We start from the raw sequence: 115,343 nt of genomic DNA, 5'->3' as shown, positions 1-115,343 counted from the left end.
CCAGTTGCGTCATGTGCGTTTTGACTGGTTTGCCGTTCCAGAAGCCGGTGCGGAACTTCACGTCCACACCATAGGCACTGGTATCCTGCGAAATGACCAATAACTCTTTCACACCAGCTTTGAACAGGTTTTCCGCTTCCAGCATCACATCCGCGATTGGACGCGACACCAGATCGCCACGCATAGAAGGAATAATGCAGAAACTGCAGCGATGATTACAACCTTCAGAAATCTTGAGATAAGCAAAATGCTTAGGGGTCAGCTTCACGCCCTGCGCCGGCACGAGATCAATGAAAGGCTCGTGCGGCTTAGGTAAATGCTTATGGACTGCAGTCATTACCTCACTCAAGGCGTGCGGACCGGTCACTTCCAGAACTTTGGGGTGAATAGACTGAATCATGTCGTTGCCGTCCGCGTCCTTCTTCGCACCAAGGCAACCAGTAACAATCACCTTGCCGTTTTCAGCCAAAGCTTCACCGATGGCATCAAGAGACTCCTGAACCGCCGCATCAATAAATCCGCAGGTATTGACGATGACCAGATCGGCTCCGTCATAAGATTTCGCGGTTTCATATCCTTCAGCACGAAGCTGGGTCAGGATTTGTTCAGAGTCAACCAGTGCCTTCGGGCAACCGAGGGAGACAAATCCAACTTTAGGGGAGTTCGTGACTTCGGGACGGCGTATTTCAGTAATGGACATAACGATGCGTAGATAACAAAAAGGGTACAAAAGGTAGGGTAGGAACAGGTCATTGCTGACCCATCCCCCCCTAAGAACCGTGCTTGCGACTTTCACCGCACACGGCTCAAGCCTATGAAGCTCCCCTAAAAAGAGGTTCTCCGTTACAAAGCCCCAAAAGCAGGGGCCGGCTTTAATACATTCAAACCAGTGTGATGTACTTGCATATGACAGTGAGGATGTAACAACACACGATTGCTAAGAGCATCAGACCCACCATGCACACGATAGTCAATGTGATGGTCATGCCAGCCTGTTGCTTTAGTCATCTTGCATTGACACACAGCACAGAGTCCCCCTTGATCTAGGTACATGCGAATCCATTGCTTTCGATGCCGCATGTTTTCCAACATGCGTTCCTGCTGCAATTGTTCACCGTACATTTCCCACGAAGGATCAAAAGGGTTATACGCCCCTTTGATTTTCTTGTGCCGCTTAATAGTCGTTCCCGCTAAATGATATAACTCTTTAAACGAAGAACTACCATCTTCATTCACTACAGGACAAGCAAACACCCAGCTTCTTCCACTGATGGTATGAAAATATCGATATTTCACCCATTCTGCGGATTTATTTGGATGCCGCCGTTTCGCCCATCGCCAAAGCACTCGAAATAATAAGTGATCCAAGCGACTGTACGTTTCTTTAGCAACGACCGAGCGATGATATTGAGACCAACCCCGTAATATCGGATTGAGCAACAAAATCAATTCCATCTGCGCAACCGTTTTATGACTAGTGATGACTTCCTTTACCTTTCGATAAAACGTAGTTACGTTTTTCTTACTCGGTTTGATAAGTAATTTCCCTTTGTACTTGCGGAAATTCCACCCCAGAAAATCAAAGCCACCGTCAATTTGTACAATACGCGTCTTTTCCTTAGAGAGTTGCAATCCTCGAACCGCAAGAAAAGTTTCTACCCAAGGTTTGATTTCGTTTTCCAATATCTCTTTCGAGATACCAGTAATTACAAAATCATCCGCATATCGAACCACATTGATTTTAAGCCTTTGGGCTTTCGTCGCACCAAACTTCTTACTTAAGTAAGAATTCAAGCCCGACTCCAGTCCATTCAACGTCACATTTGCCAAAGTCGGAGAGATAATCCCTCCTTGTGGCGTACCTGCCTCCGTATCCTGAAACTGACCTTGATAGATCATGCCTGACTTTAACCACTTGCGAAGAACGCTACGTTCCATAGGAACATTCGCCATCAACCACTCATGATTAATATTGTCAAAGCAACCTGCTATGTCTGCTTCCAACACCCATTGAGCCGAAGCTTTACTGGCTAAAGATACAAACAATTGGGACATCGCATCTGCTGTTGATCGATTGCTCCGAAATCCATAAGAATTCGGGTCACTCGTCGACTCAGACACGGGTTCCAACGCCAACAAAAATAAAGCTTGCATAGCCCGATCTAGCATAGTGGGTATCCCTAAAGGGCGTTTTTTCCCATTTGCTTTCGGTATATAGATTCTTCGCAAAGGCAAAGGTCTATATCCACGCTGCTTCATCCTGTTGACGGCAGCAAACCGTTTTTCAGGTGAATCCCACAACTCACCATCTACACCTGCGGTACGTTTACCTTGGTTTTCGGTAACACGCTTGACCGCTAACAACTTTGCGGAAAACGTGCGGGTTAACATTCGTTGCAGGGCTTTCACCTTGCGCCATTTGCCTTCCCGTGTAGCCTTCGCAATTCGTATCTGCATCCCTTTCACGTTTCGCTCTACTTGCCGCCAGTTAACAGCGTGCCAGTCTTGCGGTGCGTGAGAAAGCGCAGACACATCCATTTGGATATGCACTTTCATGCTGCTTTCCTCCTTGTAAATTGATAGATAACTTCAATTTTCCAAGTGGAAACTCATAACGCTCCTTGTGGGAGCGTCCATAGCTCCCACAAGTAAAAATATCCGTCTGGTGAGTATCATGTCCTGATACTCACCCTTCACCCCATCCAAGGTAAAGGGGTGGTCAGCCGTCTTGCGACGATAGACCAGATAGAAGTCTGCACCCTTTCAGGTCGGGACAAATCTTGAATCCCTATCCGAACCGTTACAGCCCGGCATTCGCTTTCTCTATCCTCCCATGCCCGCTCCTCCAACAGTTTCCCTCACGGGTTACCTGCCAATATCCGATATATTAATGGGGATATGGCGGAGAGTCGGGTTTTCCACGTTCCCTATTTGTCACACGACTAGGTTAGGGTCTATCTCTCCTCCGATGGTCTAAATGACGACGTATTTCGTAATTCGAGCGAAATATCCGACCATATACCGTTTTGGTTAATGCCTAACAGCAGATTTGGCATTTCAATGGTCACGGAGTTTACCAATAGTTCACTTACGTTACCCATACTAGCCAGCCAAGTCCCGCAGCCCTATTCTGCTAAGAGCATAGTTACATTCCTCGCGGAAAATAACCCCCATTAACTGGGTGGATACGTTGTCAGGAAAGCTTCACACAGTCTCGTTACCAATACTGCATGTTTCCATAGGCTACTGTTAGTCGTATAACAGGTTCACTATATGTCATAAGAAAAAGAAACCACTGACATATCGAACAATGACAAATAGAGCTTTCGCCCCCTTTACAGCTTGTTCTAACACAGATACATTTTGTGTTCAATTTCTCTGAATACTGCACTCCATGACCACATATTCCGATTTATCTCAACTAGCGAGAATAACTCCCGAAGAATTAAAAATTCTGAGAGCAACTACCGGAATACTTAAGATCACAGCCCTCGAAGTTGACGGTTACTACCTACCAATGATTCACCACACCCCGCCTGACGGGGAGTCAGAATTTCATGGATTCATCATGGACGGTGAGAACATCTTAGCAACCGTAGAATTAGCTGATATAACTACAGCTTTAGAAGAAGTCCTTGGGACTCAAAACTACCTTTTGAATACAGAAATCCCAGAAGGTGTAAAGATTCACTAAGACCCCTTCCGATCAGCCATAAACTGCTATGGCTGCTCTTCTTAACCTCTGATGCCCTAGAGTAATTTTATTTAAAAGAGTATTTTCTCTTTACACGGGGACGAAGTGTCGTGTCGCACCGAATCCGCCATTGTACCCTTTACCACCTTTTCTTGCCCAGCTTAGCATGAAAATTCCTGAAAAATCAGAGGCTTAAGCTGTCGCAATTAAAATTCCTGCTTATTTTTTATTCACATCTTCCGGGTTAAACGGAAAAACATTGAATATATTTTTAGCCTGATTTTGCATCTGCTCCTGCATTTGTACGAACAGATTTTTACTTTGATCGATGTAATTACCCATCATGCCTTGCATCATCGGCCCCTGGACATTCATGAATTGCGTCCACATTTCAGGGCTGAACGGCTTACCTTCGTAGATTCCTTTGGAATTTTCAGCCAGTTTATTCTGAATATCAATGAATGCCTGCACGTTTTTCTCAAGATAATTACCCATCATTCCCTGCATGGCATGACCGTAGTAACGAATGATCTGGGATAACACAACGCTGGAAAACATAGGTGAGCCACCGGCCTCTTCTTCGAGAATAATCTGCAGCAAAATACTACGCGTCAGATCTTCACCCGTTTTAGCATCAACCACGGCGAAATCGTCGTTTTCAAGCACAAACTGCTTTACATCCACCAAGGTAATGTAACTACTCGTTTGCGTATCGTACAGACGGCGATTCGGATATTTTTTAATCAGATGCTGTGTTGATTTTTTTGCGCTATTCATTGAAATCTCAATTGATAACTTACACATCCGGCTTCATCGCGAAATCAAGTTTCGACTAAATAAAACCAAGACTCACTCAAACAAACGCATGCACTCTTATGCCATTGAGTACAGCAATTTGATTGTCCCCTTTTTATCGCTATTTTTAACGTTGTTTTTTAAATTAGCAAAAAAATATGCCCACCAAAATCCTTGCTTTGGTGGGCATATTCTACCGCATTGCAGTAAAAAAACAGTAGCAAACTTGTTTAAATTGACATCGAACAACAAACAACAGTGACCACTGGCGTCGCTCTTATCCCATATGCAAACCACCATTAATCGAGAAGTCAGACCCCGTTGCATATCCACCTTCATCCGATGCGATCCAGGCGACAATAGAAGCGATTTCTTCCGGTTCCGCCAGACGTTTTACCGGGATGCCGGAAACGATTTTTTCAAGCACATCAGGTCGAATCGCCTTCACCATATCCGTACCGACATAACCTGGAGAGACAGTATTAACCGTCACACCTTTGGTCGCAACTTCCTGCGCCAGCGCCATCGTAAATCCATGGATACCAGCTTTCGCGGTGGAATAATTAGTCTGACCAAACTGCCCTTTCTGCCCATTGACCGAAGAGATATTAATAATCCGACCCCAGCCACGATCAACCATGCCCTCAATAACTTGCTTGGTGACGTTGAACAACGAGTTCAAGTTGGTATCCATCACGGCATCCCAATCAGCCTTGCTCATTTTCCGGAACTGACCATCACGGGTAATACCGGCGTTATTCACCAACACATCAATTTCACCGACTTCTGCCTTAACTTTATCAAAAGCAGCTTTGGTTGATTCCCAATCTGAAACATTCCCCTCTGAAGCATGAATGTCCAGGCCTTCGGCACGCATATCGGCGAGCCATTTATCCTTGCGAGGAGAGTTCGGGCCACAACCTGCGATGACGGTATAGCCCTCTTTGCACAAACGTCTGCAAATTGGAGTCCCGATTCCACCCATACCACCTGTTACGTACGCAACACGTTTCGCCATACTTTTTCTCCTGTTTTAAATTTAAACTGCAGAAATATCCACCATTACACTAATTTGCTCTGACTTTGACGTAGCGTCCGGGAGCTGCTTCGATTACCGTATATTCTGCATTTCCCGGTTTTACAGGTGCCTTTACCATTTTCCCGCCATGTTTTGCCAGAAATTCTGACCATACCGGCCACCAGCTACCTTGATGTTCAACTGCACCAGAAAACCAGGCATCAGCGCTCTCAGTTGCAACCGGATTAAACCAATAGCTGCGTTTCTTCTTTGCCGGAGGATTGATGACGCCGGCAATATGACCAGAAGCGCCAAGCACAAACATATTTCGCTCTTTGTGCTCTGGATTTAATATATTTAGCGATGCAAAAGCGGCCTTCCAGGGAACGATGTGATCCTCACGGGAACCGTACACAAATACAGGCGCATCAATCGTTCCGAGAGAAACCTGATTACCTGCAACGGTCAACGCACTGGTTTGTCGTAATTTATTTTCCAGATAAGTATTTCTCAGATACCAGCAAAACATAGGCCCCGGTAAATTAGTACTATCGGCATTCCAATACAAAAGATCGAACGGCGGCGGCGCCTCCCCTTTCAGATAATTCGACTGCACATAGCTCCATACCAGATCATTCGCACGTAAGCTTGAAAAAGTACTAGCCAGATCACGACCCGGCATAATGCCTTTCCGCCCGATACTTTGCTCACGCAACGCAACCTGTACCTCGTCCACAAACACGTCCAGCACACCCGTGTCTGAAAAGTCCAGCAAGGTCGTCAACAATGTGAGGCTGCTTGCTAGATGAGCCCCACGTGCCGCCAACACAGCCAAAGCCGTAGAAATAATCGTGCCACCGACGCAAAAACCAAAGGCATTCACCTTTTCCTGCTTACTGATGGCGCGTACGACCTCAAAAGCTTTGATTGCACCGTCTTCGATGTAGTCATCCCATGTCACTTCAGACATAGACTCATCGGGGTTGGCCCACGAAACCAGAAATACCGTGTGCCCTTGCTCGACGGCATAGCGTACCAGCGAGTTCTCTGGTTGCAGATCAAGAATGTAATATTTATTAATACAAGGCGGAATCATCAGCAATGGGCGCTGATGAACTGTTTTCGTCAGAGGGGTATATTGAATCAACTGAAATAAACGGTTTTCAAAAACCACTTTACCTGCCGTTGTTGCTACGTTTTTACCCACTTCAAACGCAGACTCGTCCGTCTGCGATATGCGCCCCTTTTGCATATCAGCGAGCATCTGACTGATGCCTCGGGCCAGGCTTTCCCCTTTGCTTTCGATGAGCTTTGACTGCGCCTCGGGGTTTGTGACCAGGAAATTGGCTGGCGACATCGCATCAATCATTTGCTGCACCGCAAAACTGATTTTTTGTTTGATTTTTTGCGGCGCTTCAACTGCCTCAGCAATTGCCATCAGAAACCGTGCATTCAACAAATAGCTGGCAGCACTGTAAGAGTGCATCGCATGATTATGCCAGTCAGTAGCAGAAAAACGCTTATCGTTCAATTCCGGCAATTTCGACAAAGCGAAATCCTGCCACAAACGCCCGAACTCCTGCATGTATTCATTCTGCAAGCGTGCCAGCGCCGCCGGATCTATCTTCGCACCGATATCTTTTAACACATCTGATACCGGCATTTCCGCCATAACCCTTACTGGCTGAACCCAATCCTGCCAAGGTGCCTGACTTCCCAACTGTGACATCCATTCGGAGTACATAGCTTGAGGATCGAAAGTCTTCATGCGAGTCTCCTGATTTTCGCGTATCGTTTCAAGTTAATTATTGAACGTCCTGCTATCCTGATATTTGATTTTTCTCTGCCGGACAGACTGAATTTAGAAAGAAATTTTATGTACATTGTCGCAATTGCCTGGATCTATGTTGTTTTGCTGATGGCAATGACAGAACCTTCATTTATCGCAGGATGCATGACTTTTATCATGTACTGTGTTTTTCCTTTGTCTATTGTTTTATACCTGATGCGCGCCCCTCAACGCAAGCATAAGCGAGCAGAAAATCAAGCTGCACCGCAACAATCCGGCTCTGACAAAGTCCATTCAGAAACATAAGCCGAAGACGCTTATTTAGCTGCGGCGTCAAACCAAATCAGACTGATCATGCGACCGGTCACACCGTCGCGCCGATACGAATAAAAGTTTTCTTTATCGGTAAAGGTACAAAAGCTGCCGCCAAAAATATCATTGACGCCTTCACACAATAAAATTTCTCTCGCCAACTGATAGATATCAGCAAAATACTTTTCCGTCTCAGCCGAAGACGTTTTTTTGCTGAAGCAGTGTACAAAATTTTTACCCGTAGATGCAAAAATATCAACTACATCTTGACCAACCTCAAATGCGTCCGGACCTATTGCTGCCCCCATCCACGCAAAAATCCGCTCAGCTCCCCGAGCACGCATTTCGGCCACCGTACTCTGCAATATCCCACTCGCTAACCCACGCCAACCCGCATGGGCGGCAGCAACAACTTTTCCGCTTTCATCACAAAACAAAACTGGCAAACAATCGGCGGTCAAGATTGCGCAAACTTTCCCGCCTACCGAACTGACAACGGCATCAGCCTCCATTCCAGACTCAAGGACGTCAACATCCACGACAATATTACCGTGAACTTGTGATGGTAATATGACATCGGATGGCAGACATGCATTTATTTTTGCGCGATTTTCAAGAACTGCCGCAGGATGGTCCTGAACATGCAACCCGAGATTCATTCCATGCACTCCGCAAACGTTCCCATATACTCCGGAACTTACACCACCGCTGCGTAACGTTGAAAATGCCTTCACTGAGGAATGAATGCCGCACCAGTCGGGTTGGATTACCGGAAACGGCAAGGTATCTTGCGGCATACGACTCATGGCAAGGAAATTCCAGCCTCATTCAGCAACTGAAGAAAATCATCAGCAACGGCCACTTCCCACTCCACATGTTCACCCGTCTGTGGATGAATTAATCCCAACTTCCTGGCTTGCAAGGCTTGTCGTGGGAAAAAACGTGCGAGATGCTGCTTGCCATACAAAGGATCCCCAACCAAAGGAAACCCTAGAGAATGCATGTGAACGCGAATCTGGTGGGTGCGACCAGTTTCTAACTGACATGCCACTAAGCTGACAGGAAATTTCTCTAACATCCCCGTCGCGATACGTTGAAAATGCGTGACGGCAGGCTTGGCAGTAATACTGCGGGAAACAGCCATCTTGATACGGTCACGCGGATGTCTTGCCATTGGCGCATCAACGGTACCAGAAACGTTAGGCGTTCCCCATACCAGCGCATAGTATTCCCGCTTCACGCTGCGATCTTGTAACTGACGCACCAAATCCGTGTGCGCTATCAGGTTTTTGGCAACAACCATTAATCCTGAGGTGTCTTTATCCAAACGGTGGACAATGCCAGCGCGCGGAACACCTAACAGCGCTGGCCACCGGAACAGCAAGCCATTCAACAAAGTTCCCGACCAATTGCCGGCGGCGGGATGCACCACCAGTCCGGCCGGTTTGTTCACAACAATAACGGCGTCATCTTCATAAACGATATCCAGAGGAATGTCTTCTGGCGCAAAAGCACCTTCATCGGGAGCGGCCTGTGGCTCAATAATAATTTTTTCATCACCAAGCATCGTCATCTTGGTCCGGCCAGGCTTACCATCAACCGTAACGAAGCCGTCCTCTATCCATTGCTGAATGCGGCTGCGGGAATATTCCGGAACCAATTTTGATATGGTCTTATCCAACCGTTCGCCGCATGCAGCGGAGGTCAGTTTTAATTCTATATTTTCTGCTGCTGAAGAGAAGTCTTCGTCCACTTCTTCATCGTCAACTGCTAAGTCTAAATCGACGTCAACATCAGAATCTGACAAAATCACTGTTGTAGTTGGTTTCACATTTTTTGTCATCGGCTATAATCCGTAAATTGTTTTCATGCTCACGCACAAATCTATGCACATTAAATCTTTGAAATTGCTGGTTCTGGCTATGGCCGCGTCGTTGACTTTAAGCGGCTGCGGGGCTTTTGGTGACAAGGGCGACGAGACCAGAACGTGGTCCGCATCAAAATTATACGCTGAAGCAAAAGACGAAATGTCGAATGGCGGATATGAAAAAGCAATTCAGTACTTCGAAAAGCTGGAATCTCGCTTTCCCTTTGGTACCTACGCCCAGCAAGCACAGATGGATACCGCTTATGCTTACTATAAACAAGGTGATCAGGTCCAGGCACTGGCTGCAGTAGAACGTTTCATTAAATTACATCCGAATCACAGTCATGTCGATTACATGTATTACCTGCGTGGTCTGATTAATTTTAACGATCAGTTAGGCTTACTCAATTTCCTGGCAAATCAAGATATTACAGAGCGCGATCCGAAAGCATCACGCGATGCTTTCGATGCGTTCAAGCAACTGGCAACTCAGTTTCCGGATAGTCAGTACACTCCGGATGCAATCTCACGCATGAAATACTTGGTCAATGCGCTGGCGCAATACGATGTTCACGTTGCACGTTACTACGTCCGCCGTGGTGCGTACCTCGCTGCCGCCAACCGCGCGCAGGCTGCAATTACCGAATACCCTGATGCGCCGGCAATTGAAGAAGCGATGTTTTTACTGGTGAAATCTTACGACGCAATGGGAATGACGGAATTACGAGACGACGCGAATCGTGTATTTCTGAAAAATTTTCCTAACAGCGCTTACCTGACAGGTACCGCGAAAAACAAATCCGCTTGGTGGAAGTTCTGGTCCTGAAGTAGAAAAAATTTAAATAGCGAAGCCGGTCAATGACCGGCTTTTTTTATCTACGCTTAAATCTCCCCTGTTCTTCGCCTGAAAACCCAACGTCCATTCTCAGAAGCCTCCTCGTCGTATAAATAACCGTCAACGTTAAAGTTTTTTAATAATTCAGGATCTGCAATCGCATTTTCAGCGCAATAACGTGCCATCAATCCGCGCGCACGCTTGGCATAAAACGAAATAATTTTGTACCGACCATTTTTCCAGTCCTGGAAAACCGGATTAATAATGTCCGCATTCAATGAGGTCGGTTTAACAACTTTAAAATACTCTTCTGATGCCAGATTAATTAATACTTTTTCGTTTAAAGAACGCAATTTCTCGTTCAACAGGTCAGTTACTTTTTGCCCCCAAAATTGATACAGATTCTTACCGCGTGGAGTCATTAAAGAAGTCCCCATCTCCAGCCTGTAGGCCTGCAACTGATCCATAGGTCTAAGCACGCCATACAAACCGGATAAAATCCGGACATGTTTCTGCAGATAAGTTAAATGGTGCGCTTGCAGACTGGCCGCATTCAACCCTTCGTAAACATCCCCATTAAATGCAAAAATGGCTTGCCTGCTCCGATTAGAGTCTGGCGTTTTCGTCCATAGCCGAAAACGATCAACATTTAAACGAGCTAACGCCGGCGAAATTTCCATCAGCTTAATTAAATCAAGCTCAGATAGGCCTCGCGAAATGGATACCAATTCTTCCGCCTCATCCAAAAGCTCAGGTACCGTAGAAATATTTGTAGAAATCGGGGTTTGAAAATCAAGACTTTTGGCTGGAGATAATACAATGAGCATAAAAATTAACGAGATTAAACATAATGACCGCAATCATACCCAAGCACATCGTCATTGACACAAATGTCTGTCTGGATTTATTCGTTTTCAATGATCCGCGCTGGCTAGACATTCTTCACGGATTAAAGAATGGACAGTTAAAAGCCATTACCCGCACCGACTGCAGAGAAGAATGGCTGGCAGTTCTGAAGTATCCACACCTGCCGGTGACTCAGGATAAGCTGCCAAATATTTGCCAACAATTCGATCTTCTCATCGAGTGCGTCGCACCACCATTAAATGCGGATATACGATTACCGGTTTGTAGCGACAAAGATGATCAGAAATTTCTTGAGATCGCCAGAGACAGTTCCGCAACCACACTGATCACAAAAGACAAAGCACTACTTAAGTTGGCAAGAAAAATACGCAAAGCCGGTCTCTTTTCTGTAGAAACACCTGAGCAATTTTTAATAGCATGGACTCAGGAAAACAGCAAAACCAACGACAATCAAGTAAAACAATGATAAATTTTATTCCCATAGATCATTCTGCGATAAAGTACTGCTACTATGTTGTGGAGACTTGAAATGTAATTTACGGGCAGAAATAAAAAGATTACTGAAAATAAAATTGCACGATGAATTAAATAGATAGATAACGCACTATTGAGTACAAAAAAAACGCTCATTTTTGCCTAAAATTAACAATAACCCATGATATTTGTGGAAAAATTGCACAAAAGTCACAGCGATTATGGAGAGTGAAGAATTATGACCGATTCAGCAGATGATCTTGATGCATTGTTTGAAGAGATGGCAAGTCAACGCCAGGAAACAGAAACGTCACCCTCCGCAGGAACGGACTCTGCTTCAGCAACGACAAACAACGTAATGCAGGTTGGCGAACAACCACCGAAACTGAATCCACGCAACACAGACATTGAGTCTACAAAGCCTATTTTTGATCGTTTAGGCAACGTTGTCCGCATGTTGCATGATTCAATGCGACAGTTAGGCTATGATCGCTCCCTCTCTGATGTCGCGATTCAGGTTGCAGATGCGCAGGATAGGCTGGAGTATGTTGCAACATTGACAGAACAAGCGGCAAATAAAGTACTAAATGCGACTGACCTCGGAATGCCTGAGCAGGATGAACTCGCCAAAAAAGCGAAGAGCATGGACGTGCGCTGGACCGATTTATTTGAAGGCAAACTCAGCGTAGAAGAATTCAAGTCATTAGCATCAGACTCCAAAACTTTTGCCAATGCAGTTCTGACAGCGACGGATGCGGAGAAAGCTCGCCTTCTCGATATCATGATGGCGCAAGATTTTCAGGATCTGACTGGTCAGTTAATCAAGAAAGTCGTCGCAATCAATAAAGCGGTTGAGCACGAATTGGCTCAGATACTTCTTGATAATGCGCCGACAGAGTTGAAAGAGAAAGCAGTCGAATTGATGGAGGGGCCATCCGTACCGAACGCCGCACTGGAACAGGATGACGTAGATAATCTTCTTGATAGCCTGGGTTTCTGATGGATGATATGCTCAAAGAATTTGTCGTTGAGGCACTCGATCTCGCGACAAACGTAGAAGAACACCTGTTGTCTCTCGAACGTAATCCGGGCGACATGAATACACTGAATGCTGTCTTCCGATCGTTCCATACGATCAAAGGTGGCGCGGGTTTTATGAACCTATCTGCAATGGTTTCTGCATGTCATTTAACAGAAAACCTGTTTGATGCATTGAGAACCGGCCAAGTCGCGGTCACACCTGAAGCGATCGAGGCAGCATTGGAAGCCAGCGGTTTTGTTGCCGATCAACTTACCGCACTGAACAACGGCGTCCCTCCTGAACAACTTTCAACGATGCCGAAAGCACTGGAAGCGATGTTGACAGATGCCATTGAGAGCAAGGGGGTCAGTAAAAAAGCCGCGGCACCAGCAACACCTCAAGTAGCGGCAACTGCGCCTGAACCGGTTGCGGTTAGTACATCGTCGCCATCAGCCAACAATACTGATGGCGTCGATTGGGAAGCATATTACAGAGCAGTAACTCCGGCCGGCACATTACCTGAACCAGTAGCAACTGCCGTAGCGACGGCTCCAAAAGCGCCTTCTGCAAAAGAAGAACACGAAGCAGTTAAATCGTCGTTGTCCAGCACAGACGTCAAGCATACCACCCCAGCCAAAGAGGAAAGCATACGGATAGATGCCGTGAAGCTGAACGTCCTGCTTGAGGTGGCAGGCGAATCTGTTCAAGCCGCAAACCAGGCTGCGGTGTTACTGGAAAAATTATCGCAATTCAAGTTTGATGGTCAGGCGGCACCTCTGATGGCAGCACTGACAGAGACACTGACCCGCGCATCTCGTTATTCAACTGAACTGCAACGCGCAACGTTAGCCACCCGTATGCAACCTGTCGGGCGCCTGTTTCAGAAATTCCCTCGCCTAGTCCGCGAACTGGCAAGAGACTTGGGCAAAGAGGTGGATTTAAATATTGAGGGAGCAGAAACAGAAGTTGACCGCGTTGTTGTTGATAGTCTGTACGATCCATTGGTGCATATGCTGCGCAATGCGCTTGATCACGGCATTGAAACTGCAGAAGAACGCCTGGCAAGCAATAAAACAGCAAGATCAACCATTTCACTGAAAGCGTGGCAAGAAGCCAGCAGCGTCATGATTGAAGTGTCTGATGACGGCAAAGGCATGGACGCGCAACGACTCCGGGATAAAGCCATCTCGAAAGGTCTGATCAACGCACACGATGCACGAACAGATGATGAGGCTTTCCAGCTGGTATTTTTACCTGGCTTTTCCACCAAAGAAGTCGCCTCCAGCGTTTCGGGTCGTGGCGTCGGTATGGACGTTGTAAAAACAGCAGTAGAACGTCATCGCGGTGCAATCCGTATTTCATCAGAATTAGGCAAAGGTACGACGTTTTTAATCCGCTTACCAATTGAGCTTTCTATTGTCCCAACGATGCTGGTACGTACCGATGGCGCATCCTTGGCACTTCCTATGGCAACAGTGCAACGTGTTGTAGAATTGCCTGAGACATTTGAAAGTGTCGGCGGTCAACCTGTGCTTCGCGATCTGGGCCGCCCATTACCGGTTAAATCTCTGGGCAAAGTGCTCGGTTACATGCCATCGTCAGAACGGGTTGGCATTGTTATCGCTGCGCCAAATCCTTATATTTTATCGGTAGATTCGGTAGATGGAACCGCAGATCTGGTGATCAAACCACTCACCTGCATCAGCACCCCCGGCATTACTGGCACTGCTCGCTCGGCTGAAGGCGAACTCGTTCTGGTTACCAGCTTGTCTTTCCTCATTGACGGCTGCAAAGTTCGCGAGATGATGACGGCGTAGTTTTTCTCACAGTGCATCAAGTACAAAAGGGCTTCACTCCGATTGGATTGAAGCCCTTATATTTTCTGCTTGCCCACTCTCCTGTATCACAGCAATACGAAAAAACAGACTTTCGCGTACTCTGTCAGAATAACGGCATTCATATTCATTATTCCGTGCAATGCCAACATCATCATTAGTAAAGCAAGTGAGCGATCTGGATGATTTTTTACAACCCAGCGCCTTTTCACGTCTGCCAGCCAGTTTCTATACGCACTTGCAGCCTACTCCGCTACCACAACCATACGCCATCGCCGTCAGTACACCAGTTGCGGCACAATTCAATCTGGATCCGGCATTGTTGCTCACACCAAGATACGTTGAGGCTTTCACTGGAAATTGTAATATTCCTGGAGCGAATCCACTGGCCAGCGTTTACTCAGGTCATCAATTTGGCGCTTGGGCAGGGCAACTCGGTGATGGTCGGGCGATTCTTTTAGGTGATGCCATAGATAAACATCAGCAACGCTTTGAAGTTCAACTGAAAGGCGCAGGCCCAACCCCCTATTCCCGCTCCGGCGATGGACGAGCCGTACTGAGATCGTCGATCCGTGAACTCTTGTGCTCCGAAGCAATGCAGGCACTGGGAATACCGACATCCAGAGCGTTGGCAATCACTGGCTCCGATCAGGGCGTGATGCGAGAAACGGTAGAAACCAGTGCGGTTGTTACGCGACTCGCTCCCAGCTTTATCCGTTTTGGATCATTTGAGCATTGGTACTACAACAACCGACCTGATGAATTAAAAATTCTGGCGGATTTTGTGATCAGGCATCACTATCCTGAAGCACTGGAACAGCCTAATCCCTATCAGGCATTCCTCAGTACGGTAACGCAAAAAACAGCTGAACTGATCGCCTGCTGGCAGTCCGTCGGATTCATGCATGGCGTCATGAATACAGACAACATGTCTATCCTGGGCTTAACACTGGACTACGGTCCGTTTGGATTTATGGAAAAGTATGATGAAAGGCACATTTGCAATCATACAGATCAACAAGGCCGATACTCCTACCGTATGCAGCCCACAATCGGACACTGGAATACACATGCGCTTGGCCAGGCCTTACTGCCGCTGATAGGTAGTGTAGAAGATACGCAACTGGCAATGGATTGTTACTCGTCTTCTTTTACAAATAAATGGGAAGCACTGCTACGTAAAAAACTCGGATTATTGACCATTCAAAATGGCGATAAGGAACTGACTGATCAGCTATTTAATATCATGCAGGAAAACCATGCTGATTTCACGCACACGTTCAGATACCTGAGTCACCTCGAAAATCACGCCAGCTCAAAAGACGACGATTTCGTCAGTTTATTCAGCAATTCTCAAGCTGCGATTGATTGGCTGGAACTTTACCGGGCACGGCTGGTCTCTGAAGGCAGTAAAGCCGAAGAAAGACAAAGTCGTATGCGAGCGAGCAATCCCAAATATGTTCTGCGAAACTATCTTGCGCAAATTGCTATTGAAAAAGCGCAGAATAAGGATTTCAGTGAAGTCCAAAAGCTGCTGACAATTCTCGAACACCCTTTTGATGAACAGCCAGAGCATCATCTATACTCAGATGAGCCACCGACTTGGGCACAACATCTCGAAATCAGTTGTTCGTCGTAAACGAAAGAAAATATGAATAAAATACATAAGACCGATGCTGAGTGGCGCGCTCAGCTTGATCCTATCGAATATCAGGTTACCCGCCATGCAGCCACGGAAAGAGCGTTTACCGGAAAATACTGGGATCACCACGATATCGGCATCTACACTTGCGTCTGCTGCAATACACCACTGTTTGCATCCGATACAAAATTTGATTCTGGCTGTGGATGGCCAAGTTATTTTCGTGCACTCAACCCCGCGAATGTCTTGGAGAAGATAGACACATCTCACGGCATGACTCGCACCGAAATTGTGTGTAATATCTGCGACGCCCACCTTGGGCACGTCTTTCCTGATGGCCCACCGCCAACAGGACTACGTTATTGTATTAATTCTGCGTCTTTGAAATTTGAACCTTTGCCTGAGTAACTTTTTAATGAAATTTTTATTTGATATTTTCCCCGTCATTCTGTTTTTTGTGACGTTCAAATGGGGAGAAAACCACCCTACTGCTGCACAGGCGTATGTAACTGAATTTCTTTCCGGACTCGTGTCAGGTGGCGGCAGCGCCGAGGAAGTTGCGCCAATTCTACTTGCCACGGCTGTGACACTGATTGCATCTTTATGCCAGATTGCCTATCTGCTTATACGTAGAAAGAAGGTCGATGCAATGCTTTGGATCTCATTCATCGTCATCATGGTGTTCGGTGGGGCAACTATTTATTTCCATAGCGAAGCATTTATTAAATGGAAACCAACTGTTCTTTACTGGTGTTATGCCGTCGCGTTTATGCTGGCACAGTTTGGCTTTAAGAAAAATCTGATCCGTACTGCAATGGAATCGCAAGTAAAACTCCCGGAGAAAATCTGGTCTCGCCTCAGTCTTGCGTGGATCTGCTTTTTTTTAGTAATGGGAATCGCGAATCTACTGGTAGCCTACAATTTCACGACGTCAGCCTGGGCGAATTTCAAGCTGATATCCATGATAGGGATCATGCCTGCATTCGTTATTATTCAAAGCTTATTTTTAACAAAATACATAGAAGAAACTGAGTCATGACCCGTTTTGAAAAATTACACATACGTCTGACAGAAAATTTGCACCCCGTGCTGTGTGAACTTCAGGATGACTCCCATGCACATGCAGGGCATGCAGGTGCCGCATCAGGAGGAAGTCATTACAGTTTGAAAATAATTTGTCCTCAATTTGAGGGCTTAAATCGCATTTCCCGCCATCGTCTGGTGTATGATGCCATTGGCGATATGATGCACACGGAAATTCACGCACTGGCAATCAGTGCACTTGCTCCGTCAGAGATACCGACCTAACCTAAGCAGTTTACTTATAATCCGTTTTTTATTTTGTTATTTTAGGAACAGACAATGACTTTTAAACCTGCTCATTTGCTGGTAGTACTTCTTGCAACAGCCCTGCCTGCAATGGCTCAAAATCTTGCTGTAGTCAATGGCAAAGCAATTCCTTCTTCTCGCGTAGATGCCATGGTCAAACAACTGGCATCGCAAGGTCAGCAAGACAGCCCACAGTTGCGCGCAATGGTGAAGCAAGAACTGATTAATCGTGAAGTATTAATGCAGGAAGCTGAAAAATCTGGCCTCGCTTCGAATGCAGAAGTAAAAAATCAATTGGAAATCGCTCGTCAATCTTTGCTGATTCGTGCGCTGATGATTGATTATGTAAAGAAAAATCCTGTTTCCGATGCCGAAGTACAGGCTGAATACGACAAAGCAAAAGCACAAGCTGGCGACAAGGAATATCACGCCTATCATATTCTGGTAGAAAAAGAAGATGATGCAAAAGCGATCATTTTGAAATTGAAAGCTGGCGCTAAATTTGAAGAATTAGCTAAACAATCTAAAGATACAGGATCCGCAGCAAAAGGCGGTGATCTTGACTGGGCAACACCAGCAACATTCGTTCCTGCATTCTCTCAAGCAATGACTGCTTTGCAAAAGGGTCAGTTTACCGAAACACCGGTTAAAACTGAATTTGGCTTTCACATCATCAAATTAGATGATGTACGCACAGCAAAATTCCCGACACTAGAAGAAGTAAAACCACAGATCGTTGATGGACTGCAGCAACAAAAAGTGCAGGCTTATCAACAAGCGTTGGTGAAAAAAGCAAAAGTTCAGTAATTACAATCAGGTTCAGTTCAAAAAAGAGGCGTATTAAACGCCTCTTTTTTTATTTGCGATGCGGTCAAATAAAATCAGCAAAATCACAAAAATAAGAAAGGGGGCAAAAGCCCCCTTTCTTCAATTCAACCTTAGATCAACCCACCCACTTTCTTGCATTTCGGAACATGCGCATCCATGGTGAGTCTTCATTCCAGTCATCCGGATGCCAGGAATGAATCGCTGTGCGGAACACACGTTCGGCGTGCGGCATCATCACTGTAAAGCGCCCATCCAGATTCGTTACAGAAGTAATTCCCTGTGGTGAACCGTTCGGATTGTACGGATAGCTTTCAGTAACATCTCCGCTGTTGTTAACGAATCGCATTGCCACTTGCGCCTTAGCAATATCGCCGGTCGTAGAAAAATCAGCAAAACCTTCGCCGTGGGCTACCGCGATTGGAGTTTGCGTCCCCGCCATGCCACTGAAAAAGACAGAAGCAGAATCCAACACTTCAACCATCGAAAAACGTGCTTCGAATTGTTCAGATTTGTTCTTGGTAAATTTCGGCCACGCTTCCGCCCCCGGGATAATCGATTTCAGATTACTCATCATCTGACAACCATTACAAATACCCAAACCAAATGTGTCAGTTCTGTGGAAAAACTCAGAGAATTGCTGAGACAACATCGCATTAAACAAGATCGTTTTTGCCCAGCCCTCACCTGCACCTAATACGTCTCCATAAGAGAAGCCGCCGACAGCGATCAAGCCTTTAAAATGACTCAGATTCGCACGACCAGCAATCAAATCGCTCATATGTACGTCGACAGATTCAAATCCCGCCTTATGCATAACATATGCAGTTTCGATGTGAGAGTTCACACCCTGTTCGCGCAAGATTGCCACCTTAGGACGAACACCGGTAGCGATAAATGGAGCAGCAACATCATCATTGATATCAAAACTTAACTTGGGCTGCATCCCTGGGTCTTGCACATCACTGATGCGGGCGTACTCTGCATCAGCGCAAGCCGGATTATCGCGCAGGCGAGCGATCTGCCAGCTGGTTTTGCTCCATGTCTGATGAAGTTCTGATCTGAGTTTTTTGAATATCTGTTTTACGTCACGGTAAAACTCTATCGAGTCACTGGCATTCGGCTTGCCAATAATGTGGCTACAGGCACCGAGATTATGTGAGCGTAAAACATCCATGACTTCAGAGCGTTGTTCGGTGCGCACCTGAATCACGGCGCCTAATTCTTCATTGAACAATGCCCGTAATGTCAGATCATTTCTTCTTTCCGCTACTTGACCGGCCCAATTTTTGGCGTCGCCCTGATCTGCAGCATGCTCGGTTTCCATCGTCAGGATATCGAGATTAATCGCCAACCCTGCGCGACCAGCAAACGCCATCTCGCATAAAGTCGCAAACAAACCACCGTCAGAACGGTCATGGTAAGCCAGCAGTTTATCTTCACTGTTCAATTGCTGAATAGCAGCGAAGAAAGCCTTCAGGTCAGCAGCGCTGTCAACATCTGGCACATCATTGCCAATCACTTGCATCACTTGTGCAAAAGCCGAAGCACCGAGGCGATTTCGCCCACGACCAAGATCAATCAGAATCAGGCTTGTATCACCTTTATCCAGGCGTATTTGCGGCGTCAGTGTCTTACGCACATCATAGACAGGTGAGAAACCCGATATGATCAATGACACTGGCGACGTGACAGACTTATTGTCGTCACTATCTTTCCACGTTGTACGCATTGACAGAGAATCTTTACCGACTGGAATACTGATGCCAAGTGCCGGGCATAAATCCATGCCGACAGCTTTCACTGTATCAAACAAGGCAGCATCCTGACCTGGCTGACCGCAAGCCGCCATCCAGTTGGCAGATAATTTGATATCTGAGATATCTTTGATCGGTGCCGCAGCAATATTCGTAATCGCCTCACCAACGGCCATACGACCCGAAGCCGGCGCATTAATGACCGCGAGCGGAGTGCGTTCGCCCATGGCCATCGCTTCACCCAGAAAGCCCTCGAAACTCATTGTCGTCACCGCGCAATCAGCCACAGGTACCTGCCACGGCCCGACCATCTGATCACGTACGGTCGTTGCGCCAACAGTTCTGTCGCCGATCGTAATCAGAAACGATTTATCCGCAACCGTAGGCAAACTTAATACACGTTGTGTCGCATCATCAAGACTGATTCCCGTCAGATCCAGCGGCTTATACGATGTCTGCAGACGCTCAACGTTCCTGTGCATCTTGGGAGGTTTTCCCAGCAATACATTCATCGGCATATCGACCGGTGTATTGCTGTGTTCCGGATCAATCACTTTCAATTGCCGTTCTTCTGTCGCGGTACCCACTACTGCAAACGGACAGCGCTCGCGCTCACAAAAGCCACGGAAAATTTCCAGGCTCTCGGGGGCAATTGCCAACACATAACGTTCTTGTGACTCGTTGCTCCAGATTTCTTTTGGGGCCATACCACTCTCTTCCAGATGCACTTTGCGCAAATCAAATATTGCACCCCGCTTTACATCATTCGTTATTTCAGGAAACGCGTTCGACAAGCCGCCGGCACCGACATCGTGAATAGATAAAATCGGATTCGCATCAGCCATTTGCCAGCAAGAATTGATCACCTCCTGCGCACGCCGCTCCATTTCAGGATTTCCGCGTTGAACCGAATCGAAATCAAGATCAGCAGTATTAGTACCTGTCGCCATAGAGGAAGCCGCACTGCCGCCCATCCCTATACGCATGCCTGGTCCGCCAAGTTGAATCAACAAACTTCCTACTGGCAAATCATTTTTCTTAGTATGTTGAGCGGAAATACTGCCAATACCACCAGCGATCATGATGGGCTTATGGTAGCCATACACTGTACCGCCAACATTTTGTTCATAAGTACGGAAATAACCCCCTAAATTAGGACGGCCAAACTCATTGTTAAATGCAGCGCCACCCAAAGGACCATCAATCATGATTTGCAATGCAGAAGCAATGCGGTCGGGTTTTCCGTACACAGATTCTGTTTTTGCGCCGCCATCACAATCAGTCGCGTTTTCCCAAGGCTGAGTCATGCCAGGGAGAGACAGATTGGACACTGTAAATCCTGTCAGCCCAGCTTTAGGTTTTGCCCCTCTGCCGGTCGCACCTTCATCACGAATTTCGCCGCCTGCGCCAGTAGATGCGCCAGGAAATGGTGAAATTGCGGTCGGATGGTTATGCGTCTCCACCTTCATTAAAATATGGGTTAATTCTTCCGACAACGCATAAGTACCCGTTTTACTGTCGCGAGGATAAAAACGCTGAACTTTTGCACCTTCGATAATTGAGGAATTATCACTATAAGCAACGACGGTTCCCTGTGGATGCAGCTCGTGGGTGTTTTTAATCATCTGAAACAAAGACTTATCTTGCTCAACACCGTCAATAGTCCAATCTGCATTAAATATTTTATGACGGCAATGCTCGCTGTTTGCCTGTGCAAACATCATTAATTCAACGTCAGTCGGATTACGTTTGACGGAATTAAAAGCATCTACCAGATAATCGATTTCATCATCGGATAAGGCAAGGCCTAACTCGCTATTGGCATTCAGCAAGGCATTTTTACCACCGCTCAGAATATCAACAGATTCCAGAGGTTTTGCTTGCAACTCGGAAAACAGCGCACCGGCATCACCAAGATTCGTCAATACCATTTCAGTCATACGATCATGCAATAAAGCAGAGATGGCTTCTCGGGATGACTGCTTCACTTCTTTGGTTCCACCAAAAAAGCCTGTTTTCATTTGTACAAAGTAGCTGATACCACGCTCGATACGACGCACCTGATGCATACCACAATTTCGCGCAATATCAGTTGCTTTACTTGCCCACGGAGAAATCGTGCCGATACGCGGAATAACGATAAAAGATTCACCGTCCTGAGATCCATTGAAACGGTCGCCGTAAACTAATAAAGCTTCAAGACGTTCAATATCATTCTTTTGCAATTCAACGCTTACATCTACAAAATGTTGGTATCTTGCAGTGACGCCGATAATATTTGCATCGACTTCCTGCAAACGATTCAGCAGATTGGATGTACGGAAAGCAGACAGGGCATTAGAGCCTGGCAATATCAACATGGCTAGAGGAGTAGTTGAGGCAATAGCAGGAGACAGTTTCTCTCTAACTATCGCAGGTTGGATGAGAAAAGCGTGATTATACCTTGATGCCCTTACAGGCTCCAGAAGGCACCGGTTTTAAATTCAGTAAATATCTGAATTAATTGGTAAAAATCAGAGTATTACCAGATTCTCTGGTCAATTTAAATTCAGAAAAATACTTCTTTTGTCTGAAATCAGGTAAATCTTCTTTCAGAACCATCAATACAATCTTTTGCTTATCAAGCAGAATCTGAAACTGCATATCGCTTAGCACGATATTATTTTTGTGAAGCTTGTTACCCCAAAATAAATCACTGCTTCGGCTATCAACGACTCGAACCGGGGCTTTCAAATAAAATGGCAATGAAGATTGATGCTCAAAAACACGGTACAAGATAACCTCAGACCGAGGAAAATCCGTCCTCAACCATGCAGCAACTTCTTTTGTGGAAATATAATTCTGCCTCACATCGATCACTTGCAACATGGCCGGCAAACTCATCATCGGAACCAAAACGTATAACAAAACACCCAGTTTGCGTATACGGTATGAGAAAAACGTCACCAGAATTGATGTGATCAACAAAATTTCAGCAAAATACCGGGTAAAAATTCCCTTAATAAACAGGCCATTCAGGGCTTCGTTTTTCCCATTTAAAAACCACAAGGTCAGTGCAAAAAATAAAATTGACAACAGTGCCCCCGGGATTACCAGCCCCCAGCGACCACCAAATTTCGCATCTTCCAACATCAAAGCCAATTGAATCGCCACAAACGGCATCACAATCACGAGATAATAATTTGCCTTCGCACTGGAGACAGAAAAAAATACCATAGGTATCAGCCAGGCAATACACAAGAACAAATGTATATCCCGCTGACGTGCAATATTCGTTCGGGCAAATGCTAAGACCGGAAGGAAAAATGACCATGGGAATAGAAACAGCAACGCCCGTGGAAGGTAATACCACCAAGCACCTGCATAGTAATCATGCGGCTCCCTCTTCCCCAGGAATCTTAAGATGTGTTCGTTAATGAAATAAAACCAGGGGAAAATAGGTTCAACCAGCATTGCTGCGATATGCCACGGAGTCGCAATGAGGAAAAAAACCAACAACCCCTTCCAGTGCAAACATTCATATAAACGAGACAGGAAGTTTTTCAACGTTGACGAGCTTAACGCAAGGTAAGTGCCCATAACCGCGAAAAATAAAATCAACGCAACAAATCCCTTCGCCAGCAAAGCAAGCGCCAGCATAGCCATACATAGGTAGAGTAATTTACGTTGTTTTCTTACGCAGAACAGATATCCCGACATCACTGCCGCCGTCAACAATACCGTCAGCAACATATCAAACATCAGGATACGGGACATCGCAGTAACGCCAAGACTGCTGATAAACACAATAGCCGCCAACCTGCCAGCGTACTCTCGCCCTATCGATTTAGTGAACCACAAAATCAGTCCCACGCATCCAATACCAGAGGACACCGGAACCAACCTGGCAACCCACTCTGACTCACCAAATGCCGCAAAAAAAACCGCAGTCAACCAATACAACAGAGGAGGTTTCTCCATGTATGGCAGCCCGTTCAGATGAGGAATAATCCACTGGTGCCAATCACCGGAACGTAACATTTCACGGGGGATTTCTGCGTACAATCCTTCATTGTTATCCAGAATCGGATAGCTGCCCAACTTGAAGCTCACAAAATAACAAACAATACCCCATACCAACCAAAGAGGTATTTCTGGAAATTGAATGTTATGCTCGCGCTTCATCATTAATTTTGTATCAGATCAATAAATAAAAAAAACGGCAAGCATGAAGGCTTGCCGTTTTTGCCAATCAGTATCGTTATGCAGCTGTCGCTACATTTTTCGCCCACACTAAAGCAGCCAAATGAGCTGTATTTACGTCCTCGGCGGAAATCTTTAACGACTCAGCCAAAGAACCAACCAGCATACTATTCAACTCACATGCCTCTGCCAAGGCTAGGTAAGGACCAAAAACCCCTTCCCTCGAAATCAATGCCTCGGTAACAACTTCGGGTAATTGTATAGTCGAGAGTACATCTTCCATCGGCAAACCAAGTAAGCGGTCAAGCAAGGAAAACATCCCTGCAACAAAAAGATTTTCCGCTTCAGACTTCGGCATTTTCATTTGACCGAGTAACTCTGCAAACCGCCCCCTGACAATTGCTGTTTCCAGCAGAACCGGCGAATATCCGCTGGTACTTGCGGTTGCAAGCAAAACAGTTAACCATCTGTATAGCGGACTGTAGCCTAACATTTGTACCGCATGCTTCAACGACTGAATTTCTGTGCGCAGGCCAAAACCAGCAGAATTAATGTAACGCAATAACTTGTATGCCAGCGTAGCATCACGTTTAACAACCAACTCCAGCTGCTGGACATCCGCATTCTTTCTGACCATTTCCATCAACTGCAATATCGTAGTCTGCGCTGGATTCAAGCTTTTTGGCGCGGAACTGGGTCTTGGAATCAAATGCAACTTCCCAACAAAACTATCCAAACCTAAAGCTGCACAAGCATCAAAATCCTGCCACGTAGAAACATTACGCGCCACCATCTTGACCGAAGATTGCTTCAACGACGCATACATTTTTGCCTGAGACGCGAAGTTAGCCGCATTTAACTGCACCTCAATATGAGAGACAAATGCAAAAAAGGAACGTTCCAGCGTTGTAACTTCAGCTCCGCGAAGGCAAATGCCAAAGCCCAGAGCCCGTAGTTCCTTTACTGCCTCCAATGTAGATTCATCTGCAAAATACTTCTTATGCAAAATCAAGACTGTATTTTTTGGTGGAAATGATTTGAGTCCATCAGCATGCAATAGTTCAGGCAATGCTTCAAGAAACACCAAGCTGTCCGCAAGTAAAAAACCGTCATCATCATTCAGATGACCGGCAACAAATTCCAGTAAATAATCGAGATTTTGGCTGTCTAACTGAGCGTTGGAATCCGCTTGTTGCCATGAAAACTGAAAACCAATCACGCGTTGCTTAGGGTCAAGCAGCGGTTCTCTTAAGATGAAATTATCTTCAATCATATAGAATTTATTATTTATTTAACCACAAAGACAAAATCATCAGGAACAGAATTCATCCAACAGCTCATTTGATTTCACTGATAGGCAAGAACATTTTTTGTCTCGAGGTTTTTGCAGATAATTTTAAAAAAACTTCAGTCACTTTTTTAATTTCATCCGACTAAGACAAGTATCTCATTTCATAATATTCGGCAGGCACTCTGCCACAGAGTGCCTACAAAACCAAGACAACTGCCAGATAGAAAGTCTGATGATAAACCAACTCTCTAACGCATCCGCATTTGGCAGCAGCTTAAATCAGGCGCTCTTACCCAATTTCTCAAAAATTTTTGAAAGCTTTTCATCCAAGGTTGCGGCAGTAAACGGCTTAACAACATAGCCATTCGCACCAGCTTGTGCAGCAGCAATAATGTTTTCTTTCTTCGCCTCTGCAGTAACCATCAGAACCGGAATTTTAGAAAGCGCAGGATCAGCACGAATATGTTGCAACATAGTGAGGCCATCCATATTAGGCATATTCCAGTCAGAAATAATAAAGTCGAAATCACCGTTTTTCAACTTCGCAAGCCCCATCGCTCCGTCCTCAGCCTCATCCACATTGGAGTAGCCTAACTCTTTAAGCAAATTTCTTACTATGCGACGCATAGTAGAAAAATCGTCTACAACTAAAAATTTCAGGTTTTGATCGGCCATGAATTACTCCATTATTTCTTTGAATACAATTACTAATATTATCGGTCAATTTAAGAATAAGAGGTGGGTTAAATTGCATTGAAGCATGTCTCCTCACTCCATCAAACCCTAAGTGCACGGCTTCCATGTGTTGCCAAATAATGCAATACCTTTGTTGGCAATTCGTTTAAGGGCGAAACTTCATGTGTCGCACCGATTGCAATTGCTTCCCGAGGCATTCCAAATACTACACAAGTTGCTTCATCTTGCGCAAAATTATAAGCACCAGCGTTTTTCATTTCCAACATGCCGGCAGCACCATCTTTCCCCATGCCAGTCAATATAACACCAACAGCATTTTTACCGGCATAAGTAGCAGCAGAACGGAACAGGACATCAACGGATGGGCGATGCCGATTTACAGGCTCTCCGGTATCGAGTTGGGTTACATAATTAGCCCCACTACGGGCAAGGAGTAAATGTGAATGTCCCGGTGCAATATACGCATGCCCAGGCAAAACGCGCTCTCCGCCCACAGCCTCAGATACAGAAATTTTACATAAACCGTCAAGTCGCTTTGCAAAAGAGCGGGTAAAGCCTTCTGGCATATGCTGAGTAATTAAAATGCCTGGACAATCTGACGGCATTTGCACAAGAAAATTCTTTATGGCTTCAGTGCCTCCGGTGGAAGCACCGATAATAATCAGTTTTTCACTACTGGTTAAAGGATTACGCACCAATGGCAAAGCACCCGGCGCATCTTTAGTATGATCAACAGCAGAAAGCGCTCTTGGTCGGATTTTTGCTTTTGATGCAATGCGGATTTTATCGGCGATTAACTCAGCATAATCAAGCATGCCACTCTGAATCGACATTTTAGGCTTTGAGACAAAATCAACAGCCCCTAACTCCAGAGCCTTCATCGTGATCTCTGACCCTCGCTCAGTCAGTGAGGACACCATAATGACCGGCATCGGCCTCAAACGCATCAGGCGCTCAAGAAAATCCAAGCCATCCATCTTCGGCATTTCGACATCTAAAGTCAAAACATCCGGATTAGTCTGTTTAATCAGTTCTCTGGCAACCAGCGGATCAGGTGCGACGCCAACAACTTCCATATCCGGTTGGCTACGAATAATTTCACTCATGACGCTACGAATGAGCGCCGAATCATCAACAATTAATACTTTTATTTTCATCTGGAAAAATTCCATATTCGCCTGAAGCTTGCAAAAAATTCAGGTCAAAATTAAAACAAATCGACTTCCCCACCCACAGAGGTCGTTTTTAAGCGACTTGCATAATCCTGCTCACGTTTTCTCAGTGTGTCATTGTGTTCTACTTTTAATTTTTTGACGAGAACCTTACCCGTTTTTGGAAAAAAATATACTTTGCGAGGATAAATATCATTCAGATCCTCCGCAATCACACGCATGCGCTCCGCCTTTAAGTAATCCAGGACGAACTTTGCATTTCTTTCACCTACGTTGATAGCTGTAAAACCACGCAACACATTTCCACCACCAAAAACTTTTGCTTCCATGTTTTCTCGTTTCGCACCTGCTTTCAGTAGCTCATTAATAAGCACCTCCATTGCATAGGTACCGTAACGCATAGAGGCAGAAACAGGATTATCTGCATCCCCACCGGTATCCGGGAGCATAAAATGATTCATCCCCCCTACTCCAGTCACACGATCACGAATGCAAGCAGAAACACAAGAGCCAAGAACCGTCACGATCAACATGTCTTTGTTCGTGAAATAAAACTCTCCTGGCAAAATTTTTGCAGCGTCACAATCAAACGTCCTGTCAAAATATACGTTTGTTGCAAAATGCTCTTCACTCAACTTACTCATAAGCTACCTTTGTGCAAATGATTTGTAGCAACTCGTCCATTGACAGCATTACCAGAAGAAAGCTCGTACACGGTTTTCCCCTTCAACTTAAAATCATCCGACACGTATAAAAAATTCTCTGAATGTCCCGCGAACAATAATGCATCGTGCTTCATTAATGGAACGAATTTTCTGAGAATTTTGCCCTGAGTGGGCTTATCAAAATAGATCATCACGTTTCGACAAAAAATCGCGTCAAACTCCCCTGACAGCGGCCAACTATCAGCAAGCAAATTAAGCTGTTTGAAGGTAATCATATCGATTAGCTCTTGCCTTACTCTGACAAGTCCATCTTGGTTACCTTTTCCTTTAAGGAAAAATTTTTTCACCCGATCTGGAGATAATTTCTCTACCCTGTCGATGTTATAAACACCTTTCGACGCAGTATTCAAAACGTTAGTATCAATATCCGTAGCCACGATATGCGCTGGGGGACGCAAAGTACCAAAGGCCTCACAAAGAGTCATGGCAATCGAATACGGCTCCTCTCCGGTAGAGCTGGCGGAACACCAAATTTGAATTGGTTGCTTACGATGTTTTACAAAATCCGCAAGAATAGGGAAATGGTGTTCTTCGCGAAAAAAGGATGTCAAATTTGTAGTCAAGGCATTCGTAAAAGCCTCCCACTCCAAACTATCGTGCTCTCTCTCCAAACTGTTCAGATAATCCGAGAATGAATTTATTCCGGTCGCCCGTAAGCGCCTTGCGAGACGACTATAAACCATCTCTTGCTTGCTATCGGCGAGAGATATGCCTGCCCGCTTATATATCAGCTCTCTCACACGATCAAAGTCACGAGAGTTAAATTCAAACTCCTTTGAGTTTTCTGATCTTTCTTTTGCGCCAATATTTCTCATCAAAGACTTTCAAAACTAAACTCAGAACTTATAAGCACCAAAGAACACCCGGGTCCACATACGAACACGCATTAATTTAAAAATCAAAACTCTTCCCATGAGTCATCTGCAGCAACTTTCTTAACATTGGAAGCTTCTGTGTTTTTTGTTGCCGAAGGCAATGCCGCTGGTTTAACCTGATTTGGTTTGACTACCGACTCACGATATTGCGCAACAGGTCTAACCACTGGCTGCAGCGAATTAGACAATTTAAATACACTTACAGCTCTAGCCAATTCGACAGCTTGCTCCTCCATACTTTCAGCTGCAGCTGCGGCCTGCTCAACTAACGCAGCATTTTGCTGAGTCATTTCATCCATCTGAGTAATTGCCAAATTGACTTGCTCAATTCCAGCGCTTTGCTCCTGACTTGCAGCCGCTATTTCGCTCATGATATCGGCAACATGCTGGACGCTAGTGACGATTTCATCCATCGTTTTACCAGCCTCATCCACCAGCTTACTTCCTTGATCAACCTTATCAACCGAGTCGTCAATCAAGGATTTAATTTCTTTTGCTGCGCCAGCACTGCGTTGAGCCAAATTTCTCACTTCAGCAGCAACAACCGCAAAGCCTCGCCCTTGCTCCCCCGCCCTGGCTGCCTCAACTGCTGCATTCAACGCGAGAATATTCGTTTGAAAAGCAATCCCATCAATAACACCAATAATATCGACAATTTTTCTCGAACTGTCTTTAATTGATCCCATTGTATTCACAACCTGACCGACAACAGCGCCACCTTTAACTGCAACACCGGTCGCAGATACGACCAACTGATTTGCCTGCCGCGCATTGTCTGCATTTTGCTTCACTGTACTTGTCAACTCTTCGATAGAACTGGCAGTTTCTTCTAAAGAACTCGCTTGAGATTCAGTGCGTTGGGAAAGATCTGCATTTCCGGACGCGATTTCCTGAGCAGCGAAAGTAATTGTTTCGGTTCCTTCCCTAACTTTGCCAACGGTTGCGGCCAAGCTGCTGTTCATATTTTTCAGCGCGAGTAGTAGCGACGAGACCTCATCACTACCTGCAACAACAACATCACTACACAAATCACCGCTGGCAACTGTTTCAGCCAAACCAAGTGCTTCAGATAAAGGTTTAGTGATGCTGTTAGTCAGTATCCACGCGATCAATGCACCTATACCGAGCGCAAAAACCAGAATCACATAAAGAATGTAAGACAACTTTTTAGCTGCAGAGTCTGCACGATCAAATGCCTGAGTAGCGGCGACGGCCTGTAGCTCAACCAACTTATTGATTTCAATAATTTGTTTATTACTAATTGGGTCTAAAACCGTTGCAATTATTTTTACTGCCCCCTCAGCGTTAAAAGCCAAAGCTTGGCCAACCGCGTCTTTAAAAGGGCCTGAGGCTTCTTTATCTAATTTAGCTATCTCGTCAACGATCTTTTTTTCGTCGTCACTTAATCCTAAAGCTGAAATTTTCTCTTTTGAATCATCGTATAACTTACGCTGAGCCTTGACTCGTCCTTCTTCTTTTTGCATCTCACCGACATCCGATTGGATACCGATATTACGCATTGCAATTCCACTTTCATAAAGAGAGCTTTTCATCAGATTAGCCAGTGCCTGCTTTTGGTTTGCCAGGCGCAAGTTTTCCGACATCTCTTTACGATTCGACGCATTCAATGCGTTGACCAGCAACATCACCGCGACAATACCGCCAAGAATAATGGCAAATCCTAAAGCTAAACGAGTACCAATTTTCAAATTACGTAAATTCACAACTATCTCCCTGATAAACAGTTATTCTGTTTTTATTATGATCTTAAAGAAAAATTTACTACCTAAGCTAATTGATCGACGAGCCCCATTTCTGGGCTAGACATCAATTTATCTATATCAACCAGAATCAGCATTCGATCTTCTAACGTCCCTAAACCAATCAGAAAATCAGTGCTGAAGGTCGTTCCCATTTCTGGCGCAGGTCTGACCTGACTAGGCAACAAGGTAGTGACATCTGACACACTATCCACCACCATCCCAACAATTCTGCCTTCAATGTTTAAGATGATGACAACTGTGAACTGATCGTAAGTCGGGCTTCCCAGATTAAACTTAATTCTCATGTCTACAACCGGAACGATAATTCCTCGCAGATTAATCACGCCCTTCAAAAATTCGGGCGCATTTGCAATCCTGGTGACTGCTTCGTACCCACGAATTTCCTGGACTTTTAAAATATCGATGCCGTATTCCTCATTTCCCAGGGTAAACGCAAGAAACTCATTGCCCGCGACATCAGAATTCCCTTCCTGAGCGGAAGATTTAGTTTCGTTGGCTAATTGTGTCGATTGTGACATTTTCAATCCTTTATTTACGTTTCTAACTATGACTATCTATTTGACCGGAGCAATGCAGAAACATCCAGAATAAGAGCAACGCCTCCATCGCCCAAAATTGTTGCGCCAGAAATTCCCGGCACTTTTTTATAATTTGACTCAATATTTTTAACAACGACTTGTTGTTGCCCCACCAAATCATCAACAAATAAAGCTGCTTTTTTCCCATCCACTTCAACAATGACGAGGATACCTTCTGACGGATTAAGAAATTTAGGCGTTAAATTGAAGCGCTGATAAAGAGGAACTAAGGGTAAGTATTCATCTCTGACCTTAACAACTGTTCCTTTACCACTAACCTCTTTGACATCTACTGCAGCAGGTTGCAGCGATTCGACAACAAAACCAAGTGGTAATATGTATATTTCGTCACCGAGCTTAATTGACATCCCATCCAAAATCGCTAATGTCAACGGTAACGAAATAGTTATAGTAGTGCCCAGCCCCATCGCAGAACGAATATCAACAACACCTCCCATCGCAGAGATGTTTCTCTTAACGACATCCATACCGACACCACGTCCGGAAACATCTGTCACAATTTCTGCTGTCGAAAATCCTGGGGCAAAAATAAGTTGCCATACGTCAGAATCTGACATCGAATCTGGCGCCACTAAGCCATTTTCACGAGCCTTTGAAAGTATTCTTTCCCGATTCAGTCCACCACCGTCATCACTCACTTCTATGACAATATTTCCACCCTGATGTACTGCAGACAGAGACAATTTTCCAATTTCACTTTTACCACTTTGCGTTCTGATTGCTGGTATTTCTATCCCGTGATCGATACTATTTCGCACCAAATGCGTCAAAGGATCAACGATTCTCTCGATCAAACCTTTATCCAGCTCAGTCGATGCCCCATGGGTAATAAAATCGACTTTTTTACCGAGCTTTGTCGCAAGGTCTCTCACCATGCGTGGGAAACGAGAAAAAACATAATCCATCGGCATCATGCGAATTGACATGACTGCCTCTTGCAGATCACGCGTATTCCGCGTTAAGTGCGCGACACTCCCCAATATGCGCTCGTGAACGATAGGATCTAACTCCTGTGTTCGCTGCTCAAGCATCGCCTGAGTAATGACAAGCTCGCCAATTAAATTAATGAGCTGATCGACTTTCTCTATTCCCACACGGATTGTTGAAGTTTCTTGAGAGGCAATATGCTTTTCTGCGTCTTTCTTTACTGAATTTTTCTTCTCAACATGATTTGCAGACGAAGCAATACTATTTGCTTGCATTGTTAGTTCAGTGGTTTTATCTGAATCCGAAGCAGGGTCTAAAGGAGGGAACATAGAATCAAGTGGCTCAAAAAAGCCGTACCCCAATTCATCCTCAGTTTTCTCCTTATTTTTTTGGGTAGCTTGCGTAGAGAGTGGTACTTCTGTAACGGTAAAGCAATCCGGATTCAGAATAAATAAGCAAATAGAAACGATATCGTCAGCCGCTTCATTCGTGCTCAGATAAAAAATAGTTTTATCTGGTTCAGATTCGATCTGAGAAATCGATCCAAGCAACTCCAGCTCAACTTGCAACGCCTTTGCATCGTTCTCACTCAAACCTGTCATTGCAATTTTGAATGCAGATTTATATTCAGTATTATCCAACTCGGTAACCGGAGTTGGTGGGGGTGGGACAGGAGCGACAACTGGCACAGCCTCATTTGAAAAAGATTGCAACAGCATTCTGGCGTCACCAACGGCATCCTGATCCACCGGGGTGCCAAGCCGATGACCGTTCACCTGCATTTTCAAAATATCTTTTGCAATAAGAAATGCATCAACGTGCTCAGCCGTCAACGCCATTTCACCTTTTCTGATTTTATCTAACAGGGATTCTAAAACATGAGTCACTTCACTCATGTCATTGAGCCCAAAAGTAGATGCTCCTCCCTTTATTGAGTGAGCTGTACGAAAAATAGCATTTAAGTCCTCTGGCTCAGGGGACAAAACATCGACGGCAAGCAGCAGCTTTTCCATTTCGGCAAGAAGTTCATCCGCCTCGTCAAAAAAGACTTGAAAAAACTGACTCATGTCAATCGTCATTATTAAACTCCGGGATATACATTAATAAACTGAAAATCAGCCTATTACTTTTTTAACGACTTCTGTGAGCTTTTGAGGATCAAAAGGTTTTACCAACCAACCGTTTGCACCAGCTGCACGTCCTTTAGATTTCATGTCATCGCTAGACTCGGTGGTCAACATCAGAATTGGCACTCTTTGGTAAGTGGCCAATCCTCTTAACGATTTGATTAAAGTCAACCCATCCATTCTTGGCATATTCTGATCAGTTAAAACAAGATCCACTACTTGATTTCTGGCCTTTTCAAGGCCATCTTGCCCATCAACCGCTTCAATTACCTGATACCCGGCAGCCTTTAAACTAAATGCAACCATCTGCCTCAATGAACCAGAGTCATCTACCGCTAAAATCGTTTTGGCCATAATTACTCCATTTTTCGAATTAAATGCAACATACCTGAAAGCCCGAAGTGCAACTTAAAACAGCTCAACATCTCCGCTTTCCAAATGTTTCTGATGAACTGCCTTTCTCAACAAATTCTGCAGATCAGCGCTCTGTTTTTCGAGTCGGGAGGTGGTTTCTTTCAAAAGACAAGCGATATCATCACTGTCGATATCCAGTGTGACATCCCCCCCAAATAAGCCTAATGTTGTTAACACTTCTCTAAGCCCCTCACAGCGTTGCATCGTTCGGGAAAGTAATTGACTCGTCATGTCCTGAAACTGCAAACCAGTTACTGCGGCGTTAACATGGGTAGCAATTTCAATTTGAATTGTTTTCAATCTATCGCTTGTGGCGTCAGAAATCAGCCCCGAATTAATGATCAGTTGAATTTCTTCTTGCTCCTTCAAAATCGCAGAGTGAAGCGCAAAAAAACTGGCACTAAGTTTTTCAATAGCCTCACCGAGCAAAATTGCCGTTTGCGCCAAGTCGGTTTCAACCTCAGAAAGATGGGCGTTTCCATGATCCGACACCCCCGTTAACAACTGCTTTACCTGAGAACTCAACAGTTTCTTTTCGGACATCTTAAGCATCCTCTCTGCATAATTTTTCAATGGCTAAGTGCAATTAAAAGTTACTTTGCAGACTTAACAGAAACTTCAGCGCTTGAATCTGCCTGATTTACCACCTCAACAGCACCACCATCCTGCGATGCAGATTCTTCAGCTTTCTTATTCATCACAATAATACTAATCCGCCGATTAATCGGATTGAGCGGGTCTTGCTTATCAAATAAAACAGACGAGGATAAACCCACAACCCGCAAAACCTTTGACTCGTCCATTCCTCCAAAAATCAACTCGCGCCTGGATGCATTCGCCCGATCAGCTGATAACTCCCAGTTGCTATATCCCTTTTCCCCCAAGCCATAAGGAGCCGAATCGGTATGTCCAGACAAACTGATTTTATTCGGTACCTCATTTAACGCTTTGCCTATCTCATGCAAAATCTCTTTTGTATAAGGTTGCAATTCAGCTTTTGCCAATGCAAACATTGGGCGATTCTGCTCATCAACCATCTGGATACGCAAACCCTCAGTGGTTATATCCAGCAGTAACTGCTTTTTATACATTTTCAACGTGGAATTGGACTCAATTGCCGCTTCGATTTTCCCCTTCAAAGCTTTAAGCCTATCTGCATCAGCTTTTGCTAACGCAGCCTCGGCAGCCTGAAGGTTATACGAGCGCTTCTGGGACTCGATATCGCCTTTACGGTTCTGCCCCTCACGCAAACTAAGATCCTTCCCCCCGCCTTTAATTACGCTCGAGCTATCACCACTACCATCACCACCAGCCATTGCGACTTTTAGCGGAGTCTGAAAATATTCAGCAATACCTTGCAAGTTTCCCTTTGCCGTAGATCCAAGAAGCCACATAAGGAGAAAAAATGCCATCATTGCAGTCACAAAATCAGCATAGGCAATTTTCCACGCGCCGCCATGGTGGCCGCCACCAGACTTTTTAATCCGCTTTACTATTATCGGCCTCAGCTCTTCATTTGCCATTGGAAAACCTTGCTAGACTCACTATTTCGACTTCGATTGTTTTATATGCTCTTCCAACTCACTAAAAGTTGGCCGCTCAGTTGAATATAAAACTTTGCGCCCGAACTCAACTGCCAATGCGGGGGCATAACCATTTAAACTGGCGAGCAAAGTCACTTTTATGCATTGAAAAGTTTTGGATGACTCCTCCAATTGCTGCTCCAGCAAACTTGCAAGCGGTGCCACAAATCCATAAGCAATCAAAATACCCAAAAAAGTCCCAACCAAAGCATGAGCAATTAAAATGCCTAATTCAGCAGGGGGAATACCAACAGATTCCATGGTATGCACCACGCCCATCACCGCAGCAACAATACCGAAGGCTGGCAAGCCATCTCCCAATCTAGCGATAAAATGAAAAGGCATTGCTCCTTCGTGGTGGTGCGTTTCCAATTCATTATCCATTAGATTTTCAATCTGGAAAGCATCCATATTTCCTGACACCATCAATCTTAAATAATCACAGATAAATTCCATCATGTGATGATCATGAACAATTGAGGGGTATTTACTAAACAACGGACTTTCTTCTGGTTTTTCAATATCGCCCTCGATTGACATCAACCCTTCTTTCCGCACTTTTGTCAGCACGTCAAAGAGCATGGTCATCAGTTCCATATACAGAGCTTTTGAGTATTTGGATCCCTTGAAAACGTTTGGCAACGTCTTAATTGTTGCCTTCAAATTCTTAGCGTTATTTCCTACAAAAGAAGCACCAAGAGCAGCACCACCAATCATAAGTAACTCTAATGGCTGAAATAAAACAGCAAGATGCCCACCTGCTAGCGCATAGCCACCAAACACCGATCCTAAAATTACAATATAACCAACAATAACTAACACGGAAATTTACTCCCTGACTGGAAAATTACGCTCAAATATCTTACGTCAATCATATCAGCCCAACTAATAGGAATCATCAGAAATTGATGTAAATCTATGCAGAAATGATGTTTCTTTTAAAGAATTTACTCTCAACATCACATTTGCCACACATACAATATCTCCCCTTTTTCACTCACTTGAATTTCGAAACTCGGGGGCTCACCATCAATAGGAAACTCGTAACTCATAAAAATACTTCCAGGCACCATTTCATATTGCACCTTTTTCCAAATTTCTGACATCACTACTGGCGACAAATAAGCAAAAACAACATCAAATTTTTCAAAATTTAAATATTCGTAACTCCCAAGTTGAAATTTGACGTTTTGACGACGTAAGATTTTTGACCTTAGAAAACTAAACAGCCAGGGAAATGAGGAAATTTCAACGCCAGTTAACTTCCAATCCGGTCTGGCTTTAGATAAGTCAATAATCAAGCCGCCCAAACCACTTCCCGCATCAAGTAGCCGCAACTTTTCTTTATCAGAGAAAAATTCCAAAAGTCTTTCCGACAACGACGAATGGGATGGGAAATATGGCACCCGTGTAGTGAGAGTAGTACCAAAAACAAAAAAAAGAAAAAGAAAGATAACCAAGCTAAGCGCAGACGAAATCTGCAGATACAAACCGAGGAAGATAAAGATGGGAAAGATGAATGCAATAACATTCCACCACCACTCACATTTAAGCAGAAGTGAAATTAGGAGAGACAGAAATGAATGAAATAAAAGAAGAAGAAGAAATGTGAACGGACTAAATACGTATCCGTAAAAATTTTTGACAATGATCGCAAAAGAAAAGCAAACGACGAACGATAAAATCTGAACTAGTAGCGCCTTTAGTAAAGGATATCTGGTCTGAGCGCTTGAAGGACTATGGCTTTTGTGACTAACACGCAATGCCTCCAAAGCAACTCCTATTTAATTAATTATTAAGCCACCATATCCAAAGGAATGTCAGCCTCTCTCGTTTTTTTAGTTTTACCTGCGCGGGAGGGAACATGACACAGCCCGCACTTATAATGATTATTCAAATCCAATGAATGTGCAACAAAATGACCACCGCATTCAGAACATTTTGCAAATGTTAGCATTTTCCCTTCGAAAAACCGAACCAAAGTCCACGCTCTCGTCAAAGACAGCACAGCATCGTCAGGCGATACACAACCAACCTGTTCAAGATAAAGCCGATAAGATTTAACAACAGCTTCAATACCGGAAACTTCAGCATGCTCATTCAAATATTTATAGATATTCATAAATAACGATGAGTGAATATTTGGTTGCCAGGTCGTAAACCAGTCCGTTGAAAATGGAAGCATTCCTTTCGGAGGAGACACACCTTTCAGCTCTTTATAAATCTTTAATAGCCGCTCACGAGAGAGTGATGTTTCAGACTCCAACAATTGCAAGCGAGCACCAAGATTTACTAAATCTACCGCTAATTGAATCTCTGATGCTTCATTCAAAACACTTTTGCTAGCCATATCAACCTCTCGTCATTACTTAAAAGATACTCAACACACAGTTTTAATGAATTTCTTCGACAGGCTGACCTGCCATTAAAATCGCTGCGTGAGAATGAGCGAGAGAACGCTCTTTATTATAATTAGTGAGCATGCAAAGAATTGAGCTGTCTTCAAAACGAAATCTTGCCAACATCATATTGGACCCTGCCAGCTTTAGGATTTGTGAATTATTCAAACCCTCAATTAAGTCAGCAATTTCCTTACCGATCCCAAGGCGGAAAATGGCAGTTGCCTTATCAGCACGAATCATTTGCTGAGCAAGCATTAAGTAACTCAAGTTTGCATCACGTATTTCAGCCATCATGTCGTTCTGTGTCATTTTCCTACCCTCCAATACATGTTCAAAGGCGAAGTATCTTGCCGTTGAGATACATTGTGAGTGACCACAAATTTCGGGTGTATAGGAAAAAAAAGGTATTTATACGAAGAAAAAACAGAAGAAGCTCGTAAGACAAATTCTTACAAGCTTTATTTTTTGAATTTATGTCGATTTTTTATTTTTTTAATCTCAAGAAAGCTAAAACAAGCTTAAAAATTAAAATTCTATAAAAATCAAATACTTATTGAAGTTAAGCGCTCCGAACTAACTGAGCTCAATACCATTAACGGCAGCATTTTTTAAAACTTTAGGGGAATTAGAAAATAAATTTAAAAATATTTTCTGTCTGCTTTATTAACGGCAGCATCAGAAAAAACTTTAATTATTTTTGGATTTTTTTAAAGTTTTTTCTGTTTTTGTGCAATGTCGCAACAAACTGCCTAGATTTGATGTGGAGAACCCACGAAAAGGAAGGTAAAAATACAAAACAAATATAACGAAATAGCAACGGCTTATTTATATTTGAATCTATACAGGCGGACTTCGCCATACACAACTCTGTTTTAACTGCTTATCCAAACCAGATAAAAGTGTTTCGTGCTCAATTAACTCATCAGATGACGCCATCTTAAGAATGACTTCGTCGATAGGAATATCAACAAGCACAACCTCTTCAATTACCGGTTTCTCTTCAACAGGTAAATCGATTTCAAAACTATTCTGCCCTCGGGACATCGCCAAAAATACGTCAGCCAAAAGCTCCGCATCAAGCAGCGCTCCATGCAACTTTCGGTGCGAATTAGAGATTTCGTAACGATCACATAAAGCGTCGAGAGAATTCCGCTTTCCCGGGTGCAACTCTTTAGCTTGAACCAAGGTATCAGTAACGATTTCGACATAATCAGTAAACAGCCCCAGACCGACTCTGGCAAACTCAGCGTTCAGAAAAGAGATATCAAACGGCGCGTTGTGAATAACAATTTCAGCACCTTTAATATATTCGCAAAACTGCTTGACCACATCAGAAAATTTTGGCTTATCACTAAGAAATTCTGTGGTCAATCCATGCACTGCAAGTGCGCCCTCTTCGGAGTCGCGCTCAGGATTAATATATTGATGATAATTATTACCGGATAATTTCCGATTAATTAACTCAACACAGCCAATCTCAATAATTCTATTGCCATCGCGCGCACTTAAGCCGGTTGTTTCCGTATCTAAAACAATTTGCCTTAAATTCTTTTCCATCACATGGATACCTTATTCGATTGTTCTGCAACCCACTTTAATAAAATCCGGCTTCCACTCCCTTGCGAACAGAAGCTGGACTGCATCCCTACGCCTGCAGCGAATATAAGTTGATCTCCAATTGATACGTAAGGTAGCTGCTGCCTTACCCAAAACGGGATTTTTAAGGATTGATAGTGGCTTTTCATATCGCGGGTAGATCGATTTTCTGCCAACTTGAGGCGCTCGCCACCTCGGCGAAAATGAAGCTCGAGTGACCGCCCTTTTAACCATTCACAATCAACGCCAAAATCTGAAAATTGAAAATACAAAGTACCGCCCATGCCTGGGAACTCTAACTTATCTTCCCCTGACCATTTAAATACCTCAGACTTTTCCGATCGATCCTGCTCATCCAGTCTGGAGGTAGCATAGATTCTGTCTCGGTATCGATGTATCGCCAAATTATCATGGAAAACTGTAACGCGGGCATCATCACGCGCATCGAACAATTGCTTGCGGATCTCCGTCAGCCTTGAGGTAGTTGGCATTCTTGACCGTAGCCTTGCAAACCACAGTCGCAATAAATTATTAACACGCTCAGGCGACAGCGAACGAATAGACTGCAAACTTAATCCATCATTATCCGAACAAGTACTTAAATCATGTCCAGCAAGATCCTCCAGCAATATACGGGTGGATCGCATGTGTGTTGCTGTTCTTACTATACGTTTAGAGAACCCTGGTGACACCTCCTCCAACACGGGCATCACTTTATGTCTTAGCGCGTTTCTCAGAAATCGTGCGTCATCATTTGACTCATCGTGTATGTGCAAAATATCGCGCGAATCAACAAATTGCTCTAAGTCGCCCCTGGTTTCCTGCAGCAAAGGACGCATTAACATCAGGGTGCCGACACCAAGCAAACTCTCTGCAGTATTAAATCGATCCATCCCTGACAACCCGGCAACACCAGAACCTCTCAACATCTGCATTAAAAGAGTTTCGGCCTGATCATCCTGATGATGAGCCGTCAGGCAAAAATTGATCTGGTGCTCTTGGCAAATTCGCCCAAGAGCCAGATACCGAGCACTTCGTGCACTGCTCTCTATTCCCTCTTTTTTAGTAACATCGAGCGTGACTTTTTGATACAAAAAAGTCACGTTATGTGCAAGACATACCGATCGACAATGCTCAAGCCATGAATCAGCATTTATGCTGAGTCCATGATGTATATGAATTGCGACCAAGGAAATTTTACGGAGACGACAATATTCAATTGCCAGCATAAGGAGGGCGGAAGAATCAAGCCCGCCACTATATGCAATAGCCATCCCGGGGACTGACTCAACTCCTAACTCTGAAAAGTAGGAGTCCAGTACTTCAGAGAAGCGGTGCGGTAAAGCACCGCTGTTACCACGTTGATTCATTCAGAAATCTTTGTTTCCTTAAATTTACCATAACTCATCAGTTTTTCATGGCGAGCGCTAAGTAAATCTTTAGTTTTAACACCCTGGAACTGACGCAGTGTATCGGCCAGTGCACGCTTAACCAGAGAACACATCTGCTTAGGATCTCTGTGCGCACCACCCAGCGGTTCATTAATAATTTTGTCGATTAATCCCATTGCCTTTAACCGGTGCGCTGTCAGGCCCAGCGCTTCTGCGGCATCAGACGCTCGGTCAGATGTTTTCCATAAAATAGAGGCACATCCTTCAGGAGAAATAACGGAATATGTCGCATACTGCAACATCAATACTGCATCGCCAACAGCTAAAGCCAAAGCACCACCAGAGCCACCCTCACCAATAATTGTTGTGATCAGCGGCACTTTCAGCTCAGCCATAACATATAAATTATGTCCGATTGCTTCCGATTGACCACGTTCTTCCGCATCAATACCGGGCCAGGCACCGGTAGTATCAACAAAAGTGAAGACAGGAATGTCAAATTTTTCTGCCAGCTTCATCAAGCGCATGGCTTTACGGTAGCCTTCGGGTTTTGGCATACCAAAATTACGCATGGCCCGCTCTTTTGTATCGCGTCCTTTTTGATGACCGATGACCATGCAGGACTGCCCATTAAAACGAGCTAAACCACCAACAATCGACTGATCATCAGCGAAGCTACGGTCACCGTGTAGTTCATGAAAGTCGGTAAATACGTGGTTGACGTAATCCATCGTATATGGACGCTGAGGATGACGAGATATCTGCGATACCTGCCAAGGAGTCAACTTTGCATAAATATCTTTAGTCAGCATCTGACTTTTTTTGGAAAGCCGGTCAATCTCTTCGGAGATATCAACAGCAGAGTCATCCTGTACGAAGCGCAACTCTTCAATTTTAGTTTCGAGCTCAGCTATTGACTGCTCAAAACTCAGGAATGTCGTTTTAGTCATCGTGCCTCCTTAAATCCACACGAGTTGAGAAAATTCTTACGGATTGACGAAGTCAATATATATATATAGTTCACCTGCATAGATCGCTTGCCGCGTTGAAGCCCTCGTGCGCTATAACTTCAATCTGCCCGCAACCCCACAATACAAAATCAGTTGATGGAATAACTTTGCAAATAAATAATCAGGACTTTCTCAAAGAAATGCCGTAAATATTCAAACGGAGCAGATTAAATATCAAAATTGCCCATTCTGTCCAGCATCCGTTCACTCTCAAACCAAATCAATAGGAAAATACTGCCTTCGTCTTTTATCTGTAGCTATTTCCTTATCGGCAAAACTCAGACTTATTCGAAATGGGCGGAATATTCAAAACATAAGGTATTCCATTGTGACCAAAAATAAAGATGAACTCACGAATATCTGATGTTTGCTCGAGCAAAAGCCCAATAAGCACACTTATTTGATAAGATGACGCTTACGTATAGCTTTAGTATAACATTGCCGCTCTTATGTTCAGTCAATCTCAGATAAATCCAAGCCAGAACGCCATGCGCCAAATCTTAAAAAGTGTTTTCGTCATATCAAATTTATCTTTCGCCTTATTCTCCGCCCCCTCCTTCGCTGACGATGCAGCCGATGTCGGAAAATTGCTTCGCGCAGGCCAAATATCTGAAGCGCTTCAAAAAGTAGACGGTGCCCTGGCTGTTCGCCCTAAAGACGCTCAAATGCGTTTTTTAAAAGGCTTGATTCTTACTGAACAAAACAAAAGCGCTGAAGCAATTAATATTTTCACCAAGTTAACTGACGACTATCCGGAATTGCCTGAACCATATAATAATCTTGCTGTTTTATATGCTGCATCAGGACAATATGATAAAGCCCGGGCATCTTTGGAAATGGCAATCAGAACAAATCCTACGTATGGCACAGCGCACGAAAATTTAGGTGACGTCTACGCGAAGTTAGCCAGCCAAGCGTACGACAAGGCGCTGCAACTTGATTCGGGAAACGCCACTGCTAAGTTAAAACTGACCTTAGTTCGCAATCTGGTTGGCAATACCACCGGTGGAACAAACCCTAAAACAAGCCCGTCGCCAGCAATACAAATTGCACAGACGGCGTCTGCGAAGGCACCAGTCGCTCCTACTCCAACAAAGCAGGCAACTGCGCCAGTAAAGGCCGAACCAGAACCGGTTAAAGCCGAAACAACTAGCAAATCTAAAGCGTCACAAATCCAGGATAAGGATGAAGATGACGTGATGAAAGCCATTGAAAATTGGGCGAAAGCCTGGAGCAACAAAGATACCAACGCCTATCTGGCGCACTATGCCAAAGATTTCCAGACACCTAAAGGCGAATCGCGAAAAGTATGGGCAGAGGAAAGGCGCGAGAGAATTGAAGGCAAAGGTCGCATCAGCGTAAAAATTGAAAGTGCCAAAGTCAACATCGACGGCAACAATGCAACTGTTAAATTCCGCCAGATATACACATCTGACCGCCTGACTGCCAACAGCCGCAAAACCATCAACATGACGAAGCAAGATGGTAAATGGCAAATTAAGCAGGAGCGCGCGGGTAGCTGATGTTTTTCGCTGTCAATAGAAATGCTTCGGTCGTCAACATAGCCACGAAGCGGGTTGTTTGCGCCCTTCTTATCTACTGTATTTCAATCTGCATCGGTACATTTGATGCGATGGCCAGAACGCGCCCGCAAAAAATGCCTTCTGAACAAATTTCAAGCACAGCAAATCCTGACCAGCTTTTAATTGAAGTTTATAAAAGCCTTGCAGAAAATAAGCTTCAGAACGCTCAAGTTAAAATTGACGAGCTGATCGACGCCTACCCGCACTTTCAGTTGGCACACCTGATCAGGGGCGATTTGTTACTCATGCACACCCGCCCAGTAGCCAGTTTTGGAGCGGGGGCAAATATTCAGGGTGAAAAATTAAAAGAACTACGCGATGAAGCTGCTGCGAGGATCAGATCTTTTCGCGAACGCCCGGCTCCAGACTTGCTTCCAAGACCAGTTATTCAACTACGTGAAGATCAAAAGCAAGTAATTCTCGTCGACGCAAAAAAATCTCGCTTATATCTCTACGAAAACAATGCAGGACAACTCCGGCTTGTCAGTGACCATTACATCAGTCAGGGTAAATTTGGTACAAATAAATTTAAGGAGGGGGATCAAAAAACCCCGCTCGGAGTTTATTACATTACCAGTCGCTTATCCGGAAGCAAGCTTCCCGACTTTTACGGCCCAGGAGCACTTCCTCTAAACTATCCTAACGAATGGGATAAAATTAATGGTCGCAGTGGTTCTGGCATCTGGCTACATGGTATGCCCTCCAGTAGTTTCAGCAGACCGCCGTTAGCATCAGATGGCTGCGTCGTACTGACGAATCCAGATTTTTTAAAAATCGCTGCATCGGTAGATATAGGCAGAACTCCGGTCATCATCAGTGAGCACATTGAATTCGTCAATCAAGCAAAATGGAGTCTTGACAAACAGTTTGCGGCAAAGTTACTGGAAGACTGGCGCCTCGATCTTGAAAGCCAAAATGCCAACCGGATTTTTGCAAATTACTCGAGAAATTTCAGGGCAAATCAAGGGGAAGATTTAAACTTATGGTTTTCCAAACAAAGACAAACATGGGATAGCTGGGTTACTCCCATTGTTAAAGTGAAGGACGTGACGCATTTTATTTATCCAGGCAAGGATGAAATGATCGTCAGCACCTTCACACAAGAAGTTACCTCAGGAAAAGCCAGGGCCAGCACCAGAAAAAGGCAATACTGGAGGAAAGAAGCAGCCAAATGGCGAATTGTGTATGAATCAAACGTATAACAGGCGAAAAAAATGACATCCTTGTACAAAAAAATTTCAGGTTTTATTTTTGCTGGTGTAACTTTATTCAGTTCACAGCTTTTAATGGCCGAAGAGTTACCCAAAGTCTCCATAAAAACCAGCATGGGAGAAATCGTGGTGGAACTTTATCCTGATGCTGCCCCCAATACCGTAGACAACTTTCTGAAGTATGTTAAAGCCGGACACTACAAAGGAACGATTTTTCATCGTGTCATCAATGACTTCATGATCCAGGGTGGCGGCTATGATAAAAATATGAAGGAAAAGCAAACACGCAAACCTATTCCTTTAGAAGCACGTCGCGCCTTGGATAAGGGTCTGAAAAATGAGCTTGGTACTATTGCTATGGCAAGAACCGAAGATCCAAACTCTGCGACAGCGCAATTTTTTATTAATGTAAAAAATAACGAATTTTTAAATCACCAGATATTGCCAGACGGTGATCCCGTAGAGTTCAACTACCGTGGCAATATGGTTAAAGCACCAAGAAACAAAGCCTTGCTCGCGACTGCTGGTTACACACCATTCGGCAAAGTCATCAAAGGGATGGATATTGTCGACAAAATCAAAGCCGTAGAGACCGGCGACGCGCACATGATGCAAAATGTGCCTAAGCAAAACATCATCATTGAATCTGCAAGCATTGTTAAATAATCTTCTTTTATCTTCACTTCATTACCAAGGAATATCATGGCTGTCATTCTGACTACAAATTTAGGCGCTATCAAAATCGAACTGGATGCAGAAAAAGCACCGAAGACCGTTGCTAATTTCATTGCGTATGTTGAATCCGGTCACTATGCAGGTACTATTTTTCATCGCGTCATTGATGGCTTTATGATTCAAGGTGGTGGCTTCGAACCCGGCATGAAACAAAAAGAAACGCAAGCGCCAATCGAAAATGAAGCTAACAACGGACTCAAAAACCAGCGTTACTCGATCGCAATGGCACGCACTGGCGCACCGCATTCTGCATCCGCTCAGTTTTTTATCAATACAGCCAATAACAGCTTTTTAGACTATCCAGGTCAGGACGGTTGGGGTTATTGCGTTTTCGGTACAGTAACAGAAGGCACTGATATCGTTGATAAAATCAAAAGCGTAAAAACCTCACGCTCAGGCATGTTCCAGGACGTGCCAGTTGAAGACGTGATCATCGAAAAAGCAGAAGTGGTCTAAATAAAAGCTTCGCAACACAGTGAACTCTCAGCAATCACAGGAACTAGCGCAACCAGAATTGGTTGCGCTGTTTGTTTCCGATATCCACCTGTCTCCCGCCCTGCCAAAGACAACCAGTGCCTTTCTGGCTTTTCTGAAGCAAAAAGCAACGCAAGCAAAACAGCTCTATATTCTTGGCGATTTATTTGAATACTGGGTCGGCGATGATGACATTGCAGATGACTACAATCAAGAGATCGTGTCTGCGCTGGAAGTCCTGACTACGTCAGGCGTCGAGCTATTCTGGATCGCCGGAAACCGGGATTTTTTAGTAGGCAGTCTTTTTGCAGAAACGACCGGTGCCAAACTCCTTCCAGATCCCAGCACGGTAAGCATTGCCGGGCTTAATATCGTTATTTGTCATGGTGATGCTCAATGCACCGACGATACTGACTATATAAAATTCCGGACTATGGTGCGCAATCCGGAGTGGCAAAAACAATTTCTGAGCAGACCGTTATCTGAGCGAAAATTGATTGTTCAAAGCATGCGTATGAACAGCAAAAGCGAACAAGCAAAAAAAGATAGCGACATCATGGATGTCAATAGTGATGCCATTGCAAAGCTGTTCGAAGCGTCAGCTTGCTACATCATGATTCATGGTCACACGCACAGACCCGCACGACACCCAGAAATGGGCAAATATCGTTATGTACTGCCGGACTGGGATGTTGATACAGACAAGCACAGAGGCGGATGGCTCGGCATCTTTGACGATGGAAAAATAATCCTATCGGACCTCAACGGTCAGGAAATAGAAGGAACAGTTATTTCCTGACCACCCGGTTATTCGTTCACCAAATGCCCGGCTGAAATCTTCAATGTTCTGCCGCACCTCGCCGCAATCGACAAATCATGCGTGACCAATACCAGAGTTGAATGTCGTTCACGATTCAACGTGAACATCAATTGAATAATCGATTCGCCCGTCTGCGCATCGAGACTACCTGTTGGCTCATCTGCAAATAAGAGCGGCGGCTCAGTAACAAAAGCGCGAGCCAGCGCCACGCGCTGCTGTTCGCCTCCGGACAAGTACTTTGGATAATGCCGCAGGCGTGCAGCAAGCCCTACTCTATCGAGCATGGCCTCTGCTTTTTCTTTGGCTTGTTTATCGCCACGCAACTCTAACGGCAGCATCACATTTTCAAGTGCAGTCAGATGCGCCAGCAACTGAAAAGACTGGAAAACAAAACCCAATTTCTCCTTACGAAATCTGGCGCGCTCATCCTCATTTAAGGAAAACAGGTTAACACCATCTAACAACACCTGACCTGAACTCGGCACATCTAGCCCGGCGATAATACCAAGCAAGGTAGATTTACCAGAGCCAGATGCACCAACTATCGCAAGCGTCTCCCCCGCATGCGCGGTAAAATCAATACCATTCAGTATCGTTAAATGGCCAGTCGCATCATCGACCTGCTTAACAATATTTTTTACTTCAATTGCTACTTTTGCTGATTCTTTAGGATGTGTCATGCTGTCTTTTCGATCTGTGTACCAATTTTTATCTGAACTACTAAAAATAGTGTTTGTTGTCAGTTTGGGAATGACGACTGTGCACGCTCATTCTGCATCAAAAACCATACTCGTGCTCGGGGATAGCCTCTCAGCCGAATATGGCTTGACGAGAGGAGAAGGTTGGGTCAGCCTGATGGAAAAGCAACTGGCTGAAAAGAAAATAAGTGCTCAGGTTATCAATGCAAGTATCAGTGGAGAAACCACTATCGGTGGGAAAACCCGACTCCCTTCTTTAATGGAAAAACATCATCCGGACATTGTGATCATCGAACTCGGCGGCAATGATGCCTTGCGCGGCTTGTCATTGAAAGCATCCGAAGATAACTTTCGCGCCATGATTACCTCCGCAAAAAAAGAAAAGGCACAAGTGATCCTTACCGGTATGCAAATACCGCCAAATTACGGGAAAGAATACGCGCAGAAATTTTTCTCTTTATATTCCATGCTGGCCACCGAACAGAAAATCGTACTGGTACCCTTCCTGCTACAAGGCGTCGCCGATTCAAATGATTTTTTTCAGGCAGACAGAATCCATCCTGTAGCAAAAGCACACCCTATTATCCTCAATAATGTCTGGCCACGCCTTTACCCATTACTCAGAAAATAATTTATGAAATACCCTGAGGTCTGTTTTTTTGATGACATCGTATCGGACTTACATCAGTTTGATTGCATCATTGATGTCCGTAGCCCATCCGAGTTTGCTGAAGATCATCTTCCTGGCGCCATTAATTGCCCGGTTCTGAATGACGAGGAAAGAATCCGTGTCGGCACGATGTACAAGCAAGTCGGCGCATTTGAAGCCAAACGCCTTGGCGCAGCGCTGGTGGCGATCAATATAGGAAATCACCTGACCCATCTATTTCAGAAGAAGCCAAAAGAATGGCGCCCACTGATTTACTGCTGGCGCGGAGGTAATCGTAGCGGCTCAATGGCGCACATTTTTTCCAGAATCGGCTGGCCTGCAGCGCAGCTACATGGAGGCTACAAAGCATATCGCCAGCATGTTAACGAAAACATTCCGCTTCTCGCGCAAGGAATCAACTGGAAGGTTTTATGCGGACCAACCGGTAGTGCTAAAAGCCGGTTACTAGCAGCACTGAATAGCGTCGGGCAACAAGTACTGGATCTGGAAAAATTTGCATGTCACCGAGGGTCAGTACTGGGTGATATTCCGAATAAAAAACAACCCTCACAAAAACATTTTGAAAGTCGCATCTGGGAAACTTTACGCAAGATTAATAAAACTCAACATGTATACGTCGAAGCCGAAAGCAAGAAAGTTGGCAATATGCGGGTACCGGATTCTATTATGGAAGGAATCAGAGCCGCAGCATGCCTCTCTCTAAAACTCGACATCCGGGAGCGGGTTAATTTACTCGTGGAAGATTATGCACACTTCGTTATTGATACGGAACATCTGGGTCAGCAATTAGATTTTTTAACCTCGATACATGGCAAAGAAAAAATCACTCAGTGGAAAACACTCGCATCTCAGCATGACATTCAAACGCTGGTGCGGAAATTACTTGAGGAACACTACGATCCGGCATATCACAAATCAATCAACAAAAATTTTTCTCAGTTTATGGCTGCTCAGGAAATCCACCTGCACGGAATTGATGACAAGAGTATGCAAGAGGCAATCAGAAATATCGTCGCCGAAAAATGATCTGATCAGCCTTCAACATCGTCGAGAATGCGCTGTCCTTCCTGATCCAGCTCGTCAAACTGACGATGATTCACCGCCCACCAGAATAAGGCACCAATTGCAAAAACAAGCACAAGGCTCACAGGTACCAGCAAATACAAAATATCCATAATTAATTCAAGGTCTCCGTCATCACAAATTCTGGCTGCGGTAAAAGATATAAACGCAGTGCATTTAAAACGACTAACAGCGAGCTCAAAGACATGCCTAATGCAGCATGCCAGGGTTCCAGCCAGCCGATGATAGCAGCAGGAATCGCAATCAGATTATAAAGAACTGCCCATGCCAGATTTTCCCGAATTAAGCGGAATGCCTTGTTCGCGACAACAAACCCAAAAGTAAGGTCATTTAATCGGTTTGACATGAGTAACGAATCACTTCTGGTCTGAGAAATCGGTGCGCCTTGCCCCATTGCGACAGCCACATCTGCAATCGCCAGGACTGGCCCGTCGTTCATGCCATCACCCACCATCACAACCCGTGCACCATCTGCCTGAAGCTTTTGTACTACGTTGAATTTGTCACGCGGACTCAAACCAGAATGGGCTTCAGTGATTCCACATTGCTGCGCAATCGCCATCACCACATCATTTCTGTCACCTGACAACAGCACTATTTTTTTTCCGGCAGCCTTCAGTTTTTGTATTGCTTCAACAGCATCATCGCGCAAGACATCTGCCATGGCAAACAACAAAATCACACCCTCTTTATCTGCCAGCATTGACAGTGTTTTATTCGCACAAGCAGCAGGCGCAACAAAATTGGCGTGTGTGATCTCAGACACAAAATCCGCATTGCCGAGGCGATAGAGCCTGCCGCCGATCTCCGCCTCCACGCCACCTCCAGCGATTTCTTGCAACATCGCTGAGTTCATAGCTGACGACTGTGCATGTTGCGCAGCTAAACTGTCTGCAATGGCCTTTGCGGCAGGATGTGTAGAGCCGGAAGCCATAACAAATGCAATAGCCTCAGCCTGTACATACTCCCGAAAAACCAACGTATCGGATACACGTAACTTACCGACTGTGAGCGTACCGGTTTTATCAAAGACAAAGTGTGTCGCTTCCGCCATTGCCTGTATCGCCTTGCCATTTCTGATCAGCACGCCATTTTTTGCCAGCAACCCGATTGCAGCTGACATGACTCCTGGTGTCGCTAAAGATAAGGCGCAAGGACAAGTCACCACAATCACACTCACGGCTATCCATAGTGCCCTGGACGAGTCTATATAAAACCATCCGATCGCAGTGAAAGCAGCAATGATCAGAATAATTGTTAAAAAGCGGCTGGCGTGTTTGTCTGCCAGTAACACAATAGGTGGTTTTTCCGTTGCAGCATTTTCCATCAGGCTGATCAGCGTCGATAATTGAGTATCGCTCCCAACCTTTGATGCCTGCATCGTCAGGGTCCCAGTCAGATTGATTGCTCCTGCAATTAACTGATCACCAACGGCCTTAACGACAGGATGGGACTCCCCCGTCATCAAAGCCTCGTCACATTCGCTACGCCCTTCCAGCACAACACCATCGGCAGGAATTTGCTCTCCGGGCGCAACTAACAGATAGTCACCCACCTGCAAGTCTGACGCATTCACAGTTTGGGCTTGCCTGCTGTCTGGGTAATTCGTCATTCTTTGTGCGGCTACTTCTGTCAGTTGCGTCAGCACGCGCAAGGCCGCCGTCGTTTTCTTTTGCACCAGACTTTCGATCAGCCTCGCACCAAGCAACAGAAAAACAAACATGATGGCCGAGTCATAATAAACAGCTCCGCCTTCAAAAGTTGCCCAGACACTTGCGAAAAACGTCAACAAGATTCCTAACGATACAGGCACATCCATCCCGATATGACGGTTACGTAAATCACGCCAAGCCGACTTGAAAAATGGCATCGAAGAAAAACCTATCACTGGCACCGCGATCAGCATGCTCGCAATTTTCAGTAATTTATCCAGATCAGGCGTCAGATCTCCATCCACTTGCGGAACCGGAACAAGGTAAGCAGGAAACGCATACATCATGATCTGCATCATCGCAAAACCGGCAACAAATAAACGCCAGATCGCTAATTTATTTTCTTTCTTTTCAGCTTCATCTGTGTCGTAACTGACCGGTAACGCGCCGTAACCAAGCTGGACAATCGAGTTAATGATATTTTTGAGATTATTCTTATCCGCCTGCCACGCCAGCTCGGCGCGATGACTCGCGGCATTAATCTTGAACGCAGTGACGCCAGGAAGCTGACGGACACGAAATTCGATCAGTTGCATGCATGCGGCACAACGCATGCCGGACAAGCTGAGTTTTTCATGCTGCAGCTGCTTACTTTCTGCAGACTCTGCAGGGAATGCGGGGGATTGGTTAACACCAGACATGAATGTGATTAAGTTTCCGTTTGAACGGACTTCGCTTTTAAATATTCTGAAATCATATTGTTCTGCTCAACAGTCCGCAGAATAGCCAGGCAACCATGACAACAAACCGGCTGCTCTTTCCCATTGAATTTGACGTAAATAGCCTTGTTCTTACGCATTTTCTCACCGCAATGATAGCAATCAATCTTCTCAGCGCTGTTCTGCGCCGGAGAAAACAGAGCTAATAAGTGACTGAAGGTGATTGCCATGGGAAATTAGAATTCAAAGCGGTATTGTGAGCTATCTTACATTAAATGGCATATTACCGATTGATTTGACGCAACGCAGAACGGGACTGAAGCACTGATGCTGAAGAAAGACAGGCTGCACGACTTAAAAATTAAAAAAGACGGCAGCATTGCACTACCGTCTTTTAAGTTTAAGCCCTGAAAGGTGAGGATTCCTAGAAACCTCTGATCCATGTCTAAGATGGAAATAGCAATTCAAATTGTCATCCTTCTACTTCGCACAAAACCGGAACAACGATGGAGTCCGGATCTCAGAGAACAACGAACATGGAAACGAAATATTGTCTATATCGACCTCCTGTTTTGAACCAGCTACGTACCCAATATAAATGAAGCGGAAAAGATAGAAAAGAAAATTAAAACTATGTATGCCGGAAGACAGATTTAAAAAACCAACTAAACAAAATAGATCAATTCAGATCTGATCAGATCAGCGTATTGATAGACTATTGCTCTTTAACAGAGAACTGACTGCGCTGCTTCCTACCGAAGCGCCAAATTTTTTCAAAACACGTTCAGGCAAGCCTTCTTTCTGCGTGTAATCAACGATATCTTCAGCCTTGATCACATCTCGTGAAACAGACTCAACTGTACCAAAATCGTCAGCCAAACCCATCTCGACAGCTTTGCTACCGATCCAGAATAAACCGGAAAAAGTTTCCGGCGTTTCCTTCAGACGCTTACCTCGTCCTTTGCGAACCACATCAATAAATTGCGCATGAATTTCGTTCAACATGGCTTGAGATAATTCTTTTTGTTTTTCGGTCTGTGGTGAATAAGGATCCATAAAGCCTTTATTTTCACCTGCCGTCATCAGGCGGCGCTCAACACCGACTTTATTCATCAGACCCGTAAAACCAAAACCATCCATTAAAACACCGATGGAACCAAGGACACTGGCTTTATTGACATAAATTTTATCGGCGGCTGCGGCGATGTAATAGCCACCAGACGCGCAAATCTCATCCACTACCACATACAGCTTTTTATCTGGATAATGCGACCGCAAGCGGACAATCTCGTCATTGATCATACCAGCCTGAACCGGGCTGCCACCGGGACTGTTAATGCGCAATATCACACTCACTGATCCAGCATCGGCAAATGCGCGATTTAATGCAGGAATCACGTCTTTAGCACTGGCACTGCCACCAGCATCAATTTCACCATCAATTTCAACCAAGGCGGTGTGATGCCCCAGATTTTCCGTCTGAGCATCTGAAAAACCGGAAAAATAGTAAAAGCCGCCAAGAATAAGCAGAAGAAAGGTGAATTTAAAAAATATTCCCCAACGACGTCGCAATCGCTGCTCACGCAGAGACTCAAACAGTAGCTTCTCTAACACTGTCCTATCCCAGGATGCAGATGCATTTTCTGTGCTGTCAGCTGGTTTTTTTTCAAACAACGGGTCGTTCATCATCTTACCTTTGTATTCTTTCAGGCAATTACAGGCTGAATATAATCATCCGGATGCCAGTAAACCATTCCATCCGACTCGCTGACCTCAATTTTCCTGAGCCGACTCCCGCGGCAAGGTCCGCCGGAGCAATATCCTGTTTCTGGCTGATAAATTGCTCCGTGCGTTGCACACATAATGAATAAGCCGCTGGATTCAATAAACTCACCTGGAGTCCAATCCAGCTCTACCGGTACATGAGCACAACGATTCAGGTAAGCATGCACTTCATTGGCGTAGCGAATGACGAAACCAACGGCATCGTCACTGCCTGCTGTCAGCGGAAAACGCACCCCTTTTCCACCGTTGATCAGTTCTTCAGATTGACAGATTGCAATAGATTTCATTCAACGCGACTCCACTCAGGCATTTTCTCTGAGCCATTGATGTAACTCTGCTACGGTCTTTGCTGAATACAGAGGATTGAAACCAGACAGTAAATGCGCGTCGTGTGCGCCATACTCAACAGCAACGGCTGCTGCACCGGCGTTATTTGCCATTTGCAAGTCATGGGTGGTATCACCAACCATCAGTGTGCGTTGCATATCCTGCCCTAATTCTCTGGTCAGCTCTTGCAGCATCGCCGGGTGCGGTTTGGAGAACGTTTCATCAGAACAGCGTGTCGCATCAAACAAGGATGTCAGCTCTGCCGTATGTAACGCCCGGCTCAGGCCAACACGGCTTTTTCCGGTTGCGACCGCCAAAAAATAACCATCCTGAGACAATTCATTGAGCATATCTCGCACACCATCAAACAATGGCAACTCATGATCTTTTAACAAATAGTGGTAACGATAACGCTCCACCATGCGCGGATAGTATTTCGGATCAACATCGGGAACCGCAGCTTTCATCGCCTCAAGAAGCGATAAGCCGATCACATACGCTGCCGAATGATCGCCAGGTATGGGCAAGCCCAGATCTTTTGCTGCCGCCTGAATACATTTGACGATGGTGGCAGTACTGTCCATGAGGGTGCCATCCCAGTCAAACACGATAAAATCAAATTGCTTTTTTGCCATATTAAGAATGAACTCCCCGCCATTTCAGGTGAGGACTGATGTTGCTTGTGAGTACCTCGATCATACCATTAATAAACGTTCAAGTTTTTCTGCTACGCCTCCAGACTGCGCAGAAAGTGTTCGCACTCTTCCGGAAGCCGGGCATTGACTGTCATCTGTTTGCCGGTCTCGGGATGCGTGAAAGTAATCTGATGAGCATGCAAGAACATACGCTTGAGGGCGCCGCGTGTTGCCGTCGCCTTCTGCAATGCTTTATTTAAAGGAAAATCCCCGTATTTATCATCGCCGGCAATGGCAAACCCACTGGCAGACAAATGCACACGAATCTGGTGCGTACGCCCGGTTTTTAATTCCGCCTCGAGCAAAGCAAATTCTTTAAACTTCTTTTTGAGTGTAAAGATCGTGTGGGACGCCATGCCATCCGCCTGCACCCGGACACGTCGCTCACCATCAGCCGTGGTGTATTTATGCAAAGGCAACTTCACATGTTGCCGGGCATTTTTCCAGTCGCCCGAGACCAGCGTGTAGTAACGCTTATCGGTCAGACCATCGCGCATCTGCTCATGTAAATTTGTTAAGGCTGTCCGTTTTTTTGCAATCAGCAGAATTCCGGATGTTTCGCGGTCTAGCCGGTGCACCAGTTCCAGAAACTTGGCATCTGGCCGCGACGCCCGTAATTGCTCGATCACGCCATAACTGACGCCTGAACCACCATGCACAGCAACCCCCGCAGGCTTATCGATGATCAACAGATAATTATCTTCAAACAGAATCGGGAACTCAAGTTTAGGAACCACTTGCGTCGATTGTTCAGCCATGCGTATAGGAGGAATACGGACAACATCCCCCTCCACCAGTCTGTATAACTGATCTATACGTCCTTTATTGACGCGCACTTCTCCAGAGCGCAATACACGGTAAACGTGACTTTTTGGTACGCCTTTACATATACGTAAGAGGAAATTATCAATCCGCTGACCAGCCTCTTCTTCAGAGATTGTCAGGAGCTGTACTCTGGGCGCAGAAGCTGAAGGCTCTTGCGGGGGCGTAGTTTGCATCTGTTTTTGATGCCTTCCCCCATTAATTATCGCTAAGTCCTTCATTTTGAATATATAATCATTTTCGCTTCAGCAATTACGCTTTAGCAGTGTAATAGAAATAAACAGCTATTTTACACAGGGGTCAGTCCATCAGCCTCGCCAGTTTGCAAATATGATGGAAAAGATGTGTATGCAGCATCGTTGACGGGTCAAGGTGGCAACCAACTGTTGCTGTCGGACTTCAGTGAAACGAGGTTGGATCAGAGCGTTTGAATAGTAAGGATAAGTTAGGCAAGAGATGCTGGTTTATGATGAATAAGCATGCTTGCCTATGATGATTTTGGTAGTAAAGGCGATTCCGTCAGACACAACACAATAAGATGGTCTGACACCAAAGTTGCTCATCGCCTGGCGTTGTACTTCGCTATTGCACAAATATAGCAAGATCAGACAACGCGGGGGACATGTGCACTCGACTTCGTACCAGAATCAGACGCGCCCGGCGCGAAGCAGAATAAAAATTGAATTTAATTTTCGTCGCAAAGCAGTTTCATCACTGATAGCGATATTATCCTGCTGCGCCACAGGCATTTCCCCCTCCTTCAGGCACTCCTTCCTGGCATACATCCCCATATCAGTACAGTCACATGCTCATTGCATGAGTGTGTGACAAAAGATGACCAACAGGTCACGGAGTAAAAACATGAAACGTATGCTGTTCAACGCAACACAGCAAGAAGAACTGCGTGTTGCCATCGTCAATGGGCAAAAACTCATCGACATTGATATCGAGACCGCCGGTCGCGAATTACGTAAGTCAAATATCTACAAGGGTGTCATCACCCGCATCGAACCTTCTCTCGAAGCCTGCTTCGTCAACTACGGCGAAGAACGTCACGGTTTCCTTCCATTTAAAGAAGTCGCCCGCTCTTATTTCAAAGAAGGTATCGACGTCCGCAATACTTCCATCAAAGAAGCCCTGCGCGAAGGCCAGGAAATCATGGTGCAGGTGGAAAAAGAAGAACGCGGCAATAAAGGCGCCGCGCTGACTTCGTTCATTTCACTGGCAGGCCGCTATCTGGTGCTGATGCCGAACAACCCACGTGGCGGCGGTGTATCGCGCCGGGTTGAAGGCGAAGACCGTCAGGAATTGCGCGACACCATGGATAAGCTGGATCTGCCGACCGGCATGTCCGTGATTGCCCGCACTGCAGGCATAGGCCGCAATGTCGATGAGTTGCAATGGGATCTGAACTACCTGATGCAACTCTGGCGTGCGATTGAAGGCGCTGGCAAATCCACGCCGGGTGCCTTCCTGATTTACCAGGAATCATCACTCGTCATTCGTGCGATCCGCGATTACTTCCAGCCGGATATCGGCGAGATTCTGATCGACACCGACGAAATTTACGAACAAGCGCAGCAGTTTATGAGCCATGTGATGCCCGATATGGTGCATCGCGTGAAACGCTACAGTGACGACGTACCACTGTTCTCGCGCTTCCAGATCGAACACCAGATCGAAACTGCGTACAGCCGTACCGTACCATTGCCATCCGGCGGCGCGATCGTTATCGATCACACCGAAGCTTTGGTCTCGGTTGACGTCAACTCAGCACGCTCTACTCGCGGTGGCGACATCGAAACCACGGCATTCAACACCAATCTCGAAGCCGCAGAAGAAGTTGCCCGTCAACTGCGTCTGCGTGACTTAGGCGGCCTGATCGTGATCGATTTTATCGACATGGAAAACGCCAAGAATCAACGCGAAGTCGAAACCCGCCTCAAAGATGCGCTGCGCTACGACCGCGCACGCGTACAGATGGGCAAGATTTCCCGCTTTGGTTTGATGGAATTATCACGCCAGCGTCTGCGCCCTTCCCTGTCCGAAGGCAGCCACGTCACTTGCCCACGCTGCAATGGCACCGGCCACATCCGCGATACTGAATCTTCTGCATTGCAAGTCCTGCGCATCATCCAGGAAGAAGCGATGAAGGAAAACTCTGCGGCGATCCATGTTCAGGTGCCGGTCGATGTTGCTGCATTCCTGCTGAATGAAAAACGTGGCGAAATCCTGAAGATCGAAACGCGTCATCGCGTGACGGTGATTCTGATTCCGAACACGCATCTCGAAACACCACATTACAAACTCGATCGTCTGAAAACAGATGATCCGCGTCTGGAAGAGCATCACGCCAGCTACGCCATGGCAGAGCAGGCAGATACTGATATCGGCTACAGCAAACGCCAGAAAGAAGATATCAAACCACGTCAGGAAGCTGTCGTGAAAAGTATCACGCCTGATCAGGCGCCTATCGTTGAACGCAAAGAGGTAGCGACTCCGGTTGCAGCTGCAGCGCCTGCGCCAGGCTTTTTCAGCAAGGTAATGGGCTTCCTGTTCGGCAAATCCGAAGCGCCAGCCACAGTCGAAACACCTGTCGTCAGCGAAGATAAATCGGCTGAGCGCGACCGTAATGGCCGTAACTCACGCAACAATCCACGCAATCGCAACCGTCGCAATCGTGACCGCGATGAACGTGAAGATCGCCCGACCAACGCAAATGGCCGCAACGACAAAGTTGAAAAAGCGGATAGCGACAAACCAGCGATAACGCAAGAAGCGACACGTCCCCCAAAGCAAGCGAAGCAAGCCCGTGAACCACGCGAGCCACGTGAGCCGAAAGAAGGCCAGGAAGGTCGCCGCGAACGTCAGCAACGTCAGCGCGAAGAACGCAAAGAAGCACTGACAGCCGATGCGAAGACCGACGATCTGATTCAGAAGCATCTTGATCCGGTGCCAGTGCAAGTTGTTCCGGAAGCCGCGCCCGTCAATGGTGTCGAACCTGTTGCAGACAACGAGAATGCGGAGCAAAGCGAAGAGCGCCGTCGCCGTCGCCGTCGTGGTGGCCGCAACCGCAATCGCCGTGATCGCGAACCAGGTGAATTGAATGAGCAAGGCGAAGTGATTGCTGAATCTGGCGCAGAAGCTTTTGTCCCGGTCGCAACCGAAGCAAGCAGTGAAGTTGCGCCGGTAACGATAGTGACGCCGGTACCTGTCATCGAAGCAGTTGCACCTGCAGCAACGCCAGTTGTTCAGTTTGTTCAGGAAGCGCCTGTCGTATCAGTTGCTCCGGCACCGGCGCTGGTCACAGAAGCTAGCAGCGCACCAGTTGCACCTGCATCGATCGATGTTGTTAATGTCGCTGCTGCGCCGGTTGAGATTGCCGAAGTAAAAGCAGCACCTGTTTCTGCACCAGCAGAAGTCGTGGCACCGGCAGCGATCGCACCGGTAGTAACCGCAGCAGTAGCAACGCAGACTGAAGTGGTAGCAGTTGCGGCTGAACCAACACCAGCCGTTGTTACCAGCGTTGAACCTGTAGCAGTTGTCGTAACCGAAGTAGCTGAAACAGCAAAAGCAGCAGAAGTACCGGCAGCACCAGCAGCGCCAACGCTGGTCGAATCTGCTCCGGCAGTGGTGTCAGCACCAGTAGCAGCGCCTGCACCTGCGCCAGTCCGCACCAAGCCTGCAGCAGCAAGTATGCCTGTTGAAGAACTGAAGCAAATGCTGAGCGCCGCAGGTCTGGAACTGGCCGTGACCAACCCTGAAAAGCTGCGTGCAGCGCAGGACAGCGTCAGCCAGACAACAGCGCCGGCACGTGTGCCACGCGAACGCAAGCCATTGCCTCCGGCATCGACTGAGCCTTTGGTTCTGGTTGAAACACGCCATTAATCGGAAACGCAACATAACGCGGTTATCCAACGCTGATATGCGGCGTTACACAAAGTCGGCAAACTCAAAAAGTTTGCCGACTTTTTTGCTTTTATTGGATACTCCCCCCATTATTTAGATAAATCGGGTTATCCTCAGCATGCTTAAAGGGCTTGTAAATATACTCCCGGGAGTATATTTAGCCCGATAATCAGGCATTTTTACACCGTGCGTCGCGACAACTGCATGCTGACGCGAAATCACCGCCCCGATGCAAGCTTAAGCATTCAACCCTCACCAGCCAATATCAATATCGACGCCATGGAACCGACCACCCATCCTGATCAGGCTATTTCTCTCAAAACGGCATTCTGGTACTGGCTGAAATTAGGTTTTATCAGTTTCGGTGGTCCAGCCGGACAAATAGCGATGATGCATGCAGAACTGGTCGATCAGCGACGCTGGATTTCCGAGCGACGTTTTTTACACGCGCTCAACTACTGCATGCTGCTGCCGGGGCCGGAAGCGACGCAACTGGCGGTATACATCGGCTGGCTGATGCACAGAACCATAGGCGGGCTGATGGCGGGTATCTTGTTTATCCTGCCCAGCCTGTTTATTTTGATTGGTCTGTCGTGGGCGTATATGGTGTTCGGCAAACACCATATCGTTTCCGGCGTGTTGTATGGGATTAAACCGGCGATCGTCGCGATTGTGCTGGCAGCAGCCTGGCGTATCGGCAGCCGCAGCCTGCGCACGCATTTCCTGAAAGGGATTGCCGCCTGCGCTTTCATTGCCATCACCGTGCTTAAGCTGCCCTTCCCCGCCATCGTTCTGCTCGCCGCGTGCGCTGGCGCCTTGTTCAGACAACATTGTCAGTTACCACCGTCACACGCAGCGGCAGACAACGGGCAAAGAACCCATCCACGCGCGCTGATCGACGATGATACGCCAACGCCGGAGCATGCACGTTTTTCACTGCGCCATCTGATACTGATTGCTCTCGCTGGCCTGGTATTGTGCGCTGGCGGCTGGAGCCTGATTGCTTATGCGACGGACTGGCACAATCCATTGACCGAAATGGCATGGTTATTCACGAAAACAGCATTGCTGAGTTTCGGCGGTGCGTACGCCGTGTTACCGTATGTTTTTCAGTCAGCGGTCGATCATTTTCAATGGCTGAGCGCGGCACAGATGATGGATGGTCTGGCATTGGGAGAAACCACGCCGGGACCGCTGATTATGGTGGTGGCCTTTGTCGGTTTCGTCAGCGGCTGGAATCAAATACCACTGGGCGCAGACAGCCAATTGCTGGCCGGATTGCTGGGTGCCTGCATCGCCTTTTTCTTCACCTTTCTACCGTCGTTTATTTTTATTCTGGCCGGTGGTCCGCTGGTTGAATCGACGCGTAACCAACTGCGCTTCACCGCGCCGCTGAGTGCGATTTCAGCCGCCGTGGTCGGCGTGATCGTCAGCCTAGCAGTATTTTTTGCGAGCCACGTTTTTTATACTGAGCAACAACAATGGGATGTGCCCGCCATCGCCTTAACGCTGCTCGCCTGCATCCTCGTATTTCGCTTCAAACCCGGCACAATAACTTTGCTGGCCATATTTGGCGTGCTTGGGTTGTTGTGTCAAAAATTGATCTGAATCTACCTGAAACAAGCGGGGAGAAATCTTATTTTCGTTCTCATGGTATTGTCTCGGCTTATGCAAAAAACAGTCTGAGCTAGCACTTCAATGACGGAAAAATTTATCCCCCTGACCGACCTGAGACAGCAGTTGTCGCAACTGAAAATACCGACCCGCCTCGTCGAGCCTGACGGTTTTCTCAGCGATACGCTGGCGCGGCCATTGCACGATTTACGCATCTCGGTCACAGATCGCTGCAACTTCCGTTGCGTGTACTGCATGCCAAAAGAAGTCTTCGATAAAGACTATCAATACCTGCCGCATACCTCATTACTGAGTTTTGAAGAAATTACCCGCATTGCGACAATTTTCATTGCACATGGCGTCAAAAAAATTCGCCTGACCGGGGGCGAACCCCTGCTCAGAAAAAATATAGAAAGACTAGTCGGGATGCTGGCTAATCTACGCACGGTCGATGGCAGCCCACCCGATCTGACGCTGACGACGAATGGCTCGCTGCTCACAAAAAAAGCGCAAAGCCTGAAAGATGCCGGATTAAATCGCGTAACGGTGTCACTCGACTCGCTGGATGACGTCATTTTCAAACGTATGAACGATGTCGATTTTTCTGTCGCGCAGGTACTCGATGGCATCGATGCTGCGCAGGCGGCGGGCCTAGGCCAGATCAAAATCAACATGGTGGTCAAGGCTGGCGTCAACGACCATGAAGTCGCTGCAATGGCACGCTATTTCAAAGACACGCCGCATATACTGCGCTTCATTGAATACATGGACGTCGGCGCGTCGAATGGCTGGAAACTGGATGAAGTGATCCCATCGGCGCAGATCGTTCAGCGCATTCAGGATGCAGGCATGCCGCTCAAGGCCATGGCCGCTAACTACACAGGGGAAACCGCAGAACGCTGGCAGCATCTGGGAAGCCAGAGCGAAATCGGCGTCATTTCCAGCGTCACCCATGCGTTCTGCCAAGATTGCAGCCGTGTGCGCTTATCCACCGAGGGTAAGTTGTACACCTGCCTGTTTGCCACCCACGGCCATGATTTGCGGGCATTGCTGCGCGACCCGGCGAACCATTCCGACCTCGCGATCGCCAATGTCGTCGCCAGCATCTGGCAAGCGAGAAGTGATCGTTATTCCGAACTGCGCAGCCAACAAACGGATGCCGATCAGGAACAGCGTAAAAAGATAGAAATGTCGTACATCGGCGGCTGACCGGCAACGGCTCTGCTTGAAAAGCAGTAATGCCGCAGATCAATCCAAAAAATCAGCGCCACAATAAACAAACACTTCAGATTAAAGACAAACAACATGACTGGCATAGACAAACAACTGATCACCGGCTTGATTCTGGCCGGTGGACGTGGCACCCGCATGGGCCAGGTCGATAAGGGCTTACAGAGTTTTCGCTGTGCGCCGATGGCACTGCATGCTTTGATGCGGCTGTCACCGCAAGTCGGCGAAATGATCATTAACGCGAATCAGAATCTGGCGGTCTATGAAAGTTTCGGCACGCAAGTCTGGCCGGATCAGATCGACGGCTACGCTGGCCCGCTGGCGGGGGTACAGACCGGTCTGGTGCATTGCGAAACACCGTATCTGCTGACAGTGCCATGCGACTCGCCTTTTTTACCAACCGATCTGGCTGAGCGTTTATCGTTAGGTCTATTGAGTAATGATGCCGATCTGGCAGTTGCAGTCACCACAGAATATGAAGATGGCATTGCCCGCCGTCAGTCTCATCCGGTATTTTCTCTGATGAAAGCCTCGTTACTGGATGACCTGACCGCTTTTCTGATGCAGGGCGGACGCAAAGTTGACGCATGGTTCCAACATTTGCGTATTGCTGAAGTCGTTTTCGAGGACAATACTGGCTTTCGTAATATTAATACCCTGCAAGAACTACGACAATTCGAGACCTGATATGACTCACGCTTCCAGCCCATCCAGCTTGCACGACATCGTCAGTTGTATGTCGGATTACGATCCGCATGCACTTCCCGTCACCAAAGCGCAAGACATCATTGCGCAATTCATCACACCGATTCAGGCAATCGAAAAGCTGGTGATACGTCAGGCATTAGGCCGCGTGCTGGCAACAGATATCGTTTCTGGCATTGACGTTCCGGCGCACGATAATTCGGCGATGGACGGTTATGCTCTCAACGGCAGCGACCTGCCAGCTACCGGCGTCCGTGATTTCAGAATAATCGGTACGGCCTTTGCCGGACGAGCCTATCACGGCGACGTCGGTGCCGGAGAATGTGTGCGCATCATGACAGGCGCGGTCATGCCAGCGTCGTGCGACACCGTGATTCCACAAGAATTTACTGTAAATGCCAGCGACGACCAGGTCGGTATTCCAGCCGGGAAAGTGCGTACTGGTGACAACCGGCGCCTGAAAGGTGAAGACCTGGCGAATGGCAAAACAGCTTTACAACGCGGCAAAATTTTGCGCCCGGCAGATCTTGGTCTGCTGGCCTCGCTCGGTGTTGCAGAAGTGCCGGTACAGCGTCGTCTGCGCGTCGCTTTTTTTTCAACCGGCGACGAACTGCGCTCACTTGGCGAACCACTGGATGAAGGCTGTGTGTACGACAGCAACCGCTATACCTTGTATGGCATGCTGAGCCGTCTTGGTTGCGACATGATAGACATGGGCGTCATCAAGGATGATCCGGCCGAGCTGGAAGCCGCTTTCCGCTCCGCCTGCGAAAATGCCGATGCCATCATCACCTCGGGCGGTGTTTCCGTCGGTGCCGCCGACTACACCAAACAAATCATGGGCAAGCTGGGCGATGTCGCATTCTGGACTATCGGCATGCGTCCAGGACGACCTATGGCGTTCGGCAAAATTCATTCGCAAGGAAAAAGCGCCTATCTGTTCGGCTTGCCAGGTAATCCGGTCGCTGTGATGGTGACGTTTTATTTCTTTGCACGCCAGGCTTTGCTGCACATGATGGGCGCGGATGCAGCGCCGCTGCCGTTGATTCCGGTCATCAGCAAAACCGCGATACGCAAGCGCCCCGGACGCACTGAATATCAGCGCGGCATTCTCACGACGAACGCGAGTGGCGAATTGGAAGTCAGCGTAACCGGCTCACAAGGCTCCGGTATCCTGCGCTCGATGTCCGAAGCCAATTGCATGATCGTTTTGCAGCACGATCAGGATCAGGTGTCGGCTGGCGACAAAGTCACAGTTCTGCTGTTCGACGGAATGCTATAAAACCATCATTTCCAGCTATTCTGGCATGAGACAAAGTACAATTCATTTTTCTATTTAGACGGAGATCAGAGTGAAAGCTTCAACATGGTTACTGGGTACATGTACATCCCTCGTTTTACTAAGCGGCTGCGGTGGATCTAAAGAGACGACGACCGTGCTTGCCACGGTCAGCAGCGTCGAAAATTCCCAGATTGCTTATCGCAAAACATACACGATGACAGTCAATGGCCAGAATCTGGATAAGGGAATTACTGTTGTTAACCCACTCTGCCTTAGCCTGACGGAAGTCGCAGGCGGTTCTGCCACAAAACGTACATTCACGTGCAAAATCGTCGGTGTCGGTACAGGCGTAGCAACCGTCACCAATGCCAACGGCGGCAGTTTGTATCAGGCGTCGCTGACATCCTCACTGAGCGCTCAGCCACAAGTCACAATGGGTACCAGCAAAGGTAATATCGTCATCGAATTAAACCCGGCCAAAGCGCCAGTCACCGTTGATAACTTCCTTAATTACGTCGAGAGCGGATTTTATCCAAATAAAATCTTCCACCGCGTTGAAGCCAATCTTGTGGTTCAGGGTGGCGGTTATACCTCTGATCTGCAACTGGCAACAACCTCTGCGGCAATTAAGCTTGAGTCAAGTAATGGTCTGAGCAATACCCGTGGCACCATTGGCATGGCACGCACCAGTGTCGCGGATTCTGCAACATCTCAATTCTATTTCAACACTGTCGATAACACTGCTTTTGATTACAGCAGCACGAATGCCGGTTATGCGGTGTTTGGTAAAGTGGTTGCGGGTCTGGATGTGGTTGATCTGATCCGCGTGGTACCAGTATCAACACAAGGTGGTTTGAGTAATGTTCCTGTGACTCCGGTCTTCATTACTTCAGCAACACAAACCCAATAAGATGCAAGAGTATGGATAGCTGCTGTATGCTATCCATACCAATAGCATTTCGTCGATAAATATCGATTAAATCATGTACGCATCACGTACAACATGGCCTTAGTTATTCAACCTCTGGGATGGGAGTTAATATGAAGAATACGTTAAAGAAATTGTTGATATGTGCGGGTTTTACTTTACTTGCAACTGGTGCCGTTCATGCTAAAGATGAGGTAAAGAAAGCGCCAGCGCCGGCGGCAGCCTCTGCTTCCGCAAGTGCGAAGACTGAACTGCTAGACATTAACAACGCCAGCAAAGAAGAATTGGCGACCCTGCCAAAAATTGGCGATGTCCGTTCTGATGCCATCATCAAAGGTCGCCCTTACAAAGGTAAAGATGAATTGCTGACGAAAAAAATTCTGACGAAAGACGTATACAACGGCATCAAAGAGCTGATCATCGCCAAACAAAAGCCAGCTGAAAAGAAATAAGCCCTTTGTTCAGACAAAAATCAGAGCATTATTCAACACTGCCGGAATCCGCTACCCGCTGCTAAACACAACGGGTAGCGCAATATAAAAATGCATCTATGTCTGCCTGGTCATTAAAATTTCCCATCCTGGCGCTTGCCGTACTCAGCACACAAAACACTGCCGCTGCTGACGAAAAAGACTATTCAATTACGGGTTTCGGCACCTTGGGCATATCACACAGCGATACCCGTCAGGCAGACATTGTGCGTGATTTATCGCAGGAATCCGGGGTTGGCTACACGCGACAGACCGATGCTGGTATCGACAGTAATCTGGGCCTGCAAATCAACCGCAGTTTCAACGACAATTTTGATGCGGCAATCCAGGTCGTCAGCCGGAAAAGTGCAGATAATTTCACCCCCACTGTGACTTGGGCCTATGCCAGCTACAGCCCCGATGACAAATTTCAACTACGCGCAGGGCGTTTAGGATTTGACGTCTATATGCTGGCAGATTCCAGAAATATCGGCTACTCCTACACATGGGTACGACCGCCTGTAGACTTTTTCGGCAGACTCGTTGTGTCTTATTTTGACGGTGTTGACACAGTGCTGTCCCACCCTCTGGGAAATGGTAATCTCAAGGCGAAATTTTTTTATGGATTAGCACGTGAAAAAATTTACCTCGGGTCACCGGAAAAATACTACTCGCTGAATCATTCGGAGTTAAGCGGCGCTCATCTTGAGTACCAGCAAAAAAACTGGACAATCAGGGCAGGCTATTCTGAACTGAAACTCGCCGACGACTACCGGCCGTTTGACCCCATTGTGGCAGAGCTAACATCCCCGTCAATCGCAGCAACCGTTCCGGCATCGTCGGGTATCGCAGATCAGCTGACTACGCATGGGAAAAAATTAAAATATACGTCAATTGGCGCCGTGCTTGACCATGGATCGCTTCAGGCGCAATTCATGCTGGGCCGCATAGAATCTGATTCAGTGCTATTGCAAAACTCAGATGCAGCGTATCTGACGATGAGTTACCGCATAAAAAAATGGACCCCCTACGCTACAGTTTCAGCTTCCCGCCAGCAAGGTGCTGATAAGCAAATAACGACAGACCCGGCGCTGTCAACACGCCTGAAGAATACAATTTCCGGAATCAACAAACAACTGACACCAAACGGCCAGCAGACTTTTACCGCAGGTATCCGTTACGATCTCGGCGACAACGCCAATATCAAAGTGCAATTCGATCATATCCGCAGTCAGAAGCATTTCCTGGTTCGCAATCCACAAGAAGGATGGGATGGCCATGCGAACCTGCTGAGTGTTGCCTACAATTTTGTATTCTGAATCTGCATGCCATACCTGATCAAATTTTTATGTCTGGTGTTGCTGCTGATCAGCGGCAACGCATCAGCAGAGCTTGCCGTGGTTGCGAACCTCAATAGCGGCATAGATAAACTCAGCAAAGACGAAGTCATCAACATTTATATGGGGAGAACCAGAAAGTTACCGAATGGTTTAACCGGCATGCCCATCGATCTGAGTAATACCCATCATGAAAAAATGCAGTTTTACTCTCTGCTGGTAGGTAAAGAACTGGCAGAGATCAACTCGTATTGGGCCAGATTACGTTTCTCCGGACTCGGGCAACCGCCATTACAAGTCAACAGCATGGAAGATGCAATCAATCTCGTCAGTGAGAATAAAGGTGCAATTGCCTATATTGACAGTAAGAAAATCGACAAAAGAGTTAAACTCATACTCCTTCTGAGCAACTGATTCCCCTTCTGCATGCGCCAACTTATTCGAAATAATATCGCGATACGCAGCTCCCTCGCCTTGCTGGGAGTCAGCTTGGTCATCGGCATCTTTTTTTCATTGGCCAGCTATGTTTATTTTTTTGATGACGAACAAAAGCACACCATCAGCACCATGCAGGATCTGCTGAATTCGGCAGAAAATACCGCCAGCATTGCCTGCTACCTGTCTGACAAAAATCTTGCCAATGAAGTCGTCAACGGCATCAGTAAAAATAATGTCGTCAGCAAAGTTACGATTCATAGCGGGAAAACAACGCTGGCTGTCTCACAAAAAACTTCGATTCCCACATCATTTGAATTGCCGTTCGTCTTCAAGCACTATCCGGATTTCATCAGCAGAGAAATTTTCTCGCCGTTCAATCCCAGAGAAAAAGTATGTACGGTAAACATGGAAATCAATCAGGCAACCGTCAATAAAAACAGTACGGATAAAGCCCTTTTTATTGTTGAATTGCTGCTGTTTCAGAATTTGCTGATCGCATCTGTTTTATCGTTGATCGTCTTCGTCTTTTTTACGCGCCCGATTAAAATAATATCTGACAGATTACATGCCCTGTCACCACAAAAAGGCGAGTTACTGAAACACCCTGAAAACAATAAGGAAAATGAATTGGGGCGTTTAGTTAACGACGTGAATCAAATTATCGCCGATCTGGTTTCGTCGCTGGACGAAGAAAAAAATCTGCGGCTTCAACATGCGCTGGAAGAAAGAAAATTTCAAACCTTTTTTGAAAATGCAGAAACAGGTATTTTCAAAATGAACTGCAAGGGTGAACTGCTCTCTTACAATCAAGCTCTGACACGCATGCTCAACATTACAACTGACAACGGCGCACCTTCCGCGGCGCTGCTTGAGCTGATCAGCGGGCAGGAATTACGTCTGCATCTGATGATCGATGCGGCCTTAAATGAATCCCGGGTGGTCTCGGAAGATTTTTGCATAGAGCCAGGCAGACTGAAAGAGAAAAAGTGGATCAATATTGTTTTGCATGCGGCTGAAAATGATTTACTGCAAGGCTTAATCAACGACATTACTGAGCGCAAGTACAAAGAAGAAGCAGCGCAGCAACTGGCGATCACCGACCATTTAACCGGACTGAACAATCGCTTGGGCTTAGAGCGTAAACTCGCTCACCTGATGAAGGAAAACGCGCACGGGCATCCCTCTCCATTTTTTCTGCTATTGATCGACCTCGATAAATTTAAGGAAGTCAACGACACTTACGGTCATAAAGCGGGCGACATGGTGCTGATTCATTTCAGCAACGTCTTGACAAGCATATTAAGAAAAACCGACTTCATTGCCCGCCTTGGCGGCGACGAATTTGTCGTCCTGTTATGCGACATGAGCGATCAGGAGAAGGCGATAGAAATCGCCGGCAAGATCATTACCGAAGCATGTCGCCCTATCGATATTGGTCATGGAATCAGCGCAAGCACCGGCGCCAGCATCGGTATCAATTACGCTTCGGGGAATACTTTTTCGGCAGACAAATTGCTCGCTGAAACGGATCTGGCCATGTATGAAGCGAAACAAAGCGGCCGCAGCGCGTATGCGATCGCCAGATACGAAACAAGCCCAGATCAGGCGCAATCCATCTGAGCACGGGCTATTCAAAATGCAACAGAATAAAAAGAGCTATGCTGCGAAATTACTATTCTGAACTTAAATCATCTTCAGCAACACCCAGCAAACTTTGCGCAACATCGGTCGGCAACGCCTCTACCTGCTTGAGCTTGCGCGTCATCTGACGGGTCCGGACTTCGGCATTGTCGATATTTTTTGCTGCCCGCTCCAGCGTCAGTTTGGTCGCTGCCAGCACATCACCAAACTTGCCGAATTCAGTTTTCACGGCACCCAGCACCTGCCAGACTTCGGATGAGCGCTTTTCCAGTACCAGCGTACGGAACCCCATTTGCAGACTGTTCAGCAATGCGGATAAGGTCGAAGGGCCAGCGATAGAAACGCGGCAGGAACGTTGCAATTCATCCGCCAGACCGGGGCGACGCATGACTTCCGCATACAAACCTTCGGTCGGCAAAAACAGAATTGCAAAATCAGTCGTCAATGGTGGCGACAGATATTTTTCGGAAATCGTTTTTGCTTCGCCACGTATGGCACGCTCCAATTCTTTACCGGCCGTCGCCACACCCTCGGCATCGGCACGCTCTGCGGCATCGAGCAAACGCTCATACTGCTCTTTCGGAAACTTGGCATCGATCGGCATCCAGACCGGTGCTTTGTCATCTTCCTTACCCGGCAATTTAATCGCGAACTCGACCCGTTCGCCTGTGCCAGGTATGGTTTCCACATTCTTCGCATATTGATCTGGTGTCAGCATTTGCTCCAGCACCATTTCCAGTTGCACTTCACCCCAGGTACCACGGGTTTTCACATTGGTGAGCACACGTTTTAAATCACCAACGCCTATCGCCAACTGCTGCATCTCACCCAGCCCCTGATGTACTTTTTCGAGGCGATCAGACACCAGCTTAAATGATTCGCCTAAGCGCTGCTCCAGTGTTGCATGCAGTTTTTCATCCACGGTCTTGCGCATTTCCTCGAGCTTGCTGGCATTTTCAATTTGCAGTTGCTGTATTTTCTGTTCCAGCGTCGCGCGGATTTCCGCCATACGCTGGGCGTTGGATTCGGTCAGGCTGGTCAAGGTCTGATTCAGCGTGTCCGCAAATGCTTTCAGACTGACGCCCTGCTCTTCGCGCGCACTTTGGCTTTGCTGTATCAAAGCCAGACGCATCTGCTCCAACTGCTGTGCATTGCTTTCGCTAAGTTTGACTAACTGCTGGGAAAAACCGTCGATCTGATTTTTCTGCAGCGTCGCCACACTGGTTAATTGTGTTGCCAGCCCCTGTTGAAACCGACTGAAATTGGCACCTAATTCCTGACGGGTTGCCAGCGCGGTTGACTGCACTTGCTCACGCAAAGAACGCTCAGTACGCTCCTGACTCAACATTTGCTGTTGCTGCGCCTGTTGCAAAAAATTTTGCAGCGCCAGCAAATCCAGCGTCTGCGCATCACTATGGCCGGAACGGTGACGCAACAATACGATCGCCGTTAAGACGATCAAAACCGCCAATGCAATCAGGATCAGAATTTCAAATAAAGTCATGTGTGAAGAATATCGACGACAAATAAAACAAGGGCAGTATCGGGCATTGAACCAGGCATCAAGCTACGTTGTTGCCTGATACCTTATTACAGCTTAGCCCGGCGTGTTGCGCATCCAGTCCGCGGTCTGATAAAACGACTGCATCAGGTGTTGTTGCAAGGGTTCTGCAATGCCGACATCCTGCATCGCCCACGCCATACAACGCAGCCATTGATCGCGCTCATCACTGGCAATCGCATACGGCAAGTGACGCGCACGCAGGCGCGGATGACCGAACTGACTGATATACAAATCCGGCCCGCCCATCCAGCCGGATAAAAACCAGAACAGCTTGTCACGCGAACTATCCAGCGGCGTCGGGTGCATGACCCGTATGCCAGCAAATTCAGGCTCCAGCTCCATCAGATCGTAAAAACGATCAACCATTTCGCGCAATTTTTCAGCGCCGCCGATCAGTTCATACAGATTGGATTTTTCTTCTTCGATGTCAACACTTGTCGTTGTTGTTGCTGCGTTTGCTGTTTGCTCGTCTTGATTCATTGTTCACTCTTTGCCACTAAACGTGTAAGTCACTGTTTTGCTGTTATTTTATCTTTCCGCCGTTAGATACGCGTCTGCGATAGGTTCTTATAAAGCCGGACGTTTCTGATGAACCCAGCTTTGTACTGAAGCACGCTGCCATTGATGCTGCGCATAGTCACGCAAACGCGCCGGAACTTCATCGCCATGCATCGCCAGACGATTCAGCATCAATGCCAGATCAGTATCGGCAATACTCCAGTCTTCAAACAGATTTTCTGCTTCGGCTGGCAATAAAGATTCAGCAAAAAATATCAGGCTGTCTGCCGCAGCTTTGGCTTCCGCCGACAAAGGAGGATACTTTTGTCCATAAAAATTCACCAGTGTGCTGCGTTCAACGCGAATCGGCATCAGATCGCTGCGCAGCCATGCCTGCACCTGGCGCGCACGGGCACGCAGTTCTGGCGACTTCGGATATAAAGCAGCCCCCGGAAAAACTTCGTCAATATATTCGGTAATCGCCGACGATTCAGAAAGACTGAAATCTCCACGCTCCAACGTCGGTACGCGCTGTGTTAATGAAATGCTGGTATACGCAGTCTGGTGATGGGTTTTCGCCGCCAGGTCGACAGTCACCAACTCAAATTTCACACCTTTTTCAAGCAAGGCCACATAGGCCGACATCGCATACGGGCTGGTGTACTTTGCGTCAACGTATAAACGGATCGTGTCTTTTGTATTTTGGTTCATGCAAACTCCTTTATGTTTCGCAACAATCTGTTTTCACATTTTTTCTATAAATTTTGTATTTTCTATTTTGTCTTCAGGCTTCGCGCAAACTCAACAACGGCGGCTGATTCAGGACATTTCGCAAACCCAGCCAGCCGCCGATCATCGCGCAGATAGCGCCGACAAACAAGCCTGCGATCCAGACCAGCGGTGAAAACGTCCATTCAAAATTGAAACTGAATTTCGCCAATGCCCAGCCTATTGCCGAAGCGCCGCTGGCAGCGAGTAAACCAGCAAGGCCACCGATCAGTAAAAATTCAACCCACTGCGCGCGGGACAATTGCGAACGGGTCGCGCCTAAGGCTCTGAGCAACGCTGCTTCACGCATACGCACGTCCTGCGAGCCAGCCAGTGCCGCATACAACACCAGAACGCCGGAAGCCAGTGTGAACATAAATAAAAATTCAACCGCAGTGATGACCTGATCCAGCACATCCTGTAATTGCTTGATCACCGCGCCGACGTCCACCACCGTCAGATTCGGGTAATCCAGCGTCAACTGGTTAATGAATGCCATTTGCGATGGCGGGACACGAAATGCGGTAATCCAGGTTTGTGGCATATCAACCATGGCCTTGGGGTTGATCACCACAAAAAAATTCACACGCATGGAACCCCAGTCCAGCTTACGCAAGCTGGTGATTTTAGCCGTGGTCTGTTGTCCGGCAATATCAAACGTCAACTGATCGCCAAGTTTGAGCTTGAGTGTTTTGGCAATCCCCTCCTCCACAGATGCTTCAGGTGCCGTTGAGTTGGCATCGTCATACCATTTTCCGGCTGTCAGCTTATTCAACTCCGGCAATTCTGTCATCGTCGAGAGATTGAACTCACGCTCTACCATGCGTCGCGCCTGATCCTCCACATAAGTATCAGAGCCGATCGCGTTACTGTTCACCGCGATCAGACGGCCACGTATCATCGGGTACATGCGTGGCTGCCCAAAGCTCGCAAGACGCTGCGCGATCTCGTCTTTCTGATCGGGCTGGATATTGATGACAAACTGATTCGGAGCATCCGGCGGTGTCGATTTTTTCCACGCAGTGATCAGATCACCGCGCACCACAGTCAGCAACAGTAACGCCATCAAGCCCAATGCCAGCGAAACCACTTGTATCACCGTAGCACCGGGGCGCCGCTGCAATGCGGTGACGGCAAAGCGCCACGCAGAAAAATGAAACAGATTCCGCATACGTTTGAGCGACAGCACACCCGCCCACGCAATCAGTGCAAACAACAGCATGCCGCCGAGGAAACCCGCCGCCGTCAGCATGCCGAGTTTGAGATCGCCCGTCTGCCATAACAGCAAACCAAGAAACATCGCCAGACCCAGCGCATAGGTCGCCAGTGTCAGCGGCTGCGGTGCATCCTGTTCGCGACGGATGACGCGGTTGTGCGGCACATTGCGCAACTGCAGCACCGGCGGCAATGCGAAACCCACCAGCAGCAGCAAACCGGTCGCAATGCCCTGTACTGCAGGCAACCAGCCCGCCAGCGGCAAATCTTTGGCGACCAGCGAGCCCAGCCATTCCAGCAACACATAATGTCCGGCATAACCAAGCACGACGCCCGCCATACTGCCGACCAGCCCCAGCATCAGAAATTCGATCAGATACATGGCGCTGACCTGATTTTGCGTCAGACCCAGACAACGCAGCATCGCACAGGCATCCAGATGACGCAGCATGAAACGCCGTGCCGCCATCGCAATCGCCACTGCCGCCAGCATCGCTGACAACAAGCTCACCAGCGATAAAAACTGCTCAGCACGATCCAGCGTTGCACGCATTTCTGGGCGACCGGAATCCAGCGATTCCAAGCGTACGCCTTTCAATTGTTCACGTTCTATCGTTTGTTTGAGTTGTGCCTGATAAGCCGCAATCGCTTTCGCATCACCCGCCATCAGCAAGCGATAAGTTACGCGTGAGCCATCTTGTATCAAGCCAGTCTCGGCTAAATCGTCTAATGAAATCATCGCGCGTGGCGCAAAATTCATAAAGCCCGCGCCACGATCAGGTTCGTTCGCAATCGTCTGCGTAAAACTGAATTCCAGATCGCCCAGCTTCAGTTTATCGCCGACTGTCAGATTCAGCGCCAGTTGCAAAGCAGGATCAAGCCAGACCGTGCGTGAAGCCGGAATATCCTGCGTCAGAACTTCAGCCGCACCTGACTTGTTTTGCGCGCCGCCAAGCTGATGTAATTTCAGATTGCCGCGTAAAGGATAGGCATGACTGACCGCTTTCAAGGACACCAGTTTTGCTTGTGCCTGATCGCCCTCACCGGCAATCGCCATGCTGGGAAAAACAACCGTTTCTGCAACACGTAATCCGCGTCGTTCCGCTTCAGTGCGCCATTCCTGCTTCACCGGCTGGTCTGCGCTGACGAGTAAATCCGCTCCCAGCAATTGATGCGCGTCACGGTTCAGACCGCTGCGCAGTCTGTCGGTAAAAAATCCGACCGAAGATAAGGAAGCCACGGCAACCATTAATGCAATGATCAGAAACCGCAACTCACCCGCACGCCAGTCGCGCATGGTCATACGCCAGGATAAACCAAATATCATTCGCCTACCTTTGCCAGAAAGATCAACATCGACTACATCAGGAATAACAACAATATCAACATCTCTGGCAGGTCGCTGCGCTACATAAACAGCGCCAAAAGCCTTGCCACACTGCTGACATGAGTAAAAATAGGGCTGACGCAAAGTCGCCCCGGTAAAACTAAAAAGCTTTTTTCTGCTTTGGGAAACATCGCTGGTAAGCGATGTCCGTTTCGCCAGCAGGCAACATGTTGCCTGAAACCCTGGCTACACCATGGCGACGAAGACAGTACGAATAGTACGGCTAGGAGCCATAACGCCGCAGGGGCGATTTTACGTCAGTCCTAAATAGGGAGTATCGACCAGAAACCAATTACTCCCTACATATTTAAATGGGGATAGAGGCATGTTTTAACATACTCCCCCCAGTATATTTTTGCCTTCTGAACGTATTCTGTGCATCAACAGACGCCGGGCGGCAGTCACAGCAAGCGCAGATGATCAGGAATTTAATGCCTGACTGAAATCGTCCAGCAAATCCTGAGTATCTTCTATGCCGACAGAAACGCGGATCAGGGAATCAGCAATTCCCATTTCGGCACGGCGGTCAGCGCCCATTTCAAAGAAAATGGTATGCGCCACCGGTATCACCAGCGTACGGGTATCGCCGAGATGGGTCGCATTAATGGCCAGATTCAAACGGTTCAGATAATCAAAACAATCGATTTCCGGCTTCAGCTCAAAACTGAACAAAGCGCCATAGGCAAGAAATAATTCATTCGCCAGCGCATGTTGCGGATGCGATGCCAGCCCCGGGTAATGCACTGCTGCCACGCGCGGGTCTGCTGCCAACATGGTCGCAATCGCCATCGCATTCGCACATTCACGTTCCATCCGCAACGCCATGGTTTCAGCGCCAACCGCGATCTGATGCGCAGCTTCCGGCGATAAGGTCGCGCCGAAATCACGCAAGGCTTTGGCACGCACCTGCGCCATGCCTTGCTGCGCCGGTGCCTGCTTACGGAAATTATCGGCAATATTCGGATACGCAGCCCAGTCAAATAAGCCAGTGTCGGTCAATGCCCCGCCGAGTACATTGCCATGTCCGGCGATATATTTAGTCAGCGAATTGACGACCAGACTGGCGCCCACGGTCTTAGGCTGAAATAAATACGGCGAGGTGATGGTGTTATCAACGACAAATAAAATGCCGCGTTCCTGACATAAGCGGCCAATGCGCTTGAGATCAGCGATCTGCGTACGCGGATTCGCAATGGTTTCCACAAACACCATGCGGGTCGCTGGCGTCAGCGCGGCTTCAACATTGGCAACGGCAGTGGCATCCACCAAAGATACGTCTAACCCCTGTGCACTCGCTGTTTGCCACAGACTATTCGTATTTCCGAATAAGAATTTCGATGAAACGATGTGATCGCCCGCACGCAACAATGCCTGAAACACCGCGCCAATCGCCGCCATACCAGTCGCAAAGGTAATCGTTGAAACACCCGCTTCCATGCTGGTAATTTTGTCTTCGAGCGCTGACACCGTGGGATTACCCTGACGTCCATAACGATAACCGGATTGTTTGCCCTGAAAGACGGCGGCTAAGTCGCGCGCATCCTTGTAACCAAACAAAACCGAAGTATGGACAGGTTTATGGACAGAGCCGTGTTCAATGTTTTTTTGTCTATCGCTATGCAGAATAGTCGTGGTAAAACCGTAGGAATTTTTTTCGTTCATGATCAGAAATACGCAAAGTTGCTGCTAACAGGAAGACTGCCAGTGTACTCCAGATGTCGGCATCCGACCGAGCGGGCAAACACGTATCCGACCGAGCGCGGCACAAAATTGACCTTATCAAAAGAAATTAGCCGCACCTGAACTGGCTCAAACCAAAGTCATCACCTGTTGCCAGCAGCCTGCGCCAGCGCCTGCGAGGCGCGTTGATAACCGTATTCCCATTGCATTCTGACCATCGCAACAAAGTCATCGTAACGCTCAGGCACACGCAAGACGATACGATTGCGTAGCCACTGAATTTGCTTGCTGATCTGATGCTGCACCAGTGCCGTTTCCATGTCCGCAGTATCGATCCAGACATCCGCCTCTTGCTGTAAGACATGCTGCAGGCGCTGATTGCCGTTGATGCCCAACACCATGCGCAATGCAGGCAACTCTATATGCCTGCCATACCAGCCTTTGCGTTCCATCATGACTTCCTTCGCCAGACGGCGGGCGATTTCTATCGGAAACAGATCAATCACACCGCCCGAATAATGATGCTCACCGATCTGATGGCAACGGAAATAATACATATCCGCAATCGAGGCGCGCACCGCATCGGCAACCGCGATCTGCGTTTCAAACTCGATTTGCGGCGCAACCACGCTGTTTTTGTGGACATCACTGGCAATCGGCGAAGGCATACCAGCTAACAAGCCGGCAACGCGCGGCTCCGTAAAAATGGTTTCAGCAAATAATTTTTTTCCGCCGCGGAGTGTGCCTACTTCGTTCTGTCCGAATAACATGCGTCCCACAATAATCGCCAGCGCTGGCGCGCCAGGATAAGTGTTTTCCGGCGGCAGCGGTAAATCAGGAGGAATAGCGAACAGATAATCCTGAAACAGATCAGGAATACGTCTGGCATCGTTGGCGAACAAAGCGCGCTGGGCTAAGGCCCGGATTGCGCGCCATAAACTGATATCGGGATTCGCTTGCAAGCCGCGCCAGAATGCATGCATCTGCGGCGAACTGATCCACGCCAGACGTTGCTCATCGTCCGACAAATGGCGAATCAGTGTTCCGGCAATCGCCGCACCGCAACTGGCAACGATCACATCCGGCGCTTTTCCCTGCAACTGACATGCGCGATACATGCCGAGATAATAGCCAAACCGAAAACCACCGCCCGCCATGACCAGACAACGCTGAAACTGTTCATTGTCAGGCGCGCGCTCTGACCGTGCTTCGTCAACAGTTGAGACAAATAAATTCTGATCCGGCAAAACACATCCTTTAAATGACATCTTTTAAAACATATCGTTTGAGACCGCAGCACTGATACAAATTACACGGCCATCGATAGCGTGCCGGACGTGCTTTATTTTAAGAAAAACGCTTCGATCAATTGTGCCAGTAATTCAGGCTGATCGTGATGCAACATGTGACCCGCATCAGCGATCATTTCTTTTTGCAGATCAGGAATGTGGGTCAGACGACGGTCAATTTCTATCTGCGCCTGCTCTCTTGGTCCCATCCAGTGCCAGACATTGGTGTCATCGGCCTGCATCCACAGTACCGGCGCGCTGATTTTTTTCCAGCACGCCATCACCTCTTCTACCTGAAACAGCAAAGGGCTGGTTTGTTTATGCGCAGGATCCCCGAGAATTTCCCAGCGCCCGTCGGCATTCTGTTTCGACCAGAACGCAGATAAAAAGTTGGCGCGCTCATCCGATAAACGTGGATTAGTTTTTTGCAGACGCGCTGCCACCTCCGCTTGCGAAGCATAAGTGCGCAATACTGGCGGCTGGCGCAATTCATTCAGCCATTTCGCATAGCGCCCCGGTGCCTGCGCTGGGAACGTCGTTGGCAAACCAAAACCTTCCAAATTCACCAATCGCCGCACCCGCTCAGGACGCACACCGGCATACAAACCGACGACGTTTGCCCCCATACTGTGACCGAGCAAATTGATTGCGCCTTCCGGTGCGTAATGCAACAAAATCGCATCCAGATCACCCAGATAATCAGGGAACCAGTAGGTGTCGCTGCCCGGCGCTTCCGTCAGACCAAAGCCACGCAAATCAGGTGCGATCACGTGCCAGTCTTGCTGCAGATGATCAACCACAAACTGAAACGAGGCAGACACATCCATCCAGCCATGCAGCATAAAGATTTTTGGCGCGTCTTCATTACCCCAGTGGCGGATATGGTATTGCAGACCACGGATGGGAATGAATTCAGAGCGGGAGGCATTACGGGCAATTGTCATGGCAAATTAATTTTTTTCATCAAGAAACTCTGTGCCATCCATCTTCAGACGCAGAGATATGCAGTAGGATGCAAATGTAGGCCGTCAAAACAATAACAACAATAGAACGACCGTTCGATAATTATAACGGAGACAGAATGAAGCCGCTGAAAACAACATCCTCAAAGAAAAAATCAACGCCAACTGATCACTATCCGCAACTGTACCAAGACTTCCACTGGAACGTTCCCGAACATTTTAATATCGCCGAAATCTGCTGCCATCGTTGGGCCGACGACCCGAAACGCGTTGCTATTTTTCATGAAAACAGCGAAGGAATCAGCGGTCGTCTGACCTATGCAGAGCTGCAAAGACAGGCGAATCAGCTCGCTAATTTACTCCGTCTGCAAGGAGTGGATCGCGGCGATGTCGTCGCCAGCATCATGCCGCAACGCCCCGAAACAGCCATTACGCTGATGGCCTGCATGCAACTGGGGGCGATTGCGATGCCACTGTCTTTTTTGTTTGGCCCGGAAGCGCTTGAGTATCGCTTGCAACACAGCGAAGCGGTTGCACTGGTGCTCGATGCCAGTGGCCTCGATGCCTATCTGGAGATTGCAGCAAGTTGCCCGCATTTAAAAACGGTGATCACAGTCGATTGTCCCGATGCGCCTGCCGATTTTCATCCGCTGGAATGGGAAGCCTATATCGCCAACATGCCCGCTGAATTCGTCTGCGAAAAAACACGGGCGACCGACCCCGCGATCCTGATTTACACCAGCGGCACCACCGGCGCACCGAAAGGCGCACTGATTCCGCATTCAGCGATGATAGGCAATCTCAGCGGCTTCGTCGCTTCGCAAAACTGGTTCCCGAAAAAACACGATGTGTTCTGGTCACCCGCAGACTGGGCCTGGACTGGCGGCCTGATGGACGCGTTGTTACCGGCGCTGTATTTTGGCAAACCTATCGTCGGCTATCACGGCAGATTTACCGCTGAAACCGCGTTTTACCTGCTCGATAAATACAAGGTGACTAACACATTCCTGTTTCCGACTGCACTGAAAATGATGATGAAGGCAGTCCCCGCGCCACGCGACAAATACAGGCTGAAATTACGCGCGATTATGAGCGCAGGCGAAGCCGTTGGCGACACCGTGTTTCACTGGTGTGAAAAAGCACTGAAAGTCACACCGAATGAAATGTTTGGACAAACCGAGATGAATTACATCGTCGGCAATAGCCATCAGCAATGGCCCGCAAAGCCAGGCAGCATGGGGCGCCCCTACCCTGGTCACAGGGTTGCGGTGATTGACGATGACGGGCATGAAGTCAACACCGGCGAAACCGGTGAAGTGGCCGTGAACCGCTACGATATTCACGGTCACCCAGACCCAGTGTTTTTTCTCGGCTATTGGAAAAACGATGAAGCGACCCGCAATAAATTTACCGGCGACTGGTGCCGTACCGGTGATCTGGCGTTGCGCGACGACGATGGCTACCTCTGGTATCAGGGGCGCGCCGACGATATGTTTAAAGCAGCTGGTTACAGAATCGGCCCGTCTGAAATAGAAAACTGCCTGATCAAACATCCGGCAGTCGCGAATGTCGCTGTCGTACCCAAGCCAGACAAAGAACGCGGTAATCTGGTCAAAGCCTATGTCGTATTAAGCCCCGGCATTAAAGCGAATGACAAGCTGACCAAGGAATTGCAGGCGCATGTGCGCGGCAAACTTGCGCCGTACGAATATCCGAAAGAAATTGAATTTATCGCCGCCCTGCCAATGACGACGACAGGCAAAGTGCAAAGACGGGTATTACGTTTGCAGGAACTGGAACGTGCGAATAAAAACGGCGATTGAGCAGCAAAGGCGTAGCAGATAAGCTGTCGTTTATTGCGCCTGACTCAGCAAGGTGGCGCTCAATGCCTGCGCCGCCTGCTCTATCACTTCATCAATCGCCTTGCCATAAGGTGTGGCTCTGAAAGCATCGCCTGCGAAAACATGTTCCGCCCCGATCAGCACATCACCGCTGGCCTTGCCGCTGAAATCAAAACGCCCCAGCAAACTGCCAGCGCGCGCATCATAAACCCGGATCTCAATATCGATCACCCGGCTCTGCTTTTCACGCAACCCCCACAATATCGACTGTGTATTGATACCCGCATCGCGGACTTCACCGGCCACCACATAGCGCACATCATATAAACCGGCGATTTGCCCCAACAGTTGCGGGCTCGCCGGAGACAAGCGCCACTCCGTCGATAATAAATCCGGCGTCGTTTTCACTTTCCATAACTGTTTTTCAAGGCGATGTCCGATTTCTCTTGGCAAGCCTTGCGCAATATTATCGATGTCTTTCAATTGCGCCTGCTTGTTCACGGCAAACCCCGTCAACAAGATACTGCGGGCGCCATCTGGCGATAGCTCAGGCGCCTGCGCATGCACGATCAAAGGCGTGATGCAGGCGAGAGCAAGCAAAAAATAGTGAATGACCGCCAATCGATAAACGCGCATGATTTTCTCTCAGGTTAAATACCGTTTCATCATAGCAGCCAGCCGGATTCAGATAAACTGCAAACAGCAAGGGATGGCACGCTTATATTTCATCTTAAACACCGCTGAAATATCGCTGAACCATCACAGGGCTTACGCAAAGCCGCCCGAGCGGCGTTGTGGCTCCTAGCCGTACTTTCGTACTGTCTTCGGCGCCATGCCTTGCTGGTACAACTTTGCGTAAGCCCTACATCAATGAGACATCAAACGATAACACCCCGATCTGACACGCACATGGACCACGACTTACGCATCACACTCGCCATGCCAGAGCACACCGATGCCCTGCTCGCCTTTGAACTCGACAACCGCACGCATTTTGAACAATGGATCGCCAGTCGTGGTGACGCTTTTTATACCGCCGCAGCCGTTCGCAGCAGTCTGGAACAAGCGCAATGGGCAAGAAATGCACAAAAGGAATATCACTATCTGGCCTGGGTCAACGATGCCATCGTCGGCCGCGTGACTCTGCGCGGCGCAGAACGCGAACATTATTTTAAAGCCTCACTCGGCTATCGCTTCAGTGCACAGCACGGCGGCAAAGGCTACGCCAGTCAGGCGGTCAGTCATGTGGTCGAAGAGGCGTTCCGCTCACTCAATCTCTGGCGCATCGAAGCCGTGGTGATTGCCGATAATCTGCCCTCACAGGCCGTGATGCGCAAATGCGGATTCCAACAATACGGCCACTCACGGCAAGCCGTGTTGCGTCACGGTGTCTGGATGGATTTGCTGCATTATGAAAAACATGCGAGCGAGTTCGCGATCAACTGAGCATTTACGACGATGATTGTTATGAGTCTGACGTTAGAGTTGGGGCGCGGCTCGTCAGAGCCGTCGTCCCTACAGTGGCTTGGTCCAGCGCATGATTTGATATTTGCTAAGCTCACAGCCCGGACACAACCAATCATCTCCAACTTCACACCAAAGGTGACGATAGTGAAGTCCGTCGTGAAATCGATAGTCTTCTTCGGTCGGCACTCGAATATTCACGGCACGTAACCCATAGGTTAACCGGGGTCGAAGGCGGAGGGTACCAACAGCTAGCCCTAGTGAAAGACTTGTTACCTTTTGCATTAATCAGACTTTCTCGCTGTCCATTGAGTGTGCTCTCTAGAAAATGCGCTTTCACTATTCACGACGAATTCAGAGAGTTCCGTCTCAGTTTTTACGGATAGCGCCTCGCCTTTAATTAAAACGATCTCATGAGCCGTGAGGCCATATGAGGAGTTTAGCTCGCTGTGCTTCTTTGCCTGAAGCCATGTAAGAACCGCGCCCGCCGCTGTTGCTATAACTTCCACTGGAACACTGGCGCTAGGATCTTTGATTCGATAAAGAAGCATGAGTATTGCGATGGCATGAAGCGCAATTGAAGCGCAAAACCATTGGAACGCTCTCTTTTTGTTAAAAATTGACTTCCTGGAGTACCAGTCAGCTTGATTCCTTATTCGCTGCTCCTGATAAATAATTAGTCTTTCCTCTAAGGGGAGGTCGCGAATGGTTTTCATTTTTTGGGAAATCGGATCCAGCACACCTGCCGAAGACGTCAATTCATGAGACAAGCTTCTGTTCTGGGACAAGATTGATTTCAGGTCACTTATAAAGAGCTTAGACGTGATTTCATGGTTTCCGATGTCTTGGTATGGTTCTGCTTGCATCATCCAGCGCCATGATCGTGTTTTAACGGACTCAGCAACGGCGCGTCCGTTGTACCAAATGTCATCTGGCTTTTTAACTTTTAAGCTTATGAGAATTCCCAGCGTGACAAGGAAAAGCACCGCAGATGCCAGTGCCCCTTGTGTGTCTGTTGGCCAAAGAAACGAGACTAATGCGGCGCAAACCAGAAGAACGAGATAAACACCAAGCGCGCCAAAATACCAAAGCTGAGCCCTGAGGGAAGCTCCATCGGCTGCTTGATACAAGCCAGGGAGATCTTTGTTATTGTCAATAGTTTGAGGCATAAAGTGGCGTCACTTGTTTTGAGCGTAATAAAGATCCCAGATGCCGCTTATCACTGATTGCTTGTTCCATCCGACACTCTGATCTGCATTGCTGGTAACAACTTCAGCACTCTTTTGTTGCCCCCATGGGTTTACTGCCAATATTGGTTTTGTATATTGCTTTGAACCTTCGATTTCTTTTTGAATCCATTTGCTATACGCGGCGTACATTCCGGTTGGAATAACAATTACATGCGATCGTGCAATTTGATTGTGAATTGCATTCGTTAATTGGAGTGTGCTGGTTACGTTGTGTATGGGGTCATCTTTTGGTATTGAGAAATTTCTAAAGTCTAGCGACGCCTGACCTACCGACCAGTTCTCACCAAAAATCCATGAGGCAAGTGTGTCGTAATGCCATGAGTGGGCCCAAGCATGGCTGATGAATACATGTATTTGTCGGGTGCTCATAAAGTCTCAACCTTGTTAATGTTGTGGTGTGTGCGGAGTAAAGGCACTAACTTGTTTTAAAGCGCAAGAAACCGACGTTAACATATTTGTGCAATTTTAACAATCAGGTCTCCACCCTCTCAAAACGCTTATGGTTATTTATTTTCGCAAATATTTCCATAGGAAGTTAACTCAGGGAAAGCGCACTATCAACGCAGTTGATTTTTAGTGTATTCAATCACCGAAATAGCTAAACGCTCCTCACCCTGTGCCGCCGTGCAGAACGGCGATTGCGCAGCCCAAACCACGGATTTTGCATTCCATCGCAAATCGCTGGGCTTTCCATTTTTCGCGGCACATACTCTGCCCCATCACTCAGCGATCACGCATCGTTGATGCAAGGATTCGTACTGGATCACCACCGTTTTAACTTTACCGGAGAGCCTTATGCGCTATATGTTGATTTTGCCTTTACTGTTCGTCTCATGTCTGGCATCGGCAGAAGATGTCAGCCGCGATGTGCCTGCCTTCAATACTATCCGCAGCCGCAGTGCGTTTAATGTCACGGTTGAAGTTGGCAAAGCGCAGTCCATCACTATCCGTGGCAATGACAAATTTACCGGCAAGGTGGTGACGGAAGTATTCGGCAATGAACTGCTGATCTCGTATAAAGAAAAAAATTCGGTGCGGATTGCCGATGACGCACAAGTCATCATCACAGTGCCGGAATTAAATAGTTTCAAAATGGAAGGTGCGGGTGTGACGCGCTTGAAAAATATCAATGCCAATGATTTTTCAATTTCTTATGAAGGCGCAGGCAAGCTGGTGGCCAGTGGCAAAACCCGCTCGCTGCATCTCGCGGCACGCGGTATAGGTTTAGTCGACACCAAGGAATTAATAGCAGAGCGTGCCGATGTTAACATCGAAGGCGTGGGTGCCGTTTCTGTGTATGCGCGTGACAGGCTGAATGCTTCGGTACAGGGCATAGGCAGTCTGACGTATTACGGTAATCCGCGCAGCCTGAGTAAATCGGTCGAAGGCATAGGCAGCATCAAGGCGGGCGACTAAGTTTAGATCGAGCGCAATGGCGCGCTGATTACAGATCAAATGCAGAGCAAATACGCGCGGCGGTTTATCCCTTATGCGCCGCGAGCAAGAGTAATAGCAGGAGGGTTTTACCCCGGGAGGCTGCCTTCCGGGGATTTTTTGCGTTAATCCCGCTTGAACGATAACTGGCAAATCAGGCAGAGAAACGCAGGTTAAGCCTGATGCAATGCCGTCAGCTCATCTTCATTGAAACCGGCGCTGCGTCTGGCTTCCAGATTGAAAGGGCCGCGTAATTTCGGTGCTGCGTACTGCGCAGCCAGGCGCGCATAGGTCGCAATCACATCCAACCCTTGCTCATCGCACAAACGCTTGTACCAGGCATTGCCAATCGCGACATGGCCGATTTCATCGCGATAAATAATCATCAGAATATCGGCCCCGGCTTTATCCCCTGCCTGCGCCAGTTTCGCAGAAACACCGGGCGTGACATCGAGCCCGCGCGCTTCGAGTGTGCGCGGCACCAGCGCCAGCCTTGCCAGCAAATCGTCGCGGGTTTTTTCTGCCATTTCCCACAAACTATTGTGGGCTGGATACGCGCCGTAGTAACTATCTATCGAATGCAAATGCGTTTCCAGTAATTGAAAGTGATACGCCTCTTCTTTCGCCACTTTCAGCCAGTCACGATAAAACTGCTCTGGCATCCCGGCAAAGCGCCACAGAATATCCGCTGCCAGATTAATCGCATTCATCTCAATATGCGCGAGGGCGTGGATCAGTATGCGTCTACCCTCCAGCGTTTGCATCGCTCTGCGACCGACCTGACCGGGTGGAATCAGCTCTGGCTTGGCAGGACGCCCGGGAATGCCGTCGGGAATCGCGAACTGCTGTTGCGTATCAATGGGCGCATCATCCGCTATCGCCCGCAGGATCGCGCATTTAACGCCGGTGTCGTTGGCCAGCAAGGCGGACAGTGCCGCAGCGCGTAATTCCATAGGTGAATTTGTTTGCAAAATACTCTTCTTATCGATTATCGGACTAACGGAAAACCGCCCCAGCTGCGTTATGGCTCCTAGCCGTACATTCGTACTGTCTTCGTCGCCACGCCTTGCCGGGGCAATTTTCCGTCAATCCTAATTACTCCGGCATCATCGGGCGCGGAGCGTTAAAATAACGGGTTAAATACTTGTCGATGCATCAGCAAAGCCAGTCCGCAGCTTCATCCGAGTCACGGTCATGCTGCATCGATACCAGTTCGAAACGCAGTCTTTGTTACTATCGTCACACAACTATGTCTTTGCTTGTGTGAGCAGCAGCAAACAAAGTTTTATCAGCCGCTATTTTACGGAATTATCATGCCCATCTACCAATTAGGCGATATCGCGCCGGAAATCGATGCCTCCGCTTACATCACCGATACCGCAAAAATTATCGGCAAGGTGAAAATCGAAGCGCAAGCCAGCATCTGGTTTGATGTCACGATTCGCGGTGACAATGAACTGATCACGATCAGCGAAAAAAGCAATGTGCAGGAAGGTTGCATCCTGCACACCGACCCCGGCTATCCACTGACCGTGGGTAAAAACGTAACGATAGGCCATCAGGCAATGCTGCATGGCTGCACCATCGGCGACGGCTCACTGGTTGGCATACAGGCGGTGATATTAAATGGCGCGAAGATCGGTAAAAATTGTCTGGTCGGTGCTGGCGCGCTGGTCACCGAAGGCAAAGAATTTCCCGATAATTCGCTGATTATTGGCACACCAGCCAAAGCTGTGCGCCAACTGACAGAACAAGATATTCTGGGCATGCGCTACAACGCTGAAAACTACGCCAGCCGAGGCCAGGCGTATAAAACCCAACTCAAACGTATTGATTAATATTGATTAAAAATGAAAGGATGCTGGCTTGTATTAGCGGCATCCTGAAAATTTTTACCCGCTTCAGAAAAACAGAATCACCATGACAGACACCTTACAAAAATTTATGTTCGAACATGCCGGCGTACGCGGCGAGCTGGTCGAAATGGAAAGCGCCTGGCAACAAATGCAGTCGCATCAAACCTATCCGCCTGCGGTGCAAACGATGCTGGGCGAAATGATGGCCGCCGCTGCCCTGCTCTCTGCCAATCTGAAGTTCAACGGCACGATGATCATGCAAATTCACGGTGATGGCCCGGTCAAATTGATGGTGGTTGAATGCGACTCTGAACTACGTCTGCGCGCCACCGCCAAACTGGCAGACGACGCCGTGATTGAGAACCATGAAACCCTGAAAGACCTGGTGCATGCGCACGGACATGGACGCTTCGTGATTACGCTCGATCCGAATGACAAGCTGCCGGGGCAACAGGCGTATCAGGGCATCGTCCCGCTCGATGGCGACAGCATTGCGACTGTCATTGAAAATTATATGCAGCGTTCAGAACAGCTCGACACCAAACTCTGGCTGGCCGCCAACGATAAAGTCACGCGCGGTATGTTGCTGCAAAAGTTACCGAAAACCGGTGGCAGCGAATCGCAGGTTGAGGATGAAGCCGAAGCCTGGAATCATGCCGTCATGCTGGGTGATACTTTGAAAAAAGACGAAATGCTGAATCACGACATCGCAACGCTGATGCACCGCTTATTCTGGGAACAGACGCTGCGCGTATTCGAGCCGCTGCAGCCAAGTTTTCATTGCAGCTGCACCCGCGAAAAAGTGGGAGACATGCTGAAAATGCTGGGGATAGATGAAGTGGAAAGCGCGATCGCAGAATTCGGCAAACTCGATATCAATTGCGATTTTTGCGGCAAACATTACGGTTTCGATCCGGTTGATTGCGCCCAGTTATTCGTTGCTAAAACATTGGCAGAAGGCATCCTGCCCCCGGGCGACAGCAAGCACTGATCTGCCGTACTTTTTCAAAGAAGGCTGCCACACTCTGGCAGCTTTTTTTATTTCACTGCGTATTCTCATCTACTTCCGTCGGCTGTTCTCGCTCCAGCCATGCCGCTCGTTCCGGCCCAATGCCGTCCATTCGACGGATAGCTTGAAGCTCGGGTAGCGTTCGTAGAATTGTCGGCATCGCCATTCGAAGTTGTGATATTCCACGTATTTTTCAGCTAAGCAAGATGCTATCCTTACGGACACAGTACGAGTTCGGACAACTGCGGACAATCACGCCACTCCCAATCTGATGTTGTTCTGCCAAATGAATCGTGCCCGTATAAAACGCCTTTTTTCGGATATCGGAAATATGAACAAGCAAATTGTACTTAAAGACGATACGGGAGAATTTACGGTTTCCATCTTCCAGCCACCTGGTGCATTCCGGACTGTACTTTTCGCAGTGGGGGGCGGGGGAAACCCGTGTCGCCACATGCCTCTGTTGAACATGTTGGCTGAACAGGGATGTACGGTAATAGCGCCCCACTTCGAGCGGATGACTAGCCGCTTGGTTTCGGCGACTGAACTGGCAATGAGGATTCGGAGGCTTCGTCTCGCACTCGACTTCGCAGCGCGAGCGGAACAAGCTATCTACGCCGTCGGACATTCGATAGGCTCAGCGATACTGATTGGTTTGGCCGGCGGTCAAATGTGGATGCATGACGGCAAAAAGCTAGACTTTGAAGCAGACAAAAGAATAGAACGAATGGTGGTGTTCACTCCGGCAATGGATTTCTTCACAGTGCCTGGCGCTCTTGATGAGGTGCGCACTCCGATACAAGCGTGGGCCGGTTTGCTAGATTCTATTACCCTTCCGTCTCAGACCGTATTTCTAAAAAACACCCTGGGTTCGCTGGTGGACGCCCGTTTTATTGAGGGTGCAGGTCACTTCTCCTTCATGAACGAACTGCCGCCAAACGTCGTAGATACTATTGAGAAACGCGAACCGTTTTTCGCCCAGCTCAATCTCGAGGTCAGCAAGTTCCTCTTCAGTTGAGAAGCGCAAGGCGTACCCGTGGAAGAATGTGCCAAGAGCTGCCTGTCAGGGGCGAAAACAAACCAAACAAAATTAGGATTATTGTGAGAGTTTTTGAAGCAGTCAAAACGTTAAGGGGCTGGTCCTGGATTTTAGGTGCAGTTTCACTCGCACCAATAGTATTTTTTTTATATCAAAATTGGCTATTTTCTCAGTGGGCCAAGAAACTTGCGAGTAATGGTGAGTTTGTCTGTGGTACAGGAATATTTGCAATATTTATTCTATGTACAGTTGTCGCTACGTGTTTATCTGCCGTAGCCACTTTTATCGGGTTTCTCGGCTATCTTAAGATTGATAAACCTAGACCACGAAAAAGGTTATTTGAGGTGTTGGTAATTGGAAGCATTTTGGTCGCCGCAGGTGGAACTTGTTTAACGCTTATTTAGGCCACTAACGGCCAGAAGCAGACATAGAACCAATTCTCACTATGAAGTCCAGCATTTATACCTAGCAGCTATTATTGCTGTCATGATGCAGCCACTGATTGGGATGACTACATTTTTCCCGATATGGATAGGCGCTATGCCGTCTCTTGATGTTTTCCTCTTTTATTCGATGGCTGTTCTGATTGTATCGGGGCTAGTGGTTTTTTTGCTCGGAATACCTTGCGTCTCTATCCTTCACAAAACGCAGAAACTAGGGTTCGTCAGCCTAAGCGTATGTGGAATTTTCTTAGCTATGCTGCCATACCTTTTGATTGGCCGCCCTCAATATCTCGATGGATATACGGCAACTGGGCAATGGCATGGACAAGCACTGAAGTTTTATGAGAACGGTCAGCCAATGGCATTGGCTTGGCTGAATTATGCTGAAGTGGCATTAGGTTTTGGCATTCACGGACTCTTAGGTGCTCTAGTTTTTTATGCCTTTTGGTGCAAATATAAAATACCTGCGTTTTCAATTTAAAGCGAACGTCCGAGTTGGGGCGAAAGCCGTCGGTTATATAAAATCATCATTCCAAATTCACATGATCACTTCTAGCGTTTCGGTATCAGACTGGAATCAATTGACTACTGCGGATCGGAATCACTGGCCGCCATTGAACGAGAATGGTTGGCTGTTTTTGAACTGGAATGAATGGTTGGTTTTTACTGGAATACGCATTTCGTCGCCATTTTTTCTTCAGCGCTGCCTGTCAAAAGCTGGCCGATCACTGACGCCATCTTTGCTCAAAACTCGTCGCAGGCAGGCAAAAATAGGCAAAAACAGTTAAAAACAGTTAAAAACAGTTAAAAACAGGGTAAATATACTCCCCGGAGTATATTTTAAAGCCCAGCATTTACGCTGAGAATAAGCATAAAACGCAATATACTCCCCTGAAATTGCTATTTTATCGAATCTGGAAAGCAGATGCGTGCGCCACACCCGGCCGATACGATGCAGTTGCCAGCAGTATCCAGAAATTAAAAAACCGCAGCGAACACTGCGGTTTTTTTTGAGTAGCAACGCAATCAGAATGCGGCAATTCCCGTTTGCGCCCGGCCCAGAATCAGAGCGTGAATATCATGTGTGCCCTCGTAGGTGTTCACGACTTCCAGATTCACCAGATGGCGGGCAATACCATACTCATCTGAAATACCGTTGCCGCCCAGCATATCGCGTGCAGTGCGGGCGATTTCGAGCGACTTACCGCAGGAATTACGCTTCATGATCGAGGTGATTTCGACTGCGGCTGTGCCTTCGTCTTTCATGCGTCCCAAGCGCAGGCAACCTTGCAGCGCAAGTGTGATTTCGGTCTGCATATCCGCCAGTTTTTTCTGCACGAGCTGATTTGCCGCCAGCGGGCGACCAAACTGCAAACGGTCGAGTGTGTACTGGCGTGCCGTGTGCCAGCAAAATTCTGCCGCACCGAGCGCACCCCAGGCGATACCGTAACGCGCTGAATTCAGACAGGTAAATGGCCCTTTCAAGCCTTCGACATGCGGCAACAGGTTTTCTTCGGGAACAAAAACCTCATCCATCACAATTTCGCCTGTAATAGATGCACGTAAGCCTACCTTGCCGTGAATCGCCGGTGCAGTCAGACCTTCCCAGCCTTTTTCCAGAATAAAGCCACGGATACGGCCATCATCTGTTTTTGCCCACACTACAAAAATATCGGCAATCGGGCTATTGGTGATCCACATTTTGGCGCCCGTCAGCAAATAACCACCCGGCACCGTTTTGGCGCGAGTGACCATGCTGCCGGGATCAGAACCATGATCTGGTTCTGTCAGGCCGAAACAGCCTATGTATTCACCCGATGCCAGTTTCGGCAGATATTTCTGCTTTTGCGCTTCACTACCGAATTCGTTAATAGGTACCATCACCAGCGAACTTTGCACGCTCATCATAGAGCGATAGCCGGAATCAATGCGCTCGACTTCACGCGCGACCAGGCCATAACAAACGTAATTCAGACCCGCACCGCCATATTGTGAAGGAATCATGGAACCAAGCAGACCCAGCTCGCCCATTTCACGGAAAATCGATGGATCAGTGCGCTCGTGACGGAAAGCCTCCAGCACACGCGGCGCCAGCTTTTCTTCGCAATAAGCGCGGGCGGCATCTTGTACCATGCGCTCTTCATCCGTTAACTGCGAGGACAACAATAAAGGATCTTCCCAACTGAATACTGCCTTGGCCATCAAATTCTCCTGAATGATTTTTGAATTTTTTAAATCAAAGTCTCGCAAACACATAAACCGCAATACACCGGACGGATGAAGCTGACAACGTATTTTGATATGCCTTCATACGCCAGTGATTTATCCTGAGTCATGCACTGGTTTCCACTCTGATTGCTGTCTCTTGAAATTTGTTTTCCATGTATCGGGCTACCGCACCGGAATCTCTTAACTGACAGAGATTCCTTCTGCAGGTGATACATGCAACAGCGATAAACCCAGTTGCGCCCTGCGCACCAGCCACGGACTAGGGCGATAACGAGGGTCACCTGTGCTGTTCAACAAATTTCTTAGTATCAATAGTATACGCAAAGCACCCAGTTTGTCGCCCCACGCGAGCGGCCCGATTGGATAAGCCAGGCCAGCAACGACCGCTTTATCCAGATCCTGTGGCGTACAGATGCCCTGCTGCACAATATCGCAAGCAACATTGACGATACTTGCCAGCATACGCTGCACGACAAAGCCGTAGCTATCTTGTATCAGGCTCACAGACTGCCCATATTTGCCTAAGCTCAACGCCAGTCGTTGTGCCAAAGCCAGATCTGATGCCGGATTCAACATCAGAGTCAGGTGGCCGTAACAGCCGGTCAGGCTATCGATTCCCAGCGTACAGCGAGCGTCTAATCCCAGCCGCGCAACACAGGTACTCACATCCTCGCCATCAGGGCTGACGATGCAGATCGACTCTGGCGATGGCGTCTTATTCTCATCGATGATGACGTCACTACGCACAAACAAATCAGTCAGGGCATCTGATGCCAGACTGTTTTCATGACTGAGCCAGACTTTCCCTGTCCAGGCTGTGCTGTCAGGTAGCCGTGGTGCGACAGGCTCTGGCGGATACGTGTAAAACCCGCGTCCGGTTTTGCGCCCGAGTATGCCGGCCTGTACGCGTTGTGCCGCAATCACGCTGGGGCGATAACGTGGCTCTTCATAATATTGGTGGTAGATCGCTTCCATCACCGGATGTGAGACGTCGAGGCCGGTCAGATCCATCAATTCAAATGGTCCCAGCCTGAATCCGGCGGCGTCGCGCATGATCTGGTCGATCTGGGAAAAGTCCGCCACGTTTTCCTGCAGCAGCCGCAACGCCTCCGTCACGTATGCGCGACCAGCGTGATTAACGATAAAGCCGGGGGTATCTTTTGCCCTGACGGGCGTATGACCGAGTTCGCCAACAAAACTCATCAGCCGTGGCGCTATCGTCGCATCGGTCAGCAAGCCGTCGATGACTTCAACCACTTTCATCAGCGGCACAGGATTAAAAAAATGCAGACCGGCCACGCGTTGCGGTAGCTTGCCTGAAGCGGCAATCGCCGTCACAGAAAGGGACGACGTATTCGTCGCCAGTATGCAATCGTCACGGACAATCTGATCGAGCTGACGGAAAAGATCGCGTTTGATGTCAAGATTTTCGACGACGGCTTCGATCACCAGATCGCTGGCAGCCAGTGCCTGTAACTCATCGACGATATGTAGTTTTGATTTAGCGACAGAACATTGATGATGGGTGATTTTTTCTTTTTGCTGCAACTTATCCCACTGCGCAAAAATATCAGCCCTGGCTTTTTCAACAACCGCCGCATTTGTGTCGAATAACAATACCTGCAAGCCAGCCTGGGCACTGATCTGCGCAATGCCGCGCCCCATCGCACCGGCACCAACGACAGCGACTACTCGTATCATATTCACGACTCCTGCATCATTACATTCAAGCTGTTTGCCCGTTTTCATCATGCAGAATTCAGGCACACAGAAAGACTGACATCATTGGATATTTTTCAACTGTTTTCTTATGATAACGCGAGACGTGGCAACTTCACGTTAATAAAGTGAAGAAAAAACCAAGAAAAAAACAGAAAAAAAGAATAGCAACAACATCCGCGTTGCATCAGCGTCGAATCGGGGATGAATCAGTGACTAATGACGGTTTCCGACTTTTCGGCGGGGGAAGTGCTGGTAACAGAGGCGGGAGATGGCGCATTTTTATCCAGAATCTGAACAAAAATCTCATCTTTTTTGATCATGCCTAATTCAAACCGGGCACGCTCTTCGACAGAGTCGGTACCAGTTTTCAGATCGGCGACTTCCGATTCCAGTTTGGCATTACGTTCTTTAAGTTTTTCATTCTGACTTTGCGCCTGAGCGACCTGACGTTCAAATTCCCACACACGCAACCAGCCGCCCTTCCCCAACCACAAAGGATATTGGATCAGCGCCAGCAAAATAACGAAGGAAACAGCAATCAGTCGCACAAAGACTCACATCAGAATAAAAATAGTAAAAAGGGGAACAGCGTTCCCCTTTTTTGCACCATGTTACCAGATCACTTCAGATTGTAGAATGCATCACGGCCTGGATAGCTCGCAATTTCACCCAAATCTTCTTCAATACGCAGTAACTGGTTGTATTTTGCCATGCGGTCAGAACGCGACATGGAGCCGGTTTTGATCTGCAATGCATTCATACCAACCGCGATATCAGCAATCGTGCTGTCTTCAGTTTCGCCGGAACGATGAGAAATCACTGCTGTGTAACCAGCACGTTTTGCCATTTCAATCGCAGCGAAGGTTTCAGTCAACGTACCGATCTGGTTGATTTTGATCAGGATAGAATTGGCGATATTTTTCTGTATGCCTTCTTTCAGAATCTTGGTGTTCGTTACGAACAGATCGTCGCCAACTAACTGTACTTTTTTACCCAGTTTTTCGGTCAGAATCGCCCAACCTTCCCAGTCACCCTCTGCCATCGCATCTTCGATAGAGATAATCGGATATTTATCGACCCAGGTCGCCAGCAGATTGGTGAAATCTGTAGAAGACAGTGTCAGGCCTTCGCCTTCGAGGTGGTATTTGCCATCTTTGTAGAATTCAGATGCAGCGCAATCCAGACCCAGAGCGATCTGTGTACCTGGCTCGTAACCTGCTGCTTCAATCGCCTGAATAATCATTTTGATCGCAGACTCATGATTATCAACGGAAGGAGCAAAACCACCTTCGTCACCAACGGCTGTTGTCAGACCTTTGTCGTGCAGAATTTTTTTCAGGGCATGGAATACTTCCGCGCCGTAGCGAATCGCTTCACGGAAAGTCGGCGCGCCAACCGGGATAATCATGAATTCCTGAATATCCAGATTATTGTCTGCGTGGGCACCACCGTTGATGACGTTCATCATAGGCACAGGCAATTGCATTGCGCCGGAACCGCCGAAATAACGATACAAAGGCAAGCCAGCTTCTTCTGCCGCAGCTTTCGCCACTGCCATCGATACCGCCAGAATCGCATTGGCACCGAGGCGGCCTTTGTTTTCTGTACCGTCGAGATCGATCAGCGTGCGGTCAAGAAAGGCTTGCTCGTTCGCATCCAGACCCATGATCGCTTCAGCGATTTCAGTATTGATGTGTTCGCAGGCTTTCAAAACGCCTTTACCGAGGTAACGGGATTTGTCGCCATCGCGCAATTCAATTGCTTCACGTGAACCGGTAGAAGCACCGGATGGTACCGCCGCGCGCCCCATGACGCCAGATTCCAGCAAAACGTCACATTCAACTGTCGGGTTACCGCGTGAATCGATAATTTCACGACCGATAATATCAACGATGGCACTCATTTAATTCTCCTCAACGATCAATATAGATAACAAAGTAAAACCTGTTCTGACTCTGCACACAGCGGAAAACCAAGCTGCAGATAAAACTATCGCGACGCCCCACTCATCACAGAGCCGGACATCGCGGAGAAAACGTCGCTTTATCTTTCGCCGGCTGCCATTCACTGCCAACAGCGGCGAATCATGCACATGTCAATTTATGCGAAGCTGGATTCGAGGAATCCGTTCTTTTTAACCACACGATCCAGATCAATCAGAGTGGATAATAATTCTTTCATGCGCCCCAAAGGTACTGCATTCGGGCCATCAGACATTGCCTCTGCCGGATTCGGATGTGTTTCCATAAACAAACCAGAAACGCCAACCGCAACCGCGGCACGCGCCAGCACAGGCACGAACTCACGCTGCCCGCCTGATGTTGTACCTTGCCCACCTGGCAATTGCACAGAATGCGTTGCATCGAAAACGACCGGGCAATTGGTTTCACGCATAATTGCCAGCGAGCGCATATCTGACACCAGATTGTTATAGCCGAACGAAGCACCACGTTCACAGGCCATGAAATTATCTTCGTTCAGGCCTGCCGCTTTCGCCGCTGCTCGCGCTTTAGCAATCACGTTGACCATATCGTGCGGTGCCAGAAACTGCCCCTTCTTGATATTCACTGGCTTACCAGAGCGGCCACAAGCTTCGATGAAGTCAGTCTGGCGGCACAGGAAAGCGGGCGTTTGCAGCACATCGACCACCGCCGCAACTGGCGCGATTTCATCAATCGCATGGATGTCCGTTAATACTGGAACACCAATCTGCTTTTTAACCTCAGCCAGAATGTCCAATCCCTTTTCCATGCCGAGGCCGCGGAAAGAAGTACCAGAAGAACGATTCGCTTTGTCAAAAGAGGATTTGTAGATAAACGAAATCCCCAATGCCTGCGTGATCTCTTTCAACTGACCTGCAGTATCAAACGCCATTTGCTGAGATTCGATCACACAAGGGCCTGCGATCAAAAAGAATGGCTGGTCGAGACCAACATCAAATCCGCATAATTTCATGCTTATTTTCCTTGAGCCTTTTTATGGGCAAGTGCAGCTTTGGCGAAAGAAATGAACAATGGGTGGCCATCACGTGGAGTTGACTTGAACTCAGGATGGTATTGAACACCCATGTACCAAGGATGTACATCGCGCGGCAATTCCATGATCTCGCACAGGCCTTCTGTCGCCGTGCGGGAAGAAACAACCAGACCAGCCGCTTCTACGCGATCAAGGTAATGATTATTCGCTTCGTAGCGATGACGGTGACGCTCAGTCACTGAGTTGCCGTAGATTTCTGCTGCCAGTGTGCCGGGTTTGATGTCGCACGTCTGCGCACCGAGACGCATGGTGCCGCCGAGGTCCGAATTTTCATCGCGGCTCTCAACTTTGCCGTCATGGTTTTGCCATTCGTTGATCAGCGCAACCACTGGTTGTTCTGTCTCAGGGTCAAACTCTGTGGAATTTGCCAATGTCAGTCCAGCTTTGTTACGGGCATATTCAATCAACGCAACCTGCATACCGAGGCAGATGCCGAGGTAAGGAATTTTGTTTTCACGTGCATAGCGCGCAGCAAGGATCTTACCTTCAACACCGCGTTTACCGAATCCGCCTGGTACCAGAATCGCATCGTATTTCTCCAGCGCTTTAGTACCATGCGCTTCGATTTCTTCGGAATCAACGTATTCGATATTCACGCGGCTTTCGGTATGAATACCGGCGTGACGCAAAGCTTCTGTCAACGATTTATAAGACTCGGTCAGATCGACATACTTACCAACCATGCCGATAGTCACTTCTTCTTTTGGATTTTCCAGCGCATAGATCAGTTTGTCCCACATGGACAAATCTGCTGGCTTCGGTGATAAAGCCAGTTTGTCACAGACGATTTTATCCAGCCCCTGATCATGCAACATCTGAGGAATTTTATAGATGGTGTCGGCATCCCACACAGAAATCACTGCGTCTTCTGCCACGTTGGCAAACAAAGAAATTTTCGCCCGCTCATCATCAGGAATACGGCGATCAGCGCGGCACAATAAGGCATCCGGGAAAATACCGATCTCGCGCAATTTTTGTACGCTGTGCTGCGTTGGTTTGGTTTTCAATTCACCGGCAGCGGCGACGTAAGGCACCAGCGTCAGATGTACGAAGGCAGCGGCGTTACGCCCTGCGCGCAGACTCAACTGACGTGCGGCTTCGAGGAAAGGTAATGATTCGATATCACCGACGGTACCGCCGATTTCAACCAGCGCCACATCTGCGCCTTCAGCACCACGGTAAATAAATTCCTGTATTTCATTGGTGATATGCGGAATCACCTGCACGGTCTTACCGAGATATTCGCCGCGACGTTCTTTGCGGATCACGGATTCATAAATCTGACCGGTCGTGAAATTGTTTACTTTCTTCATTTTTGAAGAAATAAAACGCTCATAGTGTCCCAGATCCAGATCAGTTTCAGCACCGTCATCGGTCACAAATACTTCACCGTGCTGGAATGGGCTCATGGTACCCGGATCAACGTTAATGTACGGATCCAGTTTGAGCATAGTGACTTTGAGGCCGCGCGATTCAAGGATGGCGGCGAGAGAGGCGGCAGCGATGCCTTTACCCAATGAGGAGACTACGCCCCCCGTAACGAATACAAACTTAGTCATTGCAGAAGGTGCCGGACGGCACAAGCGGGAAATTCGAATTATACATCACTCTCGGACATGTACGCGAATTCCCCCTTCGCACTAACAACTTATTTTGCCTTACATCGCATAAGAAAATTGCAATCTGACAAAATTCTGCGCGCCAGTCGCATCTGATATTTCCTTAATTTCATTTGCTCTTCGCAACACGGATGCACTGACAGCATATTTTTCAGCCTGCCATAAATAACCCAGCTCTATTTCACCTCCGGATCGTTTGGGTGTGAGCTTTCCCTGTTCGTTATTGAAGTAGCCGCCTTGTATCGTTGCGTTATAGCCCACGACTTTTGCCTCTGCTCTGGCAAACGCATAACTTGCAGGCTGATGCGGCAGACGATTCAAGGTGCCGGCACGCAATTCCAGTTGTGCGCTGGCATCCGTAAATATATTGCCGAACCGCGCTTTGAAGCGTGGCGAGATATCCACTCCCTCAAACGGCAATAAACGCCCCGGCGACATTTCTGCCCCTAAAACCAGACCCCACTCGTTGCGCAATTGCGTGCTCCAGGCCTGCGGCTGCGCCTGCTGCAAAATACGATGCAGATGATTTTGCGTCCATTCACCGCCAGCGCAAGGCCCCAGACATCCGGCATCCACGCTCCAACGCCAACTACGTCCTGTCATCTGCGTTTTCTGACCGAACACCCCGGCATATAACCAGCCGGCATAGGGATGGTCATTTCGCGCCAACTGCGATGGCAGTAGTTTGATGTCGGACGATGTATATAAATCCTGCCCGATACGCCATCCGTATTCGGTCGATTGCTCGGCCGTCTGACGGACAAAGCTTTGCTGCAAATGATTACCGCTGGTATAAAAACGATCATCCTTATTCATCAACAGACTATCGTTTTCAATTTCCAGTTGCCAGATGGCTTTTCCCGATTCTCTGACCTGCACAAACTCAGACCAGGATGGCAAGATAACGCTGTCGTCGGCAAAAGCAAAACTGCTCAGACACAACGTCGTCAGCGCCGACAAAGATAAAACTAATTTTCTTGATCTCATCATTTTTTATTTCGGATATAAATTCAATTCAGTCAGCGTCTGTCGAACTGCAGCCGCTGTTTGCAAGGGCACTTCCATCGGGATCAGATGCCCACCCTGTATCAGGGCGTAGTGCTTACCCATCAGTTTTTTAGTGTAAAAGTCTCCCGCCTGACGACACTCAACAGACTCAGTTCCACCGACAAAACCGATAGGTACTGACGGTGGATTCCGTAGCAAACGTCCCAAATTATGCGGCAAGGTACGATAGATTGCCGTTTCCACTTCGCGTGTAAAACGTAAAGTCACGCCTTCAGGACAAGGCTTAACGCCTGCATGTATGTAATCCCACAATACCTCAGGCGGCCAGATGGCGAATAATTCTTTGGCAGCGAAATGCTGGTAGGCTGCTTCCTTATCTTTCCAGATATGCCTGCGCTTTTCAGCAAAACGGGCTGGCGACACTTTTTTATCCAGATCAAATGCCTTGAATATACGCAGCAGGAAAGCGCGCCAGCCAGCGACGATAGGCGAATCCAGAACAACCACGCCCCGCACCAGATCCGGTCGTTCAGAAGCGGCAAGCAGGCAGAGAATGCCGCCCAGAGAGTGCCCCACCAGTATCACTGGTTGTGTGTAGCGTTCAAGCAGAGTTGCTATCAATTCCTGCACGAGGCAAGGCCATCCATCCGTCACTGGATAAGCAGCGTCATGACCAACCATATCCGTGGAATGCACATCATAGACATCACGCAACTGATCAAGAAAAAGCCTGTAAGTACCGGAAGGGAAACTATTCCCATGAACAAAATGAAGGACTGGCTTAGCGGTTTTTTCCACCATAATGAATACTGCATTATTGTGCGTACCAATAACGCGCATGCTCCTGTCTGAATTGAGAAAACTGCAATGATGTACCGAATTGTAATGTGATTGCACCCGATTCATCGGTTCTTAGACGTTTTATTCCAAAATCGGCGTAGCGATTCCACACTTCAGTTTTAGGATGGTGGTAACGATTCAGATAGCCCAACTGAAAAATAGCTAACTCTGGCCGCACAGCTTGCAGAAACTCCGGCGTGGACGATGTGCCGCTGCCGTGATGCGGCGCCAGCAACACATCAGCTCTGAGCTTATCCGGAATACTGTTCACCAGCTCATCTTCCTGCACTGCCTCGATATCTCCCGGCAATAACATGGCGTAATGACTGGTCGATACTTTCAAGACGCAACTGCGCGCATTCGGCTTCCATTTCGTGCTGTCATAGCTCGCCACAACCGGCTGCAATATCTCGAACAAAATGCCATCCCAGCGCCATACCTGACCGGACTGGCAACGACGATGTTGTCGCGATTCAGCCACAATCGCACTGTCAGAATTCAATGAACTCAGCACCAGACTGACAGGCATTTGCTTCAGTATGCTCAATGCACCACCCGAATGATCGCTGTCGTTATGCGACACGATCATGGCATCAAGCCCATTGATGCCTTGCGCTTTCAGGTAAGGCAAAATAATTCTGCTACCGCTATCCGATTCCGCAGAATAAGCCGGGCCTGTGTCGTACAAAAAACGATGAGCACTGGTCTCGATTAACAAAGCCATGCCCTGCCCAACATCCAGCGCAGTCACTTTCAGTTGCCTCTCAGCGACTGGTACTGGCTGATGAGAAATCAAAGGCAGGCAGCAAAATATCCCTAGCCAGCGCATAGGCCAGGCTTTCGGTAGCAGCATCCAGACAACACCTGCCAGTGCCAGCGCAAACACCCAGAAAGGAGGATAAGCCGCAGTCCATACGGCTGCCGGGAAAGTGCTCAGCCAACTCAGAACAGTTGCCAGCATTTGCACAGTCTCATGCGCCAGCGACAACACCACAGCAGACGCACCTGAAGGCAGAACGCTGCCAAGTAAGGCCAGAGGCGTCACGACAAAACTGATCAGAGGAATCGCGACGGCGTTGGCAAGCGGACTGATCAGGGAAAACTGCCCAAACAAAAACATCGTCAGAGGAACCAACCCCACGGTCACGGCATACTGTGTTCGCGTCGCCACACGCAAGGACGATGCAATCTGCTGTCGCCGAGTTGTAGCGCTCCCATCCTCCACGCCCACTGCGGCAAATAAAATCACCGCGACCGCACCGAAAGAAAGCCAGAACCCCGGAGACAGTACCGCCCACGGATCAAGTACCACAACCAATCCCAGTGCCAGACACAATACCGATGAAAAGCTGGTCACCCGACCATTCCAGACGGCCAGCGCAACGACGCACAGCATGTATAAGGTACGCTGCGCGGGCACACCAAATCCCGCTAATGCCACATACAAAAACGCAATAACCGCTCCGGCAAGCGCCGCTACTTTTTGCGCAGGCACCATCAACGGCAGTGACAAATTGAGAAAAAATGAATGTCGCCAGAGAAAAGAAATCAACCCGGCGAACAAACCGGCGATCATTGTGATGTGTAATCCTGAGATGCTTATTAAGTGACCTATTCCCGCGCGATTAAACACCGTCCAGTCCGATTGCGAAATTTCGCGCTGGTCGCCGATTACCAGCGCAACAATCACTCCGGCATAAGCTTTCCCTAGCAACGCGGCATGAATACGATCGCGTAGCATAGCCCTACAACGTTCAACGACATTGCCAAAATTCCAGACAAATTCTTGCAGACGTTGATTAGGATAAGCAGATGATGCTGGTCTGACGGTTCCCGTTGCGCGTATTCCCTGCTCCAGCAACCAGACCTCGTAATCAAAGCCATGCGGATTCGCAGATCCATGCGGGCGTTTTAAACGCAGATTGAATTGCCAACGCTCGCCTGGCTGCACGTGCAAATCTTCCGTGCCTTGATACGCCGACAGAGCGAGTTTTTCTGGAAAATGTTGACGTTCATCGACCGATAAATCGGAACTGATGACGTGTTCCACAGCAAAATTAAATCGTTCACCTCGGTCAAAATATGCGGGCAAACTATCTATCGTTCCCACCACGACCAGATCTTTACCTTCATACTTTGCAGGTAAAGACCTCGTCAGGTAAAAGTGGGCGAACAGACTGGCCCAGACAAAACCAATAATGCCAGCAAACAGCGTCTGGCATAACACTCTTACGACGGCAGGCAGTTTCTGATAGATAGAAAAACGATAACCCGCCAGCATCAGCAAGACTGCAGCAAACAACATCAGGAAAAGAGTATGCACCTCCAGCAAGGCAGCCTGCTGCTGCAACAAAGTGACACCGATCGCCAGGCCGATGCACAGTGCCTGCATATCAGGATCTGCGCATGCGCGGCAGCACCGCCTGTGCATTGGAGGTCGTTGCCATGCCGACGTCGACAGGCGTCACGCCGCGCAACCCGGCAAGCACAGTGGCGATTGCAGGCAACTCTGCCGGCGTATTGATCGCGTGTGGAATCCAGCTGGGAGACATATCCGGCGCATCTGTTTCCAACACCAGTGCGGTCAGAGGTAACTCTGTCGCCAGTCGCCGGATTTGCAGCGCACGTGTATAGGTCATCGCCCCACCCAGCCCCAGCTTAAAACCAAGATCGATAAATGTCTGCGCTTGCTGATGGCTGCCATTAAACGCATGCGCAATACCACCCGGTACGCGGATGCGGCGCAGATACTTGAGCACCGTATCCTGCGAACGTCGCACATGTAGTAACACCGGAAGTTCAAACTCACGCGCAATTTTCAGTTGTTCACTAAAAAAAAATTCCTGTTTTTCCCGCAAAGGACTTTCTTTCAACGCAGGGACAAAAAAGTCGAGCCCGATTTCACCGATGGCGACAAAGCGATTCGCAGGCAGTTGATTCTGTACATCTGTCGCCACATTTGACGTGTTGTCCCGGCTCATCAATGCAGCCACTTTTTCACGCAGAAACAATAAGTCTTTCTCATCCGAAGTCGGCACATACATAGGATGAATACCGAGCGCGTAAAAACAGTCCTCGCGTTGTTGCGATAAAGCTTCGACGGCTGCAAAATTATTTTTATGTACAGCAGGAATCACGATTGCAGACACACCTGATTTCGCCGCTGCCTCAGCCAGAGCAAGGAATGCTCCTGCAAATTCAGAAGCATCAAGATGGCAGTGTGTGTCTATCCACATGCAGATAACTTTCCTTAAGTCTTTTTCTATATCACAGCATTTGCGGGTCAGTGCAATTGTTGCCTGGCGACCAGTACGCCGTCGGCATCGGCGTAGATCCAGTCGCCCGGAGACACCGCAACGCCAGTAATCGAGATACGCAAATTCTGCTCACCGCCGCCCCATTTGACGCTCTTGACGGGCATCGCAGCCAAGGCGCGGACACCGATGTTACAAGCGTTGATTTCGTCAACATCGCGAATACAACCATGAACGACGATACCGGCCCAGCCATTTTTCTCCGCCAGCACCGCCAGATTGCCACCAACTAAAGCACAGCGCAGACTGCCACCGCCATCAATCACGAGAACATGACCGTTACCCGGCGTCTCCAGCACGGTGCGCACCATGCCATTATCTTCAAACGCTTTCAGTGTCGTGGCGGGCCCGCTGAATTTTGTCTTCACCCCGTAACTCTTGAATACCGGTGGCAGTGCTGCCAGCTCACCGCTCACCAATTTATCTTCGTTTGCATCACAGATATCGCAGCTTGCAAAGCTCATGAGTTGTCCTCTTTCTTATTATTCAAGCCTGCCGAAAGTGGCAGACCGACTCATTTTAGCCTGAGACTATGCTGCAGCCAATGCCCGGGTACGACCACCAACATTGACTGCAGTCAGTATTGTCAACACCTGAAATACACCGACACAGATAAACACCCACGAAGAATGACGGCCATCCATGATGGCGCCAAACAGTAACGGTGCGACCGCCAATCCGGAGTCCAGACCGGAATAGACAATGCCATACACGCGGCCAGTCGCATTTTTAGGCGTTGCAGCGCGAATCAACAAATCACGGGATGGGCCTGCAATGCCGGAACCAAAACCGATTCCCGCCATCAGCACTATCGCCATCAGTGTGTTCGACCAACCAGTTGCCAGCAAAACAGAAAATACACCGGCCAGACTGAAAGCGAGCGTAATAATTCTGTCGTGGTGACTGGCTCTGGCGGCCAGAAAACCGCCCAGCAACATGCCGCATGCCGACGCCAGCATGAACATGGTGTAAGCCGTGGTCGCTGCGTTTAAGGACATGCCATACAGGTCACGCAAACCCGCGGCGGAAAAACTTTGTATGCCACCCAGCGCCATCGCCGACATAAAAAAGAAACCGAAGCACATCCAGATCGCGGGAAGTTTCAGGAAATCCAGCACACCTTCTTTCGTATGAGCACTGGCATGTGGATGCGCCGGATGAACAATATCGGTATGCAATAAATCGCGATAAATAAACAAGAGCGTCAGCACCATGAAAGGCAGAAAGGCTGCACAAAATAACGCGGTGCGCCAGGTTGTGAATTGGGCGATCGTGACCAGAAAAACAGGCGCCGCAGCCCAGCCCAGATTGCCGCTGATGCCGTGCACAGAAAATGCGTATCCCAGCCGCGCAGGTGACACCCGCTTATTCAGCAAAGTGTAGTCAGAAGGATGGAACACACTATTACCAACACCGGCCAGCATCGCCCCCAGCAACAACATTGCATAATTTTGTGCGGATGACAGCACCAGCGCGGCAAATCCAAGGCAACTGATACCAAAGAATAAGACCGTACGCGCACCAAGTTTATCGACGACAAACCCGGACAAAGCCTGCCCTATACCTGAAATAACAAAGAACACCGTCATCAACAAGCCAAGTTCGGCATACGACAAACTGAAGGATTCTTTAATCCAGGGGAACAAAGGTGCCAGAATCATATGAAAAAAATGCGAAATAGCGTGGGCGACGCCGACCAGACCTATCACCATCGCATCTTGTTTTACCTGAGTAGGCGGCACTGGCGAGCCGGGCACAATTTCTGCTGTAGACATAAAAACTCCGGAATTTGAAGAAAACAGCGTCAGTCTAAGGAATTTCCCTCAGGCAGATTTAAGATACCATGACATTATTTATCTCAAAACTGCCATATTTTAATTATGCGTACTCGCCAACTGACGCGCTATCAACCACATCCGCCGGAAAGACATCCGACACCAATGCGTCCGATACGGCTCAATTCCAGGGATATGAAACATGCCAGAAATCTGGAAGCACATCAGCACGCATGGGGACAACTAACCTATACACCTCAAGGCATGCTGCAGGTGCTTGCTGATGGCAATATCTGGTTTGTACCACCAATGCGTGCAGTATGGATACCACCAGATATGTTGCATGAAGTGCGCACCCTCGCAAATTCGCAGTTACGCGTGCTTCAGATACACAAGGATTTCAATCCATTTCCCACTGACAGTTGCGTAATCATCGACGTATCTGGCCTATTACGCGAGCTGATCGCAGCTATGGCACAATTTGAGCGGGGATGCAGTCGTGAAACACACCTGTTTGAAGTGATCTTTGACGAATTGCGGGCAGCCAGACCGCTGCCCATACACTTACCCATGCCTCAAGACAAAAGGCTAAAAAACCTATGCGAACGTCTGCTCAACAACCCCGCCAATCAGGAAAGTCTGGATCTGTTGGCAAAACATAGTGGCGCATCAGCACGAACGTTGAGCCGTTTATTTCACAAAGAACTAAGCATGAGTTTCAGTCACTGGCGTCAGCAAATGCGTCTTGCGATGGCAACACCACTCATCGCATCAGGCATGCCATTATCACAAGTCGCAACAGAACTCGGCTATACCAGTCAGTCTGCATTTTCTGCTATGTTCAAAAAAACGCTGGGTACAACTCCAACTATTTTCTTTAATAGAAAATCTCTCAGCAGAAAAAATAGCAACTCAATTAATAGCAACTCAATTCAACCGACATAAAAAAAGGCGGTGCTTACGCACCGCCGTAACTTGCTCCCGGCTATTTAATCACACTTTACCGAAAACAAGTTCACCATCTTTCGCATCGATAGAAATAACGTCTTTCGGCCCGAATTTTCCTTGCAAAATTTGCTTCGACAAAACATTTTCGATTTCCTGCTGTATCGCACGTTTCAAAGGACGTGCGCCATACACAGGGTCGAAACCAGCTTCGGCAATTTTCAGCAAGGCAGCATCGCTGACCTGTAAGCCCATATCCATCTGTTGCAAACGCTGCTCCAGCGTTTTGAGCTGTATCTTCGCAATCGCGCCGATATTTTTCGCATCCAGTGCATGGAAGACCACGATCTCATCAATCCGGTTAATGAATTCAGGCCGGAAATGGGTTTTGACTTCGCCCATCACTGCCATTTTCACTACCTCAGGGTCGCTGCCCTCCATCGCTTGTATCTGATGCGAACCCAGATTCGATGTCATCACAATCACGGTGTTTTTAAAGTCAACCGTGCGACCTTGACCGTCAGTCATACGACCATCGTCCAGCACCTGCAACAAGACGTTAAACACATCGTGATGCGCTTTTTCCACTTCATCGAGCAGAATCACACTGTACGGCTTGCGGCGCACCGCTTCCGTCAGATAACCACCCTCTTCATAGCCGACATAGCCCGGTGGCGCACCGATCAGGCGTGCCACACTGTGTTTTTCCATAAACTCACTCATATCGATACGAATCAACGACTCTTCGGTATCGAACATGAAATTAGCCAAGGCTTTACACAACTCTGTTTTACCGACACCGGTCGGGCCAAGGAATAGGAAAGAACCATACGGACGACCAGGATCACCCAACCCCGCACGCGAACGGCGGATCGCATCCGACACAGCAACGATCGCCTCATGCTGACCAACCACGCGCTCATGCAACGCATCTTCCATGTGCAGCAGTTTTTCGCGCTCGCCCTGCATCATGCGGGAGACAGGAATGCCGGTCGCACGTGACACGATTTCCGCAATTTCTTCGGCTCCGACCTGCGTGCGCAGCAAACGCAACTTACCGCCGCTGGCCTGCTGGTCTTTGTCTGTCTGCGTATCGGCTTGCTTGAGTTGCGCTTCCAGCTCCGGCAAACGTCCATACTGCAACTCAGACATGGTTTGCCAGTCGCCTTTGCGTTTTGCCTCATCCATCTGCACGCGAATTTTTTCTATCTCTTCCTTGATGTGCGTGCTGCCCTGCACCATCGATTTTTCTGCCTTCCAGACTTCTTCCAGATCGGCATATTCGCGCGACAGTTTTTCGATTTCTTCCTCGATCAGCGCCAGACGTTTATGGGACGCTTCATCCTTTTCACGCTTGACTGCTTCACGTTCAATTTTCAACTGAATCAGACGACGATCGAGCTTATCCATCACCTCTGGTTTCGAATCGATCTCAATCTTGATTTTTGATGCAGCTTCATCAATCAGATCAATTGCCTTATCAGGCAAAAAGCGGTCGGTAATATAGCGATGCGAGAGTTCAGCCGCCGCGACGATCGCCGGATCGGTGATATCGACACCATGATGCACTTCGTATTTTTCCTGCAAGCCGCGCAAGATCGCAATCGTTGCCTCGACGCTAGGCTCATCGACAATAATCTTCTGGAAACGACGTTCCAGCGCCGCGTCTTTCTCTATGTATTTGCGGTATTCATCGAGCGTGGTCGCACCAACGCAATGCAATTCGCCGCGTGCCAGTGCCGGTTTCAGCATATTGCCGGCATCCATCGCGCCCTCTGCTTTACCCGCGCCGACCATGGTGTGCAACTCGTCGATGAAGACGATGGTTTGCCCTTCATCGAGCGCGATTTCTTTCAGCACTGCTTTCAGCCGCTCTTCAAATTCACCACGGAATTTCGCACCCGCCAGCAATGCTGCCATATCCAGCGACAACACGCGTTTGGATTTCAGACTATCCGGCACTTCGCCATTCACGATACGTTGCGCCAACCCTTCGACAATCGCGGTTTTACCGACGCCGGGTTCACCAATCAGCACAGGGTTATTTTTACTGCGACGCTGCAAAATCTGAATCGCACGACGGATTTCATCATCACGCCCGATCACAGGATCAAGCTTGCCCAGACGTGCCCGTTCGGTCAGATCGAGTGTGTATTTTTTCAATGCTTCGCGCTGTCCCTCGGCATCCTGCGAATTGACGTTACCGCCACCGCGCACCGCCGAAATCGCCGCTTCTAATGATTTACGGGTCAGGCCGTTTTCACGCGCCAGTTTACCCGCTTCGGATTTATCATCCGTCAGTGCCAGCAACACCATTTCACTGGCAAGAAACTCGTCGCCACGTTTTTGCGATTCTTTGTCGGCCAGATTCAATAAGCCCGTTAATTCACGACCTATCTGTACCTGACCATCGGTGCCGGTGACTTTCGGCAGGCGATCCACCGCACTTTTCAACGCGTTCACAAGCGCATTGACATTCACGCCCGCCCGCTGCAGCAGCGAACGGCTACCGCCGTCATCCTGATTGATTAAGGCCAGCAGCACATGTACTGGCTCTATATATTGATTGTCATTGCCGACTGCCTGACTTTGCGCGTCAGCCAGTGCTTCCTGCAACTTGGTAGTGAGTTTATCGAGACGCATTTGCTGCTCCTGTATGATGAATTATCGCTACAATTTGGGACGGCTATGCTGATTTCAAGCATTCTCAAAGATACTGCCTGCCTTATTTTTCGGCAAATCAAATTTAAAAATATATGCCTTGAATTACGCTTTGTTTGCGCCATATCACGCTTTTTCGGCGGTACTTTCTGACCGCGTAATTGGCGGCTAGCCAGAAGCAATCTGAGCGGCTCAAAAGAACAGCTCAGAGGCAATCGATGACCAACTACAACAGATGTGGCCGGGCTCAGGAAAATCGGCGCTGCGTTTTGAAATCTTCGGTGGCCTGTACCAGCGCAGAGGCAATCCCCGGCTCCATCGCGGCATGACCGGCGTCACCAATCACATGGTAGGCTGCTTCCGGCCACGCCTGATGCAGGCGATAGGCCGATACGGGTGGACAGATCACGTCATAACGCCCTTGTACGATCACGGCCGGCAGATGGCGGATTTTGGCGATGTTGCGGATTAAGGCATCGTCATCCATGAAAGCGCCATGCTGCATGTAGTGCGCTTCCAGGCGACCGATGCCGAGACTGACCTCATCGGATTCGAAACTGGCAATTGCCTCAGCTTGCGGTTTCAGAAACAGGCAGGAACCTTCGTAGCGGCTCCAGTTACGTGCTGCTTCCATGTAGATCGCAGGGTCATCGCAGAACAGGCGCTTCACATACGCTTGCAGCAGATCACCACGTTCTTCAACAGGAATCGCTTCAGCAAAACGCTGATGAATTTCAGGGTAAAAATATCCCATCCCATTGACGAACCAATCAACCTCGGCCTTGGTGCACAGGAAAATGCCACGCAGGACAAAGCCAAGGCAGCGTTCAGGATGGGCTTCGCCATACGCCAGCGCCAGCGTAGAGCCCCAGGAACCACCAAAGACCAGCCATTGCTGTATGCCGAGCATGACGCGGATTTTTTCTATGTCATCAATCAACAGCGGTGTGGTGTTATTCCGATATTCGCCCAGCGGCGTTGATTTACCTGCACCACGCTGATCGAACAGCACGATGCGGTAATGTGCCGGATCAAAGAATCGTCGGTGCGACGGCGAGGTACCGGCACCTGGGCCACCGTGCAGAAACAGCACAGGCTGACCGTCAGGATTACCGCACTCTTCCCAGTACAGGGTATGCAGCTCATCCACCGCCAGCGTGCCGGTTCGGTAAGGTTCGATTTCAGGAAAAACAGTGCGCATGGTGTCGCTTGTCATGATGTCAGTTCAGTCAGATGATGTGGTTTACAGTGGTTTACGGAAGGGAAAGTATGTGCAGGGACACCCGGCACGGCACAGCGCAATAGTTGCAGCAAGCCAAAAACAAGAAAAAAACAGCCTTTTCAGAGCTAAATATACTCCCCCGAGTATATTTTAAAGCCCTTTGTTTTCGCTGAGAATAAGGCAAAAACAGCACATACTCCCCCTTTTTCAGTAATTCAACCAGCGATAGCGCGGTAGCTGGCAAAGCCGGCAAAGCAGCACAGGATAGAGCCCAACAAATGCACGCTGATGTGTGCCAGCGCCCAGCCAAACTCGCCCCGCTGCAGCAGGGTCATGGATTCGGCGGAAAACGTCGAAAACGTGGTCAGGCCGCCGAGAAATCCGGTCACCAGAAATAATCGCCACGCCGGAGACAAATCGGGATAAGCCGTAAAAAAAGCCACCGCCAGCCCGATAATATAACCGCCGCCCAGATTTGCTGCCAGCGTTCCCACCGGCAATTGCGTCAATATGCCATTGAACCACAAGCCCAGTCCCCAGCGCAGCCATGCGCCCAGTGCCGCACCGCTACCAACCGCCAGCCAGCCCAGCCAGTTCATGCTGACGCTCCGTCAGGTGAGGCGGAACCTGTCGCGGCATTGTTTGCAGAGATGCCCCATTTGTTCAGCGCCTGATCATCGGCTTCGCGCGCATCAACCCAGCGTGCTCCTTCCGGCGTCTGTTCTTTTTTCCAGAACGGCGCCTGCGTTTTCAGATAATCCATGATGAATTCGCAGGCCGCAAATGCTTCGCCACGATGCTTCGATGCAGTCACCACGAGCACGATCTGATCGGCAGGCATTAAAGCGCCGACGCGATGAATGACCAGCGTATCGAGCAGCGCCCAGCGCGCGTTTGCCTGTACAACGATGTCCTCAAGCGCTTTTTCCGTCATCACGGGATAATGTTCCAGCTCCATCGCTGACACATTCTGACCATCATTCAGATCACGCACAACGCCGACAAAACTGACGATGGCACCAATCGCGGTATTGTTTTTACGCAGGTTGGCGACTTCGGTACTCAGATCAAAATCTGCTGTCTGCACGCGCACAGTCATGATTTAACCTCCGGTCACAGGTGGGAAGAATGCCACTTCACCGCCTTCGCTGATGGGTGTTTCCGCATCACACATCACGTGCGCAAACGCCATGCGCAACGCGCGGTCATCGGCCAGCACGTCGGCCCAGAGACCGCCACGCGACTGCAGATACGCCCGCACACCGCCGACGGTGGTGACTTCATCCGGCAAAGTAACGGTTTCTTCAGATAAGCCGAGTTTTTCACGAACGCTGGCAAAAAAACGTAATTGAATTTTCATGATGCAATTTTATCGGTAAGGCGGAAAAATCTAAAATGATGCGAACGGTAAAAAACGTACCTGGTCGCCAGCCTGAATGACCTGCCCCGGTGCCACGTCAATCAGACCATCGCCCCAGACGGTAGATGTCAGCACGCCTGAACTCTGATTCGGGAATAAATCCAGCCCGCCTTGCGGATTGATGCGGGCACGCAAAAACTCATTACGGCGATCGGGTTTAGGCCAGTTGAAATCGGCACACAGGACGTAAGATTGCGGCGCAACCTGCTCAACACCTTGCATACGTAACAGAAACGGGCGCACAAATAACAGGAAAGTCACATAACTCGACACCGGATTTCCCGGCAGACCCAGGAAAAACGCCTGCCCAACCTCACCAAAGGCGAGCGGCTTACCCGGCTTGACAGCGATCTGCCACATGTTCAGGCGCCCTTCGGCTTCCACCGCCGGCTTGATGTGATCCTCTTCACCGACGGAAACACCACCGGAGGTAATAATCAAATCATGTGCCTGTGCCGCTTTACGCAAGGTGTCGCGCGTCGCCGCCAGTGTGTCCGGCACGATGCCGTAGTCGGTGATGTCGCAGCCCATGTCCTGCAGCAGACCAGTGAGCGTAAAACGATTGGAGTTATAGATTGCACCCGGTTTCAACGCTTCACCCGGCATCGCCAGTTCGTCACCGGTAAAAAACACCGCAACACGTGGTTTGCGGATGACGGGTAATTGCGCCAGTCCAACCGAGGCCGCCAGCCCAAGTTCCTGCGCCCGCAAGCGGGTTCCGGGTTGTAATATGGTCGCACCAGCAGCGATATCTTCACCCTGACGGCGTATCCATTCGCCTGTTTGCGGTTGATGACGGATGACGACATAGTCACCATCAACCACGCATTGCTCTTGCATGACGACGGCATCGGCTCCGGTTGGGATCATCGCTCCGGTAAAAATTCGGGCAGCCGTTCCAGCTTCCAATGGCGTGCCTATATGTCCGGCTGGAATCCGCTGAGCGACCCGCAGGCGCGCTTCGCCGCTGACGCAATCGGCTGCCCGCACCGCGTAGCCGTCCATTTGCGTGTTGTCCATCGGTGGCACATGCAGCAGTGAAGACTGCGCCTGTGCCAGCACGCGGCCATGCGCATCGATCGTCGGAATGAGATTGGTGTCAGTCAGCGGGCGTGCCGCTGACAATAAAAAATTGAGCGCCTGATCGACGCTCAACATAGATTTTTTTTCGGTCATATCACATGCTCAGGAATGATGAAGTACGTATTCCCGCATTGTATCCCGAAGGCAGCAATGACACACTGCTACCTTCGGGGGATACGACACATCCGCATTACTGCATAGGAATCAGCTGACCGTTTTGCATTGTCACCCGTATCCGGTCGCCGACGCGATAACCGGCGTGGTTATCGATCAGCATGGTGCGTGTCTCGCCGTTAGGAAATTGTACGGTCAGTTCGGTGCGCATTTTCTGCCCTGCCGAACCACGCTCCATCTGGTTACCGACGATACCGCCAGCAATGGCACCACCTATCGTTGCCAGGTCATTGCCAGTGCCTTTGCCGACCTGATGGCCAAGCACACCACCGACGAGTGCCCCAACCACGGTTCCCGCACCCGATACATTGCCGTCAACAGCAACATTACGCATACCGACGATCGTTGCCAGTTCGCCATAATTTTGCTGATTCTGATACTGGTTCTGGTATTGATTCTGAGGATACGTATTCGGCTGACGATCCGGATATTGTCGGGAATGCTGGTGCGGATATTGATTTGGATATTGCTGTGGGTAGTTTTCGGTATAGCGTTGATTTGCACAGCCGGAAAGTGCCGTAATCACCAACGTCGTTACCAGTATTTTAGTTCGCATGTCTGACTCCCAAAAAGATCGCATTTAGTGATAACGCAAAAGTGCCGCCGCATGTTGACACGGATATGAAACTGAAGCGCAAGATATCCTCTATTTCCTTCACGGCGGTTCACTCGTAAGCAATCCGACGAATAGAGAATTTACATTGTCATTTTTCAACATGACTATAATCTTCCACTGACAACAATAACTGATCAGGTCAATCATGTTGAATACGACTGTTTTTCGCCACTACTGGCAACAATTACTCTCTGTCGCCTTGATCGTCTGTACCTTCGTTCCGTTGAAAGGATACGCTGAAAATACCGCGTACCGCTTCTCGCCGGTCAATCAATACGACATCAATCTGACCGCAGCATACTGGAATCCGATCATTAATTACGTCTCAGAAAAAAGCGGCGTCAAACTAAGTTTAAAAATGGGCAGAACATCTGCTGATACAACCAGTTTTGTTTTGGCCAAAGAAGTCGATTTTGCATTTACCAATCATTTATTTTCCCCTGATCGCGAAAAGTTAGGCTGGAAAGTGTTTGGTCGCAGAAATGTGCCGCCCGTCAGCGGGCAAATCGTCGTCCCTGAAGATTCGCCCATTACCGACATCAGTCAACTGAAAGGTAAGGACATCACATTTCCTGGCCCGGAAGCGCTGGTCGCTTACAAAGTGCCGATGGCACACCTGATCAGCAAAGGTATTGACGTGAATGTTATTTTTGGCGGCAATCAGAATGGTGCCCTCGCACAGTTACTGGCAGGTAAAGTGCAGGCGACCGGCGGTAATTCGCAATTAATCACTGCATATTCAATCCGCGAAAAGAAAAAATTCCGCATTCTGTGGTCGTCTGAACCTTATTATGATCTGGCATTGATGGCGTCGAATAAAGTAAAACCAGCCGATTTAAAAGCAGTTTCGGACGCTTTCTTCAATATGAAAAATGATCCGCAAGGAAAAGAGATATTGCATCAGGCGTCCACAAAAATCGGCCTGACGGGCGATACTTACTTCATCCCATCGGATGGCAGTGAATACGCGAGTTACAGAAAATTTTATCAATCGGCTCCTGCAAGCTTACGTTGAATCTTTCTTAAAAAGCCCATCACGTGCGACTCTCAAGATTTTTTCTACCGAAATCGCTGGTACTGCGGGTGTACTTGCTTTACTCCGCCACCTGGCTGTTATTGATGTGCACCGGCGTTGCCTTATATTACGAAACGCGTTTTACGCAGGAAATTGAAGAGGTGCAGGAATCCGCCAGTTCCATGCTAGAAGTCGCAGCGAGAACCGTCACCGACAGCGCCGTCATCGGGGATTATGACAGTATCAAACATACGCTAGACAGCATGGTACTCAGCCCTAATTTTGCTGCAGCAAAATTCATCCCCATGCAGCAAGGTCTTATCGAAAGCACTCAGAGAAGCAATATCAATAAAAATGATATTCCTTCGTGGATTATTCGTCGGGTAGAAGATCATCTGTATGACGATAATCGCGTCATCAAAGTCGGCGGCGAAGATTACGGAGTATTGCGACTGGTTTACGATGACGCCCAAATTGCTTATCGAATGTGGCAAATGATGCAGGTAGCATCAGCGTTGACGTTAGCGAGTTTCCTGTTCGGTCTGATATTGATTTGGTTCCCCCTTAAACTCTGGCTGGGAAGTCTGCAAAAATCAAAGGTTTTACAATTGGGAACGCTGAGCGGTCACGACAGCGAATATGCCAAACTGATCCAGAATGCGCCACTGGAAATCAGAGCAACACTGATCGCCTTGCAAAACACTGCGAGTCAACTACGCACTGAACTCAATGAACGCGAAAACACCCTCACTTCACTCAAGCAAATTCTGATCAGCCTGCTACCTGACGTCAAAGATAAACCTATAGAAGGAGAGAATATTTCTGTCATTCTGAGCAGCATAGAAAAACTGGTAGCTGAAGCCGAACAGATACGACAGGATCTGATAACAGCGAAAGAAACTGCGGAAGGAGCCAACAAGGCAAAGAGTGCATTCCTCGCGAATATGAGTCACGAGATACGGACACCGATGAATGGCGTGATCGGCATGCTGGAGCTAAGCATGGATACGCCACTCACGACTGAGCAACGAGAATTCCTGAATATGGCGCATAGTTCCGCTAAAAATTTGCTGGTCATCATCAACGATATTCTTGATTTCAGTAAAATAGAGGCCGACAAAATTGAACTGGAGTTCATCGATATTGAACTGCATGACTTATTGCATGAAATATTCAAGTTACACGAAATTAGTGCTCATAAGAAAAACCTCAGTATGCAATGTCATTTCGCTGAAAATTTACCCGATGTCATCGTCGGCGATCCAGTTCGCATCCGCCAGATTGTTCACAATCTGCTTGCGAATGCAGTGAAATTTACAGATCGGGGAGGCGTTCATTTCGATGTTGCCGTTAGTCGCGATGTAAAAGACGCACCTCAGTTACTCGTTTCAGTTACCGACTCAGGTATTGGTATCCCGGCATCAGAACAAACCTACATCTTTGACGCATTTTCTCAGCAAGATGCCTCTACCACACGTCGCTTTGGCGGCACAGGCCTGGGGCTCAGTATCAGTCATAAACTGGCACAGCTCATGGGTGGGCGTATTTCCATACAAAGTGAAGTAGGAAAAGGAGGTAAATTCACATTCAGTTTGCCATTGAAATTTTCTGAGAAACAAATCCTGCCAGGCGAACGGAAACAACGTCAACATCAAAGTCCAGTTCAACGTCAGTTAAGAGTTTTAATTGCTGAGGACAATCTCGTTAATCAAACGCTGATTACAAATTTAGTTGAACGGCAAGGACACTCCACTACTCTGGCAAATAATGGCGTGGAAGCGATCAATTACTGGAAAGAAAATGAATTTGATCTGATTTTAATGGACATGCAAATGCCAGTCATGGGCGGCATGGAAGCAACGAAAGAAATACGTAAATTTGAAGAAGAAAAAAAGACCGCTTACAAAATACCGATATACGCATTAACAGCTTCGGCGATGTTGGACGAAAAGGAAGAAGCATTAAAATCCGGCCTTGATGGATACCTCACCAAACCAATCAACCGCGCTATCCTTTACGAAGTCTTAGCCAGAATTGCTGGCAATAAAGCGTAGTTGCAAACCAGTCTCCCACGTCTATAACAACAACGGCCGTGCCTTTTCGACGGCATTCCAGTTTGGAGATCACATCGGCGTAGGCTACGTGTTCAGCAACGGCTGGGAAGCAGGCCTCAAGGTTCAGCATTTCTCCAACGGCGCTATTAAAAAGCCCAACCCCGGGGTAAATGTCGCCACGGTTAAAGTTGGCTACCACTTCTAAGTTGTAGAGAATCGGGGCAGCAAAGCAAACAAAGGAGCCTGCGG

At 48.0% G+C, this 115,343-nt stretch carries 104 protein-coding genes (1 of these 104 running past the window's edge); 38 read left to right on the top strand and 66 right to left on the bottom strand.

Annotation, left to right across the window (positions count from 1 at the left end; translation table 11 throughout):
* Together rimO and ltrA are read right to left on the bottom strand one after the other, a co-directional pair.
* On the bottom strand, positions 1 to 700 hold the 5' portion of the coding sequence (gene rimO, locus H8K29_RS08525) for a 30S ribosomal protein S12 methylthiotransferase RimO (RefSeq protein WP_186897248.1). Its footprint begins 683 nt before the window's first position; 700 of the gene's 1,383 nt are visible here — the first part of the coding sequence; the start codon lies at positions 698 to 700; the stop codon falls past the left edge of the window.
* A 143-nt stretch (positions 701 to 843) separates the two neighbouring features.
* Positions 844 to 2,556 carry a group II intron reverse transcriptase/maturase gene (gene ltrA / locus H8K29_RS08520; protein WP_186897247.1) on the bottom strand — a complete coding sequence of 571 codons (1,713 nt, stop codon included), beginning with the start codon at positions 2,554 to 2,556 and terminating at the stop codon, positions 844 to 846.
* Between the two features lie 838 nt (positions 2,557 to 3,394).
* Here ltrA and H8K29_RS08515 point away from each other — a divergent pair.
* Entirely contained in the window at positions 3,395 to 3,694 is a 300-nt protein-coding gene (locus H8K29_RS08515; RefSeq protein ID WP_186897246.1) for a hypothetical protein, read from the top strand.
* Positions 3,695 to 3,913: 219 nt separating this feature from the next.
* On the opposite strand, the gene phaR is transcribed toward H8K29_RS08515, so the two are convergent.
* The 5 genes from phaR to H8K29_RS08490 all read right to left on the bottom strand — a co-directional run bounded on the left by phaR (position 3,914) and on the right by H8K29_RS08490 (position 9,451).
* Positions 3,914 to 4,471 carry a polyhydroxyalkanoate synthesis repressor PhaR gene (gene phaR, locus H8K29_RS08510; protein ID WP_186885522.1) on the bottom strand — a complete coding sequence of 186 codons (558 nt, stop codon included), beginning with the start codon at positions 4,469 to 4,471 and terminating at the stop codon, positions 3,914 to 3,916.
* 295 nt (positions 4,472 to 4,766) lie between these two features.
* Positions 4,767 to 5,507 (bottom strand): 3-ketoacyl-ACP reductase, encoded by a 741-nt coding sequence (locus H8K29_RS08505; RefSeq protein ID WP_186885523.1) that lies wholly within the window; start codon positions 5,505 to 5,507, stop codon positions 4,767 to 4,769.
* A gap of 49 nt (positions 5,508 to 5,556) precedes the next feature.
* A complete protein-coding gene (gene phaC / locus H8K29_RS08500; protein WP_186897245.1) occupies positions 5,557 to 7,275 on the bottom strand; it encodes a class I poly(R)-hydroxyalkanoic acid synthase in 1,719 nt (572 codons plus the stop codon).
* Positions 7,276 to 7,613: 338 nt separating this feature from the next.
* Complete coding sequence (gene pgeF / locus H8K29_RS08495) at positions 7,614 to 8,405, bottom strand: peptidoglycan editing factor PgeF (RefSeq protein WP_186897244.1); 792 nt, start codon at positions 8,403 to 8,405, stop codon at positions 7,614 to 7,616.
* A gap of 5 nt (positions 8,406 to 8,410) precedes the next feature.
* Positions 8,411 to 9,451: an RluA family pseudouridine synthase gene (locus tag H8K29_RS08490; protein ID WP_186897243.1), complete on the bottom strand. Its 1,041-nt coding sequence runs from the start codon at positions 9,449 to 9,451 to the stop codon at positions 8,411 to 8,413.
* Between the two features lie 43 nt (positions 9,452 to 9,494).
* On the opposite strand from H8K29_RS08490, the gene H8K29_RS08485 reads away from it, so the two are divergent.
* Entirely contained in the window at positions 9,495 to 10,301 is an 807-nt protein-coding gene (locus H8K29_RS08485) for an outer membrane protein assembly factor BamD (RefSeq protein ID WP_186885527.1), read from the top strand.
* A gap of 56 nt (positions 10,302 to 10,357) precedes the next feature.
* On the opposite strand, the gene yaaA is transcribed toward H8K29_RS08485, so the two are convergent.
* A complete protein-coding gene (yaaA, locus tag H8K29_RS08480) occupies positions 10,358 to 11,137 on the bottom strand; it encodes a peroxide stress protein YaaA (RefSeq protein WP_186897242.1) in 780 nt (259 codons plus the stop codon).
* Positions 11,138 to 11,160: 23 nt separating this feature from the next.
* Between yaaA and H8K29_RS08475 the strand changes: the two genes are divergently transcribed.
* The 8 genes from H8K29_RS08475 (at position 11,161) to H8K29_RS08440 (ending at position 18,285) form a co-directional block, all read left to right on the top strand.
* Positions 11,161 to 11,643, top strand: coding sequence for a putative toxin-antitoxin system toxin component, PIN family (locus H8K29_RS08475; RefSeq protein ID WP_186897241.1), 483 nt, complete (start codon positions 11,161 to 11,163; stop codon positions 11,641 to 11,643).
* 246 nt (positions 11,644 to 11,889) lie between these two features.
* Positions 11,890 to 12,651 (top strand): protein phosphatase CheZ, encoded by a 762-nt coding sequence (locus H8K29_RS08470; RefSeq protein WP_186897240.1) that lies wholly within the window; start codon positions 11,890 to 11,892, stop codon positions 12,649 to 12,651.
* A complete protein-coding gene (locus H8K29_RS08465; protein WP_186897239.1) occupies positions 12,651 to 14,489 on the top strand; it encodes a chemotaxis protein CheA in 1,839 nt (612 codons plus the stop codon). The genes H8K29_RS08470 and H8K29_RS08465 overlap by 1 nt, the downstream gene beginning before the upstream one ends.
* 160 nt (positions 14,490 to 14,649) lie before the next feature.
* On the top strand, positions 14,650 to 16,146 hold the full coding sequence (locus H8K29_RS08460) for a protein adenylyltransferase SelO (RefSeq protein WP_186897238.1): 1,497 nt from the start codon (positions 14,650 to 14,652) through the stop codon (positions 16,144 to 16,146).
* 12 nt (positions 16,147 to 16,158) lie between these two features.
* Positions 16,159 to 16,557, top strand: coding sequence for a peptide-methionine (R)-S-oxide reductase MsrB (gene msrB, locus H8K29_RS08455; protein ID WP_186897237.1), 399 nt, complete (start codon positions 16,159 to 16,161; stop codon positions 16,555 to 16,557).
* Positions 16,558 to 16,564: 7 nt separating this feature from the next.
* Positions 16,565 to 17,188 carry a septation protein A gene (locus H8K29_RS08450; RefSeq protein WP_186897236.1) on the top strand — a complete coding sequence of 208 codons (624 nt, stop codon included), beginning with the start codon at positions 16,565 to 16,567 and terminating at the stop codon, positions 17,186 to 17,188.
* Entirely contained in the window at positions 17,185 to 17,457 is a 273-nt protein-coding gene (locus tag H8K29_RS08445; protein WP_186885535.1) for a BolA family transcriptional regulator, read from the top strand. Before H8K29_RS08450 ends, H8K29_RS08445 begins: the two co-directional genes overlap by 4 nt.
* Positions 17,458 to 17,511: 54 nt before the next feature.
* A complete protein-coding gene (locus H8K29_RS08440) occupies positions 17,512 to 18,285 on the top strand; it encodes a peptidylprolyl isomerase (RefSeq protein WP_186897235.1) in 774 nt (257 codons plus the stop codon).
* A gap of 136 nt (positions 18,286 to 18,421) precedes the next feature.
* Here the strand turns inward: H8K29_RS08440 and purL are convergent, their stop codons facing one another.
* The 20 genes from purL to H8K29_RS08340 all read right to left on the bottom strand — a co-directional run bounded on the left by purL (position 18,422) and on the right by H8K29_RS08340 (position 41,774).
* Positions 18,422 to 22,420 (bottom strand): phosphoribosylformylglycinamidine synthase, encoded by a 3,999-nt coding sequence (purL, locus tag H8K29_RS08435; RefSeq protein ID WP_186897234.1) that lies wholly within the window; start codon positions 22,418 to 22,420, stop codon positions 18,422 to 18,424.
* Positions 22,421 to 22,559: 139 nt separating this feature from the next.
* Positions 22,560 to 24,227 carry a glycosyltransferase family 39 protein gene (locus tag H8K29_RS08430; protein ID WP_186897233.1) on the bottom strand — a complete coding sequence of 556 codons (1,668 nt, stop codon included), beginning with the start codon at positions 24,225 to 24,227 and terminating at the stop codon, positions 22,560 to 22,562.
* A gap of 73 nt (positions 24,228 to 24,300) precedes the next feature.
* Positions 24,301 to 25,515, bottom strand: coding sequence for an EAL and HDOD domain-containing protein (locus H8K29_RS08425; protein WP_186897232.1), 1,215 nt, complete (start codon positions 25,513 to 25,515; stop codon positions 24,301 to 24,303).
* A 297-nt stretch (positions 25,516 to 25,812) separates the two neighbouring features.
* Positions 25,813 to 26,208, bottom strand: coding sequence for a chemotaxis response regulator CheY (gene cheY, locus H8K29_RS08420; protein ID WP_186885540.1), 396 nt, complete (start codon positions 26,206 to 26,208; stop codon positions 25,813 to 25,815).
* A gap of 101 nt (positions 26,209 to 26,309) precedes the next feature.
* Positions 26,310 to 27,386, bottom strand: a complete 1,077-nt coding sequence (locus H8K29_RS08415; protein ID WP_186897231.1) for a chemotaxis response regulator protein-glutamate methylesterase — start codon at positions 27,384 to 27,386, stop codon at positions 26,310 to 26,312.
* 50 nt (positions 27,387 to 27,436) lie between these two features.
* Entirely contained in the window at positions 27,437 to 28,045 is a 609-nt protein-coding gene (gene cheD, locus H8K29_RS08410; RefSeq protein ID WP_186885542.1) for a chemoreceptor glutamine deamidase CheD, read from the bottom strand.
* Entirely contained in the window at positions 28,042 to 28,941 is a 900-nt protein-coding gene (locus H8K29_RS08405; RefSeq protein WP_186897230.1) for a CheR family methyltransferase, read from the bottom strand. Before H8K29_RS08405 ends, cheD begins: the two co-directional genes overlap by 4 nt.
* Before the next feature lie 83 nt (positions 28,942 to 29,024).
* On the bottom strand, positions 29,025 to 30,725 hold the full coding sequence (locus H8K29_RS08400) for a methyl-accepting chemotaxis protein (RefSeq protein WP_186897229.1): 1,701 nt from the start codon (positions 30,723 to 30,725) through the stop codon (positions 29,025 to 29,027).
* 62 nt (positions 30,726 to 30,787) lie between these two features.
* On the bottom strand, positions 30,788 to 31,303 hold the full coding sequence (locus H8K29_RS08395; protein WP_186897228.1) for a chemotaxis protein CheW: 516 nt from the start codon (positions 31,301 to 31,303) through the stop codon (positions 30,788 to 30,790).
* A 32-nt stretch (positions 31,304 to 31,335) separates the two neighbouring features.
* Complete coding sequence (gene cheA / locus H8K29_RS08390) at positions 31,336 to 33,390, bottom strand: chemotaxis protein CheA (RefSeq protein WP_186897227.1); 2,055 nt, start codon at positions 33,388 to 33,390, stop codon at positions 31,336 to 31,338.
* Positions 33,391 to 33,426: 36 nt separating this feature from the next.
* A complete protein-coding gene (locus H8K29_RS08385; RefSeq protein ID WP_186885547.1) occupies positions 33,427 to 33,792 on the bottom strand; it encodes a response regulator in 366 nt (121 codons plus the stop codon).
* Positions 33,793 to 33,846: 54 nt separating this feature from the next.
* Positions 33,847 to 34,395, bottom strand: coding sequence for a chemotaxis protein (locus H8K29_RS08380; RefSeq protein ID WP_186897226.1), 549 nt, complete (start codon positions 34,393 to 34,395; stop codon positions 33,847 to 33,849).
* Between the two features lie 50 nt (positions 34,396 to 34,445).
* Positions 34,446 to 35,375, bottom strand: a complete 930-nt coding sequence (motB, locus tag H8K29_RS08375; RefSeq protein WP_186885549.1) for a flagellar motor protein MotB — start codon at positions 35,373 to 35,375, stop codon at positions 34,446 to 34,448.
* 21 nt (positions 35,376 to 35,396) lie between these two features.
* Entirely contained in the window at positions 35,397 to 36,257 is an 861-nt protein-coding gene (motA, locus tag H8K29_RS08370) for a flagellar motor stator protein MotA (RefSeq protein ID WP_186885550.1), read from the bottom strand.
* Positions 36,258 to 36,394: 137 nt separating this feature from the next.
* A complete protein-coding gene (locus H8K29_RS08365; RefSeq protein ID WP_186885551.1) occupies positions 36,395 to 36,799 on the bottom strand; it encodes a class I SAM-dependent methyltransferase in 405 nt (134 codons plus the stop codon).
* Between the two features lie 431 nt (positions 36,800 to 37,230).
* On the bottom strand, positions 37,231 to 37,785 hold the full coding sequence (gene flhC / locus H8K29_RS08360) for a flagellar transcriptional regulator FlhC (RefSeq protein WP_186897225.1): 555 nt from the start codon (positions 37,783 to 37,785) through the stop codon (positions 37,231 to 37,233).
* Positions 37,786 to 37,828: 43 nt separating this feature from the next.
* Positions 37,829 to 38,146 (bottom strand): flagellar transcriptional regulator FlhD, encoded by a 318-nt coding sequence (gene flhD, locus H8K29_RS08355; RefSeq protein ID WP_186885553.1) that lies wholly within the window; start codon positions 38,144 to 38,146, stop codon positions 37,829 to 37,831.
* Positions 38,147 to 38,674: 528 nt separating this feature from the next.
* Positions 38,675 to 39,394, bottom strand: coding sequence for a DNA polymerase III subunit epsilon (dnaQ, locus tag H8K29_RS08350; RefSeq protein WP_186897224.1), 720 nt, complete (start codon positions 39,392 to 39,394; stop codon positions 38,675 to 38,677).
* Positions 39,394 to 40,803, bottom strand: a complete 1,410-nt coding sequence (gene tilS / locus H8K29_RS08345; protein ID WP_186897223.1) for a tRNA lysidine(34) synthetase TilS — start codon at positions 40,801 to 40,803, stop codon at positions 39,394 to 39,396. The genes dnaQ and tilS overlap by 1 nt, the downstream gene beginning before the upstream one ends.
* The gene (locus H8K29_RS08340) at positions 40,800 to 41,774 is read right to left on the bottom strand and encodes an acetyl-CoA carboxylase carboxyltransferase subunit alpha (protein ID WP_186885556.1); all 975 of its coding nucleotides are present in this window, start codon (positions 41,772 to 41,774) and stop codon (positions 40,800 to 40,802) included. Before H8K29_RS08340 ends, tilS begins: the two co-directional genes overlap by 4 nt.
* 548 nt (positions 41,775 to 42,322) lie before the next feature.
* On the opposite strand from H8K29_RS08340, the gene H8K29_RS08335 reads away from it, so the two are divergent.
* The 5 genes from H8K29_RS08335 to H8K29_RS08315 are packed head-to-tail and all read left to right on the top strand — an operon-like array spanning position 42,323 to position 46,636.
* Positions 42,323 to 43,357, top strand: coding sequence for a tetratricopeptide repeat protein (locus H8K29_RS08335; RefSeq protein WP_186897222.1), 1,035 nt, complete (start codon positions 42,323 to 42,325; stop codon positions 43,355 to 43,357).
* A complete protein-coding gene (locus H8K29_RS08330; RefSeq protein WP_255423313.1) occupies positions 43,357 to 44,619 on the top strand; it encodes a murein L,D-transpeptidase family protein in 1,263 nt (420 codons plus the stop codon). The genes H8K29_RS08335 and H8K29_RS08330 overlap by 1 nt, the downstream gene beginning before the upstream one ends.
* 12 nt (positions 44,620 to 44,631) lie before the next feature.
* Positions 44,632 to 45,294 (top strand): peptidylprolyl isomerase, encoded by a 663-nt coding sequence (locus tag H8K29_RS08325; RefSeq protein WP_186885558.1) that lies wholly within the window; start codon positions 44,632 to 44,634, stop codon positions 45,292 to 45,294.
* Positions 45,295 to 45,330: 36 nt separating this feature from the next.
* A complete protein-coding gene (locus tag H8K29_RS08320) occupies positions 45,331 to 45,819 on the top strand; it encodes a peptidylprolyl isomerase (protein WP_186885559.1) in 489 nt (162 codons plus the stop codon).
* Between the two features lie 19 nt (positions 45,820 to 45,838).
* Positions 45,839 to 46,636: a UDP-2,3-diacylglucosamine diphosphatase gene (locus H8K29_RS08315; protein ID WP_186897221.1), complete on the top strand. Its 798-nt coding sequence runs from the start codon at positions 45,839 to 45,841 to the stop codon at positions 46,634 to 46,636.
* Between the two features lie 8 nt (positions 46,637 to 46,644).
* Here the strand turns inward: H8K29_RS08315 and H8K29_RS08310 are convergent, their stop codons facing one another.
* Positions 46,645 to 47,337 (bottom strand): ABC transporter ATP-binding protein, encoded by a 693-nt coding sequence (locus H8K29_RS08310; protein ID WP_186897220.1) that lies wholly within the window; start codon positions 47,335 to 47,337, stop codon positions 46,645 to 46,647.
* Between the two features lie 70 nt (positions 47,338 to 47,407).
* Between H8K29_RS08310 and H8K29_RS08305 the strand changes: the two genes are divergently transcribed.
* Both H8K29_RS08305 and mnmH read left to right on the top strand, forming a co-directional pair.
* The gene (locus H8K29_RS08305) at positions 47,408 to 47,986 is read left to right on the top strand and encodes an arylesterase (RefSeq protein ID WP_255423329.1); all 579 of its coding nucleotides are present in this window, start codon (positions 47,408 to 47,410) and stop codon (positions 47,984 to 47,986) included.
* 3 nt (positions 47,987 to 47,989) lie between these two features.
* On the top strand, positions 47,990 to 49,051 hold the full coding sequence (gene mnmH / locus H8K29_RS08300) for a tRNA 2-selenouridine(34) synthase MnmH (protein ID WP_186897218.1): 1,062 nt from the start codon (positions 47,990 to 47,992) through the stop codon (positions 49,049 to 49,051).
* A gap of 5 nt (positions 49,052 to 49,056) precedes the next feature.
* Here mnmH and ccoS read toward each other — a convergent pair whose 3' ends face one another.
* From ccoS to H8K29_RS08265, 7 genes are all read right to left on the bottom strand, one after another.
* Entirely contained in the window at positions 49,057 to 49,200 is a 144-nt protein-coding gene (gene ccoS, locus H8K29_RS08295) for a cbb3-type cytochrome oxidase assembly protein CcoS (RefSeq protein WP_186885564.1), read from the bottom strand.
* Positions 49,201 to 49,202: 2 nt separating this feature from the next.
* Entirely contained in the window at positions 49,203 to 51,461 is a 2,259-nt protein-coding gene (locus H8K29_RS08290; protein WP_186897217.1) for a cation-translocating P-type ATPase, read from the bottom strand.
* Between the two features lie 8 nt (positions 51,462 to 51,469).
* Positions 51,470 to 51,709 (bottom strand): heavy metal translocating P-type ATPase metal-binding domain-containing protein, encoded by a 240-nt coding sequence (locus H8K29_RS08285; RefSeq protein ID WP_186897216.1) that lies wholly within the window; start codon positions 51,707 to 51,709, stop codon positions 51,470 to 51,472.
* Positions 51,710 to 52,178: 469 nt separating this feature from the next.
* Positions 52,179 to 53,165, bottom strand: coding sequence for a S49 family peptidase (locus tag H8K29_RS08280; protein WP_255423328.1), 987 nt, complete (start codon positions 53,163 to 53,165; stop codon positions 52,179 to 52,181).
* 20 nt (positions 53,166 to 53,185) lie between these two features.
* Positions 53,186 to 53,551, bottom strand: coding sequence for a Rieske 2Fe-2S domain-containing protein (locus tag H8K29_RS08275; RefSeq protein ID WP_186897214.1), 366 nt, complete (start codon positions 53,549 to 53,551; stop codon positions 53,186 to 53,188).
* A gap of 15 nt (positions 53,552 to 53,566) precedes the next feature.
* Entirely contained in the window at positions 53,567 to 54,226 is a 660-nt protein-coding gene (locus H8K29_RS08270) for an HAD-IIIA family hydrolase (protein WP_186885569.1), read from the bottom strand.
* A 92-nt stretch (positions 54,227 to 54,318) separates the two neighbouring features.
* Positions 54,319 to 55,284 (bottom strand): RluA family pseudouridine synthase, encoded by a 966-nt coding sequence (locus H8K29_RS08265; protein WP_255423312.1) that lies wholly within the window; start codon positions 55,282 to 55,284, stop codon positions 54,319 to 54,321.
* 685 nt (positions 55,285 to 55,969) lie between these two features.
* Here H8K29_RS08265 and H8K29_RS08260 point away from each other — a divergent pair.
* The 10 genes from H8K29_RS08260 to H8K29_RS08215 all read left to right on the top strand — a co-directional run bounded on the left by H8K29_RS08260 (position 55,970) and on the right by H8K29_RS08215 (position 68,641).
* Positions 55,970 to 58,996 (top strand): Rne/Rng family ribonuclease, encoded by a 3,027-nt coding sequence (locus H8K29_RS08260; RefSeq protein ID WP_186897212.1) that lies wholly within the window; start codon positions 55,970 to 55,972, stop codon positions 58,994 to 58,996.
* Between the two features lie 300 nt (positions 58,997 to 59,296).
* A complete protein-coding gene (gene chrA, locus H8K29_RS08255) occupies positions 59,297 to 60,625 on the top strand; it encodes a chromate efflux transporter (protein WP_186897507.1) in 1,329 nt (442 codons plus the stop codon).
* A gap of 90 nt (positions 60,626 to 60,715) precedes the next feature.
* On the top strand, positions 60,716 to 61,840 hold the full coding sequence (moaA, locus tag H8K29_RS08250) for a GTP 3',8-cyclase MoaA (protein WP_186897211.1): 1,125 nt from the start codon (positions 60,716 to 60,718) through the stop codon (positions 61,838 to 61,840).
* A 96-nt stretch (positions 61,841 to 61,936) separates the two neighbouring features.
* Entirely contained in the window at positions 61,937 to 62,548 is a 612-nt protein-coding gene (gene mobA / locus H8K29_RS08245; protein ID WP_186897210.1) for a molybdenum cofactor guanylyltransferase MobA, read from the top strand.
* 1 nt (position 62,549) lies between these two features.
* Positions 62,550 to 63,848, top strand: coding sequence for a gephyrin-like molybdotransferase Glp (gene glp, locus H8K29_RS08240; RefSeq protein ID WP_186897209.1), 1,299 nt, complete (start codon positions 62,550 to 62,552; stop codon positions 63,846 to 63,848).
* 70 nt (positions 63,849 to 63,918) lie between these two features.
* Positions 63,919 to 64,758: a peptidylprolyl isomerase gene (locus tag H8K29_RS18175; RefSeq protein ID WP_370527154.1), complete on the top strand. Its 840-nt coding sequence runs from the start codon at positions 63,919 to 63,921 to the stop codon at positions 64,756 to 64,758.
* 131 nt (positions 64,759 to 64,889) lie between these two features.
* On the top strand, positions 64,890 to 65,228 hold the full coding sequence (locus H8K29_RS08230; protein WP_222611443.1) for a helix-hairpin-helix domain-containing protein: 339 nt from the start codon (positions 64,890 to 64,892) through the stop codon (positions 65,226 to 65,228).
* A gap of 98 nt (positions 65,229 to 65,326) precedes the next feature.
* Positions 65,327 to 66,565: a porin gene (locus H8K29_RS08225; protein ID WP_186897207.1), complete on the top strand. Its 1,239-nt coding sequence runs from the start codon at positions 65,327 to 65,329 to the stop codon at positions 66,563 to 66,565.
* A 6-nt stretch (positions 66,566 to 66,571) separates the two neighbouring features.
* Complete coding sequence (locus tag H8K29_RS08220; RefSeq protein ID WP_186897206.1) at positions 66,572 to 66,997, top strand: hypothetical protein; 426 nt, start codon at positions 66,572 to 66,574, stop codon at positions 66,995 to 66,997.
* A gap of 12 nt (positions 66,998 to 67,009) precedes the next feature.
* Entirely contained in the window at positions 67,010 to 68,641 is a 1,632-nt protein-coding gene (locus tag H8K29_RS08215) for a sensor domain-containing diguanylate cyclase (protein WP_186897205.1), read from the top strand.
* A 52-nt stretch (positions 68,642 to 68,693) separates the two neighbouring features.
* On the opposite strand, the gene rmuC is transcribed toward H8K29_RS08215, so the two are convergent.
* The 7 genes from rmuC to H8K29_RS08180 form a co-directional block, all read right to left on the bottom strand.
* Positions 68,694 to 70,166 (bottom strand): DNA recombination protein RmuC, encoded by a 1,473-nt coding sequence (gene rmuC / locus H8K29_RS08210; RefSeq protein ID WP_186897204.1) that lies wholly within the window; start codon positions 70,164 to 70,166, stop codon positions 68,694 to 68,696.
* 93 nt (positions 70,167 to 70,259) lie between these two features.
* Positions 70,260 to 70,706, bottom strand: a complete 447-nt coding sequence (locus tag H8K29_RS08205) for a group II truncated hemoglobin (RefSeq protein ID WP_186897203.1) — start codon at positions 70,704 to 70,706, stop codon at positions 70,260 to 70,262.
* Positions 70,707 to 70,793: 87 nt separating this feature from the next.
* On the bottom strand, positions 70,794 to 71,435 hold the full coding sequence (gene yfcF, locus H8K29_RS08200; protein ID WP_186897202.1) for a glutathione transferase: 642 nt from the start codon (positions 71,433 to 71,435) through the stop codon (positions 70,794 to 70,796).
* Between the two features lie 73 nt (positions 71,436 to 71,508).
* Positions 71,509 to 74,034 carry an ABC transporter permease gene (locus H8K29_RS08195; RefSeq protein ID WP_255423311.1) on the bottom strand — a complete coding sequence of 842 codons (2,526 nt, stop codon included), beginning with the start codon at positions 74,032 to 74,034 and terminating at the stop codon, positions 71,509 to 71,511.
* A gap of 480 nt (positions 74,035 to 74,514) precedes the next feature.
* On the bottom strand, positions 74,515 to 75,756 hold the full coding sequence (locus H8K29_RS08190; RefSeq protein WP_186897201.1) for a cystathionine gamma-synthase family protein: 1,242 nt from the start codon (positions 75,754 to 75,756) through the stop codon (positions 74,515 to 74,517).
* Between the two features lie 161 nt (positions 75,757 to 75,917).
* Positions 75,918 to 77,042 carry a patatin-like phospholipase family protein gene (locus tag H8K29_RS08185; protein WP_186897200.1) on the bottom strand — a complete coding sequence of 375 codons (1,125 nt, stop codon included), beginning with the start codon at positions 77,040 to 77,042 and terminating at the stop codon, positions 75,918 to 75,920.
* A gap of 74 nt (positions 77,043 to 77,116) precedes the next feature.
* Entirely contained in the window at positions 77,117 to 78,007 is an 891-nt protein-coding gene (locus H8K29_RS08180; protein ID WP_186897199.1) for an alpha/beta fold hydrolase, read from the bottom strand.
* 137 nt (positions 78,008 to 78,144) lie between these two features.
* Between H8K29_RS08180 and H8K29_RS08175 the strand changes: the two genes are divergently transcribed.
* Positions 78,145 to 79,848 carry an acyl-CoA synthetase gene (locus tag H8K29_RS08175; protein WP_186897198.1) on the top strand — a complete coding sequence of 568 codons (1,704 nt, stop codon included), beginning with the start codon at positions 78,145 to 78,147 and terminating at the stop codon, positions 79,846 to 79,848.
* Positions 79,849 to 79,878: 30 nt separating this feature from the next.
* Here the strand turns inward: H8K29_RS08175 and H8K29_RS08170 are convergent, their stop codons facing one another.
* On the bottom strand, positions 79,879 to 80,502 hold the full coding sequence (locus tag H8K29_RS08170) for a flagella assembly protein FlgT middle domain-containing protein (RefSeq protein ID WP_186897197.1): 624 nt from the start codon (positions 80,500 to 80,502) through the stop codon (positions 79,879 to 79,881).
* Between the two features lie 273 nt (positions 80,503 to 80,775).
* On the opposite strand from H8K29_RS08170, the gene H8K29_RS08165 reads away from it, so the two are divergent.
* Complete coding sequence (locus tag H8K29_RS08165; protein WP_186897196.1) at positions 80,776 to 81,312, top strand: GNAT family N-acetyltransferase; 537 nt, start codon at positions 80,776 to 80,778, stop codon at positions 81,310 to 81,312.
* Between the two features lie 302 nt (positions 81,313 to 81,614).
* Here the strand turns inward: H8K29_RS08165 and H8K29_RS08160 are convergent, their stop codons facing one another.
* Complete coding sequence (locus H8K29_RS08160; protein ID WP_186897195.1) at positions 81,615 to 82,499, bottom strand: DUF4231 domain-containing protein; 885 nt, start codon at positions 82,497 to 82,499, stop codon at positions 81,615 to 81,617.
* A 9-nt stretch (positions 82,500 to 82,508) separates the two neighbouring features.
* Positions 82,509 to 82,949, bottom strand: a complete 441-nt coding sequence (locus H8K29_RS08155; protein ID WP_186897194.1) for a TIR domain-containing protein — start codon at positions 82,947 to 82,949, stop codon at positions 82,509 to 82,511.
* A 426-nt stretch (positions 82,950 to 83,375) separates the two neighbouring features.
* Between H8K29_RS08155 and H8K29_RS08150 the strand changes: the two genes are divergently transcribed.
* A complete protein-coding gene (locus H8K29_RS08150) occupies positions 83,376 to 83,996 on the top strand; it encodes a GIN domain-containing protein (protein WP_186897193.1) in 621 nt (206 codons plus the stop codon).
* Between the two features lie 191 nt (positions 83,997 to 84,187).
* Here H8K29_RS08150 and H8K29_RS08145 read toward each other — a convergent pair whose 3' ends face one another.
* On the bottom strand, positions 84,188 to 84,967 hold the full coding sequence (locus H8K29_RS08145; RefSeq protein ID WP_186897504.1) for a ferritin-like domain-containing protein: 780 nt from the start codon (positions 84,965 to 84,967) through the stop codon (positions 84,188 to 84,190).
* 360 nt (positions 84,968 to 85,327) lie between these two features.
* On the opposite strand from H8K29_RS08145, the gene H8K29_RS08140 reads away from it, so the two are divergent.
* The 4 genes from H8K29_RS08140 to H8K29_RS08125 all read left to right on the top strand — a co-directional run bounded on the left by H8K29_RS08140 (position 85,328) and on the right by H8K29_RS08125 (position 88,842).
* The gene (locus H8K29_RS08140; RefSeq protein WP_186885591.1) at positions 85,328 to 85,852 is read left to right on the top strand and encodes a gamma carbonic anhydrase family protein; all 525 of its coding nucleotides are present in this window, start codon (positions 85,328 to 85,330) and stop codon (positions 85,850 to 85,852) included.
* A gap of 82 nt (positions 85,853 to 85,934) precedes the next feature.
* Positions 85,935 to 86,861: an Hsp33 family molecular chaperone HslO gene (gene hslO, locus H8K29_RS08135; protein ID WP_186897192.1), complete on the top strand. Its 927-nt coding sequence runs from the start codon at positions 85,935 to 85,937 to the stop codon at positions 86,859 to 86,861.
* A gap of 349 nt (positions 86,862 to 87,210) precedes the next feature.
* A complete protein-coding gene (locus H8K29_RS08130) occupies positions 87,211 to 87,897 on the top strand; it encodes a hypothetical protein (protein WP_186897191.1) in 687 nt (228 codons plus the stop codon).
* 561 nt (positions 87,898 to 88,458) lie between these two features.
* The gene (locus H8K29_RS08125; protein ID WP_186897190.1) at positions 88,459 to 88,842 is read left to right on the top strand and encodes a hypothetical protein; all 384 of its coding nucleotides are present in this window, start codon (positions 88,459 to 88,461) and stop codon (positions 88,840 to 88,842) included.
* 545 nt (positions 88,843 to 89,387) lie between these two features.
* Here H8K29_RS08125 and H8K29_RS08120 read toward each other — a convergent pair.
* The 12 genes from H8K29_RS08120 to H8K29_RS08065 form a co-directional block, all read right to left on the bottom strand.
* Positions 89,388 to 90,563 carry an acyl-CoA dehydrogenase gene (locus tag H8K29_RS08120; RefSeq protein WP_222610865.1) on the bottom strand — a complete coding sequence of 392 codons (1,176 nt, stop codon included), beginning with the start codon at positions 90,561 to 90,563 and terminating at the stop codon, positions 89,388 to 89,390.
* A gap of 207 nt (positions 90,564 to 90,770) precedes the next feature.
* Positions 90,771 to 92,291: a 3-hydroxyacyl-CoA dehydrogenase gene (locus tag H8K29_RS08115; RefSeq protein WP_255423310.1), complete on the bottom strand. Its 1,521-nt coding sequence runs from the start codon at positions 92,289 to 92,291 to the stop codon at positions 90,771 to 90,773.
* A gap of 227 nt (positions 92,292 to 92,518) precedes the next feature.
* Positions 92,519 to 92,860, bottom strand: a complete 342-nt coding sequence (gene ftsB / locus H8K29_RS08110) for a cell division protein FtsB (RefSeq protein WP_186897189.1) — start codon at positions 92,858 to 92,860, stop codon at positions 92,519 to 92,521.
* Between the two features lie 71 nt (positions 92,861 to 92,931).
* On the bottom strand, positions 92,932 to 94,215 hold the full coding sequence (eno, locus tag H8K29_RS08105; protein WP_186885597.1) for a phosphopyruvate hydratase: 1,284 nt from the start codon (positions 94,213 to 94,215) through the stop codon (positions 92,932 to 92,934).
* Between the two features lie 197 nt (positions 94,216 to 94,412).
* Positions 94,413 to 95,267, bottom strand: coding sequence for a 3-deoxy-8-phosphooctulonate synthase (gene kdsA / locus H8K29_RS08100; RefSeq protein WP_186897188.1), 855 nt, complete (start codon positions 95,265 to 95,267; stop codon positions 94,413 to 94,415).
* Positions 95,268 to 95,269: 2 nt separating this feature from the next.
* On the bottom strand, positions 95,270 to 96,907 hold the full coding sequence (locus H8K29_RS08095; RefSeq protein ID WP_186885599.1) for a CTP synthase: 1,638 nt from the start codon (positions 96,905 to 96,907) through the stop codon (positions 95,270 to 95,272).
* Positions 96,908 to 97,006: 99 nt separating this feature from the next.
* Positions 97,007 to 97,957 carry a lipid A deacylase LpxR family protein gene (locus tag H8K29_RS08090; protein WP_186897187.1) on the bottom strand — a complete coding sequence of 317 codons (951 nt, stop codon included), beginning with the start codon at positions 97,955 to 97,957 and terminating at the stop codon, positions 97,007 to 97,009.
* 3 nt (positions 97,958 to 97,960) lie between these two features.
* Positions 97,961 to 98,815 (bottom strand): alpha/beta fold hydrolase, encoded by an 855-nt coding sequence (locus tag H8K29_RS08085; RefSeq protein WP_255423309.1) that lies wholly within the window; start codon positions 98,813 to 98,815, stop codon positions 97,961 to 97,963.
* Positions 98,790 to 101,207, bottom strand: a complete 2,418-nt coding sequence (locus tag H8K29_RS08080; RefSeq protein WP_186897186.1) for a DNA internalization-related competence protein ComEC/Rec2 — start codon at positions 101,205 to 101,207, stop codon at positions 98,790 to 98,792. Before H8K29_RS08080 ends, H8K29_RS08085 begins: the two co-directional genes overlap by 26 nt.
* A gap of 1 nt (position 101,208) precedes the next feature.
* Positions 101,209 to 102,051 (bottom strand): TatD family hydrolase, encoded by an 843-nt coding sequence (locus H8K29_RS08075; RefSeq protein ID WP_186897185.1) that lies wholly within the window; start codon positions 102,049 to 102,051, stop codon positions 101,209 to 101,211.
* Between the two features lie 47 nt (positions 102,052 to 102,098).
* Positions 102,099 to 102,593: a ribonuclease E activity regulator RraA gene (rraA, locus tag H8K29_RS08070; RefSeq protein ID WP_186897184.1), complete on the bottom strand. Its 495-nt coding sequence runs from the start codon at positions 102,591 to 102,593 to the stop codon at positions 102,099 to 102,101.
* A gap of 66 nt (positions 102,594 to 102,659) precedes the next feature.
* A complete protein-coding gene (locus tag H8K29_RS08065; RefSeq protein ID WP_186897183.1) occupies positions 102,660 to 103,904 on the bottom strand; it encodes an MFS transporter in 1,245 nt (414 codons plus the stop codon).
* 105 nt (positions 103,905 to 104,009) lie between these two features.
* On the opposite strand from H8K29_RS08065, the gene H8K29_RS08060 reads away from it, so the two are divergent.
* On the top strand, positions 104,010 to 104,849 hold the full coding sequence (locus H8K29_RS08060; RefSeq protein WP_186897182.1) for a helix-turn-helix domain-containing protein: 840 nt from the start codon (positions 104,010 to 104,012) through the stop codon (positions 104,847 to 104,849).
* A 48-nt stretch (positions 104,850 to 104,897) separates the two neighbouring features.
* Here H8K29_RS08060 and clpB read toward each other — a convergent pair whose 3' ends face one another.
* The 7 genes from clpB to H8K29_RS08025 form a co-directional block, all read right to left on the bottom strand.
* Positions 104,898 to 107,492 (bottom strand): ATP-dependent chaperone ClpB, encoded by a 2,595-nt coding sequence (gene clpB, locus H8K29_RS08055; RefSeq protein WP_186897181.1) that lies wholly within the window; start codon positions 107,490 to 107,492, stop codon positions 104,898 to 104,900.
* A gap of 265 nt (positions 107,493 to 107,757) precedes the next feature.
* Positions 107,758 to 108,711, bottom strand: a complete 954-nt coding sequence (gene pip / locus H8K29_RS08050) for a prolyl aminopeptidase (RefSeq protein WP_255423308.1) — start codon at positions 108,709 to 108,711, stop codon at positions 107,758 to 107,760.
* A 236-nt stretch (positions 108,712 to 108,947) separates the two neighbouring features.
* Positions 108,948 to 109,322 carry a fluoride efflux transporter CrcB gene (crcB, locus tag H8K29_RS08045; RefSeq protein ID WP_186897501.1) on the bottom strand — a complete coding sequence of 125 codons (375 nt, stop codon included), beginning with the start codon at positions 109,320 to 109,322 and terminating at the stop codon, positions 108,948 to 108,950.
* Positions 109,323 to 109,327: 5 nt separating this feature from the next.
* Entirely contained in the window at positions 109,328 to 109,831 is a 504-nt protein-coding gene (gene moaE, locus H8K29_RS08040) for a molybdopterin synthase catalytic subunit MoaE (RefSeq protein WP_186897179.1), read from the bottom strand.
* 3 nt (positions 109,832 to 109,834) lie between these two features.
* On the bottom strand, positions 109,835 to 110,092 hold the full coding sequence (gene moaD, locus H8K29_RS08035; RefSeq protein ID WP_186885609.1) for a molybdopterin converting factor subunit 1: 258 nt from the start codon (positions 110,090 to 110,092) through the stop codon (positions 109,835 to 109,837).
* 30 nt (positions 110,093 to 110,122) lie between these two features.
* Complete coding sequence (glp, locus tag H8K29_RS08030; protein ID WP_186897178.1) at positions 110,123 to 111,328, bottom strand: gephyrin-like molybdotransferase Glp; 1,206 nt, start codon at positions 111,326 to 111,328, stop codon at positions 110,123 to 110,125.
* 97 nt (positions 111,329 to 111,425) lie between these two features.
* Positions 111,426 to 111,965 carry a glycine zipper 2TM domain-containing protein gene (locus H8K29_RS08025; protein ID WP_186897177.1) on the bottom strand — a complete coding sequence of 180 codons (540 nt, stop codon included), beginning with the start codon at positions 111,963 to 111,965 and terminating at the stop codon, positions 111,426 to 111,428.
* Positions 111,966 to 112,170: 205 nt separating this feature from the next.
* Here H8K29_RS08025 and H8K29_RS08020 point away from each other — a divergent pair, with 205 nt between their 5' ends.
* The 3 genes from H8K29_RS08020 to H8K29_RS08010 are packed head-to-tail and all read left to right on the top strand — an operon-like array spanning position 112,171 to position 115,299.
* Complete coding sequence (locus H8K29_RS08020) at positions 112,171 to 113,040, top strand: phosphate/phosphite/phosphonate ABC transporter substrate-binding protein (RefSeq protein ID WP_186897176.1); 870 nt, start codon at positions 112,171 to 112,173, stop codon at positions 113,038 to 113,040.
* 23 nt (positions 113,041 to 113,063) lie between these two features.
* The gene (locus H8K29_RS08015) at positions 113,064 to 115,094 is read left to right on the top strand and encodes an ATP-binding protein (RefSeq protein WP_186897175.1); all 2,031 of its coding nucleotides are present in this window, start codon (positions 113,064 to 113,066) and stop codon (positions 115,092 to 115,094) included.
* Positions 115,075 to 115,299 (top strand): acyloxyacyl hydrolase, encoded by a 225-nt coding sequence (locus H8K29_RS08010; RefSeq protein ID WP_186897174.1) that lies wholly within the window; start codon positions 115,075 to 115,077, stop codon positions 115,297 to 115,299. Before H8K29_RS08015 ends, H8K29_RS08010 begins: the two co-directional genes overlap by 20 nt.
* Positions 115,300 to 115,343 lie beyond the last annotated feature (44 nt).

The organism is Undibacterium sp. CY21W (assembly GCF_014284265.1).
Classification (GTDB): Bacteria; Pseudomonadota; Gammaproteobacteria; order Burkholderiales; family Burkholderiaceae_D; genus Undibacterium; species Undibacterium aquatile.
Note: the sequence above shows the minus strand (reverse complement) of the source record. Positions and strands in the feature narration are given on the sequence as shown.

What these genes read in the sequence shown, in the direction of transcription:
- H8K29_RS08475 (WP_186897241.1), top strand. Translation starts at nt 11,161, where the DNA reads ATGACCGCAATCATACCCAAGCACATCGTCATTGACACAAATGTCTGT.
- H8K29_RS08275 (WP_186897214.1), bottom strand. Translation starts at nt 53,551, where the DNA reads ATGAAATCTATTGCAATCTGTCAATCTGAAGAACTGATCAACGGTGGA.
- cheD (WP_186885542.1), bottom strand. Translation starts at nt 28,045, where the DNA reads ATGAGTAAGTTGAGTGAAGAGCATTTTGCAACAAACGTATATTTTGAC.
- H8K29_RS08505 (WP_186885523.1), bottom strand. Translation starts at nt 5,507, where the DNA reads ATGGCGAAACGTGTTGCGTACGTAACAGGTGGTATGGGTGGAATCGGG.
- H8K29_RS08225 (WP_186897207.1), top strand. Translation starts at nt 65,327, where the DNA reads ATGTCTGCCTGGTCATTAAAATTTCCCATCCTGGCGCTTGCCGTACTC.
- H8K29_RS08270 (WP_186885569.1), bottom strand. Translation starts at nt 54,226, where the DNA reads ATGGCAAAAAAGCAATTTGATTTTATCGTGTTTGACTGGGATGGCACC.
- mnmH (WP_186897218.1), top strand. Translation starts at nt 47,990, where the DNA reads ATGAAATACCCTGAGGTCTGTTTTTTTGATGACATCGTATCGGACTTA.
- H8K29_RS08115 (WP_255423310.1), bottom strand. Translation starts at nt 92,291, where the DNA reads ATGATACGAGTAGTCGCTGTCGTTGGTGCCGGTGCGATGGGGCGCGGC.
- rraA (WP_186897184.1), bottom strand. Translation starts at nt 102,593, where the DNA reads ATGAGCTTTGCAAGCTGCGATATCTGTGATGCAAACGAAGATAAATTG.
- H8K29_RS08325 (WP_186885558.1), top strand. Translation starts at nt 44,632, where the DNA reads ATGACATCCTTGTACAAAAAAATTTCAGGTTTTATTTTTGCTGGTGTA.
- hslO (WP_186897192.1), top strand. Translation starts at nt 85,935, where the DNA reads ATGACAGACACCTTACAAAAATTTATGTTCGAACATGCCGGCGTACGC.
- H8K29_RS08440 (WP_186897235.1), top strand. Translation starts at nt 17,512, where the DNA reads ATGACTTTTAAACCTGCTCATTTGCTGGTAGTACTTCTTGCAACAGCC.
- H8K29_RS08265 (WP_255423312.1), bottom strand. Translation starts at nt 55,284, where the DNA reads ATGCAAACTACGCCCCCGCAAGAGCCTTCAGCTTCTGCGCCCAGAGTA.
- mobA (WP_186897210.1), top strand. Translation starts at nt 61,937, where the DNA reads ATGACTGGCATAGACAAACAACTGATCACCGGCTTGATTCTGGCCGGT.
- H8K29_RS08060 (WP_186897182.1), top strand. Translation starts at nt 104,010, where the DNA reads ATGCGTACTCGCCAACTGACGCGCTATCAACCACATCCGCCGGAAAGA.
- H8K29_RS08490 (WP_186897243.1), bottom strand. Translation starts at nt 9,451, where the DNA reads ATGACAAAAAATGTGAAACCAACTACAACAGTGATTTTGTCAGATTCT.
- H8K29_RS08385 (WP_186885547.1), bottom strand. Translation starts at nt 33,792, where the DNA reads ATGGCCAAAACGATTTTAGCGGTAGATGACTCTGGTTCATTGAGGCAG.
- H8K29_RS08470 (WP_186897240.1), top strand. Translation starts at nt 11,890, where the DNA reads ATGACCGATTCAGCAGATGATCTTGATGCATTGTTTGAAGAGATGGCA.
- H8K29_RS08460 (WP_186897238.1), top strand. Translation starts at nt 14,650, where the DNA reads ATGCCAACATCATCATTAGTAAAGCAAGTGAGCGATCTGGATGATTTT.
- H8K29_RS08330 (WP_255423313.1), top strand. Translation starts at nt 43,357, where the DNA reads ATGTTTTTCGCTGTCAATAGAAATGCTTCGGTCGTCAACATAGCCACG.
- glp (WP_186897209.1), top strand. Translation starts at nt 62,550, where the DNA reads ATGACTCACGCTTCCAGCCCATCCAGCTTGCACGACATCGTCAGTTGT.
- ccoS (WP_186885564.1), bottom strand. Translation starts at nt 49,200, where the DNA reads ATGGATATTTTGTATTTGCTGGTACCTGTGAGCCTTGTGCTTGTTTTT.
- H8K29_RS08340 (WP_186885556.1), bottom strand. Translation starts at nt 41,774, where the DNA reads ATGACTAAAACGACATTCCTGAGTTTTGAGCAGTCAATAGCTGAGCTC.
- H8K29_RS08130 (WP_186897191.1), top strand. Translation starts at nt 87,211, where the DNA reads ATGAACAAGCAAATTGTACTTAAAGACGATACGGGAGAATTTACGGTT.
- H8K29_RS08185 (WP_186897200.1), bottom strand. Translation starts at nt 77,042, where the DNA reads ATGTCATTTAAAGGATGTGTTTTGCCGGATCAGAATTTATTTGTCTCA.
- clpB (WP_186897181.1), bottom strand. Translation starts at nt 107,492, where the DNA reads ATGCGTCTCGATAAACTCACTACCAAGTTGCAGGAAGCACTGGCTGAC.
- pip (WP_255423308.1), bottom strand. Translation starts at nt 108,711, where the DNA reads ATGCGCACTGTTTTTCCTGAAATCGAACCTTACCGAACCGGCACGCTG.
- H8K29_RS08170 (WP_186897197.1), bottom strand. Translation starts at nt 80,502, where the DNA reads ATGCGCGTTTATCGATTGGCGGTCATTCACTATTTTTTGCTTGCTCTC.
- H8K29_RS08165 (WP_186897196.1), top strand. Translation starts at nt 80,776, where the DNA reads ATGGACCACGACTTACGCATCACACTCGCCATGCCAGAGCACACCGAT.
- H8K29_RS08260 (WP_186897212.1), top strand. Translation starts at nt 55,970, where the DNA reads ATGAAACGTATGCTGTTCAACGCAACACAGCAAGAAGAACTGCGTGTT.
- H8K29_RS08280 (WP_255423328.1), bottom strand. Translation starts at nt 53,165, where the DNA reads ATGAACGACCCGTTGTTTGAAAAAAAACCAGCTGACAGCACAGAAAAT.
- H8K29_RS08080 (WP_186897186.1), bottom strand. Translation starts at nt 101,207, where the DNA reads ATGCAGGCACTGTGCATCGGCCTGGCGATCGGTGTCACTTTGTTGCAG.
- H8K29_RS08310 (WP_186897220.1), bottom strand. Translation starts at nt 47,337, where the DNA reads ATGACACATCCTAAAGAATCAGCAAAAGTAGCAATTGAAGTAAAAAAT.
- H8K29_RS08095 (WP_186885599.1), bottom strand. Translation starts at nt 96,907, where the DNA reads ATGACTAAGTTTGTATTCGTTACGGGGGGCGTAGTCTCCTCATTGGGT.
- H8K29_RS08465 (WP_186897239.1), top strand. Translation starts at nt 12,651, where the DNA reads ATGGATGATATGCTCAAAGAATTTGTCGTTGAGGCACTCGATCTCGCG.
- H8K29_RS08450 (WP_186897236.1), top strand. Translation starts at nt 16,565, where the DNA reads ATGAAATTTTTATTTGATATTTTCCCCGTCATTCTGTTTTTTGTGACG.
- ltrA (WP_186897247.1), bottom strand. Translation starts at nt 2,556, where the DNA reads ATGAAAGTGCATATCCAAATGGATGTGTCTGCGCTTTCTCACGCACCG.
- H8K29_RS08515 (WP_186897246.1), top strand. Translation starts at nt 3,395, where the DNA reads ATGACCACATATTCCGATTTATCTCAACTAGCGAGAATAACTCCCGAA.
- H8K29_RS08395 (WP_186897228.1), bottom strand. Translation starts at nt 31,303, where the DNA reads ATGTCACAATCGACACAATTAGCCAACGAAACTAAATCTTCCGCTCAG.
- H8K29_RS08380 (WP_186897226.1), bottom strand. Translation starts at nt 34,395, where the DNA reads ATGTCCGAAAAGAAACTGTTGAGTTCTCAGGTAAAGCAGTTGTTAACG.
- H8K29_RS08305 (WP_255423329.1), top strand. Translation starts at nt 47,408, where the DNA reads ATGACGACTGTGCACGCTCATTCTGCATCAAAAACCATACTCGTGCTC.
- phaC (WP_186897245.1), bottom strand. Translation starts at nt 7,275, where the DNA reads ATGAAGACTTTCGATCCTCAAGCTATGTACTCCGAATGGATGTCACAG.
- flhC (WP_186897225.1), bottom strand. Translation starts at nt 37,785, where the DNA reads ATGGCTAGCAAAAGTGTTTTGAATGAAGCATCAGAGATTCAATTAGCG.
- H8K29_RS08290 (WP_186897217.1), bottom strand. Translation starts at nt 51,461, where the DNA reads ATGTCTGGTGTTAACCAATCCCCCGCATTCCCTGCAGAGTCTGCAGAA.
- cheA (WP_186897227.1), bottom strand. Translation starts at nt 33,390, where the DNA reads ATGACGATTGACATGAGTCAGTTTTTTCAAGTCTTTTTTGACGAGGCG.
- tilS (WP_186897223.1), bottom strand. Translation starts at nt 40,803, where the DNA reads ATGAATCAACGTGGTAACAGCGGTGCTTTACCGCACCGCTTCTCTGAA.
- cheY (WP_186885540.1), bottom strand. Translation starts at nt 26,208, where the DNA reads ATGGCCGATCAAAACCTGAAATTTTTAGTTGTAGACGATTTTTCTACT.
- H8K29_RS08160 (WP_186897195.1), bottom strand. Translation starts at nt 82,499, where the DNA reads ATGCCTCAAACTATTGACAATAACAAAGATCTCCCTGGCTTGTATCAA.
- rmuC (WP_186897204.1), bottom strand. Translation starts at nt 70,166, where the DNA reads ATGACTTTATTTGAAATTCTGATCCTGATTGCATTGGCGGTTTTGATC.
- H8K29_RS08150 (WP_186897193.1), top strand. Translation starts at nt 83,376, where the DNA reads ATGCGCTATATGTTGATTTTGCCTTTACTGTTCGTCTCATGTCTGGCA.
- H8K29_RS08175 (WP_186897198.1), top strand. Translation starts at nt 78,145, where the DNA reads ATGAAGCCGCTGAAAACAACATCCTCAAAGAAAAAATCAACGCCAACT.
- phaR (WP_186885522.1), bottom strand. Translation starts at nt 4,471, where the DNA reads ATGAATAGCGCAAAAAAATCAACACAGCATCTGATTAAAAAATATCCG.
- dnaQ (WP_186897224.1), bottom strand. Translation starts at nt 39,394, where the DNA reads ATGGAAAAGAATTTAAGGCAAATTGTTTTAGATACGGAAACAACCGGC.
- H8K29_RS08320 (WP_186885559.1), top strand. Translation starts at nt 45,331, where the DNA reads ATGGCTGTCATTCTGACTACAAATTTAGGCGCTATCAAAATCGAACTG.
- H8K29_RS08025 (WP_186897177.1), bottom strand. Translation starts at nt 111,965, where the DNA reads ATGCGAACTAAAATACTGGTAACGACGTTGGTGATTACGGCACTTTCC.
- H8K29_RS08335 (WP_186897222.1), top strand. Translation starts at nt 42,323, where the DNA reads ATGCGCCAAATCTTAAAAAGTGTTTTCGTCATATCAAATTTATCTTTC.
- H8K29_RS08085 (WP_255423309.1), bottom strand. Translation starts at nt 98,815, where the DNA reads ATGCGCGTTATTGGTACGCACAATAATGCAGTATTCATTATGGTGGAA.
- H8K29_RS08215 (WP_186897205.1), top strand. Translation starts at nt 67,010, where the DNA reads ATGCGCCAACTTATTCGAAATAATATCGCGATACGCAGCTCCCTCGCC.
- H8K29_RS08445 (WP_186885535.1), top strand. Translation starts at nt 17,185, where the DNA reads ATGACCCGTTTTGAAAAATTACACATACGTCTGACAGAAAATTTGCAC.
- H8K29_RS08140 (WP_186885591.1), top strand. Translation starts at nt 85,328, where the DNA reads ATGCCCATCTACCAATTAGGCGATATCGCGCCGGAAATCGATGCCTCC.
- H8K29_RS08230 (WP_222611443.1), top strand. Translation starts at nt 64,890, where the DNA reads ATGAAGAATACGTTAAAGAAATTGTTGATATGTGCGGGTTTTACTTTA.
- H8K29_RS08485 (WP_186885527.1), top strand. Translation starts at nt 9,495, where the DNA reads ATGCACATTAAATCTTTGAAATTGCTGGTTCTGGCTATGGCCGCGTCG.
- H8K29_RS08180 (WP_186897199.1), bottom strand. Translation starts at nt 78,007, where the DNA reads ATGACAATTGCCCGTAATGCCTCCCGCTCTGAATTCATTCCCATCCGT.
- purL (WP_186897234.1), bottom strand. Translation starts at nt 22,420, where the DNA reads ATGTTGATATTGCCAGGCTCTAATGCCCTGTCTGCTTTCCGTACATCC.
- H8K29_RS08405 (WP_186897230.1), bottom strand. Translation starts at nt 28,941, where the DNA reads ATGAGAAATATTGGCGCAAAAGAAAGATCAGAAAACTCAAAGGAGTTT.
- msrB (WP_186897237.1), top strand. Translation starts at nt 16,159, where the DNA reads ATGAATAAAATACATAAGACCGATGCTGAGTGGCGCGCTCAGCTTGAT.
- H8K29_RS08285 (WP_186897216.1), bottom strand. Translation starts at nt 51,709, where the DNA reads ATGGCAATCACCTTCAGTCACTTATTAGCTCTGTTTTCTCCGGCGCAG.
- motB (WP_186885549.1), bottom strand. Translation starts at nt 35,375, where the DNA reads ATGGCAAATGAAGAGCTGAGGCCGATAATAGTAAAGCGGATTAAAAAG.
- H8K29_RS08220 (WP_186897206.1), top strand. Translation starts at nt 66,572, where the DNA reads ATGCCATACCTGATCAAATTTTTATGTCTGGTGTTGCTGCTGATCAGC.
- H8K29_RS08065 (WP_186897183.1), bottom strand. Translation starts at nt 103,904, where the DNA reads ATGTCTACAGCAGAAATTGTGCCCGGCTCGCCAGTGCCGCCTACTCAG.
- H8K29_RS08425 (WP_186897232.1), bottom strand. Translation starts at nt 25,515, where the DNA reads ATGATTGAAGATAATTTCATCTTAAGAGAACCGCTGCTTGACCCTAAG.
- flhD (WP_186885553.1), bottom strand. Translation starts at nt 38,146, where the DNA reads ATGACACAGAACGACATGATGGCTGAAATACGTGATGCAAACTTGAGT.
- H8K29_RS08120 (WP_222610865.1), bottom strand. Translation starts at nt 90,563, where the DNA reads ATGGCCAAGGCAGTATTCAGTTGGGAAGATCCTTTATTGTTGTCCTCG.
- H8K29_RS08125 (WP_186897190.1), top strand. Translation starts at nt 88,459, where the DNA reads ATGCCGTCTCTTGATGTTTTCCTCTTTTATTCGATGGCTGTTCTGATT.
- H8K29_RS08155 (WP_186897194.1), bottom strand. Translation starts at nt 82,949, where the DNA reads ATGAGCACCCGACAAATACATGTATTCATCAGCCATGCTTGGGCCCAC.
- H8K29_RS08090 (WP_186897187.1), bottom strand. Translation starts at nt 97,957, where the DNA reads ATGATGAGATCAAGAAAATTAGTTTTATCTTTGTCGGCGCTGACGACG.
- H8K29_RS08430 (WP_186897233.1), bottom strand. Translation starts at nt 24,227, where the DNA reads ATGATGAAGCGCGAGCATAACATTCAATTTCCAGAAATACCTCTTTGG.
- yfcF (WP_186897202.1), bottom strand. Translation starts at nt 71,435, where the DNA reads ATGAACCAAAATACAAAAGACACGATCCGTTTATACGTTGACGCAAAG.
- H8K29_RS08075 (WP_186897185.1), bottom strand. Translation starts at nt 102,051, where the DNA reads ATGTGGATAGACACACACTGCCATCTTGATGCTTCTGAATTTGCAGGA.
- moaE (WP_186897179.1), bottom strand. Translation starts at nt 109,831, where the DNA reads ATGACTGTGCGCGTGCAGACAGCAGATTTTGATCTGAGTACCGAAGTC.
- moaD (WP_186885609.1), bottom strand. Translation starts at nt 110,092, where the DNA reads ATGAAAATTCAATTACGTTTTTTTGCCAGCGTTCGTGAAAAACTCGGC.
- H8K29_RS08145 (WP_186897504.1), bottom strand. Translation starts at nt 84,967, where the DNA reads ATGGAATTACGCGCTGCGGCACTGTCCGCCTTGCTGGCCAACGACACC.
- glp (WP_186897178.1), bottom strand. Translation starts at nt 111,328, where the DNA reads ATGACCGAAAAAAAATCTATGTTGAGCGTCGATCAGGCGCTCAATTTT.
- H8K29_RS08415 (WP_186897231.1), bottom strand. Translation starts at nt 27,386, where the DNA reads ATGAAAATAAAAGTATTAATTGTTGATGATTCGGCGCTCATTCGTAGC.
- H8K29_RS08195 (WP_255423311.1), bottom strand. Translation starts at nt 74,034, where the DNA reads ATGATATTTGGTTTATCCTGGCGTATGACCATGCGCGACTGGCGTGCG.
- moaA (WP_186897211.1), top strand. Translation starts at nt 60,716, where the DNA reads ATGACGGAAAAATTTATCCCCCTGACCGACCTGAGACAGCAGTTGTCG.
- pgeF (WP_186897244.1), bottom strand. Translation starts at nt 8,405, where the DNA reads ATGCCGCAAGATACCTTGCCGTTTCCGGTAATCCAACCCGACTGGTGC.
- kdsA (WP_186897188.1), bottom strand. Translation starts at nt 95,267, where the DNA reads ATGAAATTATGCGGATTTGATGTTGGTCTCGACCAGCCATTCTTTTTG.
- yaaA (WP_186897242.1), bottom strand. Translation starts at nt 11,137, where the DNA reads ATGCTCATTGTATTATCTCCAGCCAAAAGTCTTGATTTTCAAACCCCG.
- chrA (WP_186897507.1), top strand. Translation starts at nt 59,297, where the DNA reads ATGGAACCGACCACCCATCCTGATCAGGCTATTTCTCTCAAAACGGCA.
- H8K29_RS08190 (WP_186897201.1), bottom strand. Translation starts at nt 75,756, where the DNA reads ATGAACGAAAAAAATTCCTACGGTTTTACCACGACTATTCTGCATAGC.
- eno (WP_186885597.1), bottom strand. Translation starts at nt 94,215, where the DNA reads ATGAGTGCCATCGTTGATATTATCGGTCGTGAAATTATCGATTCACGC.
- H8K29_RS08205 (WP_186897203.1), bottom strand. Translation starts at nt 70,706, where the DNA reads ATGAATCAAGACGAGCAAACAGCAAACGCAGCAACAACAACGACAAGT.
- H8K29_RS08020 (WP_186897176.1), top strand. Translation starts at nt 112,171, where the DNA reads ATGTTGAATACGACTGTTTTTCGCCACTACTGGCAACAATTACTCTCT.